We start from the raw sequence: 111,487 nt of genomic DNA, 5'->3' as shown, positions 1-111,487 counted from the left end.
CATCGTCTCGGCGCGGAGGAAGAAGCCGCGCTTGGACGCCCCGGCCCCGCGGACCAGCTGGAGGTACTCGGCCAGGTCCGACTCCGAGACGCGGGAGGAGTGCATCGCACCCGTGGATCCGCCCTCCGCGTTCAGCCCGTAGGCGAGGGCGACCGCCTCGAGCAGCGTCGACTTGCCCGAGCCGTTCTCGCCGGTGATCACCGTCACCTGGCCGAGATCCCAGCCCTCGGCCAGCACCTGCCGCACGGGCGCGAGCGTCGCGGGCCACCGCGCGAGGTCGGCGGGGTGCTCGGGTCGGGCCTGCACGCGGCGCACCGGGAGGGTCGAGAACACCCGGTCAGTCAAGCAGGTCGACGCTCCAGCCGGCCTCGGCCAGCGCGCGGGCCGTGTCGGCGCGGGGGGAGTAGGGGAGGTCGTCGGCGCCGACCACGCGGTAGTCGGTGTCACCGGGGCCGACCCAGAGGACGGAGTCGGACGGGCCGGCCCGGTGCAGCGCGGCGCGGACGGCGTCGGCCGGCTCCGCGATCTCGAGCACCTCGCAGCGCTCGACGCGGCGGGCGCCGTCGACCAGGGCGCGGCGGATCCGCGCGGGGTCCTCGAAGCGCGGGTGGTGGTCGGTGACGATCACCAGGTCGGCGCGCTCGGCGGCGGCTCGGCCCATCGGCGCGCGCTTGCTCGGGTCGCGGTCGCCGTCGGCACCGAGGAGGACGAGCACGCGGCCGGGCGTCACCTCGCGGAGGGCGTCGACGGTGCGCGCGACCGAGTCGGGCGTGTGTGAGAAGTCGAGGAACACCCGCGGCCCGTCGGCGCCGGACACGAGCAGCGTCCGCCCGGGCACGGTGACGTCGATCCCGGAGCCGACCGCCGCGGCCACCCGGTCGCGCGCGTGGCCCGCCTCGATCAGCATCACCAGCGCGAGCGCCGCGTTCGAGGCCATGTGGCGTCCGAGGAGCGGGACGGTGGTGGTCGTCGACCAGCCGTCGCGGGCGGTGAGCCGGAAGCGGGTGCGGTCGACCGCGGTCTCGAGCACGTCGATCCGCCAGTCGGCTCCGTCCCCGGCCGAGAGCGTGACGACCGGGACGAAGGCTTCGCGGGCGACCCGGCGCCCCGCCTCGGTGTCGACGACCACGACGCCGCGGCGGCTCCGCTCGGGCGTGAACAGGCGCTGCTTGGCGCGGAGGTACTCGTCCAGGTCGCCGAAGTCGTCGAGGTGGTCGTGGCTGAGGTTGGTGAACCCGGCGACGTCGAGCACGATCCCCTCCATCCGGGAGCGCACGAGCGCCTGGGCGCTGACCTCGATCGCCGCCGCCTCGACGCCGTCCTCCGCCATCCGGGCGAGGAGCGCGTGCAGCTCGGAGGCCTCGGGCGTGGTGAGGCGGCTGGCGACGACGTGGTCGGCGCTGCGGCGCTCGGCGGTGGAGCTCAGCCCCGAGACGACGCCCAGCTGCCGGAGCACCGCGTCGAGGAGGTGCACGGTGCTGGTCTTGCCGTTGGTGCCGGTCACGCCGAGGAGCACCGGTCCGCTCCTCGTGCCGTACACCTGCGCGGCGACCGGGCCGAGGGCGGTGCGGGGGTCGTCGCTGAGGAGGACGGGCAGTCCGGAGGCGCGCGCCTCGTCGAGCCCGCCCGCGTCGGTGAGCACGGCGACCGCTCCTGCCGCCGCCGCGTCGGCCGCGAACCGGGCGCCGTGGCTCCTCCTCCCGGGGAGCGCGGCGAAGAGGGCGCCGGGGCCCGCCTCGGTGTGCGCGACGGTCACCGCGGTGATGCGGACGTCGGAGCCGTCGCCGTGGAGGCGGAGCCGATCGCTCGCGAGGTCGGCGAGCGCGACACCGGCGGCGTGGAGCGGTTCGAGGAGCCGGACCACCGGCATGCGGGCCTCCTGCGGGGCGGGCGGGGCGGTGTCGCCGAGGGCCCGCGGGCGCCGCCGGGCGACCGGAGGGGGAGGGCCGGGAGGCCCATGCCCCAGCCTGCGCGGCGCTCCCCCCGATCGGGGAGGCCCTTGCCACCGCCCGCCCGGGCCGCTACCCGCCTCCGCCTACTGCCGCGAGAACGCCTCCTGGTACAGCGCCGCGAGCTCGGGGGAGCTCTCGCCGCTGAGGCCGCAGGTCAGGATCGTGTCGCCGTCGGCCGCGACCAGGTAGTCGACCCCGGTCTCGAAGACGATGGGGGCGCCGTCCGCCGCCGTCTCCCTGCCCTGGGTGACCGTGACGCCGTCGCCGACCTCGCCCGCGTAGCGCTCGAGCACGTGCAGGGTGACGGTGCTCCCGTCGATCGAGCGGACCTCGGCCCGGAACGCGAGCTGAGCAGGGGCCAGCGCGGCGGCCGTCACCGGCGAGCACGCGGCCATCGGCCCGCCCGTGCTCGGCAGGATCAGCGTCGAGGTCCTGCCCCCGCCCACGCCGAGCGCGAAGGGCAGCAGGAGGGAGGCGGCGGCCCCGGCGCTCAGCGCGCCGACTCCCACGATCAGCCAGGGGGAGCGGCGGCGGGAGTGCACCGTCCGCGTGCCCTCGCCCGTCGCGGCGGCGATCTGCTCGGCGAGCTCGTCGCGGTCGAGCGCGGGGAGGCTCCGTGCGGGGTCGACCGTGCGGAGGAGGCGGCGGACGTCCTCGTCGTCGGTTCCGGTCATCGGAGTCCCCCTTCGGGCGCGTGCGGGTCGGTGGAGTCGTAGAGCTCGGCGAAGCGGCGCCGGGCGCGATGGAGGCGGATCGAGACGGCGTTCGCCGTGACTCCGAGGACCGCGGCGATCCCACGGACGTCGAGCTCCTCCCACGCCCAGAGGCGCAGCAGCTCGGCGTCCTGCTCGCGCATCCGGGCGAGCACGAGGCGCACGGTCTCCTCCGCGCCCGACGCCTCGCCCTCGTCGATCTGCACCTGCGGCGGATCGACGACCGCGATCCGCTGGGCGAGCATCACCTGGCGGCGCTGCATCCGCCGGGCGTTCTGCAGCTGGAGCCGGGCGACGCCGATCGCCCACGGCACCGGGTCGTCCTCGGGGACGTCGGCGCTGCGGCGCCAGAGCACCGAGAGCGTCGCGGCGAGCACGTCGTCGGCGGTGGCGGAGTCGGTGCGCCGCCAGAGGTAGCGGCGGACGGGATCGGCGACCGCGGCGGCGACCGCGGCGAACCGGTCGGGACCCGCGAGGGGAGCTGGCATGTGCCTCATGCTCCCTCCTGTCCGGGATCGGCGCACATCTTTCACCGGCGCGCCGAGCGGGACTCCGCGCTCTCCCAGCAGCGCGGGAGCGCGGGTCGGCGCTCAACGCCGCGAGGCGCCGACGAACTCCAGCCAGCCGGCCACGAACGGCTCGATGTCGTCCACCTCGTCCAGCGCGAGAGCGTCCAGATCGACTCCGCGGCACTCCAGCGTGAGGACGTGCCCGCGCACCCAGGCGGCCGCGCGCACGGCCCCGGCTCCCTCCCAGACCTCGAAGGGCTCCGGAGCCCCGTCGACCGGGATCTCCGCGATCCGCGTGGGAGCGGGCAGCGCCTCCGGCTGCACGAACGAGACGGGCGCCTCCTCCCGGCAGCAGAGCAGCGCGACGTCGTGCCGCGGATCGCCGAGGGTCGTGCGGATCTCGACGGAGGGCCCCGGCCCGCCCGGGACCGCCTCGTCGGCGAGGAACGAGAGCCCCCGCGGGCCGCCCGTCAGCGTCCACTCCGCCAGCAGCCGCGGACCGTTCCAGCCCGAGACCGCCCAGAGCGGGAGGTCGCCGAACGACCCGCGGATCCGCGCGACCCGCTCGGCGAGGTGCGCGGAGAACTCCTCCTCGCCGAGACGCCGCGCTCCGTCCATGGCCCGATCGTAGGTCGGGTGCCGCGGCACGGCCAGACCCCTCGCTACTGTGAACGTCGACCCCCGCCTCCCTTCCCCGCCGAGGAGCCCCATGCCCATCTGGACCCTGCACGGAGACGGCCGCACCGTCGAGCGCGGCGCCGTCGTCGCCCCCGGCGAGCGGCTCGCCTGGCCGGCGACGATCGCCATCGGCATCCAGCACGTCGTCGCCATGTTCGGAGCGACGTTCCTCGTGCCCGTGCTCACCGGGTTCCCGGTCGCCACGACCCTGCTCTTCTCCGGAGTCGGGACGCTGCTGTTCCTCTTGATCACGCGCAACCGGCTCCCCAGCTACCTCGGCTCGAGCTTCGCGTTCATCGCGCCCGTCACGGCCGCGACCGCCGTCGGAGGGACGGGGTCGGCGCTCGCCGGAGTCGTCGCCGTGGGCCTCCTCCTGGCCGCCGTCGGCGTCCTCGTGCAGGTCGTCGGCCTCGGCTGGATCGACAGGCTGATGCCGCCGGTCGTCGCCGGCGCGATCGTGGCCCTGATCGGGTTCAACCTGGCTCCGACCGCGTACCTCAGCTTCAAGCAGGCACCGATCACCGGGACGATCACGCTCGCCGCGATCATCCTGTCGAGCGTGTTCCTCCGCGGCTTCCTCGGCCGCGTCTCGATCTTCCTCGGCGTGGTCATCGGCTACGTCGTCGCCCTGCTCCGGAACGAGATCGACTACTCCGCGGTCGGTGCGGCCGACTGGTTCGGCCTGCCGCCGTTCACCTTCCCCGACTTCGCCTCCGGATCCACGTGGTCGGGCATCGCGATGTTCCTGCCGGTCGTGCTCGTCCTCATCGCCGAGAACGTCGGACACGTCCGCGGCGTCGCGACGATGACCGACGCCTCCGCCAACGCCAGCACCGGCCGGGCCCTGATCGCGGACGGTGTGGCGACCACCCTCTCCGGCGCCTTCGGCGGCTCCGGCACCACGACCTACGGCGAGAACATCGGAGTGATGGCGGCCACCCGCGTGTACTCGACGGCCGCCTACTGGGTCGCCGGCGTCACCGCGATCCTGCTCAGCCTCTCGCCCAAGGTCGGCGCCGTCTTCAACTCGATCCCGGCCGGAGTCCTGGGCGGCGCCACCACCGCGCTCTACGGCCTGATCGGCGTGATCGGCATCAAGATCTGGATCGACAACCGCGTCGACTTCTCGCGCCCGGTCAACCAGTACACCGCCGCGGTCTCCCTCGTGATCGCGATCGCCGGCTTCTCGTTCTCCTCCGGCGGCTTCGAGCTCGGCGGCATCGTCCTCGGCGCCGGCGCCGCCCTCGTGATCTACCACCTGGGCAACGCCATCGCCCGTTGGCGCCGCACCGGCGCCGACGACGGCGGCCCCCTCCCCGCCATCGGCCAGCTCGGCGGCGACCCGCAGGACCGCTGACCGCGGCCTGCTCCGAGACACCGCTCCAGCGCCGAGGCACCGGCCACGACGCGGTGTCTCGGTGCTGAGGGCGGTGTCCGGGTGCGGCGAGTCGCTTCGACGGGCCGGCGTCCCTCGATCGCCCGGGTCGTAGGGTTCGAGGGTGCTCGAACCCCTCGTCCCCGTGCTCTCCTTCACCCGCTACGACATGAGCGCCGCAGGATCGGCGGCATCGCTGTTCCTCGACCGCACCACTCTCTGCGGGATCTACGTCCTGGAGTTCGAGAACGGCCAGCGGTACGTCGGTCAGACCACGAACATCGTGAGCCGGTACGCGACGCACAGACGCCACCACGGCGACGTCGTCGCCTTCCGCTTCGCTCCGTGTCGACGTGACGACCTCGACCGCGCGGAAGTGGCCGAGATCCGGAGGCAGGAGGCCGAGCACAGCCTGCGCAACCTCGCGCTCACCGGCTGGCCGGGAGGCGTCGACGACCTCGGTGTCACCGTGGAGGAGGGGCGGAGCGTCCTTCTGCCCTGGAACAGGGCCGACCGTCCGCGCGTGGGCGAGGAGGGCGAGGCGACGATGCCGGGCCGGTTCTGGGAGCTGGTCCGCCGCGAGGACTACCTCGACCTCTCCGCCGCCCTGGGCAGGTACATCGGCGAAACGGTCCCCGATCCGTTCGGAACACAGCAGATCCTGTGGACGGTGTCCGCTCTGCCGTCCACGAGGCGGACGAAGAAGCGGCGCCGCCTCCTCACTCTGAGCTGCGGAGTGCTGGAGACGGTCTTCGTTCAGGAGGACCTGGAGACCGGGGAGATCGTCATCGCTGTCAATGTCGATGCACCGACGTTCGCGGAGCGGCTGGGTCAGCAGGGAGTCAGTGAGCTCCCGCCCGCTTTCGGCATCGAGTACTCGACCAGCTACAAGAGCGCGGAGGTCAGCGCCTGGGAGTTCGAGTCGTGGGAGCAGTTCTGGGAGGCGCTCGACTTCGAGCCGTTCGTCGAGGCCGCATACAAGCTCAATACGACGCTGATGCGGCGAGGCGGCAGCCCCATCCGCCGTCATCACAACCCGTTCTTCGCCAGCGACCTGCTGTTCTCCGCGGTCAGGTTCGATGCCGAGGGCGATCGACCGATGGAGGAGCCGGCCGGCTGAGCGGCGCTGCCGCTCCCGAGACGCCGCCGTGCCGTCCGGACGCCGCCCTCCCGCGGGACGTCCCGGCGCGCACGGCGGCGTCTCGGCGCCCGACGGAGCCGTCCCGGGACGCACGCCGGAGCGGCGCCCTCGCTTACCACGTTCGGGGCAGTCCGCAACCCGGTGCGCTCCCAGGCGGCTCCCGCCTAACGTCGAGCGTGACGACCGCAGCAGCGGAACGCCGCACACCGAGTGAGACAGCAAGGAGCACCACCGTGCCGCAGATCATCGAGACCGTCGACGTCAACGTCCCCGTGTCCGTCGCCTACAACCAGTGGACCCAGTTCGAGGAGTTCCCGCGCTTCCTCGACGAGGTCGAGTCGATCCAGCAGGTCACCGACACCCTCACCGTCTGGAAGGTGAAGGTCGGCCCCGTCGAGCGCGAGTTCGAGGCGAACATCACCGAGCAGCACCCCGACGAGCGCGTCGCCTGGAACAGCACCGGCGGCGAGACCGACCACGCGGGCGTCGTCACCTTCCACAAGCTCTCCGACACCGAGACCCGCGTCACCGTGCAGCTCGACTGGGAGCCGAAGGGCTTCCTCGAGACGCTCGGCTCGCTCGTCGGCGCCGGCAGCCACGCCGTGAAGAAGGACCTGAACAACTTCAAGGAGTACATCGAGAAGCAGGGCACCCCTGACGGTGCCTGGCGCGGCGACGTCGAGGCCTGAGCCGTGACCGACGCAGCCGCCTCGTCCGAGGGCGAGAAGAAGGCGAACGGTCTCGGCGACGACGAGACCATCCCGCACTCCGAGGACGGGCTGGCGGTGGGGGTCTCCGGAGACTCGCACTTCAACCCCGAGGAGGACGCTCCCGAGGAGCCCTCCGAGAGCTGACGCTCTCCTCCGGGGAGCCCGACCGCTCTCCTCCGCGAGATGCCACTTGTGCACATGACACGCCGCGAGGCGTGCGCACAGGTGGCATCTCGCGGTTGAGGCTCAGCGCCAGGCCCGGGTGTACTGCGGGGGCACCGGCAGGTCCGCGCCGAGCTCGTGCGCCATCCGCACCGGGGCGTTCGGGTCGCGCAGCAGCTCGCGGGCGAGCAGCACGACGTCGGCGTCGCCGTTCGCGACCACGCCCTCCGCCTGCTCCGCCGTGGTGATGAGTCCCACGGCGCCGACCAGCGCACCGGTCGCCTTCCGCAGGTCGCGCGCGAACGGCACCTGATAGAGCGGCGCCACCGGGATGCTGGCGTGCACGAGTCCGCCGGTCGACACGTCGAAGAGGTCCACGCCCTCGGCGCGCGCCCACTCCGAGACGGTGATCGTCTCCTCCAGCGTCCAGCCGCCCTCGGCCCAGTCGGTCGCGGAGAAGCGGACGAGCAGCACGAGCTCCCCGATCTCGGCGCGGACCGCGCGGACGACCTCGAGCAGCAGGCGCGCCCGGTTCCCGAGCGAGCCGCCGTAGGAGTCCTCGCGGGTGTTCGAGAGCGGCGACAGGAACTGGTGGAGCAGGTACCCGTGCGCGGCGTGCAGCTCGATCACGTCGAAGCCGGCGTCCGCGGCGCGGCGGGCGGAGGCGCGGAACGCCTCGACGAGGCCGGGCAGCTCCTCCGCCGCCAGTTCGCGCGGCTCCGCGTAGCCCTCGAACGCGACGGCCGAGGGAGCGACGGTCGGCCAGCCGCCGTCCTCCAGCGGCACGGATCCGCGTCCGCTCCACTCGCGGTAGGTCGACGCCTTCCGGCCCGCGTGGGCGAGCTGCACGCCCGCGAGCGCGCCCTGCCCGTGCACGAAATCGACGATCGGAGCCCAGGCGTCGCGCTGCTCGTCGTTCCACAGCCCGGTGTCCCAGGGGCTGATCCGCCCCTCGGGGACGACGGCGGTGGCCTCCGCGATGACGACGCCCGATCCGCCGCGCGCGAGCCCGCCGAGGTGCGCGAGGTGCCACGAGGTGGGCACGCCGTCCTGCGACTCCACCGAGTACTGGCACATCGGTGCCGCCCAGAGGCGGTTGCGCGCGGTCCTCGAGCGGAGCGTCAGCGGCTGGAACAAGGCGGTGTCGGTCATGTCTCTCCTGTCGTGCTTCTCCGCGGAACGCCGCTTCGGTACGCGATACGCCGGTGAGGGCGCACGCCGGCGGCATCTCGCGGAGGGGGTCACGTGCTCCAACCGGGAGGAGAGCCCGGCTATGCCCGGATCAGCGCGGCCAGGTCGCCCCGGGCGCGTCCTGCCAGACGGTGCTCGGCGGAGCGAGCGACTCCAGCTCCTCGAACAGCGCGTCGGGGATCTCGAGCGCGTCGTCGGCCACGAAGGAGTCGTAGTGCTCGGCGGAGGTGGCGCCGACGACCGTCGTCGTCACGCGGGGGTCGCGCGTCGAGAACTGCAGCGCGGCGGCGGCGAGCGGCACGCCCGCCCGGTCGCAGGCCGCTCCCATCGCCGCGACGGCATCGACGATCTCGCGCGGCGCCGGCCGGTAGGCGTAGGAGGTGACCGGCTCCGGCCAGCGCGCGAGGGCGCCTCCGCCGTAGACCGCCGCGTTGACGACGATCACGCCGCGGTCGACGGACGCGTCGATCAGCTCCTCGGAGGAGCGGTCGACCAGCGTGAAGCGGTTGTGGGTGATCACGGCGTCGAAGAGGCCGGTGTCGACGTAGTGGCGCAGCATCGGAGCGGGTCCGCCCGAGATCCCGATCGAGAGGGCGACGCCCGCCTCCTTCATCGCGACGAGCGCGCGGACCGGGCCGTCCTCGGCGAAGGCCTCGTCGTACGAGATGCGCTCCGGGTCGTGCAGGTAGAGCAGGGGGAGGACGTCCATACCGAGGCGCTCGCGGCTCTCGTCGAGGCTGCGGCGCATCCGCTCGGCCGAGTAGCTGCCGGTGCTCGGGTCGCGGTCGAGCTTGGTGACCACGGTGATCCCCTCGGGGACGCCGCCGCGGGCCTGCAGGGCCTCGCCGATCAGGCGCTCGCTGTGGCCGCCGGCGTACTCGTTCGAGGTGTCGACGACGGAGACGGCGCGGGTGGCGGCGTCGGAGTCGAGGACGCGCTCGAGGGCAGGCACCCGGTCGAGGTCGGCGACGCGCTCGGGGCGCCAGGAGGTGCCGAGGGTCAGCCGGGTGACGGTGGCGCCGGTCGGGCCGAAGGGCCGGAGGCGGGAGGACTGCGGAGTCATCCGCTCAGCCTGGCAGCGCCGGGGTCCTCCCCGCATCCCGCGGAGGATGAACGGTCAGTGGACGAGAGTGCTCTGCCCGACGACGCCGAAGCCCAGGAGCGTCGTCGCGAGCGTCCCGGCGGAGAGGTGGGCGATCCGGAAGACGGTGTCGGAGCGGCGCGGCCGCCTCCGAGGTCGACGCGGTGTCGTGCTCGACGGGATCTCTCCGCGGGGCCTTCCTCGCGGCGCGATGACCGGCGGCAGACCGGCGCGAGGCCGCCGTGACGGCCGGACGCGGGCCGGTGGTGCGCCCTAGGCTCGGCGCGTGACCGTCGATACCGCCGCCGCCGACTCCTCCGCCCGCTCCGCCGCGCTCGACGCTCTCGCCACTCCGGCGCTGGTGCTCGACGAGGCGGTGCTCGACCGCGACATCGCCGCCGTCGCCGCGGCTGCCCGCGAGCGGGGCCTGGCGCTCCGCCCCCACGCGAAGACGCACAAGTCGCTCGAGATCGCCCGCCGCCAGCTCGCCGCGGGGGCCGTCGGCCTCACCGTCGCGACCGTCTCGGAGGCCGAGGTCTTCGCCGCGGGAGGGATCCGCGACCTCTTCATCGCCTACCCGCTCTGGCTCGACGCCGAGCGCGCCGGGCGGCTCCGCCACGTCCTCGCGAGCGCCCGTGTGCGGGTCGGCGTCGACTCGGCGGAGTCGGCCGAGCGCCTGGCCGCGGCCCTGCCCGAGCGCGAGGGGCTCGAGGTCGTCGTCGAGATCGACTCCGGCCACCACCGCAGCGGCGTGCTCCCCGCCGAAGCCGGCGCGATCGCCGCGGCCGCCGTCTCCGCCGGGCTCGACGTCGCCGGCGTCTTCACCTTCCCCGGCCACAGCTACGCGGCCGGCAACGGAGCGGCGGCCGCCCGCGACGAGGCGCGCGCGCTCGCCGAGTCGGTCGCGTCGCTCGCGGCGTCCGGAGTCGAGGCCCGCGTGGTCAGCGGAGGCTCGACCCCGTCGGCCGCGTTCGCCGACTCCTCGGTGCTCACGGAGCTGCGCCCCGGGGTCTCGGCCCTCGGCGACGCCCAGCAGTGGGAGATCGGCACGATGACGCCCGAGGACATCGCCGTCACCGTCCTCGCCACGATCGTGTCCCGCCGCGGCGACCACCTGATCGCCGACGCGGGCAGCAAGGTGCTCTCCTCCGATCGTGGCGCGGCCTCGAGCGGCTTCGGCCGCCTCCCGGAGCACCCGGAGGCGCGCATCCCGGTGCTCTCGGAGCACCATGCGACGATCACCGGTGTCGACCTGCCCGTGGGGACGCGGGTGCGGATCGCGCCGAACCACGTCTGCGTCGCGGTGAACCTGGCCGACGAGTACCGCGTCCTCCTCCGCGACGGCGGCGGCGCCGTCTGGCCCGTCGACGCCCGCGGGCGGAACAGCTAGGCGATCCGCGAGCGCGGGATCCGCAGGCCGAGCAGCGCGCTCGCCGCCAGCAGCACGAAGGCGGAGGCGAAGGCCGCGGTCGGCGATGCGGCGTCGGCGAGAGCGCCTGCGAGCAGCGGCCCGATCACGCCGCCCAGGTCGGACGCGGCCTGGAACACCGAGACCGGCTTGCCGCCGCGCTCGCCCGCGGCGTCACCGACCAGCGCACCCGGGGCCGTGCCCATGAAGGCGGCCGCCGCTCCGTAGACGCAGAGCAGCACGACGAGCAGCCACAGCTCCGAGACGAACGGCATCGCCAGCATCGCCACCGCCGCGACGGAGAATCCGCCGATCAGCGCCGGGCGCCGGCCGACCGTGTCGACGAAGCGGCCGGCGGGCGCTAGCGCGATCGTCTGCACCACCGCGGCGATCGCGAACGCGATGCCGGTCCAGGCGGGCTGCCCGCCGAGCCCCTCGACGACGAGCACGGGGACGAGCGTCGCGCGGACTCCCATCGCCGACCAGCCGAGGGCGAAGTTCGCCAGCACCGCGCTCTGGTACCGGCGGTCGCGGGCGACCTCGCGCAGGGGCTTCGTCCTCGCCGCGGCGGACGGTGCCGCGTCGCGCTCCGGCCGCTGCAGCAGGATCAGCCCGACGAGCCCCGCGATCGCGAGCGTGCCGGCGTAGAAGAAGAAGGGGGCGGTGAGCGAGATCGCCGTGAGCACGCCGCCCACCGCGGGGCCCGCCATGCCGCCGAGCAGGAAACCGCCCTGGTAGAAGCCGATCGAGCGGCCGCGCCGCTCCGGGCTCGCGGTGCGCAGGAGGAGCGTCATCGCCGCGACGGAGAACATCGCGGAGCCGATGCCGCCGACTCCGCGCAGCAGGAGGAGGTGCGGGTAGTCGGAGGCGAAGCCGACCAGCGCCGAGGAGAGCGCGACGATGCCGATGCCGACGGCGAGCACGACCCGCTCGCCGAACCGGTCGACGAGCGGCCCCACGAACGGATTCGCGACCAGCCGCATCAGCGCGAACGCCGAGACGACCGCGCCGACCGCCGTGTAGTCGACGCCGAAGCTGCGCACGTAGGTCGGCAGCACCGGCACGACGACGCCGAACCCCAGCATCACGAAGAAGGCGACGACCCCCAGCACGAGCACGTCCCGCGGCAGTCGCTCGCTGTCTCGGGAACGCCACGGGAATCGCACCTGTCGACGCTACCCCCTGCCGCAGGCCCCACCCGACCCCGGACGGGAACCCACCGGGCAGCACACTGGACGCGCCTGTCGGAGCCGTACCGCGCCGCGGCGCCGGTCGGCGAGCTCGGACCGGATACGGTCCTTCGATCCGTCCCGGAGGAACCGGTGCACCGGGAGCGGACCGGGACGGGCCCTCGACCGACAGGAGACCCGTGAGACGCACCACAGCTGTGCCGGCCCTGCTGGCGGCCACGCTCCTCCTGACCGGGTGCGGGAAGCCGGGAGGCGATCAGGAGGCCGCTCCCTGCGTCCCGCTCGAGCGCACGTGGAACGACTACGCGCCGGAACTCGATCCCGTTCTGCGTCCACCGTTTCGCGAAGCCCTCGAGGGCTTCGACGAGAGCTCCTCGAACTCGATCGCGTCCGACGCTGCTCGTCTCGCCACGAGCAATCTGCTCTCCGCGATCTCCGGGGATCGACGAGCGAGCGAGTACTTCTGGAACGCCATGGACCTGATCGGCCGTGAGTGCGCCGAGGCGGGAGTCCCGCTGTCGTTCGACCACCACGGCGAGCAGTTGACCACGGGGAGCAGTGCCGTCCACGGGCGCCCGCCCTGGGCTCTCGATCCGCCGCCTCAGCCGGAGAGCGGCACGATCGAGCCGACGATCCCGGAGTAGCTCACGTAGTAGAGGACGCCGTCGCGGTGGAGGACGCCGCGGCCGGGGTAGCTCTCGTCCGGTCCGTCGGGCCCGTCGAGGAAGCCCGGAGCCGCGGTGTCGTCGGCGGTGAACCCGTCCGCGAGGAGCGCGGCGCTCCGATCCGGCCACTCCGCGTCCGGGACCGCCAGCTGCCCGACCACGACCGACACGTCGCCCTGGCCGCTCCACCGGCAGAGCACCCCGTCCTCGGCGATCTCCTGCACGACGGGGTAGTCGACGTCGTAGACCGTCGTCTCGGGCGAGAGGGCGAGACCGTCCTCGGCGAGCGACGCCTCCTCCTCGGCGGTGAGCAGGTCCTCGCAGGGGAGCAGGGCGGTGGCCGGGGTCGCGGTGGGCAGCGGAGTCGCGCTGCCGGCGCTCGCGGTCGGCACTGCACTGCTCGGCGTCGGAGCGCTCGAGATCAGCGGTGAAGCGGTCGTCGGGGCCGTCCCCCCGTCGGCGCTTCCCGTGCAGCCGCTCAGCGCGAGCAGCCCCGCCCCGCAGGCGAGCAGCGCCCCGGCGCCCCTCGCGGTCGTCGTCCGGATCATCGCGAGCCCCCTCGTCCGCGGCGGCCGCGTCGCCGCCCCCTCGATCCTCTCCTCCGCCCTCGCCGGCTGTCCACCGCCCCCGGCCGGCGCCGAGGCGACTACCGCTTCGGCCCCGCGCCGATCGCCCAGACCCGCGGCGGCACGGTGCCGTTGACCGCGTGGTCGCCGACGATCCGCGCCTTGAACACCCACGGATTGTGGCTCGCGGCCGTGCGCGCGTTGCGCCAGTGCCGGTCGAGGTTCTTGCGGGTGCTCACCCCGGAGGCGCCCAGCGCGTCGAAGAGGTCGGAGGTCGCCCGGGTGGCCAGTTGCGTCAGGACGATCTGGGCCTGCGCCGTCTCGAGCTCGGCGAGGTCGTTCTGCCGCTCGTCCTCGAGCGGGTCGCCGTCGAGGGCCGCGTCGTGCGCCCGCTGCAGCGCGACCGCCGCGCGCTCCACGATCGCCGCTCCCGCATAGGCGGCGGCCGAGACCTGTCCCACCACCTGCAGGATCTGCGGATCCGCCGCGAACGACTCGGCGTTCCCGTGCGAGAAGATCCGGGTCCGCGCCCGCACCTCGGCTGCGATCTCGCGCTCGGCCCCCGCGATCGAGCCCGCCAGCACGGCCAGCAGCACCGCCTGGTAGAACGCGGTCTGGTAGCGGAACCGGGTCTCGAAGTCGATCACGTCCTCGGCCGCGACCACCGCCTCCGTGAAGGTGCTCGTCCCCGAGCCTGTGGTGCGCTGGCCGAAGCCGTCCCAGTCGTCGGCGTGCTCGACGCCCGCCTGGCGAGCGTCGACGATCGCGATCACCTTCTGCCCGGTGTCGGTGCGCTGGGCGAAGGTGTCGATCCAGTCGGCGAAGACGCTGCCGGTGGAGTAGTACTTCGTGCCGGTCACCGTGAACCGCGTCGGGTCGCCCTCGACCGGAGCGACCTTCGTCTGCACGTCGCCGATCGCGACCGTGCCGACCTCGGTCCAGGCGTTGCCGCCGAGCTCGCCGTCGGCGAAGCGCCGGAGCCAGCGCTCGCGGGTCCCGTCGGTCGCGAGGAGCCGGTCCTCGACCAGGGCGAAGTGGCCGCGGAGCGCCTGGGGGAGGTTGGAGTCGGCGGCGGCCAGCTCCGTCAGCAGGCGGAACAGCTGGGGGAGGCTCGCGCCGGCCCCGCCGGACTCCAGCGGCACGCGCACCGCGCCGAACCCGGCGTCCGCCAGCGCTCGGATCTGCGCGACCGGCAGTTCGCGTGCGCTCTCCCGCGCCGCCGCCCCCGCCGCGATCTCGGCGAACAGCGGCCGGAACCGCCCCGCCAGCTCCTCGTAGTCCACCTCGGGCACGGCCCGCACGTCGGTCGCGGTCATCGTCGGCTCCTGTTCCTCTGCGCCCACCCCGGGCGGCTCGTGCTCGACGGTAGGGGAGGAGCCCGGTCCGCGGTCCGCCCGTGACGCCCGGTGTCCCTCCGTGACCTCCGGTGTCCCTCCGTGACGCCCGGATCGGGGAATGCCTCGCCCCCGGGGCTGTTGGCCTAGGGGATGTCCTCCACCACTCCCGTCCCCCCGTCCGACCCCCGCAGCGCCCTCGTCGTCGGTGCGACCGGCATCGGCGGCTCCGCCCTCGTCGACCTGCTCACCGAGCAGGGCTGGCCGGTGACCGCCCTCTCGCGCCGCCCGATCGACGCGCGCCCCGGCGTCACTCCGCTCGCCGCCGACCTGCGCTCCGCCGAGGATCTGGCCCGCGTGCTCGCCGACCAGCGCCCCACGCACGTCTTCTTCACCGCCTGGTCCCGCCAGGCGACGGAGGAGGAGAACATCGCGGTCAACGGCGGCATGGTCCGCGACCTCCTCGCCGCGCTCGCGCACGCTCCCGTCGAGCACGTCGCGCTGGTGACCGGCCTCAAGCACTACCTGGGCCCGTTCGAGGCGTACGGGCAGGGCGCGATGCCCGACACCCCGTTCCACGAGGAGGAGGAGCGCCTCGACGCCCCGAACTTCTACTACGCGCAGGAGGACGAGCTCTTCGCCGCGGCCGGGCGCGCCGGGTTCACCTGGTCGGTGCACCGTTCGCACACGGTCATCGGGCACGCCGTCGGCAACGCGATGAACATGGGGCTGACCCTCGCGGTCGCGGCGTCGATCCACCGTGCCGAGGGCACCCCGTTCGTGTTCCCCGGCTCGCTCACGCAGTGGAACGGACTCACCGACATGACCGACGCGACGATCCTCGCCGAGCAGATGCTCTGGGCGTCGACGTCGGAGGCGGGCCGCGACCAGGCCTTCAACGTGGTCAACGGCGACGTCTTCCGCTGGCGCTGGATGTGGACCCGGATCGCGGAGCACTTCGGCGTCGAGCCGGTCGGCCCGGGGGAGGAGCCGCAGCCGCTCGAGCAGCAGATGGCCGATGCCGAGCCCGTCTGGCGGCGCCTCGTCGACGAGCACGGGCTGATCGAGCCCGACCTCTCCCGCGTCGCCTCCTGGTGGCACACCGACGCCGACCTCGGCCGGAACCTCGAGGTCGTCACCGACATCGGCAAGTCCCGCCTCGCCGGCTTCACGGCGTTCCACCGGACGGTCGACTCTTTCACGGCGCTCTTCGACCGCTACCGCGCGGAGCGCCTGATCCCCTAGCGGTTCGCTGCGGCGCCCCTCGCGATGAGCACGTCCGGCGAGAGCTGGTGGCGCACGAAGCGGAGCGTGAAGCTGCGGCGGTCTCCTCCGGCGACCCGCTCGGCGAGGACGCGGATGCCGAGGACGGCGACGACGCGCCACTGCTCGGTCTCGTGGGCGACGACGGCGCAGAAGAGGTCGCCCGGGCGCACCTCGTCGACGGTGGTGGTGAGGCTGTTCGTTCCGTGGGTCATCTGGCCGCTCCTGGTTCCGGCGGACCTCGCGGACGGCGCTTCGGGTGCGCCGCGCAGCCGTCCGCCGGTCGCTCGAGAGGGGGGCCCGAGCGGCCGGCGGCCGGTCATGCGTGCGACAGCAGGGACGAGCCCGCCGGAACGACCCCGTGCCGCAGGAGCAGTGTAGGACTGCGACCCTGACCGTGGCGCGGGATGTCAACCACTTGCGAGCGCGCTCCCGGGGTTCTGAGACCCGGAGACGACGGAACCCGCCTCCCGGGCGGGAAGGCGGGTCGTGTCGGTGTGCGGCGGCGGAGCCTGATCGGGAGCGGCTCCGGCGCGGAGGGTCAGGCGGCGGGCTCGGCGCGGCGCAGCGGAACGGCGGCGTTGCTCGTCGGCTCGGGCACGATGCGGAGGCCGGCGCCGCTGTTGGCGCGCTCCATGAGGGCCTCGACCCACTCCGGGTTGATCGTGGGCTGGCGGCTGCCCTTGAACTCGAACTGGATCGGGATGGTCGGGTGCATCCACACGCCGCGGCGGCCGGTGCCGGCCTGGGGGCTCGCGTCGAGGGTGAGCAGGAAGCGCTCGTCGCGGCGGAACTTGTTGATGATGACGATCTGGAGGTGGGCGAGGGCGCGGTCCTCGACCTCGATGGCGGCGGGGGGAGTGCCGTACAGGATGTTGCCCATGGTGTGCTCCGATCTGACGTGCGAATGGCTGACGTCCGTCACTCTATATCGCTAGAAAGACTTCCTACTAGTTGAGCTAGCTACTTACGTCGCGGAGTGCGTTTTCTGTCCATCGCCGCCGGACGACTCGATTCTCCGACGGATCCGGGGCGCGGCAGAAGACCCTCGGAGTGAACTCCTGGGGACGCGCGGCCACGGCCGCGGGGACGCCGGTCAGGCGCGGCGCTGCTCCAGCACGCCGTCGGCGTACTCGCCGATCGGCTCGCCCGCGAGCTTCTGGGCGGCGTCGACCGTCTCGGAGTCGGCCGGGCGCTCGACGATGTCGCGCATCGTCTGCAGGAAGCGGATGACGGTCCCGGCCTCGGAGGGGTTGAGCGTCTCGGCCGCCTCGAGCATGCGGCGGTGCATCTCGTCGAGCGTCTCGCGCACCTCGCGGTGGGAGGTGGGGGTGGCGACGATGCGGATGGCCCGGCGGTCGCTCGGGTGCGGCTCCCTGACCACGTGCCCGCTCTTGACCAGCCGGTCGATCAGCACGGTCGTGGAGGCGGAGGAGATGCCGAGGTAGGAGGCCAGGTCCTTCGGGCTGACGTGCACGCCCTTCTGCTGGCGGCGCATGAGGAACTGCACGGCCAGCAGGTCGTTCTCGCCCATGCCCATGGATCCGCGGGTCCGTCGGCGCATCGCGGCCTCCGCCGTGCGGAAGGCGCGCATCGCGGCGAGGACCTCCACCGCTCCGGGCTCGGTCGCCTCACCCGAGAACCAGAAGGCCCCGGGTCGCTTCAGCGTGACCTCATCCATGCCGAACAGTCTAGACAGTCTCGTAGCAAGAACATCTAGACAAGCCAACCTCCCCCGAGGTGCTTGCCTGGAAGGGCGGCGACCACTACGAAGGGACTACTAGTTAGACGAGCTAGTGACTCATTCGCGAAGGGAGCTGCCCGTGCTGGACGAACTCGACCGCCTGCAGCCGCTCCCCGCCGACGTCGTGGATCCGCTGGTCGGCTCCACCCTGGCCGGTCGCTACCTCGTGCTCGAGCGGGTGGGGGAGGGCGGCAGCGCCGTCGTCTACCGCGCCCGCGACCTCCGCCTCGCCCGCCAGGTCGCGGTCAAGGTCCACCGCGACGTCCCGGACACCCCCAACGAGCGGGCGCGTCGCGAGCGCGAGATCCGCTTCCTGATCGACTCGCGTCACGCGTCCGTGGTGGACGTCCTCGACCAGGGCGAGATCCCCGGCGAGGAGGGCGACCTCGCGTTCCTCGTCCTCGAGTACTTCGACCGCAGCGACCCAGCGGCCGACTGGTTCGCCTCCGGCGACCAGCGGCTCATCGCGGAGGTCGGCGCCCAGGTGGCCGATGCTCTCGCGCACCTGCACGCGCAGGGCGTCCTCCACCGCGACGTGAAGCCCGAGAACGTCCTCGTCCGCTCGCGCGCCACCGCATCCGGCTTCTCCGCGCACGAGGCCAAGCTCAGCGACTTCGGGATCGCCCGCTCGGTCGACGACGCCCGGCTCACCCGCTCCGACGTGCTGGTGGGCACCGCCGCGTACCTCAGCCCCGAGAGCCTCGGCTCCGGCCCGGTCGGACCGGAGTCCGACGTCTACTCGCTCGGTCTGGTCCTCCTCGAGGCCGTCTCGGGCCGCAGGGCCTACACCGGCACGACGCTCGAGATCTCGATCCAGCGCCTCCACCACGCGCCCGTCGTCCCGGAGACGGTCCCGGCGGAGTGGCGCGAGCTGCTGACCGCGATGACCGCTCTCGATCCGGCCGACCGCCCCTCCGCCGAGGAGGTGGCACGCCGGCTCTGGGCGCGCCTGGCCGGCGGCCCCGCCGCAGCCCCCTCCCGCAGCGGAGTCACGGGCACGGTCGCCCTCGTCGCCGCGGGCCTGGTCGGCGCGGTGACGGCCCTCTCGCTCACCGGCTGGCTGGGCTGAGCGCCCCGAGCGGTCCTCGTCCGCTCAGGTTCCTCGCGAGCGTGCTCCCGTAGGCTCCGGGCGACCCTCGACCGACCCCGAGCCGCGTCGCCGCGGACCGAACGGAGCCGATCCCATGAGCCCGCGCCGCCTCTTCCGCCTGCTGTCGATCGTCGAGGCGGTGACCTGGACTCTCCTGATCGTGGGGATGCTGCTGAAGTACGCGGCCGGAGCCGGCGACTGGCCGGTGAGCGTCGCCGGGCCGATCCACGGGTTCGCGTTCCTCGCCTACGGAGCCGCGGCCCTGGTGCTCGCGGTGAACCAGCGGTGGTCGGCGGGCGCGACGGCGCTCGCGGTCGTCAGCGCGGTCGTGCCCTACGCGACGGTCCCGCTGGAGCGCGGCTTCGAGCGCCGCGGCCTGCTGGAGGGCCCGTGGCGGACGCACGCCACGGACGACCCGCGGGACCGGCGCGTGACGAGCCGGCTCCTCCGCTGGGCGCTCGCGCGGCCCGTGCTCGCCGGGGCGCTGGTCCTGGCTCTGGTCGCCGTCGTCTTCGCGGCGCTGCTGGTGGTCGGCCCGCCCGGGGGCGGCGAGGCCTGATCCCGCGCGCGGCGTGCCTCAGACGGGGCGCGTCTCCGCGTCGATGAGGATCTCGGCGGCGCGACGCGCGTGCAGGGCGGCCTCCGGGGTTCCGGCGATGGCCGCGGTGGTCTGGGCGCCCTCGGCGAGGATCGCGAGCTGCGCGGCGAGCTCGGCGCCGCCACCCGCCTCCTCGGCGAGGGTCGCGAGGAAGCGCTGGAACGTCTCCTTGTGGTCGCGCGCCATCTCGGCGACCATCGGGTTCGACGAGCCGAGCTCCCCGAAGGCGTTGATGAAGCCGCAGCCGCGGAACGAGTCCTCGGAGAACCAGTCGAAGAGGAAGTCGTAGATCGCGAGCAGCTTGCCGCGAGGTCCGTCCGCCGCGGCGACCCGGGTGGTCACGCCGAGGGTCCACTGCTCGTGCCGGCCGTGCAGGACGGCGACCACCACCGACTCCTTGCTCGGGAACTCCGAGTAGAGGCGCTTCAGCGAGACGCCCGCGGCCGTGCGGAGCTCGTCCATCCCCACGGACTGGATGCCGCGCTCGTAGTAGAGCCGGTCGGCGGCCGCGAGGATCGCCTCGCGGGGAGGGCGCTCGTCGAGGATCGGGGACATCCCTCCATGGTAGGCGGTACCAGAACGGGCGTTCTCGGTCGGCTGCCGCGCTTGCCGCAGGGGGTCCGGGGGTCGGACGCTGCTGCTAGCGTCGCGCTCGGGTGCGCAGGCGCCCGGGGACGGGAGGCGGACGCATGGTCGTCGCGATGCAGGCCGAGGGATTCGACGGGCCGGAGGCGCTGCGCGCCGTCGAGGTCGATCCGGGGGAGCCGACGCCCGGCAGGGTGCGGATCGCGGTGCGCGCAGCGGGCGTGAACCCGGCCGACGCGAAGCTCCTGCGCGGGATGTTCGGGCGCGGACGGGTGCCGGTCCGGCCGGGCAGCGAGGTCTCCGGAGTCGTGACCGCGGTCGGTGAAGGGGCCGAGGGGCCGCTCGGCCCGATCCTGGTGGGCGACGAGGTCGTGGCGTTCCGGGTCTCCGGCGGCTACTCCGCCGAGCTGGTCGCGCCCGCGAGCGCGGTCCTGCCCAAGCCCGCCGGGCTCGGCTGGGCGGCGGCCGCGGGCCTGCTGCTGGCCGGGACGACCGCCGAGCACCTCGTCGAGGCCACCCGCGTCTCCTCCGGGGACACCGTCCTGGTGCACGGGGCGAGCGGAGCCGTCGGTTCGCTCGCTGTGCAGCTCGCGGTCGCCCGCGGAGCTCGGGTGCTGGGCACCACGAGCGAGCGCGGCGAGGAGGTCGTCCGCCGCTTCGGCGCGGAGCCGGTCCGCTACGGCGCCGGGCTGGAGGAGCGCGTGCGCGTCCTGGCCCCCGGCGGCGTCGACGTCGCGCTGGACACGGCGGGCATCGACGAGGCGCTGGACGCCTCGGTGGCACTGGTCGCCGACCGCTCGCGCATCGCCACCGTCGCCGGCTTCGAGCACGCCGCCCGCCTCGGCGGGATCCTGATGCTCGGCGGCGGACCGGGAGCCGATCCCGGCACCGCGCTCCGCGACGCCGCCCGGCCGGGCCTGCTCGACCGCGCCGGTCGCGGGGAGCTCGAGGTCGTGCTCGGGCCCTCCTTCCCGCTGACCGAGGCGGCCGCCGCGCTCGCCCTCGTCGAGTCGGGCCGCGCGCGCGGCAAGACGGTCCTGCTCCCCTGAACGAGACGTCCTCCCTCGACCTGCCGGCCCTCGGGCCCTTCGACTCAGCCGGCGCCGCGAGCCTCCTCCGCAACCACGCCCTCCCCGGAGTGGAGCGGGTCTCGGCCGACGGCCGACGCCTGGAGCGCCTGCTCACCCTCGACGGGGCGCCGCGGCCGATCGTGCTCGAGGTGACGGAGACCGGGCTGCGGGTGGAGGCGGAGCCGGACGTGCTGACGCCGGCGGCCGCGGTCGTCCGTGCCTGGTTCGACCTCGACTCCGATGTGGTGGCGATCGGCGCCGAGCTCTCGCGGGACCCGCTGCTCGCCCGCTCCGTCGCGGCCCGGCCGGGGCTGCGCGCGACGCAGTACCCGGAGGCGTTCGAGGCGGCGGTGATGGCGGTCCTCGGCCAGCAGGTGTCCGTCGCCGCGGCCCGGACCTTCGGCGGACGGACCGCCGCGGCCTTCGGCGCCCCGGGGGAGCGCGGTCTGCTGGCGTTCCCGGCACCCGCCGCCCTGCTCGCGCCGGAGTTCGAGGCGCTGCGCTCGGCGATCGGGATCACCAACGCCCGGGCGCGGACGGTCCGGGCCGTCGCCGAGGCCTTCGCCGCCGGACCCGTGCTCGACCGCGCGGGCGACCTGCCGGAGCAGCGGCGCGCGCTCCTCGCGATCCCGGGCATCGGGCCGTGGACGGCCGACTACCTCGCGCTCCGGTTCCTCGGCGATCCGGACGCCTTCCCCGCCGGCGACCTGGTGCTGCGGAAGGCGCTCGGCCGGGTGAGCACGGCGGAGGCGGAGGCGGCGTCGCAGGCGTGGCGGCCGCACCGGGCGCACGCGGCGTTCCACCTGTGGGCGAGCACCGGGGCGGTCTGAGCGGACGGACGACCCGAGTCGAGAGGCCGCGCCCGGACCGGCGGCCGGGACCGGCCGCCGACGGATCAGGTCAGGTACTCGACGTCGTCGTACAGGATCGGCGCGTCCTCGGCGTCCGGATCCTCGACCGGGACGTCCTCGTGCTCGAGGATGACCGCGACGCCCGGGGAGACCAGCACGCAGACCTCGCGCTCGCCGGCGACCGTGAAGCTCACCATGTCGCCGCGGTTGCGCACGGCCTCGACCAGGCGCTTCTCGAGCTCCTCGGTGTCGAGGGAGACGGCGAGGAGGAAGCGACGGCCGTCGATGCTGAGCGTGGTGCGCCGCATCGTCGCCTCGGGCTCGGGAGGCGTGCCGCGTCCGCCGCGGCCGGGCGTGACCGCCTTGACCCGCAGCGACGAGGCGTGCATCCGGATGACGGCGTTCACGAGCCCGCCTCCGGGCGCGACTCGTGGTGGCGGCGGCCGCCGGAGCGGCGGTCCTCCTTCATCTCGGACTCGAAGAGGTGGCGGCGTCCGCCGGCGAGCTCGTCGCGCGCGGCGCGCTCCTGCTCCCGGAACGCGGCGTAGTAGGTGTCGTCGTAGTCCTCGACGATCTGGAAGGTCCAGCGCCCCTCGATGACGTTGCGGCCGACGAGCTCGGCCTCGATCCGCTCGGCGGTCGCGGCGTGGCCGGCCTCGCGCAGCGCGTCGACGGCCTCGCCCAGAGCGAGGTCGGCCGCGCCGGTGAGCCGGTGGAAGCCGTAGAGCAGACCGCGGGCGTGCTCGACCGTCTCGAGCGCCTCCGAGAGCTTCCCGAGCGCCGCCACGGTGGCGTCGTCGAGACCCTCCGGGCGCAGGTGCGCGGAGTCGGGGTGGTCGTGTGAGCTGCTCATCCAGGTGAGCTTAGGCCGACCTAAATGCTCTGTGACCCCCTTGCGCCGCCGCCGGGATTGGTTCGTGCCCGGAGCGGCAGGGCGGTCAGGTGCACGTCGCGGAGCCCTCCGTCGTCGGCGACGGCGGTCAGGAAGGTGCAGGCCGGCTGGCGCCTCCGATCCGTCGGGGAGCCCGGATTGAGCAGGCGGAGACCCGCCGGGGAGACGGTGTCCCAGGGGATGTGGCTGTGTCCGAAGACGAGCACGTCGGCACCCGGATGGGCGGCGTCGGCGCGGGTCTCGCGGCCGGTCGCCGCTCCGGTCTCGTGCACCACGCGGACGTCGAGGCCGGCGACGCGGGCGCGCGCGACCTCGGGCAGGCGGGCGCGCAGCGGCTCCGGATCGTTGTTGCCCCACACGGCCAGCAGGAGCGCCGCCCGCTCCTCCAGCGAGTCCAGGGTCGCCTCGTCGACCCAGTCGCCCGCGTGCACGACCAGGTCGGCCTCGTCGACCGCGCGCCACACCTCGTCCGGGAGGGCCTTCGCCCGCTTCGGGAGGTGCGTGTCGGCGAGAAGGAGGAGGCGGACCGGACCGTCGACCTCGGGTGGAGAGCCGTCGGGGCCGGGCTGGAGCAGGGGCATCAGCGGGCGGGGCCGGGCGTCGGCTCCACTCCGCCGTCGGCGCCGGGCTCGGTCGCGGTCCCGGAGCTGCGGAGGCGGGCGTCGAGCGCCTCGAGGTCGGCGGCGAACCAGAGGTGGTCGCCGCGGTTCGACTCGATGAAGAAGGCCTGCAGCGCGCTCGACTCCGCCACCGGCCCGCTGACGTCGCCGAGGATCACCAGCCGCTTGCCGTACGAGACGAACTTCTGCACGAACTCGCCGGCGATGCCGGAGCGCAGGCGGAGGAACTCGGGGTCGAGCCGGCCGACGGGCACCACGATCGTCTCGACGTCGCCGCCGTAGGTCTCGCCGATCAGCGCGATCGCGTCGTCCGGGGTCGAGAGCGCGCCTCCGTCGTCGTCGACGAGCAGGAGGGGGACGCCCTGGCGGGTCTCGGTTCTCATCGGGCCAGCCAATCACGTCGGCCGGGGAGAGGCGAGCAGTGCCGTCCGGGCCTCCGCTCGGGGCGTCCCCTCCTGCGCCGGTCGTGCTTGCGGGGACACGCCGATCAGGCGTCCGGACGGGCTGCCCGCACCGCCACTACGAGCCCGGCAGCTCGACGCGGCGCTTGAAGCCCACGTGCGAGTCGACGAAGCCCAGGCGCAGGTAGAAGCGGTGGGCGTCGGTGCGGGCGGCGTCCGAGGTCAGCTGGACGAGCGGCGTGCGGAGCTCGATCGCAGCGACGTCCAGCACCCAGCGCATCAGGGCCGTGCCGATCCCGGCCGACCGCTCGGCGCTCGCCACCCGGACCGCTTCGACGAGCAGGCGGGAGCTGCCGCGGCGCGCCATCCCGGGGATCACGGTCAGCTGCAGCGTGCCGACCACGGCTCCGGCGCCGTCCACCGCGACCACGAGATCGTTGCCCGGGTCCCGCGCGATGCTCCGGAAGGCGGCCTCGTAGGCGGCCCCGTCCTCCTCGGCGGCGACGTCTCCGCGCCCGGCGCTGATCGGGTCGTCGGAGAGGAGCCTGACGATCGCGGGGAGGTCGTCGAGCACCGCACGCCGGAGGAGGAGGCTCCTCTCCCCGGGGCCGGCGTCGCAGGGGAGGGTCAGGTCGGCGATCATGCCCTCATCCTCCCTCTGCTCCACGGCGGGAGCGGTCGTCGGAGGCGGGCAGGACGCGGCTGAGAGCGGCAGGGGGATCCTGGTGCCCGGTCCGCACGTCCACGCGCCGCGTCCCGCAGCCGACGCAGCGGACGTACACGACGACGCCCTCGCTGGTCCGGTGGGCCGACTCGGTCGTCCAGCCGTGCTCGTGCGGATCGACGGCGGGGGCGAGCGGCTCGGAGGGGTGCGGGGAGGGTGTGGAGGTGCGCATGGGAGCCACTGTGCTGTCATGGTCTTATGCAGCTCAACCCTTACGGCGAGTACGCGGTCCTGCTCGCCGCCTCCCTCGCGAACGACTGGCCGTCCGACCGCGCGGGCATCGAGGCGCGCACGCGCGAGTTCGGCATGACGATGGCCTTCGAGTCCGGCCCGGACGACCACGCCAGGACACGCGACGTGATCGACGAGTGGCTGGAAGTGGTCGACGCGCCGACTCCGAGCGACCGGGCGACGTCGCTGAACCGCCAGATGGCCGCGATCGCCGCGTATCCGCGCCTGACCGACCACGACGACGAGGGCTGGCACCTGCACTACCGCGACCAGGACCAGTCCCTGGCGCACGTCCTCCACGCCGTGATCGCGGTGGGCACGGCGCTGCACCTGACGACCCGGGGGATGAGCCGCCTCCTGCGGTGCGAGGCCGGTCGGGCGCCGGGCGACCACTGCCGGAACGTCGTCGTCGACGTGACGCGGAACGGCCGGCAGCGGTACTGCTCCGTCCGCTGTGCGAACCGGGCCGCGGTCCGGCGGCACCGCCTGCGGCACGCGGAGTGAGGCCGCGCCGCCCCGTCACTCCGCCGCGTCGCCGCCCGGCTTCATCCAGAACGGGGAGTAGTGGTAGCCGTCGAGGTCGTCGAACTGGCGCTGGTACATGAAGGAGTAGTCGTCGGTGTCGCCGATCCGGCCTCCCGCGGCGGCGGCCCGCTCGACGAGCTCGTCGACGGCCTCGCGGCTGTCGAGGTCGAACGAGACGGTCACCTTCGAGGGGGTGCCGGGGGCGCCGATCAGCTCCTCGGTGGCGCCGACGCTCTCGTACATCGCGCGGCTCGCCAGCATGACGGACGTGTCGGGACCGATCCCGAAGCAGGAGACGTCCTCGCGGGACATCTCGGCGTTCAGGGTCCAGCCGAGCGCGGTGTAGAAGGCGGTGGCGCGCTCGACGTCGTCGACCGGGCAGGTGATGAAGAGGCTCATGCGCTCACCCTCGCCACCTGCGGGCGGGCCGTCAAGAGCTCCGCGAGGGAACTCCGGACGGCCCGCCGGGACTCAGCGGAACGACCGCAGCCGCAGGCTGTTCAGCACGACGAAGACGCTCGAGAACGCCATCGCGGCGCCGGCCACGAGCGGCCCCAGGAGTCCGGCCATCGCGAGCGGGATCGCGGCCACGTTGTAGGCGAAGGCCCAGAAGAGGTTGCCCCGGATGACCGCGAGGGTGCGGCGCCCGAGGCGCAGGGCGTCGGGCACCCGGCCGAGGTCGTCGCCGACGAGGGTGATGTCGCTCGCCTCGATCGCCGCGTCCGATCCGGCGCCCATCGCGATCCCCACGTCGGCGGCGGCCAGCGCGGCGGCGTCGTTCACGCCGTCGCCGACGAAGGCGACGTGGCGGCCCTCCGCGCGCAACCGCTCGATCAGGGCGAGCTTCTCCTCCGGCAGCACCTCGGCGACGACCTCGTCGATGCCGACGGCCGAGGCGACGGCCTGCGCCGCCCGCGGGTTGTCGCCGGTCAGCACCATCACCCGCAGGCCCCGCTCGCGCAGGGCGCGGACGGTGCGGGACGCCTCCGGCCTCGGCTCGTCGCGGAGGACCGCGAAGCCGCGAAGCGCCCCCTCCCAGCCGACGCCGACGACGGTGCCGCCCTCGGCGGTCGCTCGCTCGGCGCGCTCGGCGAGACCGCCCGGCGCGAAGCCCCACTGCTCCTCCAGCCAGCGCAGCCGGCCGGCGACGACCAGGCGGCCCTCGACCCGGGCACGCACGCCGAACCCGGTGCTGGAGCGGAATCCGGTCGCCTCGGGGACGTCGAGGTGCGCGGCCCCGGCCACGATCGCCGCGGCGAGCGGATGCTCCGACCCGCGCTCGACGGCGGCGAGCAACCGCAGGCTCTCGTCGTCGCTGGACTCGACGACCTGGAACGCGCCGGTGGTGAGCGTGCCGGTCTTGTCGAGCACGACCGTGTCGATCCGGCGCCCGGCCTCGAGCACCTCCGGCCCGCGGAGGAGGATCCCGAGCTGGGAGCCGCGGCCGGTGCCGACGAGGACGGCGGTCGGGGTGGCCAGGCCCAGCGCGCACGGGCAGGCGACGACGAGGACGGCGACGGCGGGAGAGACGGCGGCGGCGAGGTCGGCGCCGGCGATCAGCCAGCCGGCGAGGGTGGCCAGGGCGAGCACCACCACGACCGGCACGAAGACGGAGGAGACGCGGTCGGCGAGCCGCTGGATGCGCGCCTTGCCGGCCTGCGCGTCCGAGACGAGGCGGCCCATCCGCGCGAGCGTGGTCTCGGAGCCGACGCGGTCGACGCGGACGGTGAGCAGGCCGTGGGCGTTGAGCACTCCGCCGGTCACGGTCGAGCCCGGGCCGACCTCGACCGGCACGCTCTCGCCGGTGAGCATGCTCGCGTCGATCGCGCTCGAGCCCTCGAGCACGGTGCCGTCGGCGGCGACGGTCTCGCCGGGGCGCACGCGGAGGAGGTCGCCGACGGCGAGCGAGGACGCGGGCACGCGCTCCTCCTGCCCGTCGGCGGCGATGCGCACGGCGTCCTTCGCGCCGAGGCGGAGGAGCGCCCGGAGCGCCGCACCGGCGTCGCGCTTCGACCGCGCCTCCAGGTAGCGGCCGGCCAGCACGAGGACGGGGACGGCGGCGGCGACCTCGAGGTAGATCTCGTCGTGGCCGGAGCGGCTGCCCAGCAGCTCGAACGGCATGCTCATGCCGGGCCGCCCCGCGTCGCCGAGGAACAGAGCCCAGACCGACCAGGCGAAGGAGGCGCTGACACCGAGGCTGATCAGGGTGTCCATGGTGGTGGAGCCGTGCCGCAGCGCCCGCCAGGCGTTGCGGTGGAAGGGGAGCGCGCCCCAGACCGCGACCGGCGAGGCGAGGGCGAGGCACAGCCACTGCCAGTTCGCGAACTGCAGCGGCGGGATCATCGAGAGCAGGACCACCGGCACGGCGAGCAGGGCGGAGACGCGGAGCCGGGTGCGCAGGGCGCGCCGCTCGCGGTCGTCGTCGCTCTGCTCCTCCTGCTCCTCCGCGGGAGCCGCCTCGCCGGTGGAGGGGACCGTCGCGCTGTAGCCCGCGGCCTCGACGGCGGCGATCGCGTCGGCCGGAGTCGTGCCGGGCGGGAGGGTCAGCGTCGCGCGCTCGAGGGCGAGGTTGACGGTCGCGTGGACTCCGGGGAGCGCGTCGAGGCGCTTCTCGACCCGCGCGACGCAGGAGGCGCAGGTCATCCCTCCGATGGCGAGCTCGAGCGGGGTGCCGGTGGTCTCGGCCACGTCAGCTCAGGGGAGCGAGGCGGTAGCCCGCGTCGGCGACGGCGGCGGCGATCTCCTCGCGGCCGAGCGGCCGGGAGGAGCCGACCGTGACGGTCGAGACCCCGTCGGGGGCGAGGGACACGTCGACCGCCGAGACCTCGGGGTAGGCGGCGAGCTCCTCGGTGACGCTGCGGACGCAGTGCTCGCAGGTCATGCCCGCGACGCCGAAGCTCTGCACGGACGCGGCGGACAGGGAGCCCTGCGCCGCGTGGCCGGCGTCGGAGCGGCCGGCGCCGCCGTGGCCGCCGCACGCGCAGGCACCGCCTCCGCCGCAGCCGCACCCTCCCGTCGATCCGCTCGCGGTCAGGCCGAGGTCGATCCTGGTGCTCATGGGTCCTCCTGTGTCGTGCGTCCGGTCCGATCCGGTCGATCGGCCCGGTGGGCGTCCGGTCGGCACGCCGGTCGCGGCATACCCCCGGGGGGTACTCCATGGTAAGCCCGCCGAGCCCTCTCGGCAAGGCGGGAGGGCGGAGGAGGGATGATCTCAGGGGCGGCTCGGAGCCGCGCGAGGAGGGAGGGGCGCATGGATCCCGCATCGACGCCGCACTGGGGCGAGCCCCCGCCGCGCACACCGCCGGCGGTCCCGCTGCCCCCGCGCACGCGGTTCGAGCCGACCGCGCTGCTCGCCGCGCCCCTGCCCGCCCCGGCCGCCGTCCGGGCCCGGGTCCGTCAGGCCGCCCCGGAGCGGCAGCGCCGGCTGGCGGCGCTCGCCGCCGTCACCGAGGGGTTCGCCGTCCTGCGCACTCCCGAGCTCGCCCGGGCGCTGCGCCGGATCGCGGCACCCGCCTCCGCCGCTCCGGCCGCCGCCGCCGCGGTGCTGGCCGTCGGCCGCGACGGACTCGAGCTCGCCGCCGAGCGCGCAGACGCCCTGCGCATCGCCGAGTGGGATCGGATCGTCTCGGTGGGCGTCGGCACCTCGCCCTCGGGTGCCCACCGGGTCCGCGCGCTGGTCCTGGCGGTCCTCGCGCCGCCGCCCGCCTCCGCCGTCCTGCGTGCGGCGAGGCGGCGCCCGCGCACCGTCCTCGTGCCCCTGGTCGTCGCCGCCCCGGCCGCTCTCGGCTGGCGCGTGGCCGACGACCGCACGTTCCTCCTCGCTCTCGACCGCCTGCAGCGCGCCCTCGAGGAGCGTGCCCGGTGAGGGCGCGGCTCCGCTTCGCCCTCGCGGCCGTCGCCGTGCTCGGCCTGGGCCTGGCGCTGCGGTTCGTGCTCACGGGGCTGCTCGCCGACCTCGCCGGCGGAGTGGCCTACGTCGTGCTGGTGGCGCTGCTGATCGCGGTGCTCCTGCCGCGCATCCCGGGCGCGACGGCTGCCGGGATCGCGCTGGCCTGGTCGATCGCGATGGAGCAGCTGCAGGCGATCGGAGTCGCGGCGCGCCTGGTCGAGCTGTGGGCGCCGCTCCGCCTCGTCGTCGGCACCACCTTCTCCTGGCTCGACATCGCGGCTTACGTCCTCGGCGCGGTCGTCGCCGCGGCCGTGCACCTCGCCGTCGCTCCGCGCGAGCAGTCCGCCTGACGGGAGGCCGCGCCCCCCGTCTTCTGTTCGCCCGTCGGCCGGGCTGCCGCGGGGCGTCCCGGCGTCCGCCGAGGCGCCGGCCTCGCCCACCGGACCGCCGAGGTGTTCGTGCGCTCCCCGAGGCGCCGCCGTCCCCGCGGTGCCTCGCCGGCGGACGCGGTGTCTCGCCGCAGGAGCGACGCCGACCGGAGGAGCGACGCCGACCGCCGGAGCGGCGCGGTCCCTCCGCCCCCGCGCCCCTGATTAGGGTGAAGCCATGAGCGAGCCGGCACTCCCCGAGACGACGGCCCCGCGGGCCTCGGCCCCGCACGACCACCGCCGCGACCGGCGCATCCCCGAGCCCGTCGACCGGTTCGCCACCGGCGAGGAGTACCCCGAGTACCGCGTCGACCTGGAGCGGATCCGCTTCTCGCCCTACTTCGCCCGCCTCTCCGCGGTGACCCAGGTCATCTCGCCCTCGGGCGTCGGCCAGGTCGTGCACAACCGGCTCACGCACTCGATCAAGGTCACCGCGGTCGCCCGCGCGATCGCGATGCAGCTGACCACCACCGATCCCGCCCAGCGCGAGCTGGTCGAGCGGCTCGGCGGCTGCGACCCGGTGGTCGTGCAGGCCGCGGCCAGCGCGCACGACCTCGGCCACCCTCCGTTCGGCCACCTCGGCGAGCAGGCGCTCGACCGCCTCGCGCGCGAGCGGCTGGGGCTCGCGGAGGGTTTCGAGGGCAACGCGCAGTCGTTCCGGATCCTCTCCGAGCTCGACGTCTGCGAGACGGTGGAGGTGGGGCTGAACCTCACCGCCGCCTCCCGTGCCGCCGTGCTCAAGTACCCGTGGGGGCGGACGGTCCACCGCCCCGGCATCGACTCCGCCGACCCGACCGAGCTGCCCCGCGGCTCGACCGCCAGCCGGTGGGAGACCGCACCGCCGAAGTTCTCGGCGTACACGCTCGACCTCGACGACCTGCTCGACGCCCGCTCCGGCTTCGCCGCGATCGCCCCCTGGCAGCAGACCCTCGAGTGCTCGGTGATGGACGTCGCCGACGACATCGCCTACTCGCTGCACGACCTCGACGACTTCTACCGCGCGGGAGTGCTGCAGCAGGCGGCCGTCGCCGTGGAGTTCCGCGCCTTCCTCCGCGAGCAGAACGCGCTCGCCGCCCTCGACGCCGAGGAGCTGTGGGCGCGCGCCCCCGGGCACTCGCTCGAGATGCTCCGCCGGAGGCTCGTGGCCCGCGACCCGTGGATCGCGAGCGACGAGCACTTCCGCGCCTCCGTGGAGCGGGTGTCGACCGAGCTGGTCGAGGGGCTCCTCGCGCTCCCGTTCGACGGATCGACGCGCACCGAGCGCGCGATCGAGGCGTTCGTCTCCTCCTGGATCGGCCGCCTGCAGCGCTCCGTGGTGGTGCTCGCCGAGCCGAACGTGCGCTCGGGCCACCTCTCCCTCCTCCCCGACGCCTGGCACGACGTGGCCGTGCTGAAGTTCGTGCACACCCGCTTCGTGATCGACCGGCCGGACTTCGCCACCTACCAGCGCGGCCAGTCGCAGGTGCTCGAGACGCTGGTGACCCACCTCGACGCCTGGCTCGAGGATCCGCGCGACGGCTCGCGGGCTCCGCAGAAGCTGCTCGACCTGATCGAGCTCGCGACCGACGGCTACTTCCGCCTGCGCGCCGACCACCCCGACTGGCTCCCGGCGGACGAGCGCGGCCGGCCGACCTCCGACCCGGCCGCGCTGCAGCGGCTCGGCCGGGGACGCGGTGTGGTCGACTACGTCGCGACCCTGACCGATGAGCAGGCGATGGCGCTCGCCGCCCGCCTCCGCGGCGATCGCGAGCCGTGGGCGATGGGGACCTGACGCCCCGGCGGGTGGGTTGACACCGCGCGTCGCGTGTGGCCTCGGCGGCTCCTCGCCCGTCGTTCCGGGGGAGGAGCCTCCGCCGGGCCGCCGAGGACGCGTTCCGCGACCGCCCAGCGGGCGTCCAGGAAGCGCAGCCTGAACGACAGCGTAAAATCACGGAGGCACATGCCAGGATCGACAACTCGACAGGGAGTTCCGTTGGACGGAAACGCAACGACCACGCACCGCAACGTCGCATTGCTGTCCGTCGCGACCACGCTGGCTCCGCGCGTGACCACCTCGGCCGAGATCGAGGCGCGGCTCGCTCCGGCGCTCAAGCGCCTGCGGCTCCCCACCGGGCTCCTCCAGCGCGTCGCCGGAGTGCAGGAGCGCCGCAACTGGGGCACCGAGCAGGGCTTCGACGGAGCGGCGATCGACGCGGGCAAGCGCGCTCTCGCCGAGGCCGGCGTCCGCGCCGACCAGATCGGCCTGATCATCAACACGTCGGTGACCCGCAAGCACCTCGAGCCCTCGGTCGCCGTGCGCCTGCACCACGGGCTCGGCCTGCCCTCGTCGGCCATCAACTTCGACATCGCGAACGCGTGCCTCGGCTTCGTCAACGGCATGACCCTCGCCGCGCAGCTGATCGACTCCGGCCAGATCCGCTACGCGCTCATCATCGACGGCGAGGACGCCGACGAGATCCAGGTCAACACCATCGAGCGCCTGAGCCGCGAGGGCGTCAAGCGCAAGGACTTCATGAGCGAGTTCGCGAGCCTGACCCTCGGCTCCGGCGCCGCCGCGGCCGTCCTCGGCCCGGCCGACGAGCACCCCAAGGGCCACCGCATCCTCGGCGGCATCACCCGCGCGGCCACGCAGTTCAACGAGCTCTGCGTCGGCAGCGTCGACGGCATGTTCACGGACGCGAAGGCGCTGCTCAAGGGCGGCATGGAGCTCGTCCTCTCGGCGTGGAAGGAGGCCACCCGCGACTGGAACTGGAGCGGGATGGACCGCTACATCACGCACCAGGTGTCGGACGTGCACACCGACGCCCTGGTGAAGGCCGTCGGCATCGACCGCAGCCGCGTCCCCACGACCTACCCCACCCTCGGCAACGTCGGCCCGGCGTCGATCCCGATCACCCTGGCCCAGGAGGCCGAGACCCTGCAGCCCGGCAACCGGGTGCTGCTCATCGGAGTGGGCTCGGGCATCAACACCGCGATGCTCGAGATCGCCTGGTGACCGCGCCGCACCCGGCCGAGCGGATCCGCGGAGCGCTCGGCTCCACGGCCGCCGCGCAGCTGCCCCCGGCCGGGCTCGACGGGCTCGCTCCTGCGTGGTCGCGCCTCGTCGACGCTCCGGACGCCCAGGGCGTGCCGCGCCGCTGGCACCTGCTCGACACGGGCGAGGCCCTCGGCACGGAGCCCGTCGGCACCGTCCTCTGCGTGCACGGCAACCCCACCTGGTCCTACCTCTGGCGCCGCCTCGCGGCCGCCACGCTCGAGTCCGCCCGCCGCGGAGGCCCCGCCTGGCGGGTGGTCGCTGTCGACCAGCTCGAGATGGGCTTCTCCGAGCGGACCGGCGCCCTGCACACGCTCGCCGACCGCGTGCGCGAGCTCGCCAACCTCACCGACGTGCTCGGCCTCGACGACGTGGTCACCCTCGGCCACGACTGGGGCGGAGTCGTCTCGCTGGGCTGGGCGGTGGACCACCCGGAGCAGCTGCGCGCCACGATGCTCCTGAACACCGCGATCCACCAGAGCGCCGACGAGCCGATCCCGGCCCCGCTCCGGCTCGCGCTCGCCTCGGGCGTGCTCGGCGCCTCGACGGTCGGCACGCCGGCCTTCCTCGAGACGACCCTCGCGCTGGGGCACCCCGCGCTGCCCTCCGCGGTGAAGGAGGGGTACCGCGCGCCCTACCGGTCCGCGTCGCGCCGCGGCGGAGTGGGCGGCTTCGTCGCCGACATCCCGGTCGACTCCGCGCACCCGAGCGACCCGGAGCTGCAGCGCATCGCCGAGGGCGTCAGCGCCCTGACGACGCCGGCCCTGATGCTCTGGGGCCCGCTGGACCCGATCTTCTCCGACCGCTACCTCGACGACCTCGTCGACCGCCTCCCGCACGCGCAGGTCCACCGCTACGAGGGAGCGGGCCACCTGGTGGCCGAGGACGTCGACTACGCGTCCGCCGTCCTCACCTGGCTGGGCGACCTCTCCGACGGCGAGGAGCCGTTCGGCGGCGACCCCGCCCCCGACGTCCGCCGCCCGACCGCGCCGGTCGAGCCGCTCTGGGCGCATCTCGACCGCAATGCGCAGGACGACTCGCTCGCCCTGGTCGAGATGGCGCCTCCCGGAGGCGGCGGGCCCCGCTCGGTCTCGTGGCGCCTGCTCTCGCAGCGGGTCCGCGAGCTCGCCGCCGGGCTCCGCGCCTCCGGCGTCTCCCCGGGCGACCGCGTCTCGCTCCTCGTGCCGCCCGGTGCCGACCTGACGGCGCTGCTCTACGCGTGCCTGCGCATCGGAGCCGTCGTCGTCGTCGCCGACGCGGGCCTGGGCCTGCGCGGTCTCACCCGCGCGGTCCGCGGTGCCTGGCCGGATCTGGTGGTCGGCGCCCTGCCCGGCCTCACCGTCGCGCGGGCCCTCCGCTGGCCCGGCGGCCGGGTCTCGACGCAGACCCTGCCCCGCGCCTCCGCCGCGGCCCTCGGGGTCGACACCTCGCTCGGGCAGCTGATCGAGCTCGGCCGCGCCGAGCTGGCCGCCGACCCGGAGGCGCTGGGCGAGGCGCCCGCCGCCGACGCCGTGGCCGCGATCCTGTTCACCTCCGGCTCGACCGGCCCTGCCAAGGGCGTCGTCTACACGCACCGCCAGCTCGCCGGCGTCCGCGACGCGCTCGCCCGCCAGTACGGGATCGGACCAGGCACCGGGCTCGTCGCGGGCTTCGCGCCGTTCGCCCTGCTCGGTCCCGCGCTGGGCACGCGCTCCGCCACTCCGGACATGGACGTCACCGCGCCCCGGACGCTCACTGCGGCCGCCGTCGCCGCGGCCGCCGCACGGGTCGACGCGACCGTGCTGTTCCTCTCGCCGGCCGCACTGGCCAACGTCGTGGCCACCGCCGGTGCGCTCGACACTGACGACCACCGCGCCCTCGCCGGCGTGCGCACCTTCCTCTCGGCCGGCGCCCCCGTCTCGGCGGGACTGCTCGGCGAGGCGCAGGCGCTCATGCCGAACGCCTCCGCCCGCACTCCCTACGGCATGACCGAGGGGCTGCTGCTCACCGACGCGTCGCTGGAGGGCATCCGCGAGGCCGCCTCCGACGACGATCCGCGCGGAGGCGTCTGCGTGGGCGTGCCCGCCGCGGGCGTCCGGCTGCGGATCGCCCCGCTCGACGCCAGCGGCCGCGCCGCGGACGAGCCGGAGGAGATCACCGGCACGACCGGCGAGATCGTCGTCTCGGCCGGTCACGTCGAGGACCACTACGAGCGCCTCTGGCTCACCGACCGCGCCGCCCGCGTCGGCGCCGTCCCGGGTGAGCGCTGGCACCGCACCGGGGACGTCGGGCGGATCGACTCCGCCGGCCGCCTCTGGGTCGAGGGCCGCATGCCGCACGTCGTCGTCACTCCCGACGGCGTGGTCACGCCGGTCGGACCGGAGCAGCGGATCGAGGCGCGCGTGGCCTCGGTCGCCCGCGCCGCGATCGTCGGAGCCGGCCCGCGCGGAGTCGCGCAGCTGGTCGCCGTGGTCGAGCTGCGCTCGGGCGCGCGCCGCGTGGTGCTGGCCGAGGAGGCCCTCGCCACCGAGGTGCGCGCGGCCGTCGGCCGGCCCGTCGCCGCGGTGCTCGTCGTCCCGGCGCTGCCCACCGACATCCGCCACAACTCCAAGATCGACCGGGCCGCGCTCTCGCGCTGGGCCGAGGGCGTGCTCGCCGGCGGCCCGATGGTGGCTCCGTGAGGGTCCTGGTCACCGGCGCGAGCGGCCTGCTCGGCGGTGCGGTGGCCGCGGGCCTCGTCGCCCAGGGGCACGAGGTCCGCACCTTCCAGCGTCGGCCCTCCGGGGTCGCGGGCGTCGAGGAGGCGCGGGGCTCGCTGACGGATCCGCGCGCGGTCGAGGAGGCCGTCGACGCGGCCGAGGGCGTCGTGCACCTCGCCGCGAAGGTCTCGCTCGCCGGCGATCCGGGCGACTTCGACCGCGTGAACGTCGACGGCACCCGGCGTCTGCTCGCCGCCGCCGCCCGCGCGGGCGTGAGCCGCTTCGTCCAGATCTCGTCGCCCTCCGTCGCCCACTCCGGCTCCTCGATCACCGGCGACGACGCCGAGCCCGCCGATCCGGACCGCGCCCGCGGCGACTACGCGCGCACCAAGGCCCGCGCCGAGCTGCTGGCGCTGGCGGCCGACGCCCCGGGCTTCGCGGTGGTCGCCGTGCGCCCGCACCTGGTCTGGGGTCCGGGCGACACCCAGCTCGTCGCCCGCATCGTCGAGCGGGCGCGCGCCGGCCGGCTGCCGCTCCTCGGGCACGGCCAGGCGCTGATCGACTCCACCTACATCGACAACGCCGCCTCGGCGATCGTCGCCGCTCTCGGGCGGGCGGAGGAGGTGCACGGCCGCTCCTACGTCGTCACCAACGGCGAGCCGCGCCCCGTCGCCGAGCTGCTCGCCGGGATCTGCCGCGCCTCGGGCGTCGAGCCGCCGCGCTGGTCCGTCCCCGCCTCCGTCGCCCGCGTCGCGGGATCACTCGTCGAGCGCGTGTGGGCCGTGCGGCCCGGCGCCGATGAGCCGCCGATGACCCGCTTCCTCGCCGAGCAGCTCTCGACCGCGCACTGGTTCGACCAGCGCCGCACGCGCGCCGATCTGCAGTGGAGCCCGTCGGTCACCCTCGACGAGGGTCTGGCCCGTCTGTCCGCCGCCCGCTGAGGCGCCGGGTCCGGAGACGACGGAACGGACGGGACCCCGTCGCCGAGGCGAGGGGGTCCCGTCCGTCCGGGGGCTCCCGCGACGGATCGCGGGAGGGGAGCCGAGGTCAGTCGGCGAGGATGAGGTACAGCGCGCGACGGGTCTCATCGAGCTTGGCGGAGGCGGCGGCGCGCTGCGCCTCGGTCGCTCCGCGGAACTGCTGCACGACGCCCATCAGCTTGCCGACGTTCTCCATGAAGGCGCGATCGGCGTCGCTCGCGCCGGGGGTGGCCTCCCAGGCCGCGTCGAGCTCGTCGGCGTGCTCTCGCACGTAGGTGCCGCCCGCGTCCGTGAGCTGGTACTCGGTGCCGCGGCCCTCGCCGACGGCCGTGATGAGGCCCTCGTCGACGAGCTGCTGGAGGGTGGGGTAGACGGAGCCGGGGCTGGGACGCCACGATCCGTTCGTCTTCTCGGCGATGGCCTTGATCAGGCCGTAGCCGTTCGAGGACTTCTCGGAGAGGAGGGAGAGGAGGGCCGCGCGGACGTCACCGCGTCGGGCGCGTCCTCCGCCGCGGCCGAAGGGGCCGCCGAAGCCGGGGCCGAAGCCCGGGCCGAAGCCGAAGCCGGGCCCGAAGCCGCGGCCGTGACCGCCGGGTCCGCGGCGCTGTCCGCGGCCGGGGTGCTCGTGGCGGGAGGAGTGGTCGCCGTCGCAGGAGTCGCGGCGGTCGTCGGAGAAGAAGGTCCTGGAGTTCATGGGTGTGCTGCTCTCTGTCGTGAGGGGATCCCTTTCGATCGGATCCGGTCGCCCGTCGGGAGCGGCTGTTCCCGATCTGTCGGCGATGCAGTAACGATATATCGGCGACGGATCGGATGTCAACACCTGAACTGCCCGTAGCCTAGGAGCTCCCCGTCGATCGAGAGGTCCCGCATGCCGCGTCCCGACTCCGAGCTCGAGGCGTACCTCGCCTCCTCCCTTCTCGCCGGGGACGTCCTCACCGGCCGCGCGAGCAACCTCGGCAACCTCCGCCGCCTCGCCGCCCGCGAGCCCGCGCACCTCTACGGCGTGGACGTGGCCGAGCACTGGACGCTCGAGAGCCTGCTCGCCCTGATGGGGGAGCGCGTGGGGATCAGCACCGACCCCTCCTTCGAGAGCGGGCAGGACCGGATCGACGCCCGCCTGACGGTCGCAGGGCTCGCCCGCTACCGCGACCGGTTCGCCGCCGCTGTCCGCGAGGGGGCGCTGCTCCTGTTCGCCACCGCGCACCCCGCGACCCTGATGGACGTCTACCGCCGCTTCGCTGCTGCCGCCACGGAGCGGGGCGCTCGCGTGATCGACGTGAACGCGCTCCCGTTCGCCGCCCCCGACGGCATCCGCGTGCCTCTCGCGGACGAGCACCAGGCCCTGTGGTGCACCGGCGGGGTCACCTGCGTCTACCGCGGGGGAGGGCTGCAGCACACGCACTCGCCGGAGCCGATGGACGCGCTGCTCGACCGCCTCGACGAGCTCGGCGTCCGCCCCGACCTGGTCGTCGCCGACCACGGCTTCGCGGGCGCCGCCGGCCGGCGGGGGCTGCCGGTCATCGCGATCGCCGACTGCAACGACCCGGCGGTGTTCGTCGCCGAGGCGCAGGGCTCGATCGAGGTGGTCGTCCCGATCGACGACGGGCTGGCCGTCCACCTCTACGAGCCGGTGATCGACTTCGTCCTCCGCGCCCTCTCGGAGCCCGCGCGCACCTGACGGCTCGTAGAATCGCCTTCGGCTCGTCGCGATCCCGGATCCGACGGGCCGACCGTTTTCGCGAGTGCCCGCACTCGCCCACCACTGCAGACGGAGCATCCGTGACCCAGCCCCACGACGGCCTCCTCCCGCGCTTCGCCGTCGGCGTCGACATCGGGGGGACGTCGATCAAGGCGTCCCTCGTCGACGTCACCACCGGCGAGCGGGCGGCTCGGCGCTTCGCGGTCGCGAACCCGCTGGGCAAGGAGCCCGAGGACTTCGCCGAGGCGATCGCCGGCATCGTCCGCGACGTCTCGCCGATCGCGGGCACGCCCGTCGGCGTCGGCTTCCCCGGGATCGTCCGCGGCGGCGTCGTCCGCCAGACCACCCACGTCTCGCAGCGCTGGGTCGGGCTCGACGCGCAGGCCCTCCTCTCGGAGGCGACCGGGGTCGACGTCGTCGTCGTCAACGACGCGGACGCGGCAGGAGTCGCCGAGCGCGAGTTCGGGGCCATGCGCGGACGCGAGGGCCTCCTCCTGCTGACCACCCTCGGCACCGGCATCGGGACGGCGCTCGTCCACGAGGGCGTGGTGATCCCCAACTCCGAGCTCGGTCACCTGCACATCGACGGTCCCGACTTCGAGCCGCAGGTCGGCTTCTCGGCCGTCCGCCGCGAGGGCATCACCCTCGAGGAGTGGGCGGGTCGCCTCAGCGTCTACTACCGGCACCTCGAGATGCTGCTCTCGCCGCAGCTGTTCGTGATCGGCGGCGCGGCGGCGCACGTCTTCGACGAGTTCGCCCGCTTCCTCGACATCGGCACCGAGATCGTCCCCGCCCGCTTCGGCAACGACGCCGGATTCACGGGCGCCGCGATGGTCGCCGTCTCGCCCGACCGCCTCGCTCCCTGGTACCGCTCCACTCGCGGCGCCCGCCTCGACCCCGGGGCGCCCGCCATCGCCGATTGACACCCGTCCCTGCACCGAGGGAATCCCGACCCGTCGTGGCATTCCGAAGGCGCTGGGTTCATCGAGGGTCCGCGGTTCCCTCAGCGGGCCGTCAGGCCGCGGTAGACGGCGTCCAGCCGGGCGGCGGCGGCCGGCCAGGAGTGGGCGGCCGCCCAGTCGACGCCGCCGCGGCCGAGACGCGCCAGCTCACCGCGCGAGCCCAGCAGGGTCAGGATCGCCTCGGCCCACGCCGCGGGGGAGTCGGAGTCGAGCAGCACGCCGCTCCCGCCGTCGCGCACCGCGTCCACCAGGCCGGTCGTCCTGCGCGCGAGCACGGGAGTGCCGCTGCCGGCCGCCTCGAGCGCGATGAGCCCGAAGGTCTCGGCCGCCGAGGGCACGAGCGCCAGCTGCGCGCTCCGGAGCCGCTCCGCCACCCGGTCGCGGTCGGCGGCCCCCTCGATCAGCACGCGGTCTCCCAGCGGAGCCGCCGCGGCGCGCACCGCATCGAGGTACGACTCCCGGCCCGGTGCCGCCCCTCCCACCAGCCGCAGCACCGGCCGCTCCGCCGGCGCGATTCTCGCGAGCGCCTCGACCGCCAGCAGCTGGCCCTTGAGCGGCTGCACCCGGCCGACCAGGACGACTCCGGAGCGCTCGCCGCCGCCGGGACGGAACCGCGCGTCGACTCCGGGCGGCACCACGACGACCCGGTCCGGATCCGCGCCGTACCCGCTGACGACGTCCTCCCGCTCCGAGGCGCCCGCCACCACGATCGCGTCGGCGGAGGCGAGCACGGAGCGCTCCGCGTCGATCCGCTGCTGCGGCTCCGCGACGTCGCCCGGGGCGAGCCGGGCGTTCTTCGCGAGCGAGCCCGAGTGCATCGAGTGCACGTGCGGCCTGCCGGTGAGCGCCCCCGCGAGGCCCGACACCCAGTAGTGCGAGTGCACGACGTCAGCCCCCTCCGCGGCGCGCGCGAACTCCGGCGCCGCGGCCGCCAGCGCGTACTTGTCGCCCGCCGGCACCGGCACGCCGACCACCCGCACACCCGGCGCGAGCATCCGGACGCCCTCGCCGCGGGTCAGCACCTCGATCTCCCAGCCGAGCGCCGCTAGCTCCGGGAGCACCGCCGCGAGGTACACGTTCATCCCGCCCGCGTCGCCCGTCGACGGCTGCTCGAGCGGGGAGGTGTGCGCCGAGACGACGGCCAGACGGGGCATCCCTCCATCGTAGGGACGGCCGTGCGTCCTCCACGGATCCCGGCCCGCGGCTCGCAGCGCCTCCGGAATCGGGTTGAATAGACGGATGCGCTCGTTCGAGCGCGGAGAGCGTGAGGTCCATGGCCCGCCAGAGTCCCCCCGGTGAGGTGCTGCCGTCGGCCGCACCTGGGCCGGTGACCGCCGGCCACGAGCCCTTCTCCGAGCAGGACATCCGCGCCCTCGTCGGAACCGCCGCCGTCGAGAAGGGCACCGCGTACGCGGACGAGGGCCGCGTGCGCGAGCTGCAGTGGTTCGGCGGCCGCACCCGCCTCTTCGGCCAGGTCCGCGGATCCGGGCGCTCGCCGTACGCCGTGAGCGTGCAGCTCCGCGACGAGGGCGAGCACTGGACCCTCCTCGGCGGCGCCTGCAGCTGCCCGGTCAAGCACGAGTGCAAGCACGTCGCGGCCGTCCTGATCGAGGCCCTGCGCCGCGAGCGCGAGGGCGGAGTGGCCGGTCCCTTCCCGGGCGAGGCCGCTGTCGACGCCGTCCCGGAGTGGCGCAGCGCGCTCGCCCCGCTCCTCGCCGGCGCGGAGCGCTCGCACACCGGCATCCCGCTCGGCCTGCAGTTCGAGCTGCTGCCCGGCGAGCCCGTGCGTCGCCCGCCCGGCCGCTACAACTCCTACCGGCCGCCGCCCGAGCCGCGCCCGCGCCTGGGCGTGCGCCCGGTGCGGATGGGCGACCGCGACCGCTGGGTCCGCACCGGCACCAGCTGGCGCGACCTCGGCTACCTGCACTACAGCCACGACTACGACGAGCGCCAGATCGACGTGATCCGCGAGATGCAGGGCCTGCTCTCCGGGCACAGCGCCTCCAGCTACTACTCGCCCGACACCTGGCTCTACCTCGACCAGTGCCGGAGCGAGGCGATCTGGGCGGCACTGCACGGCGCCGTCCGCGCGGGCATCGGCCTGGTGATGGGCGACCGCGACCAGACGCCGCTGAAGATCCTCGACACGACGGCCACCGCCTCCATCGACGTCACGCGCACCGCCGCCGGCCTCGAGCTGCGCTCGCTCGTCGCGATCGGCGACCACCCGGCGCCCGAGGAGTTCGGCTTCATCGGCGACCCGGCCGTCGGCCTCTACACGTGGGAGGGCGGCGACGAGATGCGCGCCCGCCCGGTCACGCTCATCCCGTTCGCCGCGCCGCTGCTGTCCTCCGCGCGCACGTTCCTCTGGAGCCGCGAGGCCATCCGCATTCCGGTGGCCGAGGAGTCGGCGTTCCTCACCGAGCACTACCAGCGGCTGCACCGGCTGTTCGACATCGTCTCCCGTGACGGCTCCTTCGAGGCGCCGGCGGTGCCCGAGCCGCGCCTCGGCCTCACCCTCGAGCACACCGACGGCGCGGGCCTGCGCGGCTCGTGGTGGTGGCGCTACGGAGTGGAGGGCGCGCGCGGCGGCGTGGACGCCGAGCGGCTCCCGCTGCGGGTCGGCGAGGACGCCGGCTACCGCGACCCCGAGGCCGAGCAGCGGATCCTCGACTCCCTCGTCGGAGCGGGTCTCGACCCGGAGTCGACGCCCGCCCTGGTGTCCCCGTCGAGCAGGCGCCTGCGCCCCACCTTCGACCTGCGCGGCATGCAGACCGTCGGCTTCCTCACCGGCGAGGTCGAGCGGCTCCGCGAGCTGGGCACCGTCGAGATCGAGGAGATCGGCGAGCGCGTCGAGTACCGCGAGGCGCAGACCGCGCCCGTGGTCGCCGTGCAGACCGTCGCCCAGCCCGACAGCCGCGACTGGTTCAACCTCGAGATCTCCGTCACCGTCAACGACGAGGCGGTCCCGCTGGCCGAGATCTTCCTCGCGCTCGCCCGCGGCGACGAGTACATGGTGCTGCCCAGCGGCGTCTACTTCGCCCTCGACGACGAGCGGTTCGGCCGCCTCCGCGAGCTGATCGCCGAGGCCCGCGAGCTCTCGGACGACCCCGGCGAGACCCTGCGGATCAGCCGGTTCCAGTCCTCCCTCTGGGACGAGCTGGTCGAGCTGGGCGTCGTGGAGGCCCAGGCCGCCGCCTGGCGCCGCTCCGTGGAGGGGCTCTCCGGCTTCACCGCGACCGGTGCGCTGGAGTCGCGGGTCCTGCCCGAGGGCTTCGCCGTGGAGCTGCGGCCCTACCAGCAGCTCGGCTACGACTGGCTCTCGTTCCTCTACGACAACCAGCTCGGCGGCGTGCTCGCCGACGACATGGGCCTGGGCAAGACCGTGCAGTCCCTCGCCCTGGTCACCCGGGTGATGCAGGAGCAGCGCGCCGCGGCCGCGGAGGCGGGCACCTCGCCGCGCCCGTTCCTCGTCGTCGCTCCCACCAGCGTGGTGCCCAACTGGGTCGGCGAGGCCAAGCGCTTCGCCCCGGACCTCCGCGTCGTCGGGATCGACGAGACGTCGAAGAAGAAGCGGAAGGCGCTCTCCAGCGTCATCGGCGAGGCCGAGCTGGTCGTCACCTCCTACGCCCTGTTCCGGCTCGACTACGAGTCGTACTCGGGCATCCAGTGGTCGGGGCTCCTCCTCGACGAGGCGCAGTTCGTCAAGAACCGCCAGTCGGCGACGCACCAGCTCGCGCGCCGGCTCGACGTGCCCTTCAAGCTCGCCATCACGGGAACGCCGATGGAGAACAACGTGATGGAGCTCTGGTCGCTGCTGTCGATCGTCGCTCCGGGCCTGTTCCCCTCGCCCGCCGGGTTCGTCGAGTTCTACCAGAAGCCGATCGAGCGCGAGGCCGACAGCGAGAAGCTCTCGCAGCTGCGGCGGCGCATCCGCCCGCTGATGCTGCGGCGCACCAAGGAGCTCGTCGCCAAGGAGCTGCCGCCCAAGCAGGAGCAGACCCTCGAGGTCGAGCTCGGCCCGAAGCAGCGGAAGGTCTACGACACGTACCTGGCGCGGGAGCGGCAGCGCGTGCTGGGCCTGATCGGCGACTTCGAGAAGAACCGCTTCGCGATCTTCCGCGCGCTGACCGTGCTGCGCCAGGTCGCGCTCGACGCGGCACTGGTCGACGAGGCGCACGAGAGCGTGCCCTCCACCAAGCTCGACCTGCTCGACGAGCTGCTGGGCGACGCCCTCGGCGAGGGGCACCGCGTGCTGGTGTTCAGCCAGTTCACGCGGTTCCTCGGCCGGGTCCGCGGGCGGCTGGACGCGGCGGGCATCGAGTACGCCTACCTCGACGGAGCGACGAAGAAGCGCGACGAGGTCATCGATCGGTTCCGCTCGGGCGCGGCGGGCGTGTTCCTGATCTCGCTCAAGGCCGGCGGCTTCGGGCTCAACCTCACCGAGGCCGACTACTGCATCCTGCTCGACCCGTGGTGGAACCCCGCCACCGAGTCGCAGGCGGTCGACCGCGCGCACCGCATCGGCCAGACCCGCTCGGTCATGGTCTACCGCCTGGTCGCGAAGGACACGATCGAGGAGAAGGTGATGGCCCTCAAGGAGGCGAAGGCCGCGCTCTTCGCCGCGGTCATGTCGGACGACGGCGCGGCGGCCACCGGCGGGATCACGGCCGAGGACGTGCGCGAGCTGCTGGGCTGAGCGCCGCCGCTACTCGCGCACCTGCTCCAGCAGGGTCGTGACGGCGGCGCGGGTGTCGGCGGCGAGCCGTCCGAGGCGGTGCGCGGCACGGATCGACACCGGCCGGTACGGGTGCACGAGCCGCCGGGCCGCCGTGCAGGGCAGCGCGAACGCCGCGACGACGCCCGCGTCGATCCCGTCGAGTCCGCCGTCGTCCCGGCCGAAGACGAGCTCCCGGCCCTCGCGCGCGAGAGCCTCCGGCAGGTCGGCCTCGCCGATCGGGAGGCGCAGCACGGCGAGCAGGCCGGCCGCCTGCACCCGGCGCGGCAGCGGGCGTCCGAGGCGTCCCGCCGCGTGCACCGTGAAGAAGTCGGCCTGCCGCTCGAGGATGCCCGTGACCGTCTCGGCGAGGCGCTCCATCTCAGGGTGCAGCGAGAGCCGGGCGAGCCGGCGGTAGCCGTGCACCGCGACCCGGGCGTCCACCGTGAGGGCCAGCGCGACGGGGCCGGCGAGGGAGGCCGCGGCACGGTCGAGGAGCGGGCGCGACCTGACCGTCGGCTCCGGCGGGCGGACGTCGATGCCGCGGATCTGCGGCGAGGCCGCGAGCACCTCGCCCAGGGCGTCGGCGATCCGGTGCCGCTCGGCGGCCCAGACGGACGCGAACGCGCGGACCTGCTCGTCGGGGTGGGCGCGCGCGAGGGGGAGCACCCGGGCCACGGTGGCGTGCTCGATCGCCCGCAGGTACGCGGTGGCGACGATGGCCTCGCGGTCCAGCGGCACCTCCTCGAACTCGCGCACTGAGAAGTGCTCGCGCAGGGCGCCGTGCGCGCTGCGGTGGTGGTCCTCGAGGTCGAACGGTTCCGCGATGCCCACGTCGTGCTCCTCCGCTAGTCCGGTCCCTCCATCCTGGGCCCCCGGTGCGAGAGGCGGAAGAGCACGCGCCCATCCCTGGGACACTGGGAGCCGGTCGTCAGGCGGCCGGGGGAGCGGGGCGGGATGAGCGGGGCCCGGACCTCGGCGATCGGCGCCGTCCTCCTCGCCGCCGTCTGCTTCGGCACGACGGGGACCGCCCAGGCCCTCGGAGCGGCGGGCGTCGATCCGCTCCTGCTCGGGGCGGCGCGCATCGTCCTCGGCGGCGCCCTGCTGGCCGCTCTCCTCGGCGTGGAGGCTCTGCGCCGGCGGAGCCGCTCCCGCCCGACCCGCGCCGTCGTGCTGCTCGTCGTGCTCGGAGCGGTCGGCGTCGCCGCGTACCAGCCCGCCTTCTTCACCGGCACCGCGCAGAACGGAGTCGCGGTCGGCACGATCGTCGCCCTCGGCTCCGCTCCCGCCTTCACCGGCCTGCTGGAGTGGCTCGTCCTGCGGACGACCCCGAGCCCGCGCTGGTTCGCCTCGACCGCGCTCGCCGCGGTCGGCGTGGTGCTCCTCAGCGGAGGCGGGTCCGGCGGCGTGACACTCCCCGGCCTCGCCGCGTCGGCCGGTGCCGGCGCCTCCTACGCGCTCTACGCCGTCTGCGGCAAGCTGCTGCTCGAGCGCGGGCTCAGCCCCGTCGCCGCCATGGGAGCCCAGTTCGGGGCCGCGGCGCTGCTGGCGCTCCCGTTCCTGCTGCTGGGCGATCCGTCGCGGCTCTCCGGCTCGATCCCGGCCGTGCTCTGGCTCGGAGTGGTGACGGTCGCCGTGGCCTACACCTTCTTCGCGCGCGGCCTGCGAGTGCTTCCCGCGGCGACCGTCTCGACGCTCACCCTCCTGGAGCCGGCGACCGCGACCCTCCTCGGCGTGGCGGTGCTGGGGGAGCGGCTCACCGCGGGAGCCGTCCTGGGCATCGCGGTGCTGGTGGCGGCGGTGCTGCTGCTGGCGGTGCGGGGGCGCCGCCGTTCCGGTGCGCGGAGAGAGGCGCCGCCGCGCTCCGCGGAGTAGCGTCGACTCCCACCGACCCGACGACGAGGCGGAGCGCATGACCAACCCGTGGCTGGCCCGCCCTGGCAGCGGTCGGCGGCGCGCGCTGGTCGAGGAGTCGTGGGAGCGCGCACGGCGGCGGCGCCTCGATCCGGACCGGCTGACGGCACCGCTCTCGTTCTCGGGAGACGACCTCCGCGAGTACCGCACCGGGCATCCGCTCGCCTCGGTCCTCCCGGTGATCCGCCGCCTGCTGGTGCGTGACGCCGACGAGGACAGCGGCGTGCTGGTCGCGGTGGGCGACGCGCTCGGGCGGCTGCTCTGGATCGACGGGGACCAGCACCTCAAGAGCCTCGCCGAGGGGATGTCGTTCGTCGAGGGCGCGGCGTGGGCCGAGCCCGACGTCGGGACGTCCGCGCCGGGGACGGCCCTCGTGCTCGATCACGGCGTGCAGATCCACGGCGCCGAGCACTTCGCCTCGCTCGTGCACCCGTGGAGCTGCACCGCCGTCCCCGTGCACGACCCCGAGACGCACGAGATCCTCGGAGTGATCGACATCACCGGTGGCGCCGACGTCGTCGCCCCGCAGACCCTCCCGCTCATGGAGGCGACCGCCGCCGCCGTCGAGAGCGAGCTGATGGTGCAGCGGCTCCTCCGCCCGCGGCGGCCCGCTGCACGGAGCACGGCGGCGGCCCGGGCGCCGAGTCTGCGGGTCCTCGGGCGCGAGACGGGCCTGGTGACGGCCGCCGGAGCGACGCTCGAGCTCAGCAGCCGGCACGCCGAGATCCTGACCCTGCTCGCCTGGCATCGGGCCGGGCTCTCGGCCGAGCAGCTCGCCCTCCTGCTCCACGGCCGGGACGACGCGGTGGTCACCGTCCGCGCCGAGATGGTGCGGCTGCGCCGCGCGCTCGAGCCGACCCTCCCGCGCCTGGTGCCCCTCTCGCGCCCCTACCGCCTGGCGAGCCCGGTCGACCTCGACGCCCGCCAGGTGCTGGGCCTGCTCGACCGCGGCTCCCACCGCCTCGCCCTGGACGCCTACCGGGGCGCGCCGCTGCCCTCGTCCGAGGCGCCGGGGATCCGGGCGATCGCCGGCGAGCTGCGCCTGCGGGTGCGGGCGAGCGTCCTCGCCGATGCGGCGCCCGCGACCCTCCTCGCCTGGGCGGAGGGCCCGGACGGCCGCGACGACGCGGAGGTGTGGCGGGAGCTCCTGCGCGTCCTCCCGCCCCGCTCGCCCCGCCGTGCCGGTGTCGCCGCCCACCTCGAGACGATCGAGGCGGAGCAGCGCTGAGCCGTCCCGTCCGCTCCTGGGAGTCCCGCCGGAGCCGTGAGGCCGCGGAGCCGCCTCGCTAGCCTCGACGCATGAGCACCCTCGCACCACCTCCCCGGGCCCTCGCGAGCGGAGTCGCGGGGGGCCTGCTCCTGATGGCGGTCTTCACGATGTGGTGGGCGAGCGACACCACGGTCGGCTGGCCGGCTCCGGCGGCGACGACCGCCGTGACCGTCTGCGCGCTCGCGGCCGTGGTCTTCGCCGTGCAGGCCGTCCGCCTCCTCGTCGCCCGGCGGAGGATGGCGGTGGAGCTCACCGACGCCGACCGCGCGGCGAAGCCGAACGGCGTGCTCTTCGGGGCGGTCTTCGCCGCGGAGGGCGTGCTGATCGGTGTCGCGGTGGGAGTCCTCACCGGCACCGGGCTCGACCGGTTCCTCGTGCCGGCCATCGCCGTGATCGTGGGCCTGCACTTCTACCCGATGGCGAGGATCTTCGGCCGGACCCTCGACCTCTGGCTCGCCACCTGGACGACGCTGGTAGGAGCGATCGGAGTCGTCGTGGTCCTCGTCGACGGCTCCGCCTGGCCGCAGGTGTGGTCCTGGGTCGGCGCGGGGGCCGCAGCGGCCACGGTGACCTACGGCGTCTACATGAGCCGGATCGCCCAGCGCCTGCTCGCGAGCGTCTGAGGTCCGGGCCGCGGGGCCCTCCTCCTCGGGCGGCCGCGTCTCCGCCCGGCCGGTCCGGCCTCCGTCCTCGCCGCTCCCGCCGGTGCGTCGACCCGTGCAACGTCGTGCAACCCCCCGCGACGTAGCGTCAGGACCGGGCGCCCACCCCGCGCCCACGACAACGACGTCGATGGAGGTCCACATGACGCTGTACGCCGACCAGGTCGCCGAGCAGGCACCGCAGGAGCCGGGTTCCACGGTCTACGCGAATCCAGGCACGGAGGGATCCGTCGCCTCCTTCCGCTCGCGCTACGACCACTACATCGGAGGCGAGTACGTCGCCCCCGCGAGCGGCCAGTACTTCGAGAACATCACCCCGATCACCGGGAAGCCCTTCTGCGAGATCGCCCGCGGCACCGCCGCCGACGTCGACCGCGCCGTCGAGGCGGGCTGGAAGGCGTTCGCGAGCTGGGGGAAGACCAGCCCCGCCGAGCGCTCGAACATGCTCCTGAAGATCGCCGACCGCATGGAGGCGAACCTCGAGCTGCTCGCCGTCGCCGAGACGTGGGAGAACGGCAAGCCCGTGCGCGAGACCCTCGCCGCCGACATCCCCCTCGCCATCGACCACTTCCGCTACTTCGCCGGAGCGATCCGCGCGCAGGAGGGAGGCGTCTCCGAGATCGACCACGACACGATCGCGTACCACTTCCACGAGCCGCTGGGCGTGGTCGGGCAGATCATCCCCTGGAACTTCCCGATCCTGATGGCCGTGTGGAAGCTCGCACCGGCGCTCGCCGCGGGCAACTGCGTGGTGCTGAAGCCGGCCGAGCAGACGCCGGCGTCCATCCACGTGCTGCTCGACCTGATCGGCGACCTCATCCCCGCCGGCGTGCTCAACGTCGTCAACGGATTCGGATTCGAAGCGGGCGCCCCGCTCGCCTCCCACCCGCGCATCCGCAAGATCGCCTTCACCGGCGAGACGACCACCGGCCGCCTGATCATGCAGTACGCCAGCGAGAACCTCATCCCGGTGACGCTGGAGCTGGGCGGTAAGAGCCCCAACGTGTTCTTCGCCGACGTCGCCGCGGAACGCGACTCCTTCTACGACAAGGCGCTCGAGGGCTTCTCGTTCTTCGCCCTCAACCAGGGCGAGGTCTGCACCTGCCCGTCGCGGGCGCTCGTGCAGCGCTCGATCTACGACGACTTCGTCGGAGACGGCCTCGAGCGGGTCAAGCGGATCAAACAGGGCAACCCGCTCGACACCGCCACGATGATCGGCGCCCAGGCCTCGAACGACCAGCTCGAGAAGATCCTCTCCTACATGGACATCGGCAAACAGGAGGGAGCGAAGCTGCTCATCGGCGGCGACCGCGCCGACCTCGGCGGCGAGCTCAGCGGCGGCTACTACGTCAACCCGACCGTGTTCGAGGGCCGCAACTCGATGCGCATCTTCCAGGAGGAGATCTTCGGACCCGTCCTCGCCCTCACCTCCTTCGACGACTTCGACGACGCGATCGGCATCGCCAACGACACCCTCTACGGCCTCGGCGCCGGAGTGTGGAGCCGCAACGGCGCCCAGCTCTACCGCGCCGGCCGGGCCATCGAAGCCGGCCGCGTCTGGTCGAACACCTACCACCAGTACCCCGCGCACGCGGCATTCGGCGGCTACAAGCAGTCGGGCATCGGACGCGAGAACCACAAGGTGATGCTCGACCACTACCAGCAGACGAAGAACCTCCTCGTCTCCTACGCGGAAGGACCGATGGGCTTCTTCTGAGCTGGTTCGCACGGGCTCCTCGTTCCTCGTCGCCCGTGCCGCGGTCGGCTCGCCGACGTGGCCGGGTGGGGAGGAGCGGGGAGCGTTCGCACCGAGACGGATCCGCTGGCACGCGGATCCGTCGTTCGGTGCTGGGCCCTGCGGGCGAGGCATCTGGCGACGCGCGGAAGGACGGTGCTCGGCCCTGCGGGCGAGGCACCTGGCGGCGCGTGGGAGAACGGTGCTCGGCCCTGCGGGCGAGGCACCTGACGACGGGCCGCCCGCTCGTGCTGATCGAGTAGTCCGCGCAGCGGCGTATCGAGATGCCGCCCGGAGGAGCGTCCGGCGTCAGCGGTCGGGCGCACACAGACATTCCGCACCACGAGCGAAGGAGCACCAATCATGACCTCCACGAGGGTCGACGTCACTGCGGAGGCGGCAAGCATGCTCCGCCGGATGACGGCGCTGCACGGGCCGCTCATGTTCCACCAGTCGGGCGGATGCTGCGACGGCAGCTCCCCGATGTGCTTCCCTGCCGGGATGTTCCGCACCGGCGCCTCGGACGTGCTCGTCGAGTCGCTCCGGCTCGACGGCCTGGACCCGATCGACTTCTGGATGTCCCGCTCCCAGTTCGAGTACTGGAAGCACACCCACCTCACCGTCGACCTCGTCGACGGGCGGGGCAGCGGATTCAGCGTCGAAGCCCCCGAGGGCAAGCGCTTCATGATCCGCAGCCGACTGCTCACCGACGACGAGCTCGTCGAGTTCGGGCTGCTCCCCGCCGGAGCCGTCGGGCCCTGAGCCGGCTTCCCTGACCCGTTCCCCCCTGAACCGTTCCCGTCGCAGATCCTCGCCGACCGGCGACGTCCCGGTCCAGCGGTGTCAGCCGCCCGGAGCGGGAGCGGGCGGCGCCTTCCCCGTGCTCAGCTGCACGCCCACCACCGATCCCTTGTCCACGCGGGTGCCCGCGGCCGGACCGGTGCCGGCCACGGTGTTCATCGGCTGCGTCGAGTCGACCTGCGACGTCGCTCCGGGAGTGAGCCCTGCTGCGGTCAGCGCCTGTGCGGCGGAGTCGCCGGTCCGGCCGGACAGGTCCGGCACGGTGACCTGCGGCGCCGCGATGAGCGACTGGTCGGCCTGCGGGAAGTCGGAGCCGCCGTAGCGGGAGTCGATCGCCGTCATCAACGGCTTCCAGATCCGGTGGCGTGCCGAGGGCGCCCAGCCGCTGTCGAAGTCGATCGAGTCGAGGTTCACCCTCGAGCCGTCCGCGCGTGCCGAGATGCTGCCGACCCAGACCGCGAGGGAGGTCTCGGTCGAGGCCCCGATGGCCCAGGTGTCGGCGGAGTTGTCGGTGGTGCCCGTCTTGGTGATGTGCTGGATGCCGTTCTTCGGATCGTCCTCGACACCCGTGCCCTCGGCGGTCACCTTGAGCATCGTGTACTGCATCGCCGAGGCGACCCTCGACGACACCGCCCGGCTGCAGGTCGTCTCCACCGGCTCTATCTCGCGGCCGTCCGCTCCGACGATCGCCGTGATCGCGACGGGGGTGCAGGTCGTGCCGTTCGCGGCGATGCCGGAGTAGGCGGTCGCCATGGTGAGCGGTGCGATCTCGTTGGTGCCGAGGACCGCTCCCGGCGACTGCACGAGCGCGGTCCCGTCCGCGCGGTGCACTCCGAAGGCCTCGGCCTGCTTGCGGATCTCGCACTGGTCGAGCAGGTGCGACATCCCGGTGAAGCCCGTGTTCAGCGAGTAGATCGTCGAGTACAGCGCCGTCTGGGTGTCGGTGTAGCCGCCGTCGCCGGCGTTCTTGGGGTTGTAGGAGTCGTAGTCCCAGGTGCCCTCGCAGCTGTCGGCGAAGCCGGTCCAGTTCTTCTGCTTCGAGTCGAACTGCTCGAGCAGGGTGTGCCCGCGGTCGAGCCATTCGGCGAGCGTGAACACCTTGTAGGCGGAGCCGGTCTGGAAGCCGTTGCCGCCGCCCGCGGACGCGTCGACGTTGAGGTTGATCGCCGAGAACTCCGGCCCGCTCGCGATCACGTCCGGGTCCTGGCTGTAGCGCTTGTTCTGCACCATCGTGAGGATGCGCCCGGTGCCGTTCTGGACGGCGACCGCCGTCGCCCCGACGTCGAAGCGCGGATCGGAGGAGGGGACCTGCTCGTCCATCAGCTCCTGCGCGGTCCTCTGCAGATCGAGATCGATCGTCGTGTAGACCTTGATCCCGCCCTGCTTGATCGCCGCGTAGCGCTCGTCGTCGGTCGCTCCGAGCGCCGGGTCGTCTCGGAGGACGTGGGTCACGTAGTCGCAGAAGTAGGCCGCGCTGCCGGCCGTCTGGCAGCCGGTGGACGGCGGGGTGATGTCGGGGGTGATCGCCTCGGCGGCCGCGGCGTCGTGCGCGGCCTGGTCGATGCTCCCCGTCTCGAGCATCCGGTCGAGGATGTAGTCGCGCCGCTCCCGGGTCTGCGCGTAGCCGTTCGCCTCGCCGTTGGCCGTGTCGTCCGGCCGGTCGAAGCGGAACTTCTCGGGGTTGTTCACGATGGCCAGGAGCGAGGCGGACTGCGCGAGGGAGAGGTCGGCCGCCGGGATGCCGTAGTAGTACTCCGCCGCGGCCTCGATGCCGTAGACGGTGCCTCCGAATAGGGCGATGTTGAGATAGCCGAGCAGGATGTCGTCCTTCGAGGACACCTTCTCGAGCCCGATCGCGAGCCGCATCTCCTTGAGCTTGCGCTCGGCCGTGGTCGCCGTCGCCTCCGCGTACGCGCGGTCGCGGTCCGCCTCGTCCGGGATCGACTCGGCCTTCTGCACCAGCACGTTCTTCACGTACTGCTGCGTGATCGACGAGCCGCCCTGGGTGTCGCCGTCGAGGAGGTAGGTGCTGGCGATGGCGCGGAGGGTGCCCTGCAGGTCGATCCCGCCGTGGTCGTAGAAGCGCGGGTCCTCGCTCGCGACGAGCGCGTCCTTCACGGAGTCGGCGATCCGGTCGGCCGGCACCTCGATCCGGTTCTGGTCGTAGAAGGAGGCCAGCAGCGTCGGATCGTCCGGGTCGCCCGCGTAGACGTCGCTCTTCTGCATCAGGCGCCCGACCTCGAGGTAGCTCGGGAGTGACTGGAACGCCGAGATGGTGCCGGAGGTCGCCGCGCCGGTGAGCGCGGCGGCGGGGGCGACCACGAGCGAGGCGAGCAGACCCGCCAGGACGCTGACGATCACGAATCCGAACAGCGCGCCGAGAGCCCCGTGGACGGTTCGACGGGGCTGGAAGACGGGGACGTTCGGTCGCTTCAGGATGGATCCTCTCGCTGCACCAGCACCCTAGGCGAGGCCTGCGACATCCCCGACGAGGCGCGCCACGGCCGCGCCGGACGCCCGTCCGCCCGGAGTCGGCGCGACGGCGCCCGCGCAGGCCCGGCGCCTGCGACAGCAGAAGGGGCCGACCCCGGAGGGATCGGCCCCTTCACGGGACGGGCGACGTCTCTACTCGATCAGGTCGCCGTTCAGGTCCGAGATGTCGTTCGGATTGGCCGGAGCCTTGCCCGTGCTCACCTGGAGGGGGATCACCCCGCCGGCGACCGCCGTCTCCTCCGCGCTCGGCGTCGTCGACACGACGGAGCCCTCCGGGATCGTCGCGGAGTCGACCGACTCGTGCATCCCGACGACGAAACCGGCGGCGGTGAGGATCGCCGTGGCGCTCTCGACCGTCTCGCCCGTGACGTCGGGGACCTCGGAGTTCGCCGCCGATCGCGGCGAGTACGCGAGCATCGAGGCCGGCGGTGCCGTGAAGTCGTCGCCGCCGTACTTCTCGTCGAGCGCCGTCATGATCGGCTTCCAGATGGCGTGCCGGGCGTTGGAGGCGCGGATGGTCCCCTTCTCGCCCGTCAGGCTGATGAAGCGCAGGTTCTGCTTGGTGTTGTCGGCGAAGCCGTTGATGCTGCCGACCCAGACCGCCAGGGAGGCGGCCTTGCTGGCGCCCGCCGTCCACACGTCGGCGGCCTCGTCGGTGGTGCCCGTCTTGCCGATGTGCTCGATCCCGTCGAAGGGGTTCGAGGCGTAGGCCGTTCCGGAGGTCATCACCCGCTGCATCGCGTACTGCATCCCTCGGGCGACCTCGGGCGACACGGAGGGCGTGCACGCCGATGCCGGGGTGGCGACGGCGTTGCCCTCGCTGTCGGTGATCCGGTCGATGACGATCGCCGAGCAGGTCGTGCCGTCGTTCGCGATCCCCGCGTAGGCGTTGGCCACCGTCAACGGCGCGATCTCGTTCGTCCCGAGGACCGAGGCCGGCCCGTTGGCGAGCTCGCGGCCGTCGGCGCGGTGCATCCCGAACGACTCGGCGGTGGTGCGGATGTCGCAGAGGTCGAGCTGCTGCGCCATTCCCATGAAGCCGGTGTTGATCGAGTTCGTGGTCGCGCCGAGCGCGCTCATCGAGCTCGCGTCCTCCGACGGGTCGTCATTGCGAGGCGAGAACTTGCCGTAGTAGCCGCCGTCGCCCTCGACGTTGCACTTCTGGGGGTAGGAGCTGAAGCCGGAGGTGGGGGAGGCGAACGACTCGTTGACGGTGTGCCCCGCCTTCAGCCACTGCGCCAGCGTGAACACCTTGTAGGTCGATCCGGTCTGCACGCCGGAGCCGCCGCCCATGCTGAGGTCGACGTTGAGGTTGATCGCGCTGTAGCCGGGGTTCGCGGCGAGGAACTGCTCGTCCTGGCTGTACTGCGTGTTCTGCACCATGGAGAGCACGCGGCCCGTCTTCGCCTCGACGGAGGCGGCCGTCGCGCCGACCTGGAAGCGCGGGTCGACGGAGGGGATGTAGGCGTTGAGCGCCGCCTGCGAGACCTGCTGGATGTCGAGGTCGAGGGTCGTCACGACGTCGAAGCCGCCCTGGCGGATGCGCTGGTAGCGCTCGTCGTCGGTCGCCCCGAAGACGGAGTCGTTGCGGAGGACGTTCAGCACGTAGTCGCAGAAGTACGCGGCGTTGCCGGCGGTGGTGCAGCCGGTCGAGGGCTCCGTGATGTTCGGGGTGATCGGCTCGGCGACGGCGGCGTCGTGCGCGGCCTGGTCGATCCGGCCGTGCTTGAGCTCCTCCGAGAGGATGTAGTCGCGGCGCTCCTTGGTGGCGGCGTAGCCGTTGGCGGCGCCGTTCGCCTCGTCGCCCGGGTTGTCGAAGCGGAACTTCGCCGGGTTGTTCACGATCGCCAGCAGCGCGGCCGCCTGCGAGGTCGAGAGCTGGCTCGCGGGGATGCCGTAGTAGTAGTTCGCCGCGGCCTCGATGCCGTAGACGGTGCCCCCGAAGAGGGCGATGTTGAGGTAGCCGAGCAGGATGTCGTCCTTCGACGCCTCCTTCTCGAGGCCGATCGCGAGGCGCATCTCCTTGAGCTTGCGCTCGGGGGTCGGGTCCGTCGCCTCCTGGTAGGCCTTGTCGCGCGCGGCCTCGTCGGTGATCGACTCCGCCTTCTGCACCAGGACGTTCTTGACGTACTGCTGCGTGATCGACGACCCGCCCTGCAGGTCGTCGCCCGTCAGCGTGACGGCGATGGCCCGGAGCGTGCCCTGGAGGTCGATGCCGCCGTGCTCGTAGAAGCGCGGATCCTCGCCGGCGACGGCCGCGTCCTTCGCGGACTGCGCGACGTCGTCCCAGCCGACCTCGACGCGGTTCTGGTCGTAGACGGAGGCGAGGAGGGTCGTCCCGTCGCTCGCGTAGACGTTGGTGCGCTGCATCAGCTGGCCCACGTCGAGGTAGCCCGGCAGGTTCTGGAACATGCCGATCGTGTTGCTCGTCGCCAGGCCCGTCAGCGCGAGAGCCGGCGTGACGCCGACGGTGATCAGGACGCCCGCCACGGCGCTCATCCCGATGAACCCCATGACCGCCCGCAGCGACATCCCGAGCGGCCGGACGGAGCGGCGGGATGCAGTGGGAAGTGCCATGGAGCGGTCGTCCTTTCGACGCGGCGCCGGGCCGCGGAGATGTGAGGGAGGGTGGCGAGAAGCCTCGCGAGCAGTCGCGCGATCCCCCGGGTTCATGGTACGTGACGGGTGCGCCCGCGGGGCGTCCTCCTCCCGGTGGAGATGAGGACCTGGCGGGTGATGCGCAGGAGCGGGCGCGTCCGGGGTGCTGACCTCGGGTCGATGCATCCGTATCGTGGGGGGAGCGCCGCTCCGAGGGGCGCTGCAGCACCCGTTCCACCCACCGCTCCGGGGCCCCGGGCGGCCGGCCCCGGCAGAAAGCGCACACCATGGCACGCATCCACGACGACGTGACCCAGCTCGTCGGCAGGACCCCTCTCGTCCGCATCAACCGGCTGGAGGGCGCCGACCAGGCGACGGTCCTCGCCAAGCTCGAGTTCTACAACCCCGCGAACAGCGTGAAGGACCGCATCGGCGTCGCCATCATCGACGCGGCCGAGGCCTCCGGCGAGCTGCACCCCGGCGGGACGATCGTCGAGGGCACGAGCGGCAACACCGGCATCGCGCTCGCGATGGTGGGCGCCGCCCGCGGCTACAAGGTCGTCCTCACGATGCCCGAGACGATGTCCGTCGAGCGCCGGGTCCTCCTCCGCGCCTACGGAGCCGAGATCGTGCTCACCCCCGGCAGCGAGGGCATGCGCGGAGCGGTCGAGCGCGCCCGCGCGATCGTCGACGAGACCCCCGGCGCGATCCTCGCCCGCCAGTTCGAGAACGCCGCCAACCCCGAGGTGCACCGCCGCACCACCGCGGAGGAGGTCTGGGAGGACACCGACGGCGCGGTCGACGTCTTCGTGGCCGGCATCGGCACCGGCGGCACCATCACCGGAGTCGGCCAGGTGCTCAAGGAGCGCAAGCCCGGCGTGCAGATCATCGGAGTGGAGCCGATCGACTCCCCGCTCCTCACCCAGGGCACCGCCGGGCCGCACAGGATCCAGGGCATCGGCGCCAACTTCGTCCCCGCGATCCTCGACCGCGAGGTCTACGACGAGATCATCGACGTGACGCTCGACGACTCCGTGCGGGTGGCCCGCGAGATGGCCGCGCAGGAGGGGATCCTCGGCGGCATCTCCTCCGGCTCGATCATGTGGGCCGCGCTCGAGGTCGCGAAGCGCCCCGAGAACGCGGGGAAGACCATCGTCGCCATCGTCTGCGACTTCGGCGAGCGGTACATCTCGACCGTCCTGTACGAGGACCTCCGCAGCTGAGCCCCTCGAGACGAGCCGGGACGCCCCGCTCCGGACGCGACGGTCGGCCAGAGCGCCGCGTCCCGTCCGGACCGGAGCGACCCGGGCTCCTCGCCCTGCTCCGCGAGGACGTCCGCACCGCCCGGGAGCGCGACCCCGCCGCCCGGAGCGCGGTGGAGGTCGTCCTCTCCTACCCGGGAGTGCACGCGGTCTGGGTGCACCGCGTCGCGCACGCCTGGTGGCGGCGCGGCCTCCGCCTGCCCGCCCGGCTGCTCAGCCAGGCGGCGCGCGCGGCGACCGGGGTGGAGATCCACCCCGGTGCGACCATCGGCCGACGCCTGTTCATCGACCACGGCATGGGCGTCGTCATCGGCGAGACCGCGCGGATCGGCGACGACTGCATGCTCTACCACTCCGTCACGCTGGGCGGGAGGTCGGCCCGGCGCGAGCGTCGGCACCCCACGCTCGGCGACCGGGTGGTCGTCGGCGCCGGCGCGGTCGTCCTGGGCCCGCTCGTGCTCGGATCCGACGTCAGCGTGGGCGCGAACGCCGTCGTGGTGAAGGACGCGCCCGACGGAGCGGTGCTCGTCGGCATCCCGGCCCGCGATCTGCGCGATCAGGGCGGGGAGGAGGACCCGCTCGCCGGGTCCGGCCGCTCCACCGGACCGGCGGGACGCGTCTAGCCGGCGATGCTCAGTCGTCGCCCCGCGGCGAGATGTCGCGCGGGGCGCTCTTGATCTGCGCGAAGGCGTCCAGCGCGTGCGCCCGCGTCTCCTTGAGGTCGACGAGGGGCGCCGGGTAGCCGTCCGCGCCTCCGGTCAGCGTGTCCTCGAGCGTCCACGGCTCGTGCACGGCGGCGCCCTCGACTCCGCCCAGCTCCGGCACGTTGTGGCGGATGTACTCGCCGGCCGGGTCGAACTTCCTCGACTGCGTGACCGGGTTGAAGACCCGGAAGAACGGCGACGCATCGGCTCCCGAGCCCGCGACCCACTGCCAGTTCGCGGCGTTGCTCGCCGGGTCCGCGTCGACCAGGGTGTCCCAGAACCACTCCTCGCCCACCCGCCAGTCGACCAGCAGGTTCTTGATCAGGAACGACGCGGTCACCATCCGGACCCGGTTGTGCATGTAGCCGGTGCTCCAGAGCTCGCGCATGCCTGCGTCCACCAGGGGGTAGCCGGTGCGCCCCTGGTGCCAGGCGTCGATCGCCTCCTGGCCGGGGCGTCCCCACGGGAAGGAGTCGAACCGGGTGTCGAAGTTCGCGGTCGCCAGATCCGGCCAGTGGAACAGCAGGTGGTAGCAGAACTCGCGCCAGAGCACCTCGGAGAGGAACCGGTCGCTGCCGTCGCCGCGGTGCAGGCCCTTCGCGTGCGCCTCCTCCAGGGCGTGCCACACCTGGAAGGGGCTGATCTCGCCCCACCTCAGGTGCGGGGAGAGGTTCGAGGTGGCGTCCTCCGCCGGCCGGTCGCGGCCGTCGGCGTAGTCGTCGAGCTGGTCCGCGAGGAACGCGCGCAGCCGGTCGGCCGCCGCCTTCTCGCCGGGGACCCAGCGCTCGCGCAGCCCTCCCGCCCAGTCGGGACGCGTGGGCAGCAGCTCCCAGTCGTCGAGGGAGTCGGAGGCGATGTCTCCCGCGACGCCGTCGAGCGAGCGGGGGCGGGGGAGCGGCGCGCGCGGCGTCGGCTTGGCGCGGCAGGCGCGGGCGAAGGGCGTGTAGACGGAGTAGGGGCCGCCGGCGCCGGTCTGCACGGTCCACGGCTCGAACATCAGCGAGCCCTGGTGGCTCTCGGCCTCGAGGCCGCCGTTGCGGAGCGATTCCTTCACCGCCGCGTCGACGGTGCGCTCGGCCCTCCCGTAGCGGCGGTTCCAGTGCACGGCTCCGGCGCCGATCTCCTCGGCGAGCTGGAGGACGACGGCCGCGGCCGGCCCGCGGCGCAGGATCAGCGGGGCGCCGTGCTCGCGCAGGTCGGCGGCGAGGGCTGCGAGGCTGCCGTGCAGCCACCAGCGGGAGGCGCCCCCGAGCGGACGGATGCCCGCCGACTCCTCGTCGAGCACGTAGCAGACCGCGACGGGGCCGCCACGGTCGATCGCGGCGCGCAGAGCGGGGTTGTCGGCCAGGCGCAGATCGTCGCGGAGCCAGACGAGGGTGGGGGAGGTGTCACTCATGGTGACCCCCATGATCCGCGAGTCCCGCGCCGCGGCGAAGACCTGGCCGGTCGCTGCGGCCCGTGCTAGCGGTGACGGATCAGGAGGAGGCGATGCCGTCGCGGAGCTTGTCGCAGAGCGCGGTCAGCTGCTTCAGCTCGTTTTCGTCGAGGACGCCGCCGACCTGCTCCGAGATGGTCCTCATGTGGGTGAGCGCGACGCGGCGGAAGAGCGCGTAGCCCTCGTCGGTGATCGCGATGATCGTGCCGCGGGCGTCCGCCGGATCCTCGCTCTTCTCGACGCAGCCGCGGGCGGCGAGCCGGTCGATCAGCCTGCTGACGCTGGGCTGCGTCAGGAGGACGTGCCGGTTCAGGTCGCGCAGCCGTGCGCGCCGACCGGGCTGCCGGGTGAGGTTGAAGAGCACGTCGTACTCGTTCATCGAGATCTCCCGCGAGGGGAACTCGGTGCTCAGGGTGCGCATCACCTGGACCTGGGCGCGGAAGAGCGACTCCCAGGCGGCGACGGCCTCTCTCGACCCCACTGGTCCTCCTTCTCGGCGCTCAGGAAGCGGTTCCCTGACATCCAGACGCCGTACAGCCTACGCCGGGGTGCTGGGAGGAGGGGAGCCGGAGGAGGGTGGCCGGGGGAACGACAGAAGGCCGGCCGCTGAGGCGAGCGGCCGGCCTTCATTCCCTTGCACCAAGAGTGTCCTGCAATCACTTCTCGCGCTTCCCGCCACAGCAAACGGTCGACGCACTTGAACTATATAACGACCCGGTAACGACGCAACCCTCTCTTTCCTGAATCCTCCCTGAGCCCTCCCCGCCTGGCCCGCCGCCGCGCCCGCCCGCGCTCCGACGACTCTCTCCTGACTCAGGCCGCCCCGTCTGCTGCCTCCGACGTCCGCACCGAACCGCAGCCCATCCCTGACCGTTGACGGACACGACGAGCACCCCCTGCCCTCGTCCCCCGCCGACGCGGCCCGGCCCCGTCGTCCTGCCCGCGAGGCGCGACCGGCCCCGCCACGGCTTCGACCACGCAGCGGGCCGTCGAGCAGCCTTCCACGTCTGAGGAGCGGTCGCGCACATCCGTCGAGGTCGAGAGGACGTTCCGCCCTCGAGGCGAACGCGGGAAACGCGTGTCAGCGTTTCCCGCTAGCCGGTCGCGACCCGCTCTCCGAATCGCGACCACCGGTGAAGCCGACCGCGGTGAGGAGAGCGCAAGCGCTCTCCTCACGGTTCAGAACAGATCCGGCGACGGCGTCGACGCGTAGCGGATGGCGACGTCGGCGTGGCGGTCGAAGCGGTAGCCGACTCCGCGGACGGTGCGCACGATCTCCTCGTAGCGGCCGAGCTTGGCGCGGAGGCGGCGGACGTGGACGTCGATGGTGCGCTCGTTCGGCGCGTCGTCGTCCGCGGCGCCCCAGAGCGAGGCGATGAGCTCGGCGCGCTCGATGGTGCGGCCCTCGCGGAGCACGAGGTACTGGAGGAGCTCGAACTCCTTGTAGGTGAGGGGGGTGGTCTCCTCGTCGAGGATGACGCGCTTGCGGGAGATGTCGATGACGACGCCGCCGGGTGCACGGTCGGGGTCGGGCTCGGCGTCGGAGCGGCGCTTGGCGACGGCGGCCGGGTCCTGCAGCGCGAGGCGGACCACGTCCACGTCGCGGCCGCCGGCGCCCTGCGGGGCGAGGGCGACGGAGGCGTAGGTCTCGGCGTCGGGGGCGAGCTGCGCCGTGACGCGCTTGAGCTCCTCGACCAGGCGGCCGAGGTCGACTCCGGCGGCGCGGGCCTTGGCCTCGTCGATGCCGACGTACAGGGCGAAGCCGCGGGCCTCGGTGCCCTGGGGGACGGCGCGGAGGCGGGGTGCTGCGGGCGCGGCGTCGGCGACCGGCTGGAGGCGGGGCGCCTCGGTGGAGGTGGCGGCGGGGACGGTGCGGGTGTGGAGGAGGGTCATGACGAGTCCTTGGCTGGTCGGATCCGGGACGAGTGTCCGAGGGAGCGGATCCGGGTGTGCGCGATCGAGCCGGCCCGCGGTGCGCGGTGGCGGCAGAGACGGATGCGGGGCATCCAGGGGATCGTCCGCGCCCCGGACGCTCAGCCGATCGTGACGATCAGCGGGCGGAGGCGGTGCGGGGATCCGGCGAGGTCAGTTCCTCATGCACACATTCGACAGCACATGACGGGGCCACCGGCCATCATCATGCCGGCATTCCCGGTGGCCTCGAGGGAGGTCAGGGCGTGCAGGGTGTCAGTCATGTCCGTCAGTAAAGCGGAGGCCGGTGCGGTGCGTCAACACTTCCGTGGGGATGGACGGCGCGTCGCGGGTGGTTCCGGTGCTCGGGAGGAGGCGCGAGCCGTGTCGGGGGATCCCGCTGCGCCCGCTGCTCGATCAGCAGGACGGGCTTTGCCGGACGGTCGCGGTGGGGTGTCGAGACCCTCGCTGCGCCGGCCGACCGGCACGGCTCAGCGGGGCTCCCTGTTCCGGGGCGCGACGGAAGGCCCGCTCGTCCGGGGGCCGGCGGGCTCAGCCCGCGAGGCCGTAGAGGCGGTCGCCCGCGTCGCCGAGGCCGGGGACGATGTAGCCGAGCTCGTTGAGCTTCTCGTCGAGGGAGCCGAGGACGATGGTCACGTCGCGGTCGCCGAAGGCCTTCTCGACGGCGGCCAGGCCCTCGGGGGCGGCGAGCAGGCAGACGGCGGTGACGTCGACCGCTCCCCGGTCGAAGAGGAACTGGATGGCCGCGACGAGCGAGCCGCCGGTCGCGAGCATCGGGTCGAGGACGAAGCACTGGCGGTTCGACAGGTCGTCGGGCAGGCGCTCCGCGTACGTGGTCGGCTCGAGCGTCTCCTCGTTGCGTGCCATGCCCAGGAAGCCGACCTCGGCGGTCGGGATGAGCTTGACCATGCCCTCGAGCATCCCGAGGCCGGCCCGGAGGATCGGGACGACCAGCGGCTGCGGGTCGCTGAGCGCGAGGCCGGTGGTCTGCGTCACGGGGGTCTCGATGGTGACGGTGCGGGTGCGGACGCCGCGGGTGGCCTCGTAGGCGAGGAGCGTCATCAGCTCCTCGGCGAGCTGCCGGAAGGTGGGGGAGGGGGTGCGCTTGTCACGCAGCACGGTGAGCTTGTGGGTGATCAGCGGGTGGTCGGCTACGTGGACGCGCATAAGCTCAATCTACTGGCCGGAGCGGCGCCCCACCGGTCGCAGCTGGCCGCCGCAGGAGGGGGAGCGATGCGCGACAGCGATCTCCGCGTCCCCCGCCGCTCCGAGGAGTGGATGGGCCTGGCGCTCGACGAGGCGCGGCGGGCCGCGGGCTGGGGCGACGTCCCCGTGGGCGCGGTGGTCCTCGACTCGGAGGGGGTCGTGCTCGGGCTCGGGCGCAACGAGCGCGAGCTGCGGCGGGATCCGACGGCGCACGCCGAGGTGGTCGCGATCCGCGCGGCGGCCGAGGCCCGCGGCGACTGGCATCTCGAGGGCTGCACGCTGGTGGTCACGCTCGAGCCGTGCGTGCTCTGCGCCGGAGCGATCCTGGCGGCGCGGATCAACCGCGTCGTCTTCGGTGCGTGGGACGAGAAGGCGGGCGCCTCCGGATCCGTGCACGACCTCCTCCGCGACCGCCGGCACAACCACGTGGTCGAGGTGTACCCCGGGGTCCGCGCCGCGGAGAGCTCGCGGCTCCTGCTCGACTTCTTCGCCGAGCGCCGCTGACGCCGACCGGCGCTGACGCCGAGCGCCGCCGAACCCCTCAGCTCGGAGCGCCCAGCCACTCCGTCAGCGCGAGCCGCGTCGCCGCGTGCATCCGCTCGAAGCGCTCCGCTGCGACGTCGTCGGCGAGCACGGCGGCGTCGTAGCCCGCCGCTCCCGCCCACTCCCCGTCGCCCTCGAGCCACTGCGCGGCCATCGTGCCGGTCAGCTCGGGGTGGAACTGCACGCCGAGGAGCCAGTCCTCCACGGCGAACGCCTGCACCTCGCCGGTCGGCGACGACGCCAGCAGCGCCGCTCCGCTCGGCAGCGCGAAGGTGTCGCCGTGCCACTGCATCACGTCGACGCCGGCGAGGTGCCGGAGCGGGGAGCCGGCGCCCTCCTCCGTGAGCACGACCGGGCGGAAGCCGACCTCGCGGGCCGATCCGGGATGGACGGACTCGCCCAGGGCGGTCGCGATCAGCTGCGCTCCGAAGCAGACGCCGAGCGTGGGACGGCGGTGGTGCATCCGGTCCTGCAGGAGCGCGATCTCGGGGCTGATGAAGGGGTGCCGCGAGGTCTCGTAGACGCCGGCGCTGGAGCCGAGCGTGACGACGAGGTCGGGGGCGAGGATGTCGATCGCGTCGAGGTCCGTCCCTGCGACGGCGTCGACGGCGAACCCCCGCTCGGTCAGCATCGGCTCGAGCGCGCCGAGCCCGGCACCGCGCTCGTTGACGATCGCCAGGGCCCGGCGCATCTCAGGCGCTCCCGTGCGGCGCGGCCGGCGGGGAGGCGGCGGGCGGAGCGGCGGCGGCCGGAGCGGCCGCGGCGGCCGTCCCTTCCGCCTCCGTCACGGCCGGACGGGCCGCCGGCGGTCCCGCGCGTCCGCGGTCGACGTCGGGCTCGAGGTAGATCGTGGTGGCGGCGGGAACGGCCTCGCGGATCCGCTTCTCGGCGGCGTCGATCCCGGCGGCCACGTGCTCGAGGGTCTCGGCGGCCGGGAAGGCGAGCTTCGCGGCCACGAGGATCTCGTCCGGTCCGAGGTAGAGCGTGCGCATGTGGATGACGCGCTCGACGTCGCGCCCGGCCTCGAGCGCGGCGCGGATCGAGGCGGCGTCGGCGGGAGTCGCCCCCTCTCCGACCAGCAGGCTCTTCGTCTCGACGCCCAGCACGATCGCCACCACGATCAGCAGGGTGCCGATCATGATCGTTCCGATCGCGTCGTAGACCGAGTCGCCGGTGATCACGGTCAGCCCGACTCCGAGCAGCGCGAACGTCAGACCGGTGAGCGCGGCGACGTCCTCGAGGAGCACGACCGGCAGCTCCGGCGCCTTCGCCCGGCGGATGAACTGCAACCAGGACTGCGAGCCGCGGACCCGGTTCGACTCCTTCACTCCGGTGCGCAGCGAGTAGCCCTCGAGGCAGATCGAGATCACGAGGACCAGGATCGGCAGCCAGGCGTTCTCGAGCTCGTGCGGCTCGGCGATCTTCTCGATGCCCTCGTAGAGCGAGAAGACGCCGCCGACGGAGAACAGGATGATCGACACCACGAAGGCGTAGACGTAGCGCTCCCGTCCGTAGCCGAACGGGTGCTCCTCGTCGGCGGCCTTCCGCGACTTGCGGCCGCCGAGCAGCAGGAGCAGCTGATTGCCGGAGTCGGCGAGCGAGTGCACGCCCTCGGCGAGCATGGAGGCGGATCCGGAGAAGAACCAGGCGACGAACTTCGTCAGGGCGATGCCGAGGTTGGCCGCGAGCGCCGCGATGATCGCGGTGCCGCCTCCGGATGCGCTCACGTGGTCTCCTCGGGCTCGCCGCTGGATGGTCGGGCCATCCTACGAGGCGCCGGACCGCCCCTGGACCCCCTTGCCGCGGGCTCTTCGTAGGATGAGCGGCGTGACCGATGCGCCCGTCCTGCTCCCGTCCATCGCCGTCCTCGGCCTCGGCTCGATGGGGGGCGCGATCCTCCAGGGCCTGCTGGCTCCCGGCGTCCGCGTCGAGGGGGGCGTGCGGGTGACCAACCGCGACTCCGCGAAGGCCGCCGCGTGGGACGGCCACCCGGTGGTCACCGCCTTCGCCACCGCGGACGACCCGGAGGCCAACCGGCGCGCGGTCGAGGGCGCGGCGATCGTGCTCGTGGCCGTCAAGCCGCACATGGTGCCGGACCTGCTCGACGAGATCGCCGACGCGCTCGCCCCGGGCGCGGTCGTCGTCTCCGTCGCCGCCGGCGTGACCGCGGCCACGTTCGAGCGGCACCTGCCCGCGTCCGTCGCCGTGCTCCGCTCGATGCCGAACACTCCCGCGGTCGTGGGCCGCGCCGTCACCGGCCTCAGCGCGGGCACGCGGTCCGGCGACGAGGACCTGGCGCTCGTGCGCCGCCTGTTCGAGACGGTCGGCGAGGTGGTCGAGGTGCCGGAGTCGCAGCTCGACGCGCTCTCGACGATCTCCGGCTCGGGGCCCGCCTACGTGTTCCTGCTGATCGAGGAGCTCATCGCGGCCGCTGTCGCGAAGGGCTTCACCCCGGAGCAGGCGTCGACGATGGTGGTCGGCACGTTCCGCGGCGCGGCCGAGCTGCTCGCGGACTCCGGCGAGGAGCCGGCGGAGCTGCGCCGGCGGGTCACGAGCCCGAAGGGCACCACCGAGCGGGCCGTCGCGGTCCTGCAGGAGGCCGACCTCGCCGCCCTCTTCACGCGGGCGACCGACGCCGCGCTGGCCCGCGCCCGCGAGCTCGCCGCCTCCTGACTCCGCCCTCCTCTCCGCGAGATGCCGCTCGGGTACGCGACACCCCGGAGCGGGCGTACCGGAGCGGCATCCCGCAGAGGAGGAGGAGGGAGGGGGCGCGGGTCAGGAGCCGAGGGCCGCGAAGCGCTCGATGTCACTGGGGGTGCCGCTGACCACGATGAGGTCGTGGTTCGAGACGACGGTCTGCTCGGTCGCGTAGGTGAAGGGCTTGCCCGGGCTCTTGACGCCGACGACGGTCACGCGGTGCTTGCGGCGCACGCCCGACTCCGTGAGCGTCAGCCCCCGGATCGGCTTGGGCGGGTACATCTTCGCGAGCACGAAGTCGTCGTCGAACTCGATGAAGTCGAGCATGCGGCCCGAGACCAGGTGCGCGACGCGCTCGCCCGCCTCCGCCTCGGGGTAGATCACGTGGTTCGCGCCGATCCGCTCGAGGATCTTGCCGTGCGAGCGCGAGATCGCCTTCGCCCAGATCTGCGGGATCTTGAGGTCGACGAGGTTCGCGGTGATCAGCACGGACGCCTCGATGGAGGAGCCGACCGCGACGACGGCGACCTGGAAGTCCTGCGCGCCGATCTGCGCGAGGGCGTCGAGCGAGCGGGCGTCGGCCTGCACCGCGTGGGTGACCCGCTCCGACCACTTCTGCACGAGACCGGCGTCGGCGTCGATGGCGAGGACCTCGCGGTCGAGGCGGTCGAGCTGGCCGGCCGTGGCGGCTCCGAAGCGCCCGAGGCCGATCACCAGCACCGGGGCGTCGTACCTGATGCGGTCAACCAACGATGGGCCTCTCTTCCGGTCGTCTGAACAACTGCCTCCGCTGGCTCGCGGCGAGCGCGGCGGCGAGAGTCACGGTACCAACGCGGCCCATGAACATCGTCAGCGCGAGGATGTAGACCCCGGACGGCGGCAGCTCCGCGGTGAGCCCCGTCGAGAGCCCGGAGGTCGCGAAGGCCGAGATCACGTCGAAGAGCACGTGGTCGAGCGAGGCCTTGGTGATGTGCAGGATCAGGACGCTCGACACGGCGACCGTCGTCGCGCCCCACAGCACGACCGAGACGGCCAGGCGCAGGACGTCGTTCGGGATCCGGCGGCCGAAGGCCTCCATGTCGTTGTTGCCGCGGGCCTCGGCGAAGGCGGCCAGGAACAGGATCGCGAGGGTCGTGACCTTGATCCCGCCGGCCGTGGAGGCCGATCCTCCGCCGATGAACATCAGCATGTCCGTCACGAGCAGGCTCGAGCCGTTGAGGTCGGGGACCGAGATCGTCGAGAAGCCGCCCGACCGCGTCATCGTCGAGAGGAAGAAGGACTGGAAGACGGTGTCTCCCGCATCGAGGCTGCCGAAGGTCCTCGGATTGTCGAACTCGAGCACGATGTAGAGGACGGCCCCGGCGACGAGCAGGATCACGGAGGTGACCAGCGTCAGCTTCACGTGCACCGACCACTTGCGCGGGCGCCGCCAGCCGCGGGAGAAGGCGTAGATGACGGGGAAGCCGATCGAGCCGAGGAAGACGCCGAGCATCAAGATGCCGAGGAACCAGTAGTCGTCCTCGAACGGGGTGAGTCCCGCGGCGTTCGGGGCGAAGCCGGTGTTCGTGAACGCCATCGCGGAGTAGTAGAAGGAGTGCCAGACGGCCTCGCCGATCGGGATCCCGTCGATTAGCATCCGCGGGAACAGCAGGAGCGCGACGATGATCTCGATCGCGGCGGCGCTGATCGCGACGGTGGCGAGCAGTCCGCCGATCTCGCCCAGGCGCACGGCCTGGCCCTCGGCGACGGGGCCGGAGTGGATCCGCAGAGGATTCGAGTCGCTGGCGACCATGAGCTTCGCCCGGAGCCCGAGGCGGCGCGAGATCGCCAGGCCCATGATCGAGGCGAGCGTCAGCACTCCCAGAGCGCCGATGTTCACGCCGACGAAGATGATCGAGTGGCCGAACGCCGACCAGTGCGTCGCCATGTCGACCGTCGCGAGGCCGGTCACGCAGATCACCGACATCGCGGTGAAGAAGGCGTCGTGCAGCGGAGTGACGGTGCCCGTGGTGCTCGACACCGGCAGCGAGAACAGCAGGGTGAAGACGAGCACGAGCGCCGAGAAGATGAGGATCGCGAAGCGGGACGGCGAGCGTCCGGCGAAGTCGTCGATGAGGTCGCGGGCCCGCTCGAACCCCGACCAGGGGGAGACGGGCGAGACGCCCACGGGGCTGCGGAACTGCTGCCGAACCACCACGGCGGATCCTCCACTCGATCGCGGCCATGCTACCCGCTCGGTGCCGGGCCCCCGGGGCGCTGACTAGCCTGGGCGCATGGCTGACATCTTCGGGGTGATCGCGGACGGGACCCGCCGGGACATCCTCGCCCTGCTGCTCGAGCAGCGGCGGGACGGCTCGGCCGAGGGCATGAGCGTGTCGCGGATCGTGGCGCGCCTCGAGCTGAGCCAGCCGACCGTCTCGAAGCACCTCAAGGTGCTGCGCGAGACCGGCCTCGTCACGGTGCGCGAGAGCGGACAGCACCGCTTCTACGCGCTCGAGTACGCGCCGCTGGCGGAGGTCGAGGACTGGCTGCTGCCTTTCCTCGCCGAGGACGAGGCGGCCGGCGCCCTGCTCGACGCTCCGACCGCGGCCCGGGCGGAGTCGCTGGGTCGGGCGCTCGCCGAGCGCACCCACCAGGTCAGCACCGTGGTGCAGGACATCCAGCGGGGCGTCAGCGAGGGAGCGACGAAGGTGGCGGAGGCGCTGCGCATCCGCAAGTGAGGGGCGCCGAGGAGCCGGAAACGGTGGAGCCCCGGGTCGTGTAAGCTCGCGGGAGCCAGTTTTTCGTAAGCGGCCGCCCGTCGGGCGGTCGACCCCCTTAACGTTGTGAGGTCTTCGTGGGTTCTGTCATCAAGAAGCGTCGCAAGCGTATGGCGAAGAAGAAGCACCGCAAGCTGCTTCGCAAGACTCGCCACCAGCGTCGCAACAAGAAGTAGGCTCGCGCCTCTTCCCACTCGAGCGTCCGCCCTTCCGGGGTCGGGCGCTCGTCTGCGTTCACGGATCGTCCCGGCGCCGCTCGCCGTCTCGGCGCCCGTCGCCGGGGCCGCCGTACACTGACCGCATGGTGGACGTGGAGCTGACGCTCGTGGGCAAGCCGGGCTGTCATCTCTGCGATGACGCGCGGACCGTGGTCGAGCAGGTGGTCGCCGACCTGGGCGCCGAGGCGTCGGTCGCCGTCTCGGAGGTGTCGATCCTCGACGATCCCGAGCTGCACGAGCGCTTCGTCGAGGAGATCCCGGTGGTGCTGATCGACGGGCGCGTGCACACCTTCTGGCGGGTCGATCCCGTGCGGCTCCGGCGGGCCCTCCTCGATCGCGGGTGAGCCTCGACCGGGCCGTCCGGACGGAAGCACGACCGCGACGTCCCTCTGACGGGGGACAGGACGGCTCGCGATAGCTCGCCTCTCGCCCTTACCCTCGTGAGGGGGGAGTGCGCTCCTCCGTGCGCGGACGCAGATCGTCGCCCGTGGAGGAAGGAACCGCCATGCCGTCATCCCGCCGACTCGCCCTGCCCGCCGCCGCTCTCGCGGCGCTCGTGCTCGGCCTGGCCCTCCCCGGAGCGGCCGTCGCGGCCCCCTCCGCCTCGACGGTCTCGACCACGGTCGAGCAGCCGGCCGCGACGACCATCCCCGGCGTGCCGGAGGATCCCGAGCAGCCGGGCGACGGCGGCTCCGACCCCGTTCCCGGCGTCCCCGAGGAGCCGTCCGTTCCCGGAGTGCCCGAGGAGCCGGCAGAACCCGAGCAGCCCGCTCCCGTCGACCCCGCGCCCGTGGACCCCGCGCCGGTCGATCCGGCACCGGTCGACCCCGCGCCCCAGCAGCCGAGCCAGCCCTCCACCGGCGGCGGATCCACCGGCGGTGGATCGACCGGCGGTGGATCGACCGGCGGCGGCTCGACCGGCGGCGGCCAGCAGGGCGGCTCCGGCGGCGGTCAGCCCTCCACCGGCGGCGGATCGTCCTCCGGCGGCTCCGGCTCCGGCGGCGGCACCACCGGCGGAGCGACGTCCGGCGGCACCTCCGGCGGCGGCACCACAACCGGCACCACCACGTCCGGCACCGCCGGCTCCTCCGGTGCGGGCGCCGTCACTCCGGCGGCGTCGGCCCCCGGACGCACCGAGCTCGGCACCTCGACCGAGGGCGCGAAGCCGGCGGCCGGTGCCGCGACCGCGGACGTCTTCCTCACCCGCGAGCTCGCCGTCCAGCCGGAGGCGCTCACCGTCGAGCTCGCCCGCTTCTACGGCGTCGGCTTCTCGTACACCGGCTTCGCGAGCGGCGAGGCCGTCTCGGCGGTCCTCCGCGACCCGAACGGCACCAAGACCCCGCTGACCCTCGAGGCGGGGAGTGGTACCGCGACCGTTCCGACCGCGCTGATCACCAAGTCGGGCGCCTTCACGGTCGACCTCACGGGCGACCAGGGCTCCGCCGCCAAGGTCGTCTTCCGGCTCGCGCCCTCCACCGGCAACGGCCTCCTGCTCGAGCCGCGCGAGCTCGGCGACGGCAGCACCGAGGCGCCCCGCGGCGCCGTCTGGGGCTTCGACGCCGACGAGGAGGTCGCCGTGGGCGCCTTCGAGACCTCCGGGGCCCGCGCCGACCTGGCCGCCGGCGACGTCGCCGTGCAGTCCGACTCCATCGGCTGGGCAGAGCTGGCGCTGGGCGACGCGGTCATCGCCGACCCCGACCCCTCCGTCTACTGCGTCGTCGCATTCGGCCGCGAGTCGCACCGCACGGCAGCCGTGACCGTCTCCTACCGTGACAGCGACACCACGGCCGCACCGTGGGAGGCGCAGCAGGTCTGCGGCACCGCGATCAGCGCCGCGCGCACCGCCTTCATCAGCACGGCCGCCTCGGCGGGACCGGCCGGCATCACGCCGACCACCGCGCTGATGATCGGCGGCGGCGCGGTCGCCGCGTCGCTCGTCGCCTGCGCGGCCGTCCTGGTCGTGATGCGCCGCCGGCGCATGAACACGGACCTCTTCATCGGCGGACCGCTGCCGCGCACGCAGAGCGACTGACGCGTCCGGAGGACGAGGGAAGGCCCGCGGGACGCGATCCCGCGGGCCTTCCCTCGTCCTCTCCCGGCGCTCAGCCGGCCGCGGTGAAGCGGAGGAGGATCGTCCGCGCCTCCGGCCGCAGCTGGAAGTCGGGCCACACGTCCGGACCGCACGCGCGGGAGCCCAGGCCGTGCTGGGCGGCGTCGATCACGAGGACCGCGCGCTCCGACTCCGGCAGCTCGTGCGGGTGCGCGGCGGCCGTGATCTCCTGCGGCGTGTGCCGCGCCAGGGTGAAGCCGGGGAGGCGCCCGTGCAGGTCGCGCGCGGCTTCGATGCGGAGCCGGGGCGAGCCCGCCTCCGTCAGCGTCAGCTCGCGCACGCTGCTGCGGTGACCGCTCTCCTGCGGGCGGGCGTACGGAGTCGTCAGCCGGTCCATCTCCGCCGTGAAGCGCCCCACCCGCGCGGCCCGGAGGCTGTCGGGGTAGGACTCGAGCGGGCCGGTGCCGAACCACTCCGCACCGTCGATCGACGCGGGCAGGTCGATCCGGATGCCCAGCCGCGGCCAGACGGAGTCCCAGCCCCGGGTCGGCACGAGGTCGACGCGGAGGACCGTGCTCTCCCCGCCGACGCTCCAGCGCTCCTCCATCAGGAGTCCCGCATCGAGGTCCGCGGCCGAGAAGCGGGTCACGCGGCGGAGCCCGGCGGAGGCGTCCACCTCCTGCACGCGGCCGACCAGGCGGTCGAGTCCGGCCTCGCGCCAGCGGGCGGCGGAGGAGGGGGCCGGCATCCCGCGGCCGTCGCCGTCGTACGGGTCGCCGGTGACGTAGCCGGGGAAGCCCGCGCCCTCGTCGTTGTCGGTCGGGGCGCGCCAGAGCTCGGCGCGCGGTCCGTCGACGGGCAGGCCGGCGAGGGAGGCGAGCCGGCCGTCGCGGAACCGCGCGACTCCGAGCGCGCCGCCCTCGAAGGGCGGAGCGGCGCGGACGGCACGGGTCCACGCGGGCACCGCCGACGGCACGGCGAGGAGGTGCTGACCGGTGGAGAGCACGTGGCCCTCCTCCGCCCAGGCGGTCGAGGCGTCGAGGACCGCGTCGACGGTGAGCCAGGTCTCGCCGCCGGGGCGCACCTCGAGCGGGGGGAGCTCCACGTGCACGGCGTCGCCGGCCGCGATGACCGGGGCGTCGAGCACTCCCTCCGCGGTGACCCGCCCGTCCCGCTCGACCCGCCACGCGAAGCGCAGATCGGCGGTGGAGGCGTCGTGCCGGCGGTTCTCGATGACGACGCCGTCGCCACGGACCGTGAGGCGCACCGGAGCGACGATCTGCTTCCACTCGAACAGGCCCGGGCTGGGCGTGCCGTCGGAGAGCACCATGCCGTCCATCACGAAGTTGCCGTCGTGCACCACCTCGCCGAAGTCGCCGCCGTACGCGTAGTACTCGACGCCCTCCGGCGTGCGCGCCCGCAGGCCGTGGTCGCGCCACTCCCAGACGAAGCCGCCGTGCAGCCGCGGGAAGCGGTCGACGAGGTCCTCGTACTGGTCGATCGCTCCCGGGCCGTTGCCCATCGCGTGCACGTACTCGCAGAGCAGGAAGGGCTTGGAGCGCTGCCGAGCGGACTCGCCGGGGGAGCAGCCGAGCAGCGGAGTGAGCGAGCCGTCGGTGCCGATCCGCTCGGTCTCGGGGATCGAGGAGTACATCCGCGAGTACACGTCGGTGTACGCGCCGGTGTAGTCGCCCTCGTAGTGGACGGGGCGCTCGGGGTCGCGGCCGTGCACCCAGGCGGACATCGCGGCGAGGTTCGCGCCGGTGCCCGCCTCGTTGCCGAGGGACCAGAGCACGATGCTCGGGTGGTTCTTGTCGCGCTCGACGGTCCGCTCGATGCGGTCGAGGTAGGCCTCGCGCCAGGCGGGGTCGTCGCTGGGGTTGCCCGCCCAGCCGACCCGCTCGAAGCCGTGGGTCTCGAGATCGCACTCGAGGACCACCCAGAAGCCGAGCTCGTCGGCGAGGTCGAGCAGACGGGGATGCGGCGGGTAGTGGCTGGTGCGGATGGCGTTCACGTTGAAGCGCTTCATCATCGCGAGGTCCTCGCGGGCGGAGTCCTCGTCGAACGCTCGACCGCGGTCGGGGTGCGTCTCGTGGCGGTTGACTCCGTGGAAGACGACGCGCTCGCCGTTGACCAGGAAGCGGTCGCCGCGGATCTCGACCGTGCGGAAGCCGAGCCGCAGCGAGACCGTCTCGCCGGCTGAGGCGAGCGTCGCGTCGTAGAGGTGCGGAGCCTCCGCCGACCACGGCTCGACCTCGGGCACCTCGATCGCGGCGATCTCGTCCGCCGAGGCCCAGACCGTCTCGATCCCGAGCCCGGGCACGCGCAGCGTCAGCGGGAACGCGTCGGCCGCGGCGGTCACCTCCGCCTCGATGCGGCCCGCGCCGCCGGCGAAGGAGGAGCGCAGCCACACGTCCTCGATCCCGCCGACGGGGCGCGCGAGCAGGTGCACCGAGCGGAAGATCCCCGGCAGCCACCACTGGTCCTGGTCCTCCACGTAGCTCGAGGCCGACCACTGGTGCACGCGGACCACGACGAGGTTCTCGCCCGGGCGGACGACGCCGGTGACGTCGAACTCCTGCGCGAGCCGGCTGCCGGAGCCGATCCCGATCTCGACGCCGTTGACCCAGACGCGGTAGCGGGACTCGACCCCGTCGAAGCGCAGGACGACCGCCTCGGCGGAGTCCCACTCCTCCGGGACCACGACGGTGCGGCGGTAGTCGCCCGTCGGGTTCGCGTCCGGCACGAACGGCGGCTCGGTCGGGAACGGGAACTGCACGTTCGTGTAGACCGGCAGTCCGTAGCGCCCGTCGCCCTGCAGCACCCAGTGCGAGGGCACCGGCATCAGGTCCCAGCCGGAGTCGTCGAACGACTCGTCCCCGACGGCGTCCACGCCCTCGCCCTCCGGCAGCACGCCGGCGCCGCCCGGGGTCCCCGGAGCGGCGGGGAGCAGGCGGAAGCGCCACTCCCCGTCCAGCGGGAGCGCCGGGGCGTCGGTGTGCAGCCACGAGCGGGGGGCCCGGCGGCGGCCGGAGCCCGGTCCGGTGTCCGTCAGGTAATGGGAGGTCGTCGGGGGAGTCGTCACTTCACGGAGCCTTCCGTCAGGCCGCCGCGCCAGAAGCGCTGCAGCACGATCATGGCGATGCCGAGCGGGATGATCGACAGCAGGACGCCGCCGGTCGTCAGCTCGTAGAACTCGGGCAGGCGGTCGACCTGTCCGAGCCAGTTGTTCAGTCCCAGTGTGATCGGGAACAGGTTCGTGTCCGAGAGCATCACCAGGGGCAGGAAGTAGTTGTTCCAGATCCCGACCAGCTGGAAGAGGAACACGGTGACCAGCGCGGGAGTCAGGATGCGCAGTCCGAGCGTGTGGAAGATCCGCAGCTCCCCGGCGCCGTCGATGCGCGCCGCCTCGATGATCGCGGTGTCCACCGTCGCCTGAGCGTAGATCCGGCAGAGGAACAGCCCGAACGGCGAGACGAGCGAGGGGATCAGCACGCTCCAGTAGGTGTTCGCGATGCCCATCTGGCTGAAGAGGAGGAACAGCGGCAGAGCGGTCGCGGTGCCCGGCACCAGGACGCCCGCGAGGATCGTCCCGAACACGAGCCTGCTGCCGCGGAACTCGTACTTGGCCAGCGCGTAGCCGCCCGCCGCGGCGAGGTAGGTCGCGAGCAGGGCGCCCACTCCGGCGTAGAGGACGGAGTTGAGGAACCAGCGGACGAAGATGCCGTCGCCGTAGGTCAGCACCTGCGTCAGGTTGTCCCAGAGCGCGAACGTCGGGGCGAACCAGAAGCCGTAGGTGGCGAAGAGGTCCTCGGTCGTCTTGGTCGCCGCGACGACGACCCAGTAGACGGGGATGAGGAAGTAGACCGCCACGACGACGAGGATCGCGGTGACGATGATGGTCGAGGCGCGGTTGCGGCCGGCCGAGCGGTCGGGCCCGCGTCCGGCCTTCACGGGGCGGTCGGCGGTGACGACTCCGGTGGTCGTGGTCGGCGGGGTCTCGGTGCGGCTCATGACGACCTCCTGTTCGAGATCGAGAGGAACGTGAAGGAGAGCAGGAACGCGACCAGCGCGATCAGGACGGCCTGGGCGGCGGCGACGTTGTAGTCGTTGTAGGCGAAGGCCGTGGTGTACGCGCTGAGGTTCGGCGTGTACTGGCTGTCGATCGCCGGAGCGACCGTCTTCAGCACCTGCGCCTCGGCGAACAGCTGGAGCGTTCCGATGATCGAGAAGATCGTCGTCAGCACCAGCGCGGGGCGGATGAGCGGCAGCTGGATGCTGCGGGCGACGCGCCAGGTGGAGGCGCCGTCGACCTTCGCCGCCTCGTAGAGCTCGACCGGGATCGCCTTGAGCTGGGCGACGATGATCAGCATGTTGTAGCCGGTGTAGCTCCAGAGCGAGATGTTCGCGATCGACCAGAGCACCGTGTCCGCACCGAGGAAGTCGGGCTGGAGCCCGACCACGTTCGCCGCGTCGATGAGCGGGCTGAGGCCGGGCACGTAGAGGAACGACCACAGGATCGTCGCGATCACTCCGGGCACTCCGTAGGGGAGGAAGTAGGCCGCCCGGAAGAAGCCGGGGAACTTCGCCGACGCCGACTCGAGCATCAGCGCGAGGACGGTGCAGAGGGCGATCATCACCGGCACCTGGACGATGCCGAAGAGGAACATCCGCCCGATGGAGGCGATGAAGTTGCCGTCGGCGAGGGCCTGCGCGTAGTTGTCGAAGCCCGCGAACCCGCTGGTGACCCCGGCCTCGCCGAAGAGGCCGGAGCGCGTCACCTTCGTGAAGCTGGAGCCGACGGCGACGACGATCGGGACGATGAACGTGAGGACGAACAGGGCCAGGAAGGGTCCGAGGAGGATCCACGGGGCGCGGGCGACCGCGCGGCTGCGCCGGGGCGCGCCCGGCGTCCGCGTGGTGGCCGCGACTGCGGCGGCGGCGGGGGAGGTCGTGGTGGTCATGCGGAGGCCCTCCTGATGCTCAGGCCCTTGTTCTCGAAGACCGTGATGATCTGCTGCTCCGCCTCGGCGACCGCGTCCACGAGCGAGAGCCCGGACGCCTTCTTCCGGAAGCCGTCGCTGAGGATGTTGAAGGACTGCTGCGTGACGGGCCACCAGGACCAGTCCGGGTTCTGCTCCTTCGATGCGGGCACGAGGACGTCCTCGTTGTAGTTCTGCCCGCTGAAGAAGTCGCTCGGACCCTTGCGGGCCGTGCCGATCTCGCCGACCGCGGGAGACCAGCCGATGCCGCTGTTGGCGATCATCGCGTCGATGCCCTCCTGCGTGGTGGTCATCCAGACGGCAAACTCGATCGCCTCCTCCGGGTGCTTGCTGCTCGAGAACACCGCCGCGGTCGATCCGCCGAGGAAGCTCGAGCCGAAGCCGGTGTCGCCCCAGACGGGCATGGGAGCAGCGCGCCACTTGCCCGCGCCTCCGCTGACCCCCTCGATCAGGGCGTCGCCCCAGCTGCCGGTGGCGCAGGAGGCGATCCCGCCCTTCGCCGCGGCCGCGAACCACGCGGGGGAGTAGGCGCCGTAGCCGGTCTGCACCAGGTCCTGGTCGATGGCCGTGTCGAAGAAGGAGGCGACGCGCGTCGTGGCGTCGTCGGTCATGTCGATGACCCAGCCGTCCTCCTCCGGGCGCAGCCACTGCGCACCGGCCTGCGTCGCGAACGCGGCGAAGACCGAGGCGTCGGCGAGGGGGAAGCAGTCGATGTAGGAGCCGGCTCCGCGCAGCTCCGTCGCCACCGCTGCCCAGTCGTCCCAGGTCGTCGGCGGCTCCGCACCCACCTTCCCGAACACCTCGGGCTGGTAGAAGAGCGCCATCGGGCCGCTGTCCTGCGGGATGCCGTAGACGCCGCCGGTGTAGCTGACCTGGCCCCAGAGCGTGGGGTCGTACAGGTCGCGGTACTGCTCGACGCCGTACCGGGTGAGGTCGACCAGGCCGTTGACGAGCATGAACTCGGGGACGGAGCGGATCTCGACCTGGCCGAGGTCCGGCCCGCCGCCCGCGGCGAGGGCCGAGTAGAGCTTCTGGTACCCGCCCGCGTTGCCGCCGGGGATCCAGACGGCCTCGACCTGGATCTCGGGGTGCGAGGCGTTCCAGACGTCGCAGACCTTCTGCAGGTCCTTCAGCCAGCCCCAGTACTGCAGGCGGACCGGGCCGGTGGCCGGGGCGATCGTCGGCGCCGTGTTGACCGAGACGGTGCCCGGTGTCGCGCAGGCCGTCAGGCTCCCGAGTGCCGCGGTGCCGAGACCGGCGGCGATGAGCTGTCTCCGGGTGAACGGATGCATCTTCCCTCACTTCGTCGTGGTGGAGAGCCGGGGAGTCTCACCCGGCGATGATCGGGACGCTACCACGAATTCGAGTAGGTACTCGAAATTGGCGGCACTGCTCCTCCGCCGCCGCTACGCTGGCCGTTCGAGGGGCACGGCGAGGCGCCTCCAGTGCTGAGGAGGGGTCGATGGCGGAGGCGACGAGGCGACGTGGCCCGTACGCGAAGTCGGCCGAGCGCCGCCGCGCCATCATCGAGGCCGCCCACCAGGTCTTCGCCGCGCGGGGCTACGCCCGCGGCTCCCTCCAGGAGGTCGCCGACCGCGTCGGGCTCAGCCAGACGAGCCTCCTGCACTACTTCCCGTCGAAGACCGACCTGCTCTTCGCGGTCCTCGAGCACCGCGACCTGATCACGGGCGACGGTTCCTCGCCGCCGGACCCGGAGGAGGGGCTGGTCGCCGGCATCCTGCGGCAGACCCGCTACAACGAGACGGCGCCCGGAGTGATCGAGCTGTACGCCGTGCTCTGCGGCGAGTCGACGACGCAGGAGCACCCAGGGCGCGACTTCTTCGCCGCGCGGTTCCGCCGGCTCCGCAGCGAGTACACGGCCGAGCTGCGCGAGCTCCAGGCCGCCGGGCGCCTGCGCGAGGGGTCCGATCCGGAGCGGGTGGCGGCGTCGATCATCGCGCTCTGGGACGGCGTGCAGCTGCAGTGGCTGCTCGAGCGCGACGCGGTGGACATGGTGGCGTGCCTGGCCGACTACCTCGACCTCGTGGTGCTGCCGGCTCCCTAGCCGCTGGCGCGAGGGAACCCCGGCCCGTCGAGGGGACCCGCCGTCCGCGGCGGTCTCGATGGTCCGGGGTTCCCGCGACCGTAGTGCGCGCCTAGGGCAGCAGGCGGGTCGGGCCGCGGAACAGGTAGGTGACCTCGCGGAGGTTCGCCTGGTTCAGCATCAGCATGATCACGCGCGAGAGGCCCATGCCGAAGCCGCCGTGCGGCGGGACGCCGTAGCGGAAGAAGTCGAGGTAGAACTCGAGCTCCTCCGGGTCCAGGCCCTTCTCGCGGGCCTGCTCGACGAGGACGTCGACGCGGTGCTCGCGCTGGGCTCCGGTCGAGATCTCGACGCCGTTGTAGATGAGGTCGTAGCTGTTGGTGATCGTCCCGTCGCCCTCGCGGCGCATGTGGTAGAACGGCCGGATGCTCGACGCGTAGTCGGTGAGGAACACGAAGTCGTGCCCGAACTCCTCCTGCACGTAGGCCGCGATGCGGCGCTCGCCCTCGGGGTCCATGTCGTCGTCGGCGCGGGGCACCTCGTAGCCGCGCTCGGCGACGATGCGCTTGGCCTCGGCGAGCGGGATGCGCGGGAACGGCGTGGTCGGGACGGTCAGGTCGATGTCGAAGAGCGCCTTGACCTCGGCGCCGTGCTTCTCGACGACGGCGGTGAGGCCGGCGACCATCAGCTGCTCGTGCAGCTCCATGACGTCCTCGTGCGAGTCGATCCAGGAGACCTCGGCGTCGACGCTCGTGAACTCGGTCGCGTGACGCGAGGTGAAGCTGGGGTCGGCGCGGAAGGCGGGGCCGACCTCGAAGACCTTGCCGAAGCCGGCGGGCTGCGCCATCTGCTTGAAGAACTGGGGGCTCTGCGCCAGGTAGGCCTTCGTCTCGAAGTACTCGACCTCGAAGAGCTCGGCCCGCGACTCCGAGGCGCTCGCCATGAGCTTCGGGGTGTGGATCTCGATGAAGTCGTGCTCGATCCAGTACGTGCGCAGCGCGTGCTCGAACGTGGTCTGCACACGGGCGATGAGGTTCTGCTCGGGACGGCGCAGGTCGAGGAAGCGCCAGTCCATGCGCTTGTCGATGCCGGAGTCGGGCGCGATCGGCGCCTCCGGGATCGATGCCGCGACGACCTCGAGCGTCTCGAGCTTGACCTCGATGCCGCCCAGCTTCACGCGCTCGTCGTGCTTGAGCGCGCCGGTGACGGTGATGAAGGAGCCCTGGGCGAGGCCGGAGATCTCCTCGGTGATCGCGAGGCGCGCAGCCGACGCGTCGTCGCCCTCGACGGCCTCGCGCACGGCCGGGTTCACCAGCTGCACGGCACCCGACTCGTCGCGCAGGACGACGAACTGCACCTTCTTCTGGTCGCGCACGGTCTCGACCCAGCCGGACACGCGGACGGGTCCGTCCTCGAGCGCGGCGAGCTTCTTGACAGTGGTTCGGGGGAGGCGGGTCTCGTCGGTCACGGTAGGGGAGTCTACTCGGGGGCCGCCGGGCGGGCGCGGAGCAGGAGCACGCGCCGGCCCGCGGCCTCCGGCGCGGCACGAAAGGGGGTCCAGTCGGTCCCCCTGCGTGCTCCGGCGTCGGGCTAGCATCGCGGAGCGAGCGCGCGGGCTCGAGAGGATCCGAGGGGGATGTGCCATGGCGGGACCGGGATTCGCGGTCATCGACTTCGAGACGACGGGGGTCCGTCCCGAGCGGGGCGACCGCGTCATCGAGGTCGCTGTCGTCCATCTCGATGCGGAGGGGCGCTTCGAGGCGGCGTTCGAGACGCTCGTGAACCCGGACCGCGATCTCGGCGCGCAGAGGATCCACGGCATCTCGGCGCGCGAGATACTGGACGCACCGTCCTTCGCCGCGATCGCCGCCGATCTGCTGGCACATCTCGACGGCCGGGTGGTCGTCGCCCACAATGCGAGCTTCGAGCGGCGGTTCCTGACAGCGGAACTGGCCCGACTCGGCGTCGAGACGGCACTCTCGAGCGAGATGCTGCTGTGCACGATGCAGCTCGCACGCGAGTTCCTGCCGGGTGCGGGGCGCTCGCTCGCCGACTGCTGCGCCGCGTTCGACATCCCGCTGGAGAACGCTCACCGAGCCGTCGTCGATGCGACCGCCACGGGCCGCCTGCTCGCGGAGTACATCGCCGTCTCCGGTGGTCGCGACCGCTGGGACGATCACCTGAGAGAGGCACTCGCCTACGGCTGGCCTCCTGTTCCGCGGAGGCGCACACTGTGGACGCCCCGACCCGCGACCGCCGTGGCTCCCGCCTCCTTCCTGGAGCGCGTCGTCCAGCGGATGCCCGACCACTCCGGACCCGTGGAGCACGGCGAGTACCTCGCCCTCCTGGACCGCTGCCTCCTGGACCGCGTCATCTCGGCGCACGAGGAGCGCGAACTGGTCACCGCGGCCGACGACCTCGGAATCGGTCGTGCGGTCGTGCGGGTCCTCCACGACCGCTACTTCGACGACCTGACCGCGGTCGCCTGGTCGGACGGCGTCCTCGCCGACGACGAGCTGATGGACCTCGCGACTGTCGCCGATCTGCTCGGCATCGATCACGAGCGGCTCGTCGCGGCCACGGAGCCGCGGGACGCCGTCGAACAGCCCGCGCCCGTCGTCGACCGCTTCTCGCTCGAGCCGGGCGACCTCGTCGTCCTGACCGGGGAGATGCGCCGGACCCGCCAGGAGTGGACGACCGTCCTCGAGGACTGCGGGCTGATCGCCCACCCCGGAGTGACGAAGAAGGTCAAGCTGGTCGTCGCCGCCGATCCCGACTCCCTGTCCGGCAAGGCGAGGAAGGCCCGCGACTACGGGATCCCCGTCGTGAGCGAGGACGGCCTCGCCGCCCTCCTGCGCGCATGAGCGCCGCACTGATCACCGGCGCGTCCTCCGGCATCGGCCTCGCCTTCGCCCGGGCGTTCGCGCGCCGCGGCTGGAGCCTCGTCCTCGTCGCCCGCAGCGAGCAGCGCCTCCAGGAGGCGGCGGCCGGACTGCGCGGCCTCGGCGCCGCGGCGGTCGAGGTCCTGCCCGCGGACCTCGGCGACCGCGAGCAGGTCGAGAGCGTGCGCGCGCGGCTCGTCGATCCGGCTCGTCCGGTCCGCGTCCTCGTCAACAACGCCGGCTTCGGGATCGACGGGACCTTCGCCGAGCCGGACGTCGCCGCCCAGGACCGCGCCTTCGAGGTGATGGTGCGCTCGGTCGCCGTGCTCTCGGGCGCGGCGGCCGAGGCGATGACCACCCGCGGCCGCGGCGCGATCCTCACGGTCTCGAGCGTCGCGGGCTTCGTGCACCTCGGCCCCTACTCCGCGGTGAAGGCGTGGGCGACCGCCTTCGCGCAGTCGCTGGCCGTCGAGCTGCGCGGCACCGGCGTCCGCTCGGCCGCGCTCTGCCCGGGCTGGGTGCGCACCGAGTTCCACGAGCGGGCGGCGATGGACACCTCCTCCATCCCCTCCTTCCTCTGGCTCGACGCGGACGCGGTGGTGGAGGAGTTCCTCCGCGACGTCGCGCGCGGCTCCGTCGTCTCGGTGCCGTCGCTGCGCTTCGGGGTCCCGATGGCCGTGGTGCGGCACCTGCCCGGACCGCTCGTGCGGCGGCTGTCGGCGGCGGTCTCGGCGCGCCGCTGAGGCTCCGCTCAGGTCCGGCTCAGGCGACCCTTTCCCGGCGTTCCCCCACGCCGCGTTCCGTACACTTGACGCTCGTGGTTGCCGATCAGATCCATCTCGTGCGGCACGGCGAGGTGTTCAACCCCGACCGGGTCCTCTACGGACGACTCCCGAACTTCCGGCTCTCGGATCTGGGCCACCGCATGGCCCGCTCCGCCGCCGACGACCTGCTCGAGCGCCGTCGCCACGTCACGGCGCTGATCGCCTCGCCGCTCCAGCGCACGCAGGAGTCCGCGCAGCCGATCTCGCAGGCGTTCGAGCTCGAGATCCGCACCGATGAGCGGGTGATCGAGCCGAGCAACCGCTTCGAGGGGAAGTCCCTCGCCGCGCGCAGCTCCGCCTTGCGGAACCCCAAGCACTGGCCCTGGCTCCGCAACCCCTTCGAGCCCAGCTGGGGCGAGCCGTACCTCTCCATCTCGGCGCGGATGTACGCGGCGATCGAGTCGGCGTGGGAGAGCACGGAGGAGGGCGACGCCGCGATCGTCAGCCACCAGCTCCCCATCTGGACGGTCCACCGCGCCCTCGCCGGCGAGCGCCTCTTCCACGATCCGCGCAAGCGCCGCTGCGCCCTCTCGAGCATCACGACCCTCGAGCGGCGCGGGGACGGCTTCGTCGAGGTCGGCTACTCCGACCCGGCCGCCGGCCTGCAGGGCCTGGCCACCGACGTGGGAGCGGTCTGATGCGCCGGACGGGGCGGCTCCGCGCAGCGGGCGTCCTCGCGCTGGCCGCCGCGCTCGCGCTGACGGGCTGCTCCGAGGATCCGCTCGCCGACCAGTACCGCAACGGCAGCAACAAGGGCTACATCTCGGGGGACGGCACCGTCACCGAGATCGCCGCCGCCGACCGGGACGACCCCATCGTCTTCTCCGGCACCGACGAGACCGGCGCCACCATCGACTCCGCCGACCTCGCCGGGCAGGTCGTCGTCGTCAACTTCTGGTACGCCAGCTGCGCCCCGTGCCGCGCCGAGGCCGCGGACCTCGAGACGGTGAACACGGAGTTCGCCGACAAGGGCGTGTCGTTCGTCGGCGTCAACGTGCGCGATCAGGCCCCCACCGCGGCCGCCTTCGCCGACACCTTCGGGCTCGGCTACCCCTCCATCGTCGACACCGACTCGTCGGTGCAGCTCGCCTTCACCGGCACCGTCCCGCCGAACGCCGTGCCCACGACGCTCGTCCTCGACAGGGAGGGGCGCGTCGCGTCGCGCATCCTCGGCCAGCTCCAGGAGGCGTCGATCCTCTCGACCCTCGTGGGCGACACGCTCGCCGAGGAGGAGTAGCGGCGTGGGCGACATCGTCGTCAGCGGTCAGCTCCTGCTGGCCGTGCCGATCGCGCTCCTGGCCGGGCTCGTGTCCTTCGCGTCGCCCTGCGTGCTCCCGCTGGTGCCCGGCTACCTCGCCTACGTCGGCGGATTCACCGACGCCGACGAGCGTGCGGCCCGCGGACGCCGCCGGGTCGTGCTGGGCGTCCTCCTCTTCGTGCTCGGATTCTCGCTGGTGTTCGTCCTCTACGGTGCGGCGGCGGGCACGGTCGGCTTCTGGCTGCGCCAGTACACCGACCTGATCACCCGCGTCCTCGGGCTCGTCGTGATCGCGATGGGGCTCGTCTTCATCGGCCAGTTCTCGTTCCTCCAGCGCACGCTCCGGCCCGGTATCCGTCCCGCCACCGGGCTGATCGGAGCGCCGCTGCTCGGCATCGTCTTCGGCGTCGGCTGGACGCCCTGCCTCGGCCCGACGCTGAGCTCGATCCTCGCCCTCAGCTACGGCGTGGGCTCGCCCTGGCGCGGCGCCCTCCTCGCCCTGGTCTACTGCCTCGGACTCGGCATCCCCTTCCTCCTCGTCGCCTTCGGCTTCAGCTGGGTGACCAGCACGCTCGCCTTCGTGAAGCGCCACATCCGCGTGGTCAACATCCTCGGCGGCGCCGCCCTCGTCCTGATCGGAGTCCTGATGGTCACGGGCATCTGGAACACCCTCGTCTACGGATCCCTCTCGGCGGTGATCGATGGCTTCCAGCCGGCGATCTGAGCCCGAGGAGAGCACGCGCCGCCCCGACGAGGCCGCGCAGCGGAGGACGGACGCCTCCTTCCGCCCCGCCGACCACTACGACTCCGACGGCACTGTCACGCAGCCGGCGCTCGGGTTCACCGGCTGGCTCCGCTGGATGTGGCGCCAGCTCACCAGCATGCGCACGGCGCTGTTCCTGCTGCTGCTGCTGGCGATCGCGGCGGTCCCCGGATCGCTCGTGCCGCAGCGCTCCTCCGACCCCAACGGCGTGACCCAGTACTTCGTCGACAACCCCGACCTCGCGCCCCTGCTCGACAGGGTGCAGGCGTTCGACACCTACACCTCCGCCTGGTTCTCGAGCATCTACCTGCTGCTGTTCATCTCCCTGATCGGCTGCATCGTCCCGCGCACGCGCCACCACTTCCAGGCGATGCGGTCGCGGCCGCCGCGCACCCCGGCACGCCTGCAGCGCCTCGCCGGCTACACCGTCCGCGAGGTCGAGGGCGCGACGGAGGAGGAGGCCGTCGCCTCCGCCCACTCCGTCCTGCGCCGGGCGGGCTACCGCGTCGAGCGCTACGACGACCCGCGCGGCCGCTGGTCGAGCGTCTCGGCCGAGCGCGGCTACCTCCGCGAGACCGGCAACCTGGTCTTCCACTCCGCCCTGGTCGGCATCCTCGTCGCCGTCGGAGTGGGCGGCGGGTTCGGCTACAGCGGGCAGCGCGTGCTGGTCGAGGGCTCCCAGGGGTTCGCGAACAACCTCGCGGCCTACGACTCCTTCAACCCCGGCCGCTTCTTCGACAGCAGCCAGCTCGACCCGTACCAGCTGACCCTCGACAGCCTCGACGTGAAGTACGAGGAGAAGAACCAGTCGGCGCTCGGCCAGCCCGTCGACTTCACCGCGAACGTCACGACCTCCGAGCGCGGCGGGGGCACCGAGGACCGCACGATCAAGGTCAACGACCCGCTGGCGATCGGCGGCACGAACGTCTACCTCCTCGGCAACGGCTACGCCCCGACGATCACGGTCCGGGACCCCTCGGGCCGGGCGATCTTCACCGACTCTGTGCCGTTCCTCCCGCAGGACGCGAACCTGACCTCCGTCGGCGTCGTGAAGGTGCCGGACGGGCTCTCGGAGCAGCTGGGCCTCACCGGCTTCTTCTACCCGACGCAGGACACGCTGGCCTCCGGGGCGTCGACCTCGATCTTCCCCGACCTGCAGTACCCCGTGCTCTCGCTGAACGTCTTCGCGGGCGACCTCGGCCTCGACGGGGGAGTGCCCACATCCGTCTACGTGCTCAACACCGACTCGCTGACCCGGCTCACCGGCGGCACCACCGGCGTCGCGCCGATCACCCTCAAGCCCGGCGACACGGCCGAGCTCCCGAACGGGCTCGGCAGCGTGACCTTCGACAACACGGGCGCCGACCCGACGCGGATCGGCACCGACAGCGTCAAGCGCTTCGCCTCGTTCGACATCCACCACGACGCGACCCAGGGCTGGGTGCTGCTCTTCGCGATCCTCGTGCTCGCCGGACTCCTCACCTCGCTGTTCGTCCCGCGGCGCCGCGTGTGGGTGAAGGCGACCGCCCAGGACGACGGCGGCCTCCTCCTCGAGTACGCGGGACTCGCCCGCGGCGAGGACCCCCAGCTGGTGCGCGCCGTGCGGACGATCGCCGACCGGCACGCCCCGCTCGACTGACCCGGCTCCCGGACGCGCCGGAGACCCCTCCACAGGCGCCGCCCGGCTGGGCAGGGGCCGAGTCTGTGCAAGCGCGAAGGGGCGGGCGGGGCGGCGAGCGATTACCCTGAGGAGGTGATCGCGACCCTCTCGCAGTACTCGGTGCTGTGCCTCTCCTCCGCCATGGGCATCTACGCCATGGCGTTCGTCTTCTTCGCGATCGACCTCGCCCGCCGCGCCTCCCTGGCCGACGGCGAGTCGATCGAGGTCGTGCAGGAGGCGGAGCGCGTCGCCTCCGCGGCCGCCGCCGACCGCGCGGCCAGCGGCAAGGCCACCGTCGCCGCCGCAGGCTCCGGACGCACCGCGACTCTCTCCCGCATCGGCAGCCGCGTCGAGGACGAGGTCTACCGCGCCCCCGCCCGCTCGAAGACCATGCGCATCGGGTTCTCGCTCACGCTCCTCGGCTTCGTGCTCCACCTCGGCGCGACCGTCCTCCGCGGCGTCGCCGCCGGCCGCGTCCCCTGGGCGAACATGTACGAGTTCTCGATGACCGGGACGCTCATCATCATCGGCGTCTTCCTCGCCGTCCAGCTGCGCTGGGACCTCCGCTTCCTCGGAGCGTTCATCACCGGCCTCGTCCTGGTGCTCCTCGGCATCGCGACCGTCAACTACTACGTCGCCGTCGTCCCGCTCCCGCCGGCACTCCAGTCCTACTGGCTGGTCATCCACGTGCTCGTAGCGATCCTCGGCACCGCGTTCTTCGCCCTCGGCTTCGCGCTCTCGGTCACCCAGCTCCTCCAGGCCCGCCGCGAATCCTCCGGCGACAGCCCCCGCTCGGTCCTCCGCTTCCTGCGCACCCTGCCCAGCTCCCTCACCCTCGAGAACCTCGCCTACCGCGTCACGATCCTCGGCTTCATCCTCTGGACCTTCACGCTCATCGCCGGCGCCGTCTGGGCCGAGAAGGCCTGGGGCCGCTACTGGGGCTGGGACACCAAGGAGGTCTGGACCTTCATCATCTGGACCATCTACGCCGGCTACATCCACGCCCGCGCCACCCGCGGCTGGCGCGGCACCCCCTCCGCCTGGCTCGCCATCGTCGGCTTCGCCGCCGTCATGTTCAACTTCGGCGTCGTCAACGTGTTCTTCAAGGGACTCCACGCCTACTCCGGCCTCGACACCGGCATGTAATCGGGTCGGCGGGGCCTGGTGGGGCCCCTCGCGGCGTTGTCGGCGACGAACGTAGCTCCGCTACGCCCGACCCCTCCGCCTTGCGATCGGGTCGGCGGGGCCTGGCGGGGCCGCTCGCGGCGTTGTCGGCGACGAACGTAGCGCCGCTACGCCCGACCCCTCCGCCTTGCGATCGACCCCACCAGGCCCCGCCGACCGCTTACCAGGACACGAACGAGGACGGCTCCGCTTCGCGGTCGCCGCGGGAGGCCTCCGCTTCGCGGTCGGGTCTGGCCGGGCTCCGCTATGCGGTCGGGTTCGTTGGGCTCCGCTACGCGGTCGCGTTCGTTGGGCTCCGCTTCGCGGTCGGGTCCGGGTGGGCTCCGCTACGCGGCCGGGTTCTGATGAGCTGGGCTTCGCGGGAAGGCCGGGGTAGACGGCGGTCGACGGAACATGCTGATCGGGTAACACGCGCAGCGCGCGTATCGAGATCCCATGGCGCGAACGCGGGGAGCGGGCCGGTCGAGTTTCCGCAGATGGACGCGCAGGGGGGGCGGCGCCTGCTGATCGAGTAGCGCGCGGAGCGGGCGTTTCGCGGACAGGGGGGCACGGACGGGCTGCGGGCGGATCCGTGCCTGTCGAGTGGCGGTGGTGGACGCCGGGGGCGACGGCGGAAGGGTCAGACGGAGGTGACGACGTCGATGAGGTGGGGGGCGAAAGGGGCGTCGAGGGCGAGGACGACGCGGGTGCGGGCGTCGAAGGGATGAACGCCGCGGTAGATGCCGCGGAGGTCGGCGACGGTCTGGCCGCGGCCGGGGCCGTGGGTGGCGTCGACAGTGACGTGGACGCGCGGGGCGGAGGTGAGGGCGACGGCGTCGACGGCGATCGCGGCGGCCATGGGGTCGTGCATGGCAGCGGTGCGCCCGCCGAAGTGGCCGACGTAGAAGTCGAAGTAGAAGTCGAGCGCCTGCCCGATGGCCTGCGCGAGGGGATCGGGCGACGCGAGCAGGACGGCGCGGTCCTCCTCCGTCAGCAGGTGCCGCATGGTCACGTCCAGGGGCACGAGCGTCAGATCCCAGTCGGCCGCGACGACCTCGGCGGCGGCCGCAGGGTCGTGCCAGATGTTGGCCTCCGCCACGGCGGTCACGTTGCCGGGGACCAGCGCGGCTCCGCCCATCACGGTCACCGAGTGGACGAGGGACGCGATCTCCGGGTGCGCACGGAGGGCGAGCGCGAGATTCGTCAGCGGGCCGATCGCGACCAGCCGCAGCTCGCCCTCGTGCTCACGAGCGAGACGGAGGAGGAGGTCGGCCGGATCCTCGTCGACGGGCTCGCCGCCCTCGGGCAGCGCGACCCCGCCGATGCCGTCGTCGCCGTGCACGTGCGGGGATCCGCCGGCGTAGTCCTCCTCGAGGAAGTGGTGCGCCCCCACGGCGACCGGCACGTCGTCGCGGCCGGCCAGCGCCAGCAGGCCGAGGCTGTTGACGGCGGCCCGGCGGGCGTCGGTGTTGCCGCTGACCGTGCTGATCCCGACGAGGCGGGCCCGGGGCGAGCGGAGGAGGTACGCCAGGGCGAGCGAGTCGTCGATGCCGGTGTCGCAGTCGAGGAAGACGGGGACGAACGATGCGCTCACGGTGCTCCGATGCTCGAGGGTGGGGGACGCGTCGGGCACCGGCGGCCGACGCTCCCATTCTGCCGCTCCTCCGACGCGGTGCCCGCCGCCGACGATCAGAGCAGCGCGTAGGAGTCGCGGAGCCGCGCCCGCCACCAGGCGAGCCGCTCCGGCGACACGGCGTGACGGGAGAGGAGCTCCTCCGAGACCTCCACGCGGCCGACGGGGATGCTGCCGTCGACCGGCCGCAGCGGCCGCTCCGTGACGTCCGCGGCGAGGAGGGACGCGGTGCCGAGTCCGCAGTCGAAGGGCAGCTCGGGGAGCGCCGCGGCCAGGGCGGCGCCCATGGCGAGTCCGACCGAGCTGTCGATCGCGCTCGAGACCACCGCCGGCAGCCCCGCCTCGGCGACGAGGGCCAGCGCCCGGCGCGTCCCCCCGAGCGGCTGGACCTTCACGACCAGCAGGTCCGCGGCTCTTGCCCGGGCGACGGCGAGTGGATCGGCGGCCTTGCGGACGCTCTCGTCGGCGGCGATCGGGATGCCCATGTACTTCACCCGGTAGCGCAGCTCCGCCAGCTCGTCGACGCTCGCGCACGGCTGCTCGACGTACTCGAGGTCGGACTCCGCGAGGGCGTGGACGGCGTGCTCGGCCTCGTCGAGGTTCCAGCCGCCGTTCGCGTCCACGCGGATCCGGCCCTCCGGACCGAGCAGGCGGCGGACCTCGACGACCCGGGCCACGTCGTCGGCCAGCGTCTGGCCGCGCTCGGCGACCTTCACCTTCGCCGTGCGGCAGCCGTGGTAGCTCGCGAGCACGGCGGCGACCTCGTGCGGTGCGACGGCCGGGATGGTCGCGTTCACCGGGATGCGGTCGCGCAGCGGTGCCGGCTGCTCGCTCCAGCCGTAGTCGATCGCCGCCCGGAGCCACGCCGCCGACTCCTCTGCGCCGTACTCGAGGAAGGGCGAGAACTCGGTCCAGCCCTCGGGGCCGCGCACGAGCGCGATCTCGCGGTGGTCCACACCGCGGAAGCGGGTGCGCAGCGGCAGAGCGACGACGCGGAGTCCCGCGTCGATCTCGCCGAGGGAGGGGAGCGGGGAGGCGGGCACGACGTCGTCCATCCGGCCATTGTCCACCGGCCGGGGCGACGCGGCGGCCACCCGGGCGCAGGAGGTCGGCGACGCGCGCGCAAGCCCCCGGGGTCCCTCCTCCGAGCGCCCGCCGAGGTGCCAGACTGACGAGGCTGCCGTTGGAGTCCGGAGGAGTGCGATGAGCCAGATGCCGATGAGCCCGCCGCCCGCGCCCGCCCCGGGCCCGACGCAGGGCTCCGTCCCCTCCCACCGCCCGCTCGGCAGGGGCGCCTGGATCGCGCTGGGCACGAGCCTCCTCGTGGGCGTCGTCTACACCGGCGTGCTCGGCACGCTCGTCGCCGTCGGAGTGGGCGGCGCGCTCGACTCCGCCGCCGGCAGCGCGTCGACGAGCGCTCCGTCCGAGCCGTTCGGCGACCCGACGGACGACCCGTTCGGCAGCGGGGACCCGTCCGATCCGCTCTACGACTACCCCGGCTACCAGGACGGCGACGCCGCGACGATCCTCGGCCAGCCGTCCGCGGAGGACGTGCGCGCGAGTGCCGAGAAGGCCGTCGCGGCCGTCGAGGGCGCCGTCCCCGAGGAGTGGACCTCGGCCGACGACGAGTACTACGAGCAGTCGCAGAACGCCTACGGCGGGCCCTCCCTCCTCTACGACTACATCTCGGCGACCGAGTACGCCGCCGCCGACGTCTCGACCGACGCCGACAGGCAGGCGGCGGTCGACCGTTTCACCGCAGCGCTCTCGCCTCTCGGCTTCGACGACGTCGAGGTGGCCGACACCCCCGAGGAGTGGTCGGAGGCGGGCTACGAGCTCGACGGCGACCTCTCGGACGAGGAGGCCTCGGCCGCGCTCTGGATCGTCACCGCCCGCTCATCCGCCGACCTCGTGCCCGCGATCGAGCTGGGCCTCGTCGACCTCGACGCCGATCCGACCGGCCTGGTCGCCGACATGCTCGACGGAGTCGGCCTCTCGCCGGACCCGCAGGGCGCGTTCCTGGCGGGGTACGCGAACGGGGTCCTCCAGGACGAGGACCGCGGCGAGTTCACCGACCGCCTCGAGGAGTACGGCGGAGTCGCCACGACCTGACCGGGCGCTACAAGCAAGCCCGTCCGCCCGCAAGCCCGAATCGGTGCACCGCCCGCGCCCTACGGTGAGGGGATGGCTGCACCCCGCTCGACCAGGCCCCTGCGCGACTACGCCGCGATCGGAGACGGTCGCACGGTCGCCCTGATCGCGAAGGACGGCAGCGTCGACTGGATGCCCGTCCCGGACCTCGGCTCCACCCCCGCCTTCGCCGCCCTGATCGACGCCGAGTCCGGCGGCTGCGTCGAGCTCGCCCCCGAGGAGCCCGCCGAGGTCTCGCGCGCCTACATCCGCGACACGAACGTCCTCGAGACCACCTTCACCACCGAGTCGGGGACCGTCCGCGTGACGGACGCGCTCGTCACCGGGATCGCGGGCCGCCTCCCGTGGGCCGAGCTCGCGCGCCGCGTGGACGGTGTCGACGGCGAGGTGCGGATGCGGTGGGCCGTGCGTCCCGGAACGGGACTCGGCCGGTTCTCCCCGTGGATCCAGAACGCCGACGGCCGCTCGCTCATCCGCGCCGGAGACATCACCATCGGCGTCACCGGGCAGGAGCACGGGCCCGACGGCGACGACGCGCCCTCCGGCGCCGGCGACGAGCTGACGGGCTCCTTCGTCGTGACCGCGGGGAAGGACGCCGTGCGGCACGTCCTGGTCGTGTCGGCCACGCATGACGAGCCGCTGCACTTCCCGGTCGCGAAGAACGTCGACCGCGGCATCGACCGCACCATCCGCAGCTGGCAGAACTGGTCGGAGGAGTTCTCCTACGACGGCCCGTGGTCCGAGGCCGTCCAGCGCAGCGCCCTCGCGCTCAAGCTGCTGATCTACTCGCCCACAGGAGCCATCGCCGCGGCCGCGACCACGTCGCTCCCGGAGTCGCCCAACGGCGGCAAGAACTGGGACTACCGCTTCGCCTGGGTGCGCGACGCCGCGTACACGATGCACGCGCTGGTGCGCTTCGGCCTGCGCGAGGAGACGCACGCCGCGCTGTCCTGGCTCCTCCGCACGATCAAGGAGCACGGGCCGGACCTGCACATCTTCTACGGACTCGACGGCTCCATGCCGACCGTCCTCGAGGAGTTCGACGTCCCGGGCTACGCCGGCATCGGCCCGGTCGTCGCCGGCAACGCAGCGCAGAGCCAGCTGCAGCTGGGCGTCTTCGGCGACCTCTTCGACATCTGCCGCATCTACGTCGACGAGGGCAACGTCCTCGACATCCAGACCGGTCGGCTCCTCGCCCGCGTCGCCGACACCACCTGCGACCTGTGGCGGAACCGCGATGCGGGCATGTGGGAGCTGGAGGAGGAGCAGCACTACACCTCCTCGAAGATGGGCTGCTGGCAGGCGCTCGACGCGGCCGTGCACCTGGCGGAGCTCGGCCAGGTCGCGGGCAGCCCCGACCGCTGGCGCTTCGAGCGCGACCGCATCCGGGAGTGGATCGAGGAGCACTGCTGGTCCGAGGAGCTCGGCTCCTACGTGATGTACCCGGGCAGCGAGGAGCTGGACGCCTCGGTGCTCCTGCACGCGCCCAGCGGCTACGAGCGCGGCGAGCGGATGATCTCGACCATCGACGCCCTGGTGAAGGAGCTGGGCCGCGGCGCGCTGCTGTTCCGCTACTCCGGCATGGAGGGCGAGGAGCACCCGTTCGTGGCCTGCTCGTTCTGGCTCGCCTCCGCCCTGGCCTGCGTCGGTCGGCACGACGAGTCGGTCGCCCTGATGGACGAGCTCGTCGCCACGGTCCCGAACGACGTCGGGATCATGTCCGAGATGATCGCGGTCGACGACCTGGCCTTCTGGGGCAACCTGCCGCAGGGGCTCAGCCACCTCGCGTTGATCAACGCGGCCATCACCATCGAGGAGCTGGCGCCGAAGAAGGTCGGCCGCGCGTAACCCCGCCGACGGCGTCCGCGCAACCCGTTGAGGGCCGGCTCCGAGGGGCGTAGACCGGTACCACCCCCTCGCACCGCACCCACAAGGAGCACCTCAGCATGGATCTCGGGATCACCGGCCGCACCGCCCTCGTCACCGGAGGCGACTCCGGCATCGGCCTGGCCACGGCGCAGCTCCTCCTCGCCGAGGGCGCGACCGTCGTGATCACCGACAAGGACCAGGCGGAGCTGGACCGGGCGGCGGCCGGGCTCGACGCTCCGGAGGGCCGCCTGCACGCCTTCGCCGCCGACGTCACCAGCACGGAGCAGCTCGTCGAGCTGCATCGCCGCGTGGCCGGAGCGGTCGGCGCGATCGACATCCTCGTGCAGTGCGCCGGAGTCACGGGGGCGCAGGGCCTCTTCCATGAGATCGACGACGAGGGCTGGACCAGCACCCTCGAGGTCGATCTGCTCGGGCCTGTGCGGCTCGTGCGCGAGTTCCTCCCCGACCTCCGCACCGGAGGCTGGGGCCGGCTCGTGCTCACCGCCTCCGAGGACGCCGTGCAGCCCTACGACGACGAACTGCCCTACTGCGCCGCGAAGGCGGGCGTCCTCGCCTTCGCCAAGGGCCTCTCGCGCTCCTACGCGCAGGAGGGCCTGCTCGTGAACACGGTCTCGCCCGCGTTCATCCGCACTCCGATGACCGACGCGATGATGTCCAAGCGCGCCGAGCAGAGGGGCACCTCGGTCGACGAGGCGATCTCGTCCTTCCTCGACGAGGAGCGCCCGTACATGGAGCTGAAACGCCGGGGCGAGGCCGAGGAGGTCGCAGCCGTGATCGCCTTCCTCTGCTCCGACCGCGCCTCGTTCGTGAACGGCTCGAACTACCGCGTCGACTCCGGATCCGTCGCCACGATCTGATCCCCGCAACCACGGGCCCCGTCCAGCGCGCGCACCCCGCGCGTGCGGGCGCCGTCCAGCCGAAGAAGCCAGACTCGGGGCGGGACACCGCACCCGGCACTGCAAGAGAAAGGAACGGTCCATGACCACCACCCTCGAACGCCACGTCGAAGCCCCCGCGGGCTCCGGTGCCAAGACCAGCCGCCGTCAGAACGCCGAGAAGGGCTTCAAGGCCTCCAAGGAGCTGCTCGACAGCCTCCAGATCGTCCTCGTCGACCTGATCGAGCTCCACGTCCAGGGCAAGCAGGCCCACTGGAACGTCGTCGGCAAGAACTTCCGCGACCTCCACCTGCAGCTCGACGAGATCATCGAGGCCGCGCGCGAGTTCAGCGACGACATCGCCGAGCGCATGCGCGCCCTCCACGGGATCCCGGACGGCCGCAGCGACACCGTCGCCGCGACCACCACCCTCCCCGAGTACCCGCACGGCGAGATCGACACGGCCGAGACCGTCGACCTGGTCACGATCCGCCTCGAGAACACCGCCGCCACCATGCGCGAGGTCCACGACCAGGTGGACGAGGAGGACCCGACCAGCGCGGACCTCCTCCACGCGATCATCCAGAGCCTCGAGCAGTACGCCTGGATGGTGTCGGCCGAGAACCGCACCACCTCCGCCGCCAAGTAGGGGCGAGCACCGGCAAGGGGACTCCGCGTCAGCGGGGTCCCCTTCCGTCTGCCCGAGCGGTGTCGAGTCGCCGTGCAGTCCGGATCAGTAGGGTCGTGGCATGAGCACGCAGGTCTCCGAACTGTTCGACGCGCACCGCTGGGCGGCCGTCGACGGCTTCGACGCACTCGAGGACATCACCTACCACCACGACCGCTCCGGCCGCATCGCGCGGGTCGCGTTCGACCGGCCCGAGGTCCGCAACGCGTTCCGGCCGCGCACGGTCGACGAGCTGTTCCGCGCCCTCGAGGACGCCCGGACGAACCCGCGCATCGGCGTCGTCATCCTCACCGGCAACGGCCCGAGCCCGCGCGACGGGGGCTGGGCGTTCTGCTCCGGGGGAGACCAGCGGATCCGCGGCCGCGACGGCTACCGGTACTCCGACGGCGAGACCGCCGAGGGCATCGACTCCGCGCGGAACGGCCGCCTGCACATCCTCGAGGTGCAGCGCCTCATCCGCTTCATGCCGAAGGTCGTCATCGCGGCCGTCCCCGGCTGGGCCGCGGGAGGCGGGCACTCGCTGCACGTGGTCTGCGACCTCACCCTCGCCTCCGCCGAGCACGGGCGCTTCAAGCAGACGGACGCCGACGTCGGCTCCTTCGACGCGGGCTACGGCTCGGCGTACTTCGCCCGCCAGATCGGGCAGAAGGCCGCGCGCGAGGTGTTCTTCCTCGCGCGGGAGTACTCCGCGCAGCGCGCCTACGAGATGGGCGCCGTGAACGCGGTCGTCCCGCACGCCGAGCTCGAGACGACCGCGGTGGAGTGGGCCGAGACGATCCTCACCAAGTCGCCCACGGCCATCCGGATGCTGAAGTACGCGTTCAACGCCGTGGACGACGGCCTCGTGGGCCAGCAGCTCTTCGCGGGCGAGACCACGCGCCTCGCCTACGGCACCGACGAGGCCGTCGAGGGACGAGACTCCTTCCTCGAGAAGCGCGAGCCCGACTGGTCGCCGTTCCCGTGGCAGTTCTGAGCCGGAGGGCACGCAGGTGACCCGCCCGCTCGCCGGTGTCGACGCGACGGTCGAGGCCGTCCTCCTCGCTCTTCGCGCGGCCCTGGACGGCAGCGGCCCGGCGATCCGCGTCTCCGCCCCCGGCGCTGCGACCGCCTCCGAGGATGCCGTCGTGCCGCAGCGCGTCGCCGCCGTCGTCGAGACCTCGGGCTCGTCGGGGCCGCCCAAGCGGGTCGCGCTCTCGACAGCGGCCCTGCTCACCAGCGCCTCCGCGACCCTCGCCGAGCTGGGCGGGCCGGGACGCTGGCTGCTCTGCCTGCCGACCCACTACGTCGCGGGACTGCAGGTGCTCGTCCGCTCGTTGACCGCGGAGGCCGACCCGGTCGTCCTCCCGGCCGGCGGCTTCGACGCGGCGGCCTTCCTCGCTCTCGCTCGGACGATGCCGGCGGGGGAGCGGCGGTACTCCTCGCTGGTCCCCGTGCAGCTCGCGCGGCTGCTGGACCTCGCCGAGCGCGATCCGGCCGCGGCCGAGGCGCTCCGCTCGTTCGACGCGCTCCTGATCGGCGGCCAGGCGACGCCGCAGCCGTTGCGGGACCGCGCCGCCGCCCTCGGTGCGCGCATCCGCCTGACCTACGGATCGAGCGAGACGTCCGGTGGCTGCGTCTACGACGGCGTCCCGCTCCACGACGTGCGGATGCGCGTCGAGGACGGGCAGGTGCTGCTCGGCGGGCCGACCCTCGCGGAGGGCTACCTCGACGCCGACGGCGCGATCGACCACGAGCGCAGCGCCGCCGCCTTCCTCGAGATCGACGGGGAGCGCTGGTACCGCACGGGCGACGTGGGCTCGATCGTCGACGGGCGCCTCCGGGTGACCGGTCGGCTCGACCGCGTGATCGTGTCGGGCGGGGAGAAGGTGTCGCTCGACTCCGTCGAGGCCGTGCTCCGCGAGGGGACCGTCCCCGACGCGGTCGTCGTGCGGCGAGCGGACGAGCAGTGGGGCGAGGTCCCGGTCGTCGTGACGGCGGAGGAGGCTCCCGCGCTCACCGACCTGCGCGCCCTGATCGCCGACCGCCTCGGGCGCGCCGCCGCTCCCGCGGCCGTGCTGCCGGTCGGCCGCATCCCCCTCCTCGCCTCCGGGAAGCCCGACCGCCGCGCCCTCGAGGTGCTCGCCGAGCAGGCCTGACCGGCTCCGAGCGTCGACGGGCCGGTGGGTAGGATTCCCTCCGTGTCGAGTACGAGTCGCAAGAAGAAGTCCTCCAGCGGCCGCCCCGGGGGCAGCCCGCGAACGGTCGTCGTGAAGCCCGCCGGTCCCCGCGAGTGGATCGCCGGCGCCCGCCTCCGCACCCTCCCGCTGGCCGTCGCCCCCGTGCTCATCGGCACCGGAGCGACCCAGGTCGTCGACGAGGGCTGGCACTGGGTGCGCGCCCTGCTCTGCCTGGCCGTCTCGCTCGCCCTGCAGATCGCCGTCAACTACGCCAACGACTACTCCGACGGCGTGCGCGGCACCGACGCCAACCGCGTCGGACCCTCGCGGCTGACCGGCTCCGGAGCGGCGAAGCCCCGCCAGGTGCTCACCGTCGCCCTGGTCTTCTTCGGGATCGCGGCCGTCGCCGGCCTCGTGCTCACCGCCCTCTCGGGGCAGTGGTGGTTCCTGATCGTCGGCGCGGCGGCGATCGCGGCCGGCTGGTTCTACACCGGCGGACGCCGCCCCTACGGCTACCTCGGGCTCGGCGAGCTCTTCGTCTTCGTGTTCTTCGGCCTGGTCGCCACCGTCGGCACCACGTTCGTGCAGATCGGCCGCACCAACCAGGAGTCGTGGCTCGGCGCCGTGGCGGCGGGCCTGTTCGCCTGCGCCGTGCTCATGGTCAACAACATCCGCGACATCCCGACCGACCGCCTCTCGGGCAAGCGGACCCTCGCGGTCCTCGCGGGACCGGCCGTGTCCCGGGCGATCTACACGGGCTTCGTGCTGATCCCGTTCGGCATCGCGGTGATCCTCGCGCTGTTCTACCCGCTGGCATGGCTGACGCTCTTCGTGCTTCTGATGATCCTGCCGGCCATCCTGATCACCCTGACGGCGAAGACGGCGAAGGAGCTCATCCTGGCGCTGCAGCTGACCAGCCTGGGCGGGCTCGCCTACGCGGTCATCCTCGGGGCGGCGCTGGCGTTCTAGAGCGGCGGCTCGCACGAGGCGGGCTCGGGTGGGCCGGATTCGGGTGAGAACGGCTGTTGCGTGCCGGGCCTGGTGCGAGCGGGGTCAGCGCGTCCGAGGGGAGCCCTCGCCGGCGGGAGCGCCCGGCTCAGCGGTCGTCGCGGGTCGCGTCGACCGCGGCGTCCTCGACGTCGTCGTCGGTCGGGGCGCGCGGGACGTCCTTGCGGCGCTCGTAGATCGCCTCCGCGATGCGCTCGCGGGGCTTCCTCAGCAGGATGTAGGAGAGGGACAGGCTCGCGATCGCGGCGACGAAGCCCGCGGTGACCGCGGCCGTCAGCTCCGAGTCGACGAAGGTGCGCGCCGGCAGGTACACCAGCACGAAGACGCCGGCGAACATCGCCAGGCGCAGGAGCGAGTAGACGACGACCGCGCGGCTCAGTTTCACCGGGACAGTGTACGTCGGCCCCTGCACGCGCTTCCGTGAGCACCGTGGGAGCCTCCTGTCCAGCGTCCGTGCGGACCCTCCCCGACGGGGGTGCCGGACGTAGACTCGTGTCCATGATCCGCCTCGTCATCGGCCTGCTCGTGGCCCTCGCCGTCTTCACGGTCTACACCGTGATCGACGTCGCGATGAGCAACCGTCACGCCGTGCGGGCGATCCCGAAGTGGTCCTGGCTCCTGGTGGTGCTGATCCTCCCGGTCATCGGGGCGGGACTGTGGTTCTGGATCGGCCGTCCCCGCAAGCAGCGCGCCGCCGGCCGCCGCTACACCGCTCCGGACGACGACCCCGACTTCCTCGGCACCCTCCGCACCGAGCGCGACCCCGAGGAGGAGCGCCTGCAGGCAGAGCGCATCGCCCAGCTCGAGCGCGACCTCGCCGACATGGACGAGCAGGGCGAGGCCGACGGCCCCGGCCGCCGGGATGCCTGAGCACCGGCCGGTCGCCCCCTCCACCCGATTCGCGGTCGACCTCCTCACCCGCTTCGTCGCGCTCGGCGTCCGCGACGTCGTCGTCGCTCCGGGCTCCCGCTCGCAGGCGCTCGCCCTGGTGGCGGCCGAGCTCGAGACCCGCGGCGACGTCCGGCTGCACGTGCGGATCGACGAGCGCTCCGCGGGGTTCCTGGCGCTGGGCCTCGCCCTCGAATCCGGGATGCCGGCGCTCGTCATCACGACCTCCGGCACGGCGACCGCGAACCTGCACCCGGCCGTGCTCGAGGCGGACGCCTCGGACGTGCCGATGATCGTCCTGACCGCCGACCGGCCCGACGAGCTGCGCGGCATCCGCTCGAACCAGACGGCCGAGCAGCGCGAGCTGTACGGGCGAGCCGCGCGGCTGTTCGAGGACGTCGCTGCTCCGGACGACGCCTCCCTGCCCGAGGACGCGCGGGCGCTCGCCGATCGTGCCGTCACCGCGGCGCGCCGCGGGCCGGTCCACCTGAACCTCTCCTTCCGCGATCCGCTCTCCTCCGCTCTGCCGGACATCGAGCGGATCGAACCGGTCTCGTCGCCCGCCGTCGGATCCGGGATCCCGCGTGCCGTCGTGACCGCCGGCCCTGATGAGCCGCTCACGGTCGTCATCGCCGGGGACAAGGCGGGCGCCGCGGCCGAGGAGATCGCTCGCGCCGGCGACTGGCCGCTGCTCGCCGAGGTCTCCTCCGGCGCCCGCTTCGGACCGCAGCTCGTCGTCGCCTGGCGGGGTCTGCTCGGCGAGCCCGACTTCGGCGGACGCATCCGCCGGGCGATCGTGCTCGGACACCCGACGCTCTCCCGCGAGGTCCCCGAGCTGCTGCGGCGCGAGGACGTCGAGGTCATCGTCGTGGACGCCGTGCGCGAGCAGTTCTACAACCCCGGCCGGCGCGCCCGCCGCGTCGGAGGCGTCGACGTGGTCCGACCCGAGGGGTCGCCGCGTCCCGAGCGCGGCGAGCGCGCCTGGGCCGGATCCTGGGTGTCCGCGAGCCGCGCCCTGACGGTCGACCCCGACGAGCTGGACGAGGTCCCCGACGCCGGGTCGATGTCGGTCGAGGACCGCCGCGGCTACGCGCGCAACGCCCTCGCCGCGATCAGGGCACCGCTCACCCGCGACTTCGTCGTCGCCGCGGTCTGGAAGGTCACCTGGCCGCACGACCGGCTGCTGTTCGGAGCGTCGCGGCTGATCCGCGTCGCCGACGGGACCCTGCCTGGCAAGCGGATATCCGTCCTGGCGAACCGCGGCCTCGCCGGCATCGACGGCACGATCTCGACGGCTCTCGGGATCGCGGTGGCTTCGCAGGCGACCGAGCAGGGAGCCGGCGGAGTCACCCGGGCGGTCCTCGGCGATCTCACTCTGCTCCACGAGGCCGGCGGCCTCCTCCTCCCGCCCGGAGAGCGACGCCCGCGCGTGCAGCTCGTCGTCGTGAACGACGGGGGCGGCACGATCTTCGACGGACTCGAGGTCGCGTCGAGCTCGCATCCCGATGCGTTCGACCGCGTGCAGTTCACCCCGCAGAGCGCCGATCTGGAGGCTCTCGCGCGCGCCTACGGGTGGGGCCACCGTCGTGCGGCGACGCGCGGCGAGCTGGAGCAGGCGCTGACCTCGCCGGGTGACGGGCCGGGCATCGTGGAGATCCGGCTCGAGCGCTGAGTCCGCGCGGGTCCGGTCGGACGGTCCTCCACAGGTCGTCGTCGGACGCTGTTCTCCCGGGGACGCCTCGTTCGAGCTCCGCAGCTCGTCAGCTGCTGCTTCGCTGGAGGCATGGCTGATGCGGAGACCGTGCGAGGAGAGGTCCTCGCCCTCGGCGACCGGGCGGCGGCGCTCGCGAGGAGCGCCTCCCCGGTGCTCCTGTCCGCGGCGGAGGCGCTGCACGCGGGACACTGCGCGGCGCTGACCTGTCCCGACGCGTTCGCCCGAGGCTCCTCGGCGGACAGCAAGGATGCGACGGACCTCGTCGAACGGTCGATCCGAGCGGAGTTCGCCGTCGCCCTCGGGGTCTCCGAGCGCACCGCCGCCAGGGAGCTGCTGCACGCCTCGCTCCTGATGGAGGAGCTGCCGCGGACCCGTTCCGCGCTCGCCGACGCCAGGATGCGCTGGGAGGCCGGCCAGCTCGTCTGCTCCGTCGCGGCGACCCTCCCGGCAGCGGCGCGCGCGGCCTACGACGACCGGGCCGTCGACCTCGCGGAGACGCTGACCCCGGGGCAGCTGCGCCACGCCCTCGCGCGGGTGCGGGAGGAGCTGCACGACGAGCCCCTCGCCGAGCGGCACGCTCGCGCCCGTGAGGACCGCCGGGTGTGGATGACAGCCGGGATCGACGGCATGGCGACGGTGTGCGCGCACGTCCCCGCGCCCGAGGCCGTCGGAGCGCTCGCCCGGCTCGATCGCATCGCGAGGGATCTGCGGGACGGCGCCGAAGGGGACCGCGATCTGCGGACGCTGGCGCAGCTCCGCGCCGATGCGTGGGCCGACCTGCTCTGCCACGGGGACGTGGCGGGGACCACTCCGGAGGGAGCCGCGGCGCCCTCGACCGGGCTGCGGGCCGAGGTGAGAGTCACCGTGGCGGCGAGCACCGCCGCGGGTGACGACGAGGCGGCCGCCGAGCTCGACGGCTACGGGCCGATCCCTGCCGAGGCGGTGCGAGCGCTCATCGACGACGCCGCCGCCTTCACTCCCGTGCTGACCGACGAGGAGACCGGCGCGGTCGTCTCCGTCGGGCGCCGCCACCGCCTCCCGCCGCCGAGGATGAGGCTGCTGGTCCGCCTCCGCGACCAGACCTGCCGCTTCCCGGGCTGCACCCGGCCGGCGTCCTCGACGGAGACCGACCACAGCGTCGAATGGCGGAACGGGGGAGAGACGACTCCCGACAACCTCGCCTCCCTGTGCGTCGCCCACCACCACGTGCGCCACGGCGACCGGTGGACGTATCTGCTCCATCCGGACGGCACAGCGGACTGGACCACACCGACCGGCCGTCGCGTGACGACCCGGCCGCCGGCACTGCCCGGGCGTCCGCCGGTGGGCGCAGGACGACGGCCGGGTGCTCCCCGGCTCGACGGGGACCCGGCGGGGTAGCCGACGGCTTCAGCGACTCCCGACGTGCGTCATGCCAGCGCGTCGGTGATCGGGCGGAACTTCATGCGGGTCTCGGCGAGCTCGGACTCGGGAACGCTGTCGGCCACGATGCCGGCGCCCGCCCAGGCCGTGACCGCGCCCTCGGCCGTGACCTCGGCGCTGCGGAGTCCGACGGCCCACTCGCCGTCGCCGTTGCCGTCGATCCAGCCGACGGGTCCTGCGTACCGACCGCGGTCGAAGGGCTCCAGGTGCTCGATGAGCGCAAGGGCGTCGGCGGTCGGAGTGCCGGCCACTGCGGCGGTCGGGTGAAGAGCATCGACGAGATCGAGCGCGCTGGAGGAGTCGTCCAGAATTCCTCGCACGTCCGTCGCGAGGTGCCAGAGGTTCGGCAGGCGGAGCGTGAACGGGGCGGCGCCGGCCGTCAGCTCCCGTGTGTGGGGCTCGAGCTCCCGGACCAGACTGGCGAGAGCGAAAGCGTGCTCTGAGCGGTCCTTCGGACTCTCGAGCAGAGCGGCTTCCACGTCCGCGTCGGCGAGGGGGTCCGCTCCGCGTGCAGCCGTGCCGGCCAACACCCTCGCCGAGATCTCGCCCCGATCGACCGCGACCAGCGTCTCCGGACTGGCGCCGAGGAATCCGTCCACGGCGAAGCCCCAGCAGTCCGGGTAACGCTCGGTGAGCGCACCCAGCATCCGACGCAGGTCCGCCCCCGGCGGGAGCCGCCCCTGCAGATCGCGCGCGATCACGACCTTGGACAGCTCGCCCGACCGGATCGTCTCCACCGCGGCAGCGACCGCCGCGCGGTACCCGTCCGGCGGCAGCGCACCCGGCGAGAGCGGCACGTGGTACTCCGCCCCCAGCGGCTCCTCGCCCGGCGTATCCGGTCCCTCCGCCTCGCCGATCGTGATCCGCGTCAGCCATGACCGGCCGTCGCGCGTCCCGATCACGGTGCGCGGCACGATCAGCACGCTCGTCGCCTCGGATCGGCTCGAGAAAGCGAAGGTCCCGAACGCGACCAGCCCCGTCCCGGGCAGTCCGACCCGGTCCTCCACCGTCGCCGCGTCGCAGAGCCGACGCCAGGTTGCCGCCGCCTCCCGCAGCCGTTCCGGGCCCGAGAACTCGAGGCGCAGGGCCTCGCCGCGTCCGCTGAGCCCGGCGCCGTCGCGCTGCCAGAGGAGGGGCCGCCTCGGGTCGGAGTGGGAGAGGAGCGACTGCGGAGAGTCGAGTGGAGTCGTCTCCGCACGCAGCAGGGGGGTTCCAGCGCCGATGAGCGTCACCTCAGCAGGGTACGCCCGCGCCAGAGGATGGGACGTCCCATGCCGCGGGGCTCGGGGCGGAGGGCTCCGTTGCTACCGTGATCCGGTCCGGGGCCGCCGCGCGAGGCGGAGCGGGGCGGTCCCGGCGCTTCCCCAGGGGGGAGCGCGCCGACCGGGCGCGGGACGGCGGATGCACAGCCGCCGTCCCTCGTCTCGCCGTAGACTTGCGGATCGTGACGAAGGCAGACCTCACCAAACGGCCCGACGAGGTCGCCTCGATGTTCGACACCGTGGCTCCCGCCTACGACCTGGTGAACGGACTCCTCTCGGTGGGGAACGACCGGCTCTGGCGGATCGCGACAACGCGCGCCGTCAACCCTGCTCCCGGTGAGCGCATCCTCGACATCGCGGCCGGCACCGGAACGTCGAGCGCGTCGCTGGCGCGGTCGGGCGCCCAGGTCGTCGCAGCCGACTTCTCCCCGGGGATGATCGCCGTCGGCCGTCGCCGTCAGGCGGGCAACGACCGGATCGAGTTCGTCCAGGCCGACGCGATGGACCTCCCGTTCGAGGACGAGTCGTTCGACGCCGTGACCATCTCGTTCGGTCTGCGCAACGTGGCCGAGCCGAGGACGGCGCTCGCCGAGTTCCTGCGTGTGCTGAAGCCCGGCGGCCGGGTCGTGATCTGCGAGTTCTCGACTCCGCCGATCGCTCCGCTGGCCGCCGCGTACGACTTCTACCTGTCGACGGTCATGCCCGCCGTCGTGCGCCTCGCGTCGTCGAACAATCCTGCGTACGACTATCTCGGCGATTCCATCCGGGCCTGGCCGGAGCAGAGCGTCGTCGCCGCCTGGCTCCGCGCGGCGGGCTTCGAGCGCGTGGCCTACCGCGATCTGACCGCGGGCATCGTGGCGCTGCACCGCGGCGTCAAGCCGATCGCGGCGACCCGATGACGACCGGGGTCCGCACAGGCCGAGACGTTAGGGTTTCCCTGTGAACGCCACTGCGCCCGTCGCCCGTCGCAGCCCGTCTCTGACGGCGCAGCTCGGCCTCTCCGAGCGCATCTTCTCCTCCTCGTCGGACCGCGCTCTCGCCCGCACGATCGACGCGGGTCTGGAGCAGGTCGAGGAGGGTCTCGTCCGGCAGCTGTCCTTCGCGGACGCCGTGGCCGACGTCTCCACCCGGTACCTCCTCGAGGCGGGCGGCAAGCGCGTGCGCCCGATGCTCACCCTCCTGGCCGCGTCGCTGGGCCGCGGCAACACGCCGCAGGTCCTGCTCGGTGCGCAGGCGATCGAGATCACGCATCTCGCATCGCTCTACCACGACGACGTCATGGACGAGGCGGAGAAGCGCCGCGGCGTCCCGTCGGCGCAGACCGTGTGGGGCAACAACGTGGCCATCCTGACGGGCGATCTGCTTTTCGCCCGCGCGAACCAGCTGATGGTCGAGCTCGGCGACAAGGCGATCCGGCTCCAGGCCGACACGTTCGAGCGGCTCGTCCTCGGGCAGCTGCACGAGACGGTCGGCCCGACCGACGGCGAGGACCCGGTCGAGCACTACCTGTCCGTCCTGGCCGACAAGACCGGGTCCCTGATCGCCGCGGCGGGCCGCACGGGAGTCGCGTTCTCGGAGGCTCCGGAGGAGTACGAGGAGGCCATGCGCGTCTTCGGCGAGAAGATCGGCGTCGCCTTCCAGATCGTCGACGACGTGATCGACCTCTCTCCCCAGCCGGAGGAGACCGGCAAGAACCCCGGCACGGACATCCGCGCCGGCGTGTCGACGCTGCCGATCCTGCGCCTGCGCGAGCGCGCCTCCTCGGACAGGGACGCCGCGGCTCTCCTCGCCCGCATCGAGAGCTATGTGAGCCGCTCGAACGACGCCATCGCGCACACGGAGGAGCAGAGCGCCGACATCTCGGACGCCATCGCTCAGCTGCGCGATCACGACGTCACCGCGCAGACCCTCGCCGAGGCCCACCGGTGGGCCGACGAGGCCGTCGCCGCCCTCGCTCCGCTGCCCGACGGCTCCGTCCGCAAGGCGCTGACGCGCTTCGCCGACACCGTCGTCGAGCGCAACGGCTGACCCCGATCGTCGCGGCGCGCCCTGCGCCGCAGGAATGAGACCGGTTGTGCGCTGCGGCGCCCCGGCAGGAGGAACGCAATGACCAAGCTCAGGCTGGCCATCGTCGGCGCGGGTCCCGCGGGCATCTACGCCGCCGACCTCATGATCAAGGCCGAGAAGAAGTACGACGTCTCGATCGATCTGTTCGAGCACCTGCCCGCGCCCTACGGCCTGGTCCGCTACGGCGTGGCGCCCGATCACCCGCGCATCAAGGGGATCATCACCGCGCTGCGGGAGGTGCTCGACCGGGGCGACATCCGCATCTTCGGCAACGTGCACTTCGGGACCGACATCACGCTCGAGGATCTCAAGCGGCACTACCACGCCGTGATCTTCGCGACCGGCGCCGTCCGGGACGCTCCGCTCGACGTCCCGGGTGTCGAGCTCGAGGGCTCCTACGGTGCGGCCGACTTCGTCAGCTGGTTCGACGGCCACCCCGACGTGTCGCGCACCTGGCCGCTGGAGGCGTCCTCCGTCGCCGTCATCGGCAACGGCAACGTGGCGCTCGACGTCTCGCGGATGCTGGCGAAGCACGCCGAGGACCTCCTGCCCACCGAGGTCCCGCCGAACGTCTACGAGGGGCTGAAGGCTTCTCCCGTCACCGACGTGCACGTCTTCGGGCGCCGCGGTCCCGCTCAGGTGAAGTTCACGCCGCTGGAGCTGCGCGAGCTGGGCGAGCTGCGCGACGTCGACATGATCGTCGCCGACGAGGACTTCGACCTCGATCCCGCTTCGGAGGCCGCCATCGCGACCAACAAGCAGGTCATGGTCATCAACCGGGTGCTCAACCAGTGGCGCACCCGCGAGGTCGGGAGCGCCTCGCGTCGTCTCCACCTGCACTTCTGGGCGAAGCCGCTCGAGTTCGTGGACGACGGATCGGGTCGGGTCGGCGCGATCCGGTACGAGCGCACCGAGCCGGACGGCGAGGGCGGAGTGCGCGGCACGGGTGAGATCCGCGAGGTCCCCGTGCAGGCCGTGTACCGCGCGGTCGGCTACTTCGGCTCGCCGCTCGACGGCCTCCCGTTCGACGAGATGCGCGGCGTGATCCCGAACCGCGAGGGCCAGGTCCTGGACGACGAGGACCAGCAGGTCCACGGCGTGTACGCGACCGGCTGGATCAAGCGCGGACCGGTGGGCCTCATCGGGCACACCAAGTCCGACGCCATGGAGACCGTCGCGCACGTGCTCAACGACCAGGCGTCCTGGTGGACGCCCGAGCACCCCGAGGAGGCGGCCGTGGTCGCCCTGCTCGAGGAGCGGGAGATCGCCTACACGGATCTCGACGGCTGGCACCGGCTGGACGAGCACGAGATGGCGCTCGGCGAGCCCGAGGGCCGTGCGCGCGTGAAGGTCGTTCCTCGCGAGGACATGATCGCGATCTCGCGGGCGGAGCCGGTCGCGCTCTGACGCGTGCTCTTTGAGCGGCCCTCCGGTGCACTCCGGGGGGCCGTTCGTCGTTCCGGCGCGGACGCCGCGCACCTCCTCTAGGATTCGGGCACCGCTCTGGACGGAGACAGCATGACCACGGCCTCGCCCCACGACGTCATCCGGGTGCGGGGTGCGCGCCAGAACAACCTCCGGGGGATCGACGTCGACATCCCGAAGCGGAGGATCACCGTGTTCACCGGGGTCTCGGGCTCCGGCAAGTCGTCGCTCGTCTTCGGCACCATCGCGGCCGAGTCCCAGCGCCTCATCAACGAGACCTACTCCGCCTTCGTGCAGCAGTTCATGGGGTCGCCGGCCCGCCCGGACGTGGAGTCGCTTGACGGACTGTCGGCCACGATCGTCGTCGATCAGGAGCGGATGGGGTCGAACGGCCGGTCCACGGTCGGCACGGCGACCGACGCGTACACGATGCTGCGGATCCTCTTCAGCCGGATCGGCGACCCGCACGCGGGCACGAGCGGTGCGTTCTCCTTCAACCTGCCGGAGGGGATGTGCCCCCGGTGCGAGGGAACGGGCCGGGTGTCGAGCATCGACCTCGACGCGCTGATCGACCGCTCGAAGTCGCTCGAGGGCGGTGCTCTCGACGCGATCCCCAACTTCGTCGTCGGCGGCTGGTACTGGAAGGGCCTCGCCGAGTCCGGCCTCTATCCGGCCGATGTGCCGATCGCAGACTTCACGCCCGAGCAGATGGACGCGTTCCTCCACCGTCCGGCCACCAAGATGGCCATCGCCGGGATGACGATGACCTACGAGGGCCTCCTGGTGAAGGTCACCCGCCTCTACCTGGCGAAGGAGGCGGCCCAGCCGCACATCCGCGCCTTCGCCGAGCGGGTGGCCACCTTCGCCGCCTGTCCCGAGTGCGGAGGCGGCCGGCTCACCCGGGCGGCGCTGGAGTCGCGCATCGGGGGCCGGAACATCGCCGAGTGCGCCGCGCTGCAGGCGACCGACCTCGCCGCGTGGCTCCGCGGACTGCAGGCGCCGTCCGTCGCTCCGATCGTCGAGACCATCCTCGGGACGCTCGACGCCCTCGTCCAGGTCGGGCTGGGCTACCTGTCGCTCGATCGGGAGTCGGGCACCCTCTCGGGCGGTGAGGCGCAGCGGGTCAAGATGGTGCGGCATCTGGGGTCGAGCCTCACGGACGTCACCTACGTCTTCGACGAGCCGACGGCGGGTCTGCATCCGCACGACGTCTCGCGGATGATCGAGCTGCTGCGCCGCCTGCGGGACAAGGGCAACACCGTCCTGGTGGTCGAGCACAAGCCGGAGATCATCGAGATCGCCGATCACGTGGTCGACCTCGGTCCGAGGGCCGGCGCGCACGGCGGCGAGCTGCGGTTCGAGGGGACGGTGGCGCAGCTGCGCACGTCGGACACCCTGACGGGCCGTCATCTCGGTCACCGCGTCCCGCTGAAGGAGGCCGTGCGCCGTCCGACCGGGGCGGTGGAGATCCGCGGGGCCTCCACGCACAACCTCCGCGGCGTCGACGTGGACGTCCCGCTGGGCGTGCTGACCGTCGTCACCGGAGTCGCCGGCTCGGGCAAGTCGTCGCTTCTGCACGGCTCGCTCGCGGGTCGGCCGGGCGTGGTGGTGGCCGACCAGTCGCCGATCCGCGGCTCGCGGCGCAGCAATCCGGCGACCTACACCGGGGTCCTCGACGCGATCCGGGCGGCCTTCGCGAAGGCGAACGGTGTGAGACCGGCGCTCTTCAGCGCGAACTCGGCAGGCGCCTGCCCCGTCTGCAAGGGGGCCGGGATGATCTTCACCGAGCTGGGCCCCGCCGCGACGGTCTCGTCGGTCTGCGAGGAGTGCGACGGCAAGCGGTTCACCGCTGAGGTGCTCGAGTACCGCCTGCGCGGGAGGAACATCCACGAGGTGCTCTCGATGCCGATCGTCGACGCCGCGGAGTTCTTCGCGAGCGGACCGGCGCACACGGTGCTCGCCCGTCTCGTCGACGTCGGTCTCGGCTACCTCACGCTCGGACAGCCGTTGAACACGCTGTCCGGGGGCGAGCGCCAGCGCCTCAAGCTCGCGATCAACATGGCCTCGTCCGGATCCGTCTACCTGCTCGACGAGCCGACCACGGGCCTGCACCTCGCGGACGTCGACACACTGCTCGGACTGCTCGACCGGCTGGTCGACTCCGGGAACTCGGTCGTGGTGATCGAGCACCACCGCGCCCTGATGGCGCACGCGGACTGGATCATCGACGTGGGGCCCGGAGCCGGGCACGACGGAGGGACGATCGTCTTCGAGGGGACTCCGGTCGGGCTCGCGGCGGCGGACACGCTGACCGGACGCGCCCTCGCCGAGTACGCGCGCTGAGGCGCACGGAGCCGCGACGTCCGCGGGTCAGCGCGAGAACGGGCCGGACAGGGCCGCCCACTGCAGGAGCATGATCGTCTTCGCGTCGACGATCTGCACGCCGATCTGGGTCAGCGCCTCGTCGAACGAGAGCTCGAGGACCTCGATGTCCTCGCCCTCGTCGGCGAGTCCCGCGAACGCTCCGCTGCGGGTCCCCGCGCGGTAGCGCCCGGCGTAGAAGTGCAGCTTCTCGGTGACCGAGCCGGGGCTCATGAACGCGTCGAACACGTGCTCGAGCCGGCCGACCTCGAGTCCGGTCTCCTCGGACGCCTCGCGGCGGGCGCCCTCCTCGGGCCCGTCCTCGTCCAGGAGGCCGGCGGGCACTTCGAGGAGCATCCCGTCGAGGTCGCCGTTCACGTACGCGGGGTAGCGGAACTGCCGGATCAAAACGACGGTGCGCGCGTCGGCGTCGTAGAGCAGGACCGCCGCGCCGTTACCCCGGTCGTAGGTCTCGCGCTGCTCGCTGGTCCAGCTGCCGTCGCGGTGCCGGTAGTCGAAGCGGGTGGTGCGGAGGACGTACCAGTCGCTCGAGAGGAGGGTGACCTCCTTCACGACCACGTCGGGGTTCCCGACGAGGTCGAGCCCGTCCCTGTCGAGTCCGGTGCGGCCCCGCCGGTCGGGGTCGTCGATTCCGGCGGTCACGCGCGTGCTCCCGTGTGCGTCATTCCTCAGCGGAAGTTGACGAACTGGAGGTCGAGCTCGAGGTCGGCCCCGCGCAGGAGCGCCATGGTCGCCTGGAGGTCGTCGCGGCTCTTCGAGGAGACGCGGAGCTCGTCGCCCTGGATCTGCGACTTGACCGACTTCGGCGCCTCGTCGCGGATGAGCTTGTTGATCTTCTTCGCGTGCTCCTGGTCGATGCCCTCCTTGAGGGTGGCCTCGATCCGGTACTCCTTGCCGGACGCGAAGGGCTCGCCCGCATCGAGGCTCTTGAGGCTGATGCCGCGCTTGATCAGCTTCGACTGGAAGACGTCGAGGATGGCGTTCGCCCGCTCCTCGGTGTTGGCCTTGATCAGGATCTTCTCGCCGCTCCAGGCGATCGAGGCGCCGACGTTCTTGAAGTCGTAGCGCTGCTCGACCTCCTTGTGGGCCTGGCTCAGGGCGTTGTCCGCCTCCATCTTGTCGATCTTGCTGACGACGTCGAACGTTGAATCTGCCATGGCTCCGAGTTTAGCTTTCAGGCGTGGCGGAGCCCGGCCCCAGGCGCGGCTGGTACCTCTGAGGGGTGCGCCGCCTCCCCGTTCTCGTCCTCGTCCCGCTCGCCGGCCTCCTCCTGGCCGGCTGCGGCCAGCGGCCGCCCGCGCTGACGATCGAGGAGGGCCTGTCCACCGTCCCTCCCGCGGCGACCGCTCCCGTCGCGGCGGACCCCGTCGTATTGGCGGATCCCGAGCAGGCCGCGGCGACGCCGGTGCGACTGCTCGCCGACGAGGCGTGGCTGGGCACGGCGTCCGAGGGGAGCGGCATCCCGCTGCGCGCGCTCACCGCCTACGCGGGCACGGCCCTCCTCACGGCATCGGTCGACCCCGACTGCCGGTTGGACTGGGCGACCCTGGCCGGCATCGGCTACGTCGAGAGCAGGCACGGCACGATCGACGGCGGCGAGCTGGGCGAGGACGGGCGGCCGACGGAGCCGATCTACGGTCCGCGCCTGGACGGAGCGCGCTTCGACCGGGTCCCCGACAACGACGGCGGGGCTCTGGACGGCGACGCCGAGGTCGACCGGGCGATGGGTCCGCTGCAGATCATCCCCGCGACGTGGATGGCGTGGGCGTCGAGCGGATGGGATCCGCAGAACGTGGACCAGCAGGCGGTGACCGCCGCCCGCTACCTCTGCGACGCCGGCGGCGACCTCTCGACGGAGTCGGGATGGCGGGCGGCGATCGCGGCCTACAACCCGGCCGGGAGCTACGCGGGGAAGGTCGCGGAGGCGGCGTCCCGCTACGCGGCGGAGGCGGACTGAGGCCTCGCGGCACCGATTTCCGATCTGCCGGTCGCGTGGGTATCCTTGCTGAGCGCCTCCGGTTGTGAACCCGCGGTCGGGTGTGCCACGGCGAGTTACCCTAGCGGCCAAAGGGATCTGACTGTAAATCAGACGGCGTAGCCTTCGGGGGTTCGAATCCCTCACTCGCCACCGAGCAGGAACACCCGGCAGACGCCCCGGCATCACGAGATGCGCGGGGCGTTCCGCATGTCGGGGGATCGCCGTTCCGGCGGAGTGCCTTTCCGGGGGAGCACCGGTCCGGCGGATCGCCGGGCCCGGCGTCTTCGTCCCGTCGCACCCCGCACGCCGTCGGCCCGGCCTCCGCGGTCGCCCGGCCCGCGCTGTCGGCCCGGCCCGCGCCGTCGCCTCAGCCCCGCGCCTCCTGCTCCAGGAACCCTGCGAGGGAGAGCGGCGGCCGTCCGGTCAGCCGCTCGACGTCGCCCGAGACGTGCTCCAGCTGTCCGGCGGCGATCGCGGAGTAGGTGCTGACCCAGGCGTCCAGCTGCCAGTCCGGTGCGTTCCAGCGGCGGCGTGACGCGTACGCCGCCTCGAGGGTCTCGTCGACGTACACGGCGGGGCGGCCCGCCGCCGTCAGTGTCGCGGCGACCTCGTCGAGGGTGAGGGCCTCGGGCCCGGTCAGCTCGTAGGCGGCTCCGCGGTGTTCGGAGGGGGAGCGGAGGACCGCGGCGGCGGCGCGGGCCACATCCTCGCGCGCGACGACGGCGGCCCGGCCCGTTCCCGCGGGTCCGCGGATCGCGCCGTCCTCGCCGAGCATCGCGGGCAGGAAGTCGAGGTAGAGGTTGTCGCGGAGGAACGTCCAGCCCATGCCGGAGCGGCGGATCGCGTCCTCGGTGGCCGCGTGGTCTCGGGCGAGGGTGAAGACCGCGTCGGGTGCGGCTCCGGCGAAGGAGGTGTAGACGACGTGCTCGACACCCGCGGCGGCGGCTGCGTCGACGAATGCGAGGTGCTCGGCGCGGCGCTCCTCGTTCTCGGAGGCGGAGACCATCAGGAGGAGGCGCACGCCCTCGAGCGAGTCGCCCGCGTCGGCGAAGGAGGAGCGCACCACCTCGGCCCCGGGGAGCTCGGGCGCGCGGGACGGGTCGCGGACCAGCAGGCGGAGGGCGTGACCGGCGTCGGCGAGCTCGCGCGCGACGCGGCCGCCGACGGCTCCGGTGGCTCCGGTGAGGGCGATAGGGGTGCTCATCCCCTCATGATGGGCCCGATCCCTAGGCTGGGGCCATGAGCGACAACGCCCCCCTCCTCGCCATCGCCCGCTCGATCGCCGTCGAGGCGGCGCACCTCGCCCGCCAGCGGCGGGAGGACGGTGTCGAGATCGCCGCGTCGAAGTCGTCTCCGGAGGACGTGGTGACGGCCGCGGACCGGGAGGTCGAGGAGCTGATCCGCCGGCGCCTGGCCGAGGCGCGTCCGGACGACGGCTTCCTCGGCGAGGAGTCGGGGTCGGGGGGCGGCACGAGCGGGCTGACCTGGGTCGTCGATCCGATCGATGGGACCGTCAACTACCTCTACGGCATCCCCTCCTACGCGGTCAGCATCGCTGTGGTGGAGGGGGAGCCGGATCCCGCGACCTGGACCGCGCTCGCCGGCGCGGTCGTGAACGGAGCGACGGGCGAGGTGACCACGGCCAGCCGAGGCGGGGGAGCCGAGCGGGACGGAGTCGCGCTGCAGGTCTCGGCTCCCTCCTCCCTCTCGCTCGCGCTGGTGGGCACCGGCTTCGGCTACGACGCGGGCCGCCGGATGCGTCAGGGCGCCGTGGTGCAGGAGCTCCTGGGCTCGGTCCGCGACATCCGCCGCATCGGCTCGGCGGCGCTCGACCTGTGCTCGGTGGCCACCGGGCAGCTGAACGCGTACTACGAGCGGGGCCTGAACCCGTGGGACCTCGCTGCGGGCGCCCTCATCGCCGAGGAGGCGGGCGCGCGGGTCGCGGGACTCGACGGCGCGCCCTTCGGCTCCGGCCTGCTCATCGCGGCACCGGATCCTCTCTTCGCCGAGCTGGAGGATCTGCTGCGCCGCCTGCGCGCGGACGAGGTGTAACCGCTCTCCCAGGCCGGGCCGACTAGGATTCCGTGCGCCGAGAGGCGGATCGGCGCAGGATCCCGCCGGGGCTCGCCGCGCGTCGTGCCCCGATCGCGCCTGTGCGCGGCGGCCTCTGGCCGGATCCCGCCGGCCGTGGTTATCCTTTATGAATTCGTGATGTTCGCACAGGCTGCGCTCACGGAGCCGAGCGGTGCCTCTCCCTGGAGGCCCGCTCGTCCCCTGCCCCCGACGGAAGACATCGATTTCGTGAGCCCCGATTCGCCCGCCCTCCGCGACATCATCGACTCCTCCGTCGAGGCCTTCGCCGCCGTCGGCGCCCCGTCGACGTGGGTGCTGTCGAACCACGACGTCGTGCGCCAC

At 73.1% G+C, this 111,487-nt stretch carries 106 protein-coding genes and 1 tRNA gene (1 of these 107 cut by a window edge); 59 read left to right on the top strand and 48 right to left on the bottom strand.

The window, feature by feature from the left end:
• From C5C55_RS07665 to C5C55_RS07645, 5 genes are all read right to left on the bottom strand, one after another.
• Window positions 1-333: the start of an AAA family ATPase gene (locus C5C55_RS07665; protein WP_258072516.1), read on the bottom strand. The gene continues 375 nt to the left of window position 1, outside the view; 333 of the gene's 708 nt are visible here — the first part of the coding sequence; its start codon is at window positions 331-333; the stop codon falls past the left edge of the window.
• A gap of 4 nt (window positions 334-337) precedes the next feature.
• Window positions 338-1,870 (bottom strand): Mur ligase family protein, encoded by a 1,533-nt coding sequence (locus tag C5C55_RS07660; protein ID WP_104233469.1) that lies wholly within the window; start codon window positions 1,868-1,870, stop codon window positions 338-340.
• A 165-nt stretch (window positions 1,871-2,035) separates the two neighbouring features.
• Window positions 2,036-2,626 (bottom strand): hypothetical protein, encoded by a 591-nt coding sequence (locus tag C5C55_RS07655; protein ID WP_104233468.1) that lies wholly within the window; start codon window positions 2,624-2,626, stop codon window positions 2,036-2,038.
• Complete coding sequence (locus tag C5C55_RS07650; protein WP_160033683.1) at window positions 2,623-3,153, bottom strand: RNA polymerase sigma factor; 531 nt, start codon at window positions 3,151-3,153, stop codon at window positions 2,623-2,625. The genes C5C55_RS07655 and C5C55_RS07650 overlap by 4 nt, the downstream gene beginning before the upstream one ends.
• A 102-nt stretch (window positions 3,154-3,255) precedes the next feature.
• Window positions 3,256-3,792, bottom strand: a complete 537-nt coding sequence (locus tag C5C55_RS07645; protein WP_104224155.1) for a hypothetical protein — start codon at window positions 3,790-3,792, stop codon at window positions 3,256-3,258.
• A 91-nt stretch (window positions 3,793-3,883) separates the two neighbouring features.
• Between C5C55_RS07645 and C5C55_RS07640 the strand changes: the two genes are divergently transcribed.
• The 4 genes from C5C55_RS07640 to C5C55_RS16530 all read left to right on the top strand — a co-directional run bounded on the left by C5C55_RS07640 (window position 3,884) and on the right by C5C55_RS16530 (window position 7,222).
• A complete protein-coding gene (locus C5C55_RS07640) occupies window positions 3,884-5,209 on the top strand; it encodes a uracil-xanthine permease family protein (RefSeq protein ID WP_104233466.1) in 1,326 nt (441 codons plus the stop codon).
• Between the two features lie 142 nt (window positions 5,210-5,351).
• Entirely contained in the window at window positions 5,352-6,347 is a 996-nt protein-coding gene (locus tag C5C55_RS07635) for a GIY-YIG nuclease family protein (protein WP_104233465.1), read from the top strand.
• A gap of 254 nt (window positions 6,348-6,601) precedes the next feature.
• Complete coding sequence (locus C5C55_RS07630) at window positions 6,602-7,057, top strand: SRPBCC family protein (RefSeq protein WP_104224157.1); 456 nt, start codon at window positions 6,602-6,604, stop codon at window positions 7,055-7,057.
• A 3-nt stretch (window positions 7,058-7,060) separates the two neighbouring features.
• The gene (locus C5C55_RS16530; RefSeq protein WP_181067804.1) at window positions 7,061-7,222 is read left to right on the top strand and encodes a hypothetical protein; all 162 of its coding nucleotides are present in this window, start codon (window positions 7,061-7,063) and stop codon (window positions 7,220-7,222) included.
• Window positions 7,223-7,324: 102 nt separating this feature from the next.
• Here C5C55_RS16530 and C5C55_RS07625 read toward each other — a convergent pair whose 3' ends face one another.
• Complete coding sequence (locus C5C55_RS07625; RefSeq protein WP_104233464.1) at window positions 7,325-8,392, bottom strand: NADH:flavin oxidoreductase/NADH oxidase; 1,068 nt, start codon at window positions 8,390-8,392, stop codon at window positions 7,325-7,327.
• A gap of 130 nt (window positions 8,393-8,522) precedes the next feature.
• The gene (locus tag C5C55_RS07620; protein ID WP_181067803.1) at window positions 8,523-9,494 is read right to left on the bottom strand and encodes an aldo/keto reductase; all 972 of its coding nucleotides are present in this window, start codon (window positions 9,492-9,494) and stop codon (window positions 8,523-8,525) included.
• 304 nt (window positions 9,495-9,798) lie between these two features.
• On the opposite strand from C5C55_RS07620, the gene C5C55_RS07615 reads away from it, so the two are divergent.
• The gene (locus tag C5C55_RS07615) at window positions 9,799-10,902 is read left to right on the top strand and encodes an alanine racemase (protein WP_104233462.1); all 1,104 of its coding nucleotides are present in this window, start codon (window positions 9,799-9,801) and stop codon (window positions 10,900-10,902) included.
• Here C5C55_RS07615 and C5C55_RS07610 read toward each other — a convergent pair.
• Entirely contained in the window at window positions 10,899-12,086 is a 1,188-nt protein-coding gene (locus tag C5C55_RS07610) for an MFS transporter (protein ID WP_244229579.1), read from the bottom strand. The genes C5C55_RS07615 and C5C55_RS07610 overlap by 4 nt on opposite strands.
• Before the next feature lie 203 nt (window positions 12,087-12,289).
• Here C5C55_RS07610 and C5C55_RS07605 point away from each other — a divergent pair, with 203 nt between their 5' ends.
• The gene (locus tag C5C55_RS07605; RefSeq protein WP_146080905.1) at window positions 12,290-12,754 is read left to right on the top strand and encodes a hypothetical protein; all 465 of its coding nucleotides are present in this window, start codon (window positions 12,290-12,292) and stop codon (window positions 12,752-12,754) included.
• Here C5C55_RS07605 and C5C55_RS07600 read toward each other — a convergent pair.
• Window positions 12,712-13,323, bottom strand: a complete 612-nt coding sequence (locus tag C5C55_RS07600; RefSeq protein WP_104233460.1) for a hypothetical protein — start codon at window positions 13,321-13,323, stop codon at window positions 12,712-12,714. The two genes, C5C55_RS07605 and C5C55_RS07600, sit on opposite strands and share 43 nt — an antisense overlap.
• Window positions 13,324-13,421: 98 nt before the next feature.
• The gene (locus C5C55_RS07595; protein WP_104233459.1) at window positions 13,422-14,657 is read right to left on the bottom strand and encodes an acyl-CoA dehydrogenase family protein; all 1,236 of its coding nucleotides are present in this window, start codon (window positions 14,655-14,657) and stop codon (window positions 13,422-13,424) included.
• Window positions 14,658-14,828: 171 nt separating this feature from the next.
• Here C5C55_RS07595 and C5C55_RS07590 point away from each other — a divergent pair, with 171 nt between their 5' ends.
• Window positions 14,829-15,920 carry an SDR family oxidoreductase gene (locus C5C55_RS07590; RefSeq protein WP_104224165.1) on the top strand — a complete coding sequence of 364 codons (1,092 nt, stop codon included), beginning with the start codon at window positions 14,829-14,831 and terminating at the stop codon, window positions 15,918-15,920.
• On the opposite strand, the gene C5C55_RS07585 is transcribed toward C5C55_RS07590, so the two are convergent.
• The 3 genes from C5C55_RS07585 to C5C55_RS07575 form a co-directional block, all read right to left on the bottom strand.
• Window positions 15,917-16,153 (bottom strand): hypothetical protein, encoded by a 237-nt coding sequence (locus C5C55_RS07585; RefSeq protein ID WP_104224166.1) that lies wholly within the window; start codon window positions 16,151-16,153, stop codon window positions 15,917-15,919. The two genes, C5C55_RS07590 and C5C55_RS07585, sit on opposite strands and share 4 nt — an antisense overlap.
• A 326-nt stretch (window positions 16,154-16,479) precedes the next feature.
• Window positions 16,480-16,821, bottom strand: coding sequence for an ATP-dependent DNA ligase (locus tag C5C55_RS07580; RefSeq protein ID WP_104224199.1), 342 nt, complete (start codon window positions 16,819-16,821; stop codon window positions 16,480-16,482).
• Between the two features lie 213 nt (window positions 16,822-17,034).
• Window positions 17,035-17,619, bottom strand: coding sequence for a MarR family winged helix-turn-helix transcriptional regulator (locus C5C55_RS07575; RefSeq protein WP_104233458.1), 585 nt, complete (start codon window positions 17,617-17,619; stop codon window positions 17,035-17,037).
• A gap of 142 nt (window positions 17,620-17,761) precedes the next feature.
• On the opposite strand from C5C55_RS07575, the gene C5C55_RS07570 reads away from it, so the two are divergent.
• On the top strand, window positions 17,762-18,751 hold the full coding sequence (locus tag C5C55_RS07570; RefSeq protein WP_181067802.1) for a serine/threonine-protein kinase: 990 nt from the start codon (window positions 17,762-17,764) through the stop codon (window positions 18,749-18,751).
• Window positions 18,752-18,866: 115 nt separating this feature from the next.
• Window positions 18,867-19,331, top strand: coding sequence for a DUF3817 domain-containing protein (locus C5C55_RS07565; protein WP_104225947.1), 465 nt, complete (start codon window positions 18,867-18,869; stop codon window positions 19,329-19,331).
• Between the two features lie 18 nt (window positions 19,332-19,349).
• Here C5C55_RS07565 and C5C55_RS07560 read toward each other — a convergent pair whose 3' ends face one another.
• Complete coding sequence (locus C5C55_RS07560; RefSeq protein WP_104224170.1) at window positions 19,350-19,925, bottom strand: TetR/AcrR family transcriptional regulator; 576 nt, start codon at window positions 19,923-19,925, stop codon at window positions 19,350-19,352.
• 134 nt (window positions 19,926-20,059) lie between these two features.
• On the opposite strand from C5C55_RS07560, the gene C5C55_RS07555 reads away from it, so the two are divergent.
• Both C5C55_RS07555 and C5C55_RS07550 read left to right on the top strand, forming a co-directional pair.
• A complete protein-coding gene (locus C5C55_RS07555) occupies window positions 20,060-21,004 on the top strand; it encodes an NADP-dependent oxidoreductase (protein ID WP_258072515.1) in 945 nt (314 codons plus the stop codon).
• Window positions 21,001-21,855, top strand: a complete 855-nt coding sequence (locus C5C55_RS07550; RefSeq protein WP_308471209.1) for an AlkA N-terminal domain-containing protein — start codon at window positions 21,001-21,003, stop codon at window positions 21,853-21,855. Before C5C55_RS07555 ends, C5C55_RS07550 begins: the two co-directional genes overlap by 4 nt.
• 65 nt (window positions 21,856-21,920) lie before the next feature.
• Here the strand turns inward: C5C55_RS07550 and C5C55_RS07545 are convergent, their stop codons facing one another.
• The 6 genes from C5C55_RS07545 to C5C55_RS07520 form a co-directional block, all read right to left on the bottom strand.
• Window positions 21,921-22,283 (bottom strand): hypothetical protein, encoded by a 363-nt coding sequence (locus C5C55_RS07545; protein WP_104224172.1) that lies wholly within the window; start codon window positions 22,281-22,283, stop codon window positions 21,921-21,923.
• Window positions 22,280-22,729 (bottom strand): hypothetical protein, encoded by a 450-nt coding sequence (locus C5C55_RS07540; protein WP_104224173.1) that lies wholly within the window; start codon window positions 22,727-22,729, stop codon window positions 22,280-22,282. Before C5C55_RS07540 ends, C5C55_RS07545 begins: the two co-directional genes overlap by 4 nt.
• Before the next feature lie 20 nt (window positions 22,730-22,749).
• Window positions 22,750-23,349, bottom strand: coding sequence for a metallophosphoesterase (locus tag C5C55_RS07535; protein WP_104233455.1), 600 nt, complete (start codon window positions 23,347-23,349; stop codon window positions 22,750-22,752).
• Window positions 23,349-23,771, bottom strand: a complete 423-nt coding sequence (locus tag C5C55_RS07530; protein ID WP_104233454.1) for a DUF4180 domain-containing protein — start codon at window positions 23,769-23,771, stop codon at window positions 23,349-23,351. Before C5C55_RS07530 ends, C5C55_RS07535 begins: the two co-directional genes overlap by 1 nt.
• Before the next feature lie 136 nt (window positions 23,772-23,907).
• Window positions 23,908-24,432, bottom strand: a complete 525-nt coding sequence (locus C5C55_RS07525) for a GNAT family N-acetyltransferase (RefSeq protein WP_104233453.1) — start codon at window positions 24,430-24,432, stop codon at window positions 23,908-23,910.
• 4 nt (window positions 24,433-24,436) lie between these two features.
• The gene (locus C5C55_RS07520; protein WP_104233452.1) at window positions 24,437-24,685 is read right to left on the bottom strand and encodes a hypothetical protein; all 249 of its coding nucleotides are present in this window, start codon (window positions 24,683-24,685) and stop codon (window positions 24,437-24,439) included.
• A 26-nt stretch (window positions 24,686-24,711) separates the two neighbouring features.
• On the opposite strand from C5C55_RS07520, the gene C5C55_RS07515 reads away from it, so the two are divergent.
• Entirely contained in the window at window positions 24,712-25,248 is a 537-nt protein-coding gene (locus C5C55_RS07515) for a CGNR zinc finger domain-containing protein (RefSeq protein ID WP_104233451.1), read from the top strand.
• Window positions 25,249-25,263: 15 nt separating this feature from the next.
• Here the strand turns inward: C5C55_RS07515 and C5C55_RS07510 are convergent, their stop codons facing one another.
• The 3 genes from C5C55_RS07510 to C5C55_RS16830 form a co-directional block, all read right to left on the bottom strand.
• Window positions 25,264-25,668, bottom strand: coding sequence for a VOC family protein (locus C5C55_RS07510; RefSeq protein ID WP_104233450.1), 405 nt, complete (start codon window positions 25,666-25,668; stop codon window positions 25,264-25,266).
• Between the two features lie 72 nt (window positions 25,669-25,740).
• A complete protein-coding gene (locus C5C55_RS07505; protein ID WP_258072514.1) occupies window positions 25,741-27,957 on the bottom strand; it encodes a cation-translocating P-type ATPase in 2,217 nt (738 codons plus the stop codon).
• Window position 27,958: 1 nt separating this feature from the next.
• Complete coding sequence (locus C5C55_RS16830; RefSeq protein WP_104233449.1) at window positions 27,959-28,327, bottom strand: heavy-metal-associated domain-containing protein; 369 nt, start codon at window positions 28,325-28,327, stop codon at window positions 27,959-27,961.
• Window positions 28,328-28,519: 192 nt separating this feature from the next.
• On the opposite strand from C5C55_RS16830, the gene C5C55_RS16525 reads away from it, so the two are divergent.
• The 6 genes from C5C55_RS16525 to C5C55_RS07475 all read left to right on the top strand — a co-directional run bounded on the left by C5C55_RS16525 (window position 28,520) and on the right by C5C55_RS07475 (window position 36,239).
• On the top strand, window positions 28,520-29,134 hold the full coding sequence (locus tag C5C55_RS16525; protein WP_181067801.1) for a hypothetical protein: 615 nt from the start codon (window positions 28,520-28,522) through the stop codon (window positions 29,132-29,134).
• Window positions 29,131-29,508 (top strand): DUF2809 domain-containing protein, encoded by a 378-nt coding sequence (locus tag C5C55_RS16520; protein WP_181067800.1) that lies wholly within the window; start codon window positions 29,131-29,133, stop codon window positions 29,506-29,508. Before C5C55_RS16525 ends, C5C55_RS16520 begins: the two co-directional genes overlap by 4 nt.
• A gap of 256 nt (window positions 29,509-29,764) precedes the next feature.
• Complete coding sequence (locus tag C5C55_RS07490) at window positions 29,765-31,357, top strand: deoxyguanosinetriphosphate triphosphohydrolase family protein (RefSeq protein WP_104233447.1); 1,593 nt, start codon at window positions 29,765-29,767, stop codon at window positions 31,355-31,357.
• A 168-nt stretch (window positions 31,358-31,525) separates the two neighbouring features.
• Complete coding sequence (locus C5C55_RS07485; RefSeq protein WP_104233446.1) at window positions 31,526-32,581, top strand: 3-oxoacyl-ACP synthase III; 1,056 nt, start codon at window positions 31,526-31,528, stop codon at window positions 32,579-32,581.
• Complete coding sequence (locus C5C55_RS07480) at window positions 32,578-35,280, top strand: alpha/beta fold hydrolase (RefSeq protein WP_258072512.1); 2,703 nt, start codon at window positions 32,578-32,580, stop codon at window positions 35,278-35,280. Before C5C55_RS07485 ends, C5C55_RS07480 begins: the two co-directional genes overlap by 4 nt.
• Window positions 35,277-36,239, top strand: coding sequence for an NAD(P)-dependent oxidoreductase (locus tag C5C55_RS07475; protein ID WP_104233445.1), 963 nt, complete (start codon window positions 35,277-35,279; stop codon window positions 36,237-36,239). The genes C5C55_RS07480 and C5C55_RS07475 overlap by 4 nt, the downstream gene beginning before the upstream one ends.
• 106 nt (window positions 36,240-36,345) lie before the next feature.
• Here C5C55_RS07475 and C5C55_RS07470 read toward each other — a convergent pair whose 3' ends face one another.
• Window positions 36,346-36,972, bottom strand: a complete 627-nt coding sequence (locus C5C55_RS07470; RefSeq protein WP_104224185.1) for a PadR family transcriptional regulator — start codon at window positions 36,970-36,972, stop codon at window positions 36,346-36,348.
• A gap of 174 nt (window positions 36,973-37,146) precedes the next feature.
• Here C5C55_RS07470 and C5C55_RS07465 point away from each other — a divergent pair, with 174 nt between their 5' ends.
• The gene (locus tag C5C55_RS07465; RefSeq protein WP_104233444.1) at window positions 37,147-37,956 is read left to right on the top strand and encodes a phosphatase; all 810 of its coding nucleotides are present in this window, start codon (window positions 37,147-37,149) and stop codon (window positions 37,954-37,956) included.
• Window positions 37,957-38,057: 101 nt separating this feature from the next.
• Window positions 38,058-38,900 (top strand): ROK family protein, encoded by an 843-nt coding sequence (locus C5C55_RS07460; RefSeq protein ID WP_244229583.1) that lies wholly within the window; start codon window positions 38,058-38,060, stop codon window positions 38,898-38,900.
• An 80-nt stretch (window positions 38,901-38,980) separates the two neighbouring features.
• Here C5C55_RS07460 and C5C55_RS07455 read toward each other — a convergent pair whose 3' ends face one another.
• Window positions 38,981-40,093: a glycosyltransferase gene (locus tag C5C55_RS07455; RefSeq protein ID WP_104233443.1), complete on the bottom strand. Its 1,113-nt coding sequence runs from the start codon at window positions 40,091-40,093 to the stop codon at window positions 38,981-38,983.
• 119 nt (window positions 40,094-40,212) lie between these two features.
• On the opposite strand from C5C55_RS07455, the gene C5C55_RS07450 reads away from it, so the two are divergent.
• Window positions 40,213-43,638: a DEAD/DEAH box helicase gene (locus C5C55_RS07450; protein ID WP_104233442.1), complete on the top strand. Its 3,426-nt coding sequence runs from the start codon at window positions 40,213-40,215 to the stop codon at window positions 43,636-43,638.
• 9 nt (window positions 43,639-43,647) lie between these two features.
• Here the strand turns inward: C5C55_RS07450 and C5C55_RS07445 are convergent, their stop codons facing one another.
• Window positions 43,648-44,490, bottom strand: a complete 843-nt coding sequence (locus C5C55_RS07445) for a hypothetical protein (protein WP_104233441.1) — start codon at window positions 44,488-44,490, stop codon at window positions 43,648-43,650.
• Between the two features lie 123 nt (window positions 44,491-44,613).
• Here C5C55_RS07445 and C5C55_RS07440 point away from each other — a divergent pair, with 123 nt between their 5' ends.
• The 5 genes from C5C55_RS07440 (at window position 44,614) to C5C55_RS07420 (ending at window position 49,999) form a co-directional block, all read left to right on the top strand.
• Window positions 44,614-45,531: a DMT family transporter gene (locus tag C5C55_RS07440; RefSeq protein ID WP_104233440.1), complete on the top strand. Its 918-nt coding sequence runs from the start codon at window positions 44,614-44,616 to the stop codon at window positions 45,529-45,531.
• A gap of 37 nt (window positions 45,532-45,568) precedes the next feature.
• Window positions 45,569-46,798, top strand: coding sequence for a GAF domain-containing protein (locus C5C55_RS07435; protein ID WP_104233439.1), 1,230 nt, complete (start codon window positions 45,569-45,571; stop codon window positions 46,796-46,798).
• A 71-nt stretch (window positions 46,799-46,869) separates the two neighbouring features.
• Window positions 46,870-47,463, top strand: a complete 594-nt coding sequence (locus C5C55_RS07430; protein ID WP_104233438.1) for a hypothetical protein — start codon at window positions 46,870-46,872, stop codon at window positions 47,461-47,463.
• A gap of 181 nt (window positions 47,464-47,644) precedes the next feature.
• Window positions 47,645-49,219 carry an aldehyde dehydrogenase family protein gene (locus C5C55_RS07425; protein ID WP_104233506.1) on the top strand — a complete coding sequence of 525 codons (1,575 nt, stop codon included), beginning with the start codon at window positions 47,645-47,647 and terminating at the stop codon, window positions 49,217-49,219.
• A 381-nt stretch (window positions 49,220-49,600) separates the two neighbouring features.
• Entirely contained in the window at window positions 49,601-49,999 is a 399-nt protein-coding gene (locus C5C55_RS07420) for a DUF779 domain-containing protein (RefSeq protein ID WP_104233437.1), read from the top strand.
• A gap of 81 nt (window positions 50,000-50,080) precedes the next feature.
• Here the strand turns inward: C5C55_RS07420 and C5C55_RS07415 are convergent, their stop codons facing one another.
• A complete protein-coding gene (locus C5C55_RS07415) occupies window positions 50,081-52,399 on the bottom strand; it encodes a transglycosylase domain-containing protein (protein WP_104233436.1) in 2,319 nt (772 codons plus the stop codon).
• Between the two features lie 264 nt (window positions 52,400-52,663).
• Window positions 52,664-55,108, bottom strand: a complete 2,445-nt coding sequence (locus C5C55_RS07410) for a penicillin-binding protein (protein WP_181067799.1) — start codon at window positions 55,106-55,108, stop codon at window positions 52,664-52,666.
• A gap of 308 nt (window positions 55,109-55,416) precedes the next feature.
• On the opposite strand from C5C55_RS07410, the gene cysK reads away from it, so the two are divergent.
• Together cysK and epsC are read left to right on the top strand one after the other, a co-directional pair.
• Window positions 55,417-56,352, top strand: coding sequence for a cysteine synthase A (gene cysK, locus C5C55_RS07405; protein WP_104233434.1), 936 nt, complete (start codon window positions 55,417-55,419; stop codon window positions 56,350-56,352).
• 95 nt (window positions 56,353-56,447) lie between these two features.
• Complete coding sequence (gene epsC, locus C5C55_RS07400; RefSeq protein WP_104224204.1) at window positions 56,448-57,014, top strand: serine O-acetyltransferase EpsC; 567 nt, start codon at window positions 56,448-56,450, stop codon at window positions 57,012-57,014.
• Between the two features lie 10 nt (window positions 57,015-57,024).
• Here the strand turns inward: epsC and C5C55_RS07395 are convergent, their stop codons facing one another.
• From C5C55_RS07395 to upp, 4 genes are all read right to left on the bottom strand, one after another.
• A complete protein-coding gene (locus C5C55_RS07395; RefSeq protein WP_104233505.1) occupies window positions 57,025-58,491 on the bottom strand; it encodes a deoxyribodipyrimidine photo-lyase in 1,467 nt (488 codons plus the stop codon).
• Window positions 58,492-58,570: 79 nt separating this feature from the next.
• Window positions 58,571-58,951 carry a MarR family winged helix-turn-helix transcriptional regulator gene (locus tag C5C55_RS07390; RefSeq protein ID WP_104224206.1) on the bottom strand — a complete coding sequence of 127 codons (381 nt, stop codon included), beginning with the start codon at window positions 58,949-58,951 and terminating at the stop codon, window positions 58,571-58,573.
• Between the two features lie 758 nt (window positions 58,952-59,709).
• Window positions 59,710-60,423 carry a winged helix-turn-helix domain-containing protein gene (locus tag C5C55_RS07385; protein ID WP_104233433.1) on the bottom strand — a complete coding sequence of 238 codons (714 nt, stop codon included), beginning with the start codon at window positions 60,421-60,423 and terminating at the stop codon, window positions 59,710-59,712.
• Window positions 60,424-60,993: 570 nt separating this feature from the next.
• Entirely contained in the window at window positions 60,994-61,629 is a 636-nt protein-coding gene (gene upp / locus C5C55_RS07380; protein WP_104224850.1) for a uracil phosphoribosyltransferase, read from the bottom strand.
• 66 nt (window positions 61,630-61,695) lie between these two features.
• On the opposite strand from upp, the gene C5C55_RS07375 reads away from it, so the two are divergent.
• Entirely contained in the window at window positions 61,696-62,172 is a 477-nt protein-coding gene (locus C5C55_RS07375; protein WP_104233432.1) for a nucleoside deaminase, read from the top strand.
• 37 nt (window positions 62,173-62,209) lie between these two features.
• On the opposite strand, the gene C5C55_RS07370 is transcribed toward C5C55_RS07375, so the two are convergent.
• Window positions 62,210-62,902: a gamma-glutamyl-gamma-aminobutyrate hydrolase family protein gene (locus tag C5C55_RS07370; RefSeq protein ID WP_104233431.1), complete on the bottom strand. Its 693-nt coding sequence runs from the start codon at window positions 62,900-62,902 to the stop codon at window positions 62,210-62,212.
• Window position 62,903: 1 nt separating this feature from the next.
• The gene (locus C5C55_RS07365; protein ID WP_104233430.1) at window positions 62,904-63,938 is read right to left on the bottom strand and encodes a cation diffusion facilitator family transporter; all 1,035 of its coding nucleotides are present in this window, start codon (window positions 63,936-63,938) and stop codon (window positions 62,904-62,906) included.
• Window positions 63,939-64,092: 154 nt separating this feature from the next.
• On the opposite strand from C5C55_RS07365, the gene proC reads away from it, so the two are divergent.
• The gene (proC, locus tag C5C55_RS07360) at window positions 64,093-64,884 is read left to right on the top strand and encodes a pyrroline-5-carboxylate reductase (RefSeq protein WP_374953059.1); all 792 of its coding nucleotides are present in this window, start codon (window positions 64,093-64,095) and stop codon (window positions 64,882-64,884) included.
• A gap of 102 nt (window positions 64,885-64,986) precedes the next feature.
• On the opposite strand, the gene C5C55_RS07355 is transcribed toward proC, so the two are convergent.
• Both C5C55_RS07355 and C5C55_RS07350 read right to left on the bottom strand, forming a co-directional pair.
• Window positions 64,987-65,658 (bottom strand): TrkA family potassium uptake protein, encoded by a 672-nt coding sequence (locus tag C5C55_RS07355; RefSeq protein ID WP_068255410.1) that lies wholly within the window; start codon window positions 65,656-65,658, stop codon window positions 64,987-64,989.
• The gene (locus C5C55_RS07350; protein WP_244229642.1) at window positions 65,651-67,021 is read right to left on the bottom strand and encodes a TrkH family potassium uptake protein; all 1,371 of its coding nucleotides are present in this window, start codon (window positions 67,019-67,021) and stop codon (window positions 65,651-65,653) included. The genes C5C55_RS07355 and C5C55_RS07350 overlap by 8 nt, the downstream gene beginning before the upstream one ends.
• Before the next feature lie 160 nt (window positions 67,022-67,181).
• Here C5C55_RS07350 and C5C55_RS07345 point away from each other — a divergent pair, with 160 nt between their 5' ends.
• The 4 genes from C5C55_RS07345 to C5C55_RS07330 all read left to right on the top strand — a co-directional run bounded on the left by C5C55_RS07345 (window position 67,182) and on the right by C5C55_RS07330 (window position 69,917).
• Window positions 67,182-67,628 carry a helix-turn-helix transcriptional regulator gene (locus C5C55_RS07345; protein ID WP_104224854.1) on the top strand — a complete coding sequence of 149 codons (447 nt, stop codon included), beginning with the start codon at window positions 67,182-67,184 and terminating at the stop codon, window positions 67,626-67,628.
• Between the two features lie 116 nt (window positions 67,629-67,744).
• Entirely contained in the window at window positions 67,745-67,843 is a 99-nt protein-coding gene (locus C5C55_RS07340; protein ID WP_003792170.1) for a 30S ribosomal protein bS22, read from the top strand.
• A gap of 125 nt (window positions 67,844-67,968) precedes the next feature.
• On the top strand, window positions 67,969-68,229 hold the full coding sequence (locus C5C55_RS07335; RefSeq protein WP_104233428.1) for a glutaredoxin family protein: 261 nt from the start codon (window positions 67,969-67,971) through the stop codon (window positions 68,227-68,229).
• A 161-nt stretch (window positions 68,230-68,390) separates the two neighbouring features.
• Window positions 68,391-69,917 carry a hypothetical protein gene (locus C5C55_RS07330; protein ID WP_104233427.1) on the top strand — a complete coding sequence of 509 codons (1,527 nt, stop codon included), beginning with the start codon at window positions 68,391-68,393 and terminating at the stop codon, window positions 69,915-69,917.
• Between the two features lie 70 nt (window positions 69,918-69,987).
• Here C5C55_RS07330 and C5C55_RS07325 read toward each other — a convergent pair whose 3' ends face one another.
• Genes C5C55_RS07325 through C5C55_RS07310 form a run of 4 tightly spaced genes read right to left on the bottom strand, consistent with a single transcriptional unit; the run spans window position 69,988 to window position 76,230 of the window.
• Window positions 69,988-73,020, bottom strand: a complete 3,033-nt coding sequence (locus C5C55_RS07325; protein ID WP_219812991.1) for a glycoside hydrolase family 2 TIM barrel-domain containing protein — start codon at window positions 73,018-73,020, stop codon at window positions 69,988-69,990.
• Window positions 73,017-73,949: a carbohydrate ABC transporter permease gene (locus C5C55_RS07320; protein WP_104224857.1), complete on the bottom strand. Its 933-nt coding sequence runs from the start codon at window positions 73,947-73,949 to the stop codon at window positions 73,017-73,019. The genes C5C55_RS07325 and C5C55_RS07320 overlap by 4 nt, the downstream gene beginning before the upstream one ends.
• The gene (locus C5C55_RS07315; protein WP_104225918.1) at window positions 73,946-74,899 is read right to left on the bottom strand and encodes a carbohydrate ABC transporter permease; all 954 of its coding nucleotides are present in this window, start codon (window positions 74,897-74,899) and stop codon (window positions 73,946-73,948) included. The genes C5C55_RS07320 and C5C55_RS07315 overlap by 4 nt, the downstream gene beginning before the upstream one ends.
• Window positions 74,896-76,230 carry an ABC transporter substrate-binding protein gene (locus C5C55_RS07310; protein ID WP_104224859.1) on the bottom strand — a complete coding sequence of 445 codons (1,335 nt, stop codon included), beginning with the start codon at window positions 76,228-76,230 and terminating at the stop codon, window positions 74,896-74,898. The genes C5C55_RS07315 and C5C55_RS07310 overlap by 4 nt, the downstream gene beginning before the upstream one ends.
• Before the next feature lie 170 nt (window positions 76,231-76,400).
• Between C5C55_RS07310 and C5C55_RS07305 the strand changes: the two genes are divergently transcribed.
• Window positions 76,401-77,003, top strand: coding sequence for a TetR/AcrR family transcriptional regulator (locus C5C55_RS07305; RefSeq protein ID WP_244230513.1), 603 nt, complete (start codon window positions 76,401-76,403; stop codon window positions 77,001-77,003).
• Between the two features lie 91 nt (window positions 77,004-77,094).
• Here the strand turns inward: C5C55_RS07305 and aspS are convergent, their stop codons facing one another.
• Window positions 77,095-78,450 carry an aspartate--tRNA(Asn) ligase gene (gene aspS / locus C5C55_RS07300; protein ID WP_244229585.1) on the bottom strand — a complete coding sequence of 452 codons (1,356 nt, stop codon included), beginning with the start codon at window positions 78,448-78,450 and terminating at the stop codon, window positions 77,095-77,097.
• A 175-nt stretch (window positions 78,451-78,625) separates the two neighbouring features.
• Between aspS and C5C55_RS07295 the strand changes: the two genes are divergently transcribed.
• The 7 genes from C5C55_RS07295 (at window position 78,626) to ccsB (ending at window position 85,515) form a co-directional block, all read left to right on the top strand.
• Window positions 78,626-79,846: an exonuclease domain-containing protein gene (locus tag C5C55_RS07295; protein ID WP_104233425.1), complete on the top strand. Its 1,221-nt coding sequence runs from the start codon at window positions 78,626-78,628 to the stop codon at window positions 79,844-79,846.
• Window positions 79,843-80,607, top strand: a complete 765-nt coding sequence (locus C5C55_RS07290) for an SDR family oxidoreductase (protein ID WP_104233424.1) — start codon at window positions 79,843-79,845, stop codon at window positions 80,605-80,607. Before C5C55_RS07295 ends, C5C55_RS07290 begins: the two co-directional genes overlap by 4 nt.
• Window positions 80,608-80,681: 74 nt before the next feature.
• On the top strand, window positions 80,682-81,326 hold the full coding sequence (locus C5C55_RS07285) for a histidine phosphatase family protein (RefSeq protein ID WP_104224864.1): 645 nt from the start codon (window positions 80,682-80,684) through the stop codon (window positions 81,324-81,326).
• On the top strand, window positions 81,326-81,925 hold the full coding sequence (locus C5C55_RS07280; RefSeq protein WP_104233423.1) for a TlpA disulfide reductase family protein: 600 nt from the start codon (window positions 81,326-81,328) through the stop codon (window positions 81,923-81,925). Before C5C55_RS07285 ends, C5C55_RS07280 begins: the two co-directional genes overlap by 1 nt.
• A 4-nt stretch (window positions 81,926-81,929) precedes the next feature.
• On the top strand, window positions 81,930-82,670 hold the full coding sequence (locus C5C55_RS07275; RefSeq protein ID WP_244230512.1) for a cytochrome c biogenesis CcdA family protein: 741 nt from the start codon (window positions 81,930-81,932) through the stop codon (window positions 82,668-82,670).
• Window positions 82,648-84,348 carry a cytochrome c biogenesis protein ResB gene (locus tag C5C55_RS07270; protein WP_104233422.1) on the top strand — a complete coding sequence of 567 codons (1,701 nt, stop codon included), beginning with the start codon at window positions 82,648-82,650 and terminating at the stop codon, window positions 84,346-84,348. Before C5C55_RS07275 ends, C5C55_RS07270 begins: the two co-directional genes overlap by 23 nt.
• A gap of 162 nt (window positions 84,349-84,510) precedes the next feature.
• Window positions 84,511-85,515 carry a c-type cytochrome biogenesis protein CcsB gene (gene ccsB, locus C5C55_RS07265; RefSeq protein ID WP_104224871.1) on the top strand — a complete coding sequence of 335 codons (1,005 nt, stop codon included), beginning with the start codon at window positions 84,511-84,513 and terminating at the stop codon, window positions 85,513-85,515.
• Between the two features lie 658 nt (window positions 85,516-86,173).
• Here ccsB and C5C55_RS07260 read toward each other — a convergent pair.
• Both C5C55_RS07260 and C5C55_RS07255 read right to left on the bottom strand, forming a co-directional pair.
• A complete protein-coding gene (locus tag C5C55_RS07260; protein ID WP_104233502.1) occupies window positions 86,174-87,127 on the bottom strand; it encodes a nucleoside hydrolase in 954 nt (317 codons plus the stop codon).
• Between the two features lie 95 nt (window positions 87,128-87,222).
• Window positions 87,223-88,221: an o-succinylbenzoate synthase gene (locus tag C5C55_RS07255; protein ID WP_104233421.1), complete on the bottom strand. Its 999-nt coding sequence runs from the start codon at window positions 88,219-88,221 to the stop codon at window positions 87,223-87,225.
• A gap of 148 nt (window positions 88,222-88,369) precedes the next feature.
• On the opposite strand from C5C55_RS07255, the gene C5C55_RS07250 reads away from it, so the two are divergent.
• The 7 genes from C5C55_RS07250 to C5C55_RS07220 all read left to right on the top strand — a co-directional run bounded on the left by C5C55_RS07250 (window position 88,370) and on the right by C5C55_RS07220 (window position 95,895).
• Window positions 88,370-89,278, top strand: coding sequence for a hypothetical protein (locus C5C55_RS07250; protein ID WP_104233420.1), 909 nt, complete (start codon window positions 88,370-88,372; stop codon window positions 89,276-89,278).
• A gap of 72 nt (window positions 89,279-89,350) precedes the next feature.
• Window positions 89,351-91,165, top strand: a complete 1,815-nt coding sequence (locus C5C55_RS07245; protein ID WP_104233419.1) for a glycoside hydrolase family 15 protein — start codon at window positions 89,351-89,353, stop codon at window positions 91,163-91,165.
• A 98-nt stretch (window positions 91,166-91,263) separates the two neighbouring features.
• Window positions 91,264-92,064 (top strand): SDR family NAD(P)-dependent oxidoreductase, encoded by an 801-nt coding sequence (locus C5C55_RS07240; RefSeq protein ID WP_104223595.1) that lies wholly within the window; start codon window positions 91,264-91,266, stop codon window positions 92,062-92,064.
• A gap of 121 nt (window positions 92,065-92,185) precedes the next feature.
• A complete protein-coding gene (locus C5C55_RS07235; protein ID WP_104223596.1) occupies window positions 92,186-92,731 on the top strand; it encodes a Dps family protein in 546 nt (181 codons plus the stop codon).
• Between the two features lie 100 nt (window positions 92,732-92,831).
• Window positions 92,832-93,743, top strand: a complete 912-nt coding sequence (locus tag C5C55_RS07230) for a 1,4-dihydroxy-2-naphthoyl-CoA synthase (RefSeq protein WP_068255374.1) — start codon at window positions 92,832-92,834, stop codon at window positions 93,741-93,743.
• Between the two features lie 16 nt (window positions 93,744-93,759).
• Complete coding sequence (locus C5C55_RS07225) at window positions 93,760-94,905, top strand: AMP-binding protein (protein ID WP_104233418.1); 1,146 nt, start codon at window positions 93,760-93,762, stop codon at window positions 94,903-94,905.
• Between the two features lie 42 nt (window positions 94,906-94,947).
• Window positions 94,948-95,895, top strand: a complete 948-nt coding sequence (locus tag C5C55_RS07220) for a 1,4-dihydroxy-2-naphthoate polyprenyltransferase (RefSeq protein WP_374953789.1) — start codon at window positions 94,948-94,950, stop codon at window positions 95,893-95,895.
• Between the two features lie 127 nt (window positions 95,896-96,022).
• Here C5C55_RS07220 and C5C55_RS07215 read toward each other — a convergent pair whose 3' ends face one another.
• Window positions 96,023-96,319: a DUF4229 domain-containing protein gene (locus tag C5C55_RS07215; protein ID WP_104239140.1), complete on the bottom strand. Its 297-nt coding sequence runs from the start codon at window positions 96,317-96,319 to the stop codon at window positions 96,023-96,025.
• Window positions 96,320-96,432: 113 nt separating this feature from the next.
• Here C5C55_RS07215 and C5C55_RS07210 point away from each other — a divergent pair, with 113 nt between their 5' ends.
• From C5C55_RS07210 to C5C55_RS07200, 3 genes are all read left to right on the top strand, one after another.
• Window positions 96,433-96,804, top strand: a complete 372-nt coding sequence (locus tag C5C55_RS07210; protein WP_104225908.1) for a PLD nuclease N-terminal domain-containing protein — start codon at window positions 96,433-96,435, stop codon at window positions 96,802-96,804.
• Window positions 96,797-98,494 (top strand): 2-succinyl-5-enolpyruvyl-6-hydroxy-3-cyclohexene-1-carboxylic-acid synthase, encoded by a 1,698-nt coding sequence (gene menD, locus C5C55_RS07205; protein ID WP_104233417.1) that lies wholly within the window; start codon window positions 96,797-96,799, stop codon window positions 98,492-98,494. The genes C5C55_RS07210 and menD overlap by 8 nt, the downstream gene beginning before the upstream one ends.
• A gap of 111 nt (window positions 98,495-98,605) precedes the next feature.
• A complete protein-coding gene (locus C5C55_RS07200; RefSeq protein WP_104233416.1) occupies window positions 98,606-99,916 on the top strand; it encodes an HNH endonuclease signature motif containing protein in 1,311 nt (436 codons plus the stop codon).
• 29 nt (window positions 99,917-99,945) lie between these two features.
• Here the strand turns inward: C5C55_RS07200 and C5C55_RS07195 are convergent, their stop codons facing one another.
• Window positions 99,946-101,190: an isochorismate synthase MenF gene (locus tag C5C55_RS07195; RefSeq protein ID WP_374954232.1), complete on the bottom strand. Its 1,245-nt coding sequence runs from the start codon at window positions 101,188-101,190 to the stop codon at window positions 99,946-99,948.
• Window positions 101,191-101,402: 212 nt separating this feature from the next.
• Between C5C55_RS07195 and ubiE the strand changes: the two genes are divergently transcribed.
• From ubiE to C5C55_RS07175, 4 genes are all read left to right on the top strand, one after another.
• Window positions 101,403-102,119, top strand: a complete 717-nt coding sequence (gene ubiE, locus C5C55_RS07190) for a bifunctional demethylmenaquinone methyltransferase/2-methoxy-6-polyprenyl-1,4-benzoquinol methylase UbiE (protein WP_104226060.1) — start codon at window positions 101,403-101,405, stop codon at window positions 102,117-102,119.
• Between the two features lie 40 nt (window positions 102,120-102,159).
• Entirely contained in the window at window positions 102,160-103,248 is a 1,089-nt protein-coding gene (locus tag C5C55_RS07185; RefSeq protein ID WP_104233415.1) for a polyprenyl synthetase family protein, read from the top strand.
• A gap of 78 nt (window positions 103,249-103,326) precedes the next feature.
• The gene (locus C5C55_RS07180) at window positions 103,327-104,694 is read left to right on the top strand and encodes an FAD-dependent oxidoreductase (protein WP_104223603.1); all 1,368 of its coding nucleotides are present in this window, start codon (window positions 103,327-103,329) and stop codon (window positions 104,692-104,694) included.
• Window positions 104,695-104,805: 111 nt separating this feature from the next.
• Window positions 104,806-107,055 carry an excinuclease ABC subunit UvrA gene (locus C5C55_RS07175; protein ID WP_104233414.1) on the top strand — a complete coding sequence of 750 codons (2,250 nt, stop codon included), beginning with the start codon at window positions 104,806-104,808 and terminating at the stop codon, window positions 107,053-107,055.
• Between the two features lie 27 nt (window positions 107,056-107,082).
• Here C5C55_RS07175 and C5C55_RS07170 read toward each other — a convergent pair whose 3' ends face one another.
• Both C5C55_RS07170 and C5C55_RS07165 read right to left on the bottom strand, forming a co-directional pair.
• The gene (locus C5C55_RS07170) at window positions 107,083-107,736 is read right to left on the bottom strand and encodes an NUDIX domain-containing protein (protein ID WP_104233413.1); all 654 of its coding nucleotides are present in this window, start codon (window positions 107,734-107,736) and stop codon (window positions 107,083-107,085) included.
• Between the two features lie 26 nt (window positions 107,737-107,762).
• On the bottom strand, window positions 107,763-108,251 hold the full coding sequence (locus C5C55_RS07165; protein ID WP_104233412.1) for a YajQ family cyclic di-GMP-binding protein: 489 nt from the start codon (window positions 108,249-108,251) through the stop codon (window positions 107,763-107,765).
• Between the two features lie 65 nt (window positions 108,252-108,316).
• Here C5C55_RS07165 and C5C55_RS07160 point away from each other — a divergent pair, with 65 nt between their 5' ends.
• Both C5C55_RS07160 and C5C55_RS07155 read left to right on the top strand, forming a co-directional pair.
• Entirely contained in the window at window positions 108,317-109,051 is a 735-nt protein-coding gene (locus C5C55_RS07160; protein ID WP_104233411.1) for a hypothetical protein, read from the top strand.
• An 89-nt stretch (window positions 109,052-109,140) separates the two neighbouring features.
• Window positions 109,141-109,222, top strand: a tRNA-Tyr gene (locus tag C5C55_RS07155).
• Window positions 109,223-109,439: 217 nt separating this feature from the next.
• Here the strand turns inward: C5C55_RS07155 and C5C55_RS07150 are convergent.
• Window positions 109,440-110,276 carry an SDR family oxidoreductase gene (locus C5C55_RS07150; RefSeq protein ID WP_104233410.1) on the bottom strand — a complete coding sequence of 279 codons (837 nt, stop codon included), beginning with the start codon at window positions 110,274-110,276 and terminating at the stop codon, window positions 109,440-109,442.
• Window positions 110,277-110,311: 35 nt separating this feature from the next.
• Between C5C55_RS07150 and C5C55_RS07145 the strand changes: the two genes are divergently transcribed.
• The gene (locus tag C5C55_RS07145) at window positions 110,312-111,124 is read left to right on the top strand and encodes an inositol monophosphatase family protein (RefSeq protein WP_104233409.1); all 813 of its coding nucleotides are present in this window, start codon (window positions 110,312-110,314) and stop codon (window positions 111,122-111,124) included.
• Window positions 111,125-111,487 lie beyond the last annotated feature (363 nt).

This window comes from Rathayibacter sp. AY1C2, assembly GCF_002931195.1.
Lineage (GTDB): Bacteria > Actinomycetota > Actinomycetes > Actinomycetales > Microbacteriaceae > Rathayibacter.
Note: the sequence above shows the minus strand (reverse complement) of the source record. Positions and strands in the feature narration are given on the sequence as shown.

What these genes read in the sequence shown, in the direction of transcription:
- C5C55_RS07520 (WP_104233452.1), bottom strand. Translation starts at nt 24,685, where the DNA reads ATGCGCACCTCCACACCCTCCCCGCACCCCTCCGAGCCGCTCGCCCCC.
- C5C55_RS07535 (WP_104233455.1), bottom strand. Translation starts at nt 23,349, where the DNA reads ATGCCCCTGCTCCAGCCCGGCCCCGACGGCTCTCCACCCGAGGTCGAC.
- C5C55_RS07530 (WP_104233454.1), bottom strand. Translation starts at nt 23,771, where the DNA reads ATGAGAACCGAGACCCGCCAGGGCGTCCCCCTCCTGCTCGTCGACGAC.
- C5C55_RS07320 (WP_104224857.1), bottom strand. Translation starts at nt 73,949, where the DNA reads ATGAGCCGCACCGAGACCCCGCCGACCACGACCACCGGAGTCGTCACC.
- C5C55_RS07310 (WP_104224859.1), bottom strand. Translation starts at nt 76,230, where the DNA reads ATGCATCCGTTCACCCGGAGACAGCTCATCGCCGCCGGTCTCGGCACC.
- proC (WP_374953059.1), top strand. Translation starts at nt 64,093, where the DNA reads ATGGGGGGCGCGATCCTCCAGGGCCTGCTGGCTCCCGGCGTCCGCGTC.
- C5C55_RS07450 (WP_104233442.1), top strand. Translation starts at nt 40,213, where the DNA reads ATGGCCCGCCAGAGTCCCCCCGGTGAGGTGCTGCCGTCGGCCGCACCT.
- C5C55_RS07470 (WP_104224185.1), bottom strand. Translation starts at nt 36,972, where the DNA reads ATGAACTCCAGGACCTTCTTCTCCGACGACCGCCGCGACTCCTGCGAC.
- C5C55_RS07640 (WP_104233466.1), top strand. Translation starts at nt 3,884, where the DNA reads ATGCCCATCTGGACCCTGCACGGAGACGGCCGCACCGTCGAGCGCGGC.
- C5C55_RS07655 (WP_104233468.1), bottom strand. Translation starts at nt 2,626, where the DNA reads ATGACCGGAACCGACGACGAGGACGTCCGCCGCCTCCTCCGCACGGTC.
- C5C55_RS07315 (WP_104225918.1), bottom strand. Translation starts at nt 74,899, where the DNA reads ATGACCACCACGACCTCCCCCGCCGCCGCCGCAGTCGCGGCCACCACG.
- C5C55_RS07165 (WP_104233412.1), bottom strand. Translation starts at nt 108,251, where the DNA reads ATGGCAGATTCAACGTTCGACGTCGTCAGCAAGATCGACAAGATGGAG.
- C5C55_RS07230 (WP_068255374.1), top strand. Translation starts at nt 92,832, where the DNA reads ATGAGCACGCAGGTCTCCGAACTGTTCGACGCGCACCGCTGGGCGGCC.
- C5C55_RS07645 (WP_104224155.1), bottom strand. Translation starts at nt 3,792, where the DNA reads ATGGACGGAGCGCGGCGTCTCGGCGAGGAGGAGTTCTCCGCGCACCTC.
- C5C55_RS07600 (WP_104233460.1), bottom strand. Translation starts at nt 13,323, where the DNA reads ATGATCCGGACGACGACCGCGAGGGGCGCCGGGGCGCTGCTCGCCTGC.
- C5C55_RS07465 (WP_104233444.1), top strand. Translation starts at nt 37,147, where the DNA reads ATGCCGCGTCCCGACTCCGAGCTCGAGGCGTACCTCGCCTCCTCCCTT.
- C5C55_RS07180 (WP_104223603.1), top strand. Translation starts at nt 103,327, where the DNA reads ATGACCAAGCTCAGGCTGGCCATCGTCGGCGCGGGTCCCGCGGGCATC.
- C5C55_RS07455 (WP_104233443.1), bottom strand. Translation starts at nt 40,093, where the DNA reads ATGCCCCGTCTGGCCGTCGTCTCGGCGCACACCTCCCCGCTCGAGCAG.
- C5C55_RS07430 (WP_104233438.1), top strand. Translation starts at nt 46,870, where the DNA reads ATGAGCACCCTCGCACCACCTCCCCGGGCCCTCGCGAGCGGAGTCGCG.
- C5C55_RS07540 (WP_104224173.1), bottom strand. Translation starts at nt 22,729, where the DNA reads ATGAGCAGCTCACACGACCACCCCGACTCCGCGCACCTGCGCCCGGAG.
- C5C55_RS07385 (WP_104233433.1), bottom strand. Translation starts at nt 60,423, where the DNA reads ATGACCCTCCTCCACACCCGCACCGTCCCCGCCGCCACCTCCACCGAG.
- C5C55_RS07290 (WP_104233424.1), top strand. Translation starts at nt 79,843, where the DNA reads ATGAGCGCCGCACTGATCACCGGCGCGTCCTCCGGCATCGGCCTCGCC.
- C5C55_RS07525 (WP_104233453.1), bottom strand. Translation starts at nt 24,432, where the DNA reads ATGATCGCCGACCTGACCCTCCCCTGCGACGCCGGCCCCGGGGAGAGG.
- C5C55_RS07515 (WP_104233451.1), top strand. Translation starts at nt 24,712, where the DNA reads ATGCAGCTCAACCCTTACGGCGAGTACGCGGTCCTGCTCGCCGCCTCC.
- cysK (WP_104233434.1), top strand. Translation starts at nt 55,417, where the DNA reads ATGGCACGCATCCACGACGACGTGACCCAGCTCGTCGGCAGGACCCCT.
- C5C55_RS16525 (WP_181067801.1), top strand. Translation starts at nt 28,520, where the DNA reads ATGGATCCCGCATCGACGCCGCACTGGGGCGAGCCCCCGCCGCGCACA.
- C5C55_RS07580 (WP_104224199.1), bottom strand. Translation starts at nt 16,821, where the DNA reads ATGGGCAACATCCTGTACGGCACTCCCCCCGCCGCCATCGAGGTCGAG.
- C5C55_RS07425 (WP_104233506.1), top strand. Translation starts at nt 47,645, where the DNA reads ATGACGCTGTACGCCGACCAGGTCGCCGAGCAGGCACCGCAGGAGCCG.
- C5C55_RS07625 (WP_104233464.1), bottom strand. Translation starts at nt 8,392, where the DNA reads ATGACCGACACCGCCTTGTTCCAGCCGCTGACGCTCCGCTCGAGGACC.
- C5C55_RS07565 (WP_104225947.1), top strand. Translation starts at nt 18,867, where the DNA reads ATGAGCCCGCGCCGCCTCTTCCGCCTGCTGTCGATCGTCGAGGCGGTG.
- C5C55_RS07330 (WP_104233427.1), top strand. Translation starts at nt 68,391, where the DNA reads ATGCCGTCATCCCGCCGACTCGCCCTGCCCGCCGCCGCTCTCGCGGCG.
- C5C55_RS07555 (WP_258072515.1), top strand. Translation starts at nt 20,060, where the DNA reads ATGGTCGTCGCGATGCAGGCCGAGGGATTCGACGGGCCGGAGGCGCTG.
- C5C55_RS07390 (WP_104224206.1), bottom strand. Translation starts at nt 58,951, where the DNA reads ATGCGCACCCTGAGCACCGAGTTCCCCTCGCGGGAGATCTCGATGAAC.
- C5C55_RS07420 (WP_104233437.1), top strand. Translation starts at nt 49,601, where the DNA reads ATGACCTCCACGAGGGTCGACGTCACTGCGGAGGCGGCAAGCATGCTC.
- C5C55_RS07280 (WP_104233423.1), top strand. Translation starts at nt 81,326, where the DNA reads ATGCGCCGGACGGGGCGGCTCCGCGCAGCGGGCGTCCTCGCGCTGGCC.
- C5C55_RS07590 (WP_104224165.1), top strand. Translation starts at nt 14,829, where the DNA reads ATGTCCTCCACCACTCCCGTCCCCCCGTCCGACCCCCGCAGCGCCCTC.
- C5C55_RS07345 (WP_104224854.1), top strand. Translation starts at nt 67,182, where the DNA reads ATGGCTGACATCTTCGGGGTGATCGCGGACGGGACCCGCCGGGACATC.
- C5C55_RS07410 (WP_181067799.1), bottom strand. Translation starts at nt 55,108, where the DNA reads ATGGCACTTCCCACTGCATCCCGCCGCTCCGTCCGGCCGCTCGGGATG.
- C5C55_RS07200 (WP_104233416.1), top strand. Translation starts at nt 98,606, where the DNA reads ATGGCTGATGCGGAGACCGTGCGAGGAGAGGTCCTCGCCCTCGGCGAC.
- C5C55_RS07210 (WP_104225908.1), top strand. Translation starts at nt 96,433, where the DNA reads ATGATCCGCCTCGTCATCGGCCTGCTCGTGGCCCTCGCCGTCTTCACG.
- C5C55_RS07255 (WP_104233421.1), bottom strand. Translation starts at nt 88,221, where the DNA reads ATGGACGACGTCGTGCCCGCCTCCCCGCTCCCCTCCCTCGGCGAGATC.
- C5C55_RS07620 (WP_181067803.1), bottom strand. Translation starts at nt 9,494, where the DNA reads ATGACTCCGCAGTCCTCCCGCCTCCGGCCCTTCGGCCCGACCGGCGCC.
- C5C55_RS07490 (WP_104233447.1), top strand. Translation starts at nt 29,765, where the DNA reads ATGAGCGAGCCGGCACTCCCCGAGACGACGGCCCCGCGGGCCTCGGCC.
- C5C55_RS07575 (WP_104233458.1), bottom strand. Translation starts at nt 17,619, where the DNA reads ATGGATGAGGTCACGCTGAAGCGACCCGGGGCCTTCTGGTTCTCGGGT.
- C5C55_RS07270 (WP_104233422.1), top strand. Translation starts at nt 82,648, where the DNA reads ATGGCTTCCAGCCGGCGATCTGAGCCCGAGGAGAGCACGCGCCGCCCC.
- upp (WP_104224850.1), bottom strand. Translation starts at nt 61,629, where the DNA reads ATGCGCGTCCACGTAGCCGACCACCCGCTGATCACCCACAAGCTCACC.
- C5C55_RS07335 (WP_104233428.1), top strand. Translation starts at nt 67,969, where the DNA reads ATGGTGGACGTGGAGCTGACGCTCGTGGGCAAGCCGGGCTGTCATCTC.
- C5C55_RS07650 (WP_160033683.1), bottom strand. Translation starts at nt 3,153, where the DNA reads ATGCCAGCTCCCCTCGCGGGTCCCGACCGGTTCGCCGCGGTCGCCGCC.
- C5C55_RS07660 (WP_104233469.1), bottom strand. Translation starts at nt 1,870, where the DNA reads ATGCCGGTGGTCCGGCTCCTCGAACCGCTCCACGCCGCCGGTGTCGCG.
- C5C55_RS07395 (WP_104233505.1), bottom strand. Translation starts at nt 58,491, where the DNA reads ATGAGTGACACCTCCCCCACCCTCGTCTGGCTCCGCGACGATCTGCGC.
- C5C55_RS07295 (WP_104233425.1), top strand. Translation starts at nt 78,626, where the DNA reads ATGGCGGGACCGGGATTCGCGGTCATCGACTTCGAGACGACGGGGGTC.
- C5C55_RS07595 (WP_104233459.1), bottom strand. Translation starts at nt 14,657, where the DNA reads ATGACCGCGACCGACGTGCGGGCCGTGCCCGAGGTGGACTACGAGGAG.
- ccsB (WP_104224871.1), top strand. Translation starts at nt 84,511, where the DNA reads ATGGGCATCTACGCCATGGCGTTCGTCTTCTTCGCGATCGACCTCGCC.
- C5C55_RS07485 (WP_104233446.1), top strand. Translation starts at nt 31,526, where the DNA reads ATGCCAGGATCGACAACTCGACAGGGAGTTCCGTTGGACGGAAACGCA.
- C5C55_RS07370 (WP_104233431.1), bottom strand. Translation starts at nt 62,902, where the DNA reads ATGCGCCGGGCCCTGGCGATCGTCAACGAGCGCGGTGCCGGGCTCGGC.
- C5C55_RS16830 (WP_104233449.1), bottom strand. Translation starts at nt 28,327, where the DNA reads ATGAGCACCAGGATCGACCTCGGCCTGACCGCGAGCGGATCGACGGGA.
- C5C55_RS07440 (WP_104233440.1), top strand. Translation starts at nt 44,614, where the DNA reads ATGAGCGGGGCCCGGACCTCGGCGATCGGCGCCGTCCTCCTCGCCGCC.
- C5C55_RS07145 (WP_104233409.1), top strand. Translation starts at nt 110,312, where the DNA reads ATGAGCGACAACGCCCCCCTCCTCGCCATCGCCCGCTCGATCGCCGTC.
- C5C55_RS07510 (WP_104233450.1), bottom strand. Translation starts at nt 25,668, where the DNA reads ATGAGCCTCTTCATCACCTGCCCGGTCGACGACGTCGAGCGCGCCACC.
- menD (WP_104233417.1), top strand. Translation starts at nt 96,797, where the DNA reads ATGCCTGAGCACCGGCCGGTCGCCCCCTCCACCCGATTCGCGGTCGAC.
- C5C55_RS07250 (WP_104233420.1), top strand. Translation starts at nt 88,370, where the DNA reads ATGAGCCAGATGCCGATGAGCCCGCCGCCCGCGCCCGCCCCGGGCCCG.
- C5C55_RS07235 (WP_104223596.1), top strand. Translation starts at nt 92,186, where the DNA reads ATGACCACCACCCTCGAACGCCACGTCGAAGCCCCCGCGGGCTCCGGT.
- C5C55_RS07305 (WP_244230513.1), top strand. Translation starts at nt 76,401, where the DNA reads ATGGCGGAGGCGACGAGGCGACGTGGCCCGTACGCGAAGTCGGCCGAG.
- C5C55_RS07375 (WP_104233432.1), top strand. Translation starts at nt 61,696, where the DNA reads ATGCGCGACAGCGATCTCCGCGTCCCCCGCCGCTCCGAGGAGTGGATG.
- C5C55_RS07240 (WP_104223595.1), top strand. Translation starts at nt 91,264, where the DNA reads ATGGATCTCGGGATCACCGGCCGCACCGCCCTCGTCACCGGAGGCGAC.
- C5C55_RS07585 (WP_104224166.1), bottom strand. Translation starts at nt 16,153, where the DNA reads ATGACCCACGGAACGAACAGCCTCACCACCACCGTCGACGAGGTGCGC.
- C5C55_RS07175 (WP_104233414.1), top strand. Translation starts at nt 104,806, where the DNA reads ATGACCACGGCCTCGCCCCACGACGTCATCCGGGTGCGGGGTGCGCGC.
- C5C55_RS07435 (WP_104233439.1), top strand. Translation starts at nt 45,569, where the DNA reads ATGACCAACCCGTGGCTGGCCCGCCCTGGCAGCGGTCGGCGGCGCGCG.
- C5C55_RS07245 (WP_104233419.1), top strand. Translation starts at nt 89,351, where the DNA reads ATGGCTGCACCCCGCTCGACCAGGCCCCTGCGCGACTACGCCGCGATC.
- C5C55_RS07560 (WP_104224170.1), bottom strand. Translation starts at nt 19,925, where the DNA reads ATGTCCCCGATCCTCGACGAGCGCCCTCCCCGCGAGGCGATCCTCGCG.
- C5C55_RS07150 (WP_104233410.1), bottom strand. Translation starts at nt 110,276, where the DNA reads ATGAGCACCCCTATCGCCCTCACCGGAGCCACCGGAGCCGTCGGCGGC.